Annotated in this window: 94 protein-coding genes, 3 pseudogenes, 1 CRISPR repeat array and 1 riboswitch; of the genes and pseudogenes, 70 read left to right on the top strand and 27 right to left on the bottom strand. The window is 59.7% G+C overall.

Annotated features, from left to right (window positions below; translation table 11 throughout):
* Positions 1 to 201: 201 nt before the first annotated feature.
* A complete protein-coding gene (locus tag M3436_00485) occupies positions 202 to 477 on the top strand; it encodes a hypothetical protein (GenBank protein ID MDQ3562666.1) in 276 nt (91 codons plus the stop codon).
* A gap of 543 nt (positions 478 to 1,020) precedes the next feature.
* A complete protein-coding gene (locus M3436_00480) occupies positions 1,021 to 1,560 on the top strand; it encodes a hypothetical protein (GenBank protein ID MDQ3562665.1) in 540 nt (179 codons plus the stop codon).
* A gap of 17 nt (positions 1,561 to 1,577) precedes the next feature.
* Here M3436_00480 and M3436_00475 read toward each other — a convergent pair whose 3' ends face one another.
* From M3436_00475 to M3436_00465, 3 genes and pseudogenes are all read right to left on the bottom strand, one after another.
* Positions 1,578 to 1,805 carry a hypothetical protein gene (locus tag M3436_00475; protein ID MDQ3562664.1) on the bottom strand — a complete coding sequence of 76 codons (228 nt, stop codon included), beginning with the start codon at positions 1,803 to 1,805 and terminating at the stop codon, positions 1,578 to 1,580.
* A 113-nt stretch (positions 1,806 to 1,918) separates the two neighbouring features.
* Complete coding sequence (locus tag M3436_00470) at positions 1,919 to 2,416, bottom strand: PRC-barrel domain-containing protein (GenBank protein ID MDQ3562663.1); 498 nt, start codon at positions 2,414 to 2,416, stop codon at positions 1,919 to 1,921.
* 419 nt (positions 2,417 to 2,835) lie between these two features.
* Positions 2,836 to 3,224, bottom strand: a pseudogene (locus tag M3436_00465) (DUF456 domain-containing protein).
* A gap of 19 nt (positions 3,225 to 3,243) precedes the next feature.
* Between M3436_00465 and M3436_00460 the strand changes: the two are divergent.
* The 19 genes and pseudogenes from M3436_00460 to M3436_00370 all read left to right on the top strand — a co-directional run bounded on the left by M3436_00460 (position 3,244) and on the right by M3436_00370 (position 26,121).
* Positions 3,244 to 3,417: pseudogene (locus M3436_00460) on the top strand (IS1634 family transposase).
* A gap of 196 nt (positions 3,418 to 3,613) precedes the next feature.
* Entirely contained in the window at positions 3,614 to 4,078 is a 465-nt protein-coding gene (locus tag M3436_00455) for a DUF1499 domain-containing protein (GenBank protein MDQ3562662.1), read from the top strand.
* A gap of 5 nt (positions 4,079 to 4,083) precedes the next feature.
* Complete coding sequence (locus M3436_00450) at positions 4,084 to 5,100, top strand: asparaginase (protein ID MDQ3562661.1); 1,017 nt, start codon at positions 4,084 to 4,086, stop codon at positions 5,098 to 5,100.
* A gap of 202 nt (positions 5,101 to 5,302) precedes the next feature.
* On the top strand, positions 5,303 to 6,262 hold the full coding sequence (locus M3436_00445) for an ABC transporter ATP-binding protein (protein MDQ3562660.1): 960 nt from the start codon (positions 5,303 to 5,305) through the stop codon (positions 6,260 to 6,262).
* Entirely contained in the window at positions 6,259 to 6,993 is a 735-nt protein-coding gene (locus tag M3436_00440; protein MDQ3562659.1) for an ABC transporter permease subunit, read from the top strand. The genes M3436_00445 and M3436_00440 overlap by 4 nt, the downstream gene beginning before the upstream one ends.
* Before the next feature lie 25 nt (positions 6,994 to 7,018).
* Positions 7,019 to 8,878, top strand: a complete 1,860-nt coding sequence (locus tag M3436_00435) for a Gldg family protein (GenBank protein ID MDQ3562658.1) — start codon at positions 7,019 to 7,021, stop codon at positions 8,876 to 8,878.
* A 3-nt stretch (positions 8,879 to 8,881) separates the two neighbouring features.
* Complete coding sequence (locus M3436_00430; GenBank protein ID MDQ3562657.1) at positions 8,882 to 10,027, top strand: DUF4340 domain-containing protein; 1,146 nt, start codon at positions 8,882 to 8,884, stop codon at positions 10,025 to 10,027.
* A gap of 105 nt (positions 10,028 to 10,132) precedes the next feature.
* Positions 10,133 to 11,656: an FAD-dependent oxidoreductase gene (locus tag M3436_00425; protein ID MDQ3562656.1), complete on the top strand. Its 1,524-nt coding sequence runs from the start codon at positions 10,133 to 10,135 to the stop codon at positions 11,654 to 11,656.
* Positions 11,653 to 11,994, top strand: coding sequence for a hypothetical protein (locus M3436_00420; GenBank protein ID MDQ3562655.1), 342 nt, complete (start codon positions 11,653 to 11,655; stop codon positions 11,992 to 11,994). Before M3436_00425 ends, M3436_00420 begins: the two co-directional genes overlap by 4 nt.
* Before the next feature lie 234 nt (positions 11,995 to 12,228).
* A complete protein-coding gene (locus tag M3436_00415) occupies positions 12,229 to 15,681 on the top strand; it encodes a DUF748 domain-containing protein (protein MDQ3562654.1) in 3,453 nt (1,150 codons plus the stop codon).
* A 368-nt stretch (positions 15,682 to 16,049) separates the two neighbouring features.
* A complete protein-coding gene (gene miaB, locus M3436_00410) occupies positions 16,050 to 17,402 on the top strand; it encodes a tRNA (N6-isopentenyl adenosine(37)-C2)-methylthiotransferase MiaB (GenBank protein ID MDQ3562653.1) in 1,353 nt (450 codons plus the stop codon).
* A 217-nt stretch (positions 17,403 to 17,619) separates the two neighbouring features.
* The gene (locus M3436_00405) at positions 17,620 to 18,621 is read left to right on the top strand and encodes a PhoH family protein (GenBank protein MDQ3562652.1); all 1,002 of its coding nucleotides are present in this window, start codon (positions 17,620 to 17,622) and stop codon (positions 18,619 to 18,621) included.
* Positions 18,621 to 19,085, top strand: a complete 465-nt coding sequence (gene ybeY / locus M3436_00400) for an rRNA maturation RNase YbeY (GenBank protein MDQ3562651.1) — start codon at positions 18,621 to 18,623, stop codon at positions 19,083 to 19,085. Before M3436_00405 ends, ybeY begins: the two co-directional genes overlap by 1 nt.
* Positions 19,082 to 19,957, top strand: a complete 876-nt coding sequence (locus M3436_00395; protein MDQ3562650.1) for a CBS domain-containing protein — start codon at positions 19,082 to 19,084, stop codon at positions 19,955 to 19,957. Before ybeY ends, M3436_00395 begins: the two co-directional genes overlap by 4 nt.
* Positions 19,958 to 19,970: 13 nt before the next feature.
* The gene (gene lnt, locus M3436_00390; protein ID MDQ3562649.1) at positions 19,971 to 21,515 is read left to right on the top strand and encodes an apolipoprotein N-acyltransferase; all 1,545 of its coding nucleotides are present in this window, start codon (positions 19,971 to 19,973) and stop codon (positions 21,513 to 21,515) included.
* A gap of 53 nt (positions 21,516 to 21,568) precedes the next feature.
* The gene (gene lptG / locus M3436_00385; protein ID MDQ3562648.1) at positions 21,569 to 22,597 is read left to right on the top strand and encodes an LPS export ABC transporter permease LptG; all 1,029 of its coding nucleotides are present in this window, start codon (positions 21,569 to 21,571) and stop codon (positions 22,595 to 22,597) included.
* Positions 22,598 to 22,681: 84 nt separating this feature from the next.
* Complete coding sequence (locus tag M3436_00380) at positions 22,682 to 24,955, top strand: nitrite/sulfite reductase (protein MDQ3562647.1); 2,274 nt, start codon at positions 22,682 to 22,684, stop codon at positions 24,953 to 24,955.
* Positions 24,956 to 24,970: 15 nt separating this feature from the next.
* Positions 24,971 to 25,549: a hypothetical protein gene (locus tag M3436_00375; protein MDQ3562646.1), complete on the top strand. Its 579-nt coding sequence runs from the start codon at positions 24,971 to 24,973 to the stop codon at positions 25,547 to 25,549.
* A gap of 156 nt (positions 25,550 to 25,705) precedes the next feature.
* Positions 25,706 to 26,121: pseudogene (locus M3436_00370) on the top strand (IS1634 family transposase).
* Positions 26,122 to 26,384: 263 nt separating this feature from the next.
* Here the strand turns inward: M3436_00370 and M3436_00365 are convergent.
* Together M3436_00365 and M3436_00360 are read right to left on the bottom strand one after the other, a co-directional pair.
* Complete coding sequence (locus tag M3436_00365; protein ID MDQ3562645.1) at positions 26,385 to 27,116, bottom strand: hypothetical protein; 732 nt, start codon at positions 27,114 to 27,116, stop codon at positions 26,385 to 26,387.
* A 150-nt stretch (positions 27,117 to 27,266) separates the two neighbouring features.
* Positions 27,267 to 27,893, bottom strand: coding sequence for a protein-L-isoaspartate O-methyltransferase (locus M3436_00360; protein ID MDQ3562644.1), 627 nt, complete (start codon positions 27,891 to 27,893; stop codon positions 27,267 to 27,269).
* Between the two features lie 94 nt (positions 27,894 to 27,987).
* Positions 27,988 to 28,089, top strand: a riboswitch (TPP riboswitch).
* Between the two features lie 37 nt (positions 28,090 to 28,126).
* Here M3436_00360 and thiC point away from each other — a divergent pair.
* The 20 genes from thiC to M3436_00260 all read left to right on the top strand — a co-directional run bounded on the left by thiC (position 28,127) and on the right by M3436_00260 (position 46,729).
* Positions 28,127 to 29,995: a phosphomethylpyrimidine synthase ThiC gene (gene thiC / locus M3436_00355; GenBank protein MDQ3562643.1), complete on the top strand. Its 1,869-nt coding sequence runs from the start codon at positions 28,127 to 28,129 to the stop codon at positions 29,993 to 29,995.
* A 28-nt stretch (positions 29,996 to 30,023) separates the two neighbouring features.
* Positions 30,024 to 30,788, top strand: a complete 765-nt coding sequence (cysE, locus tag M3436_00350) for a serine O-acetyltransferase (GenBank protein ID MDQ3562642.1) — start codon at positions 30,024 to 30,026, stop codon at positions 30,786 to 30,788.
* Between the two features lie 112 nt (positions 30,789 to 30,900).
* Positions 30,901 to 31,404 carry a Fe-S cluster assembly transcriptional regulator IscR gene (gene iscR / locus M3436_00345; GenBank protein ID MDQ3562641.1) on the top strand — a complete coding sequence of 168 codons (504 nt, stop codon included), beginning with the start codon at positions 30,901 to 30,903 and terminating at the stop codon, positions 31,402 to 31,404.
* A gap of 5 nt (positions 31,405 to 31,409) precedes the next feature.
* A complete protein-coding gene (locus M3436_00340) occupies positions 31,410 to 31,733 on the top strand; it encodes an iron-sulfur cluster assembly accessory protein (GenBank protein ID MDQ3562640.1) in 324 nt (107 codons plus the stop codon).
* A 26-nt stretch (positions 31,734 to 31,759) separates the two neighbouring features.
* On the top strand, positions 31,760 to 33,208 hold the full coding sequence (gene sufB, locus M3436_00335) for a Fe-S cluster assembly protein SufB (protein ID MDQ3562639.1): 1,449 nt from the start codon (positions 31,760 to 31,762) through the stop codon (positions 33,206 to 33,208).
* 32 nt (positions 33,209 to 33,240) lie between these two features.
* A complete protein-coding gene (gene sufC, locus M3436_00330; protein MDQ3562638.1) occupies positions 33,241 to 33,993 on the top strand; it encodes a Fe-S cluster assembly ATPase SufC in 753 nt (250 codons plus the stop codon).
* Positions 33,990 to 35,315 carry a Fe-S cluster assembly protein SufD gene (gene sufD / locus M3436_00325; protein ID MDQ3562637.1) on the top strand — a complete coding sequence of 442 codons (1,326 nt, stop codon included), beginning with the start codon at positions 33,990 to 33,992 and terminating at the stop codon, positions 35,313 to 35,315. The genes sufC and sufD overlap by 4 nt, the downstream gene beginning before the upstream one ends.
* Entirely contained in the window at positions 35,312 to 36,577 is a 1,266-nt protein-coding gene (locus M3436_00320; protein ID MDQ3562636.1) for a cysteine desulfurase, read from the top strand. Before sufD ends, M3436_00320 begins: the two co-directional genes overlap by 4 nt.
* On the top strand, positions 36,577 to 37,020 hold the full coding sequence (locus tag M3436_00315) for an SUF system NifU family Fe-S cluster assembly protein (protein ID MDQ3562635.1): 444 nt from the start codon (positions 36,577 to 36,579) through the stop codon (positions 37,018 to 37,020). The genes M3436_00320 and M3436_00315 overlap by 1 nt, the downstream gene beginning before the upstream one ends.
* 6 nt (positions 37,021 to 37,026) lie before the next feature.
* The gene (sufT, locus tag M3436_00310) at positions 37,027 to 37,581 is read left to right on the top strand and encodes a putative Fe-S cluster assembly protein SufT (GenBank protein MDQ3562634.1); all 555 of its coding nucleotides are present in this window, start codon (positions 37,027 to 37,029) and stop codon (positions 37,579 to 37,581) included.
* Between the two features lie 152 nt (positions 37,582 to 37,733).
* The gene (locus tag M3436_00305; protein MDQ3562633.1) at positions 37,734 to 38,054 is read left to right on the top strand and encodes a non-heme iron oxygenase ferredoxin subunit; all 321 of its coding nucleotides are present in this window, start codon (positions 37,734 to 37,736) and stop codon (positions 38,052 to 38,054) included.
* Positions 38,055 to 38,190: 136 nt separating this feature from the next.
* A complete protein-coding gene (ndk, locus tag M3436_00300) occupies positions 38,191 to 38,658 on the top strand; it encodes a nucleoside-diphosphate kinase (protein MDQ3562632.1) in 468 nt (155 codons plus the stop codon).
* Positions 38,624 to 39,718 carry a 23S rRNA (adenine(2503)-C(2))-methyltransferase RlmN gene (gene rlmN, locus M3436_00295; GenBank protein MDQ3562631.1) on the top strand — a complete coding sequence of 365 codons (1,095 nt, stop codon included), beginning with the start codon at positions 38,624 to 38,626 and terminating at the stop codon, positions 39,716 to 39,718. Before ndk ends, rlmN begins: the two co-directional genes overlap by 35 nt.
* 61 nt (positions 39,719 to 39,779) lie before the next feature.
* Entirely contained in the window at positions 39,780 to 40,484 is a 705-nt protein-coding gene (gene pilW, locus M3436_00290; protein MDQ3562630.1) for a type IV pilus biogenesis/stability protein PilW, read from the top strand.
* Positions 40,481 to 41,386, top strand: a complete 906-nt coding sequence (locus tag M3436_00285) for a DUF4115 domain-containing protein (GenBank protein ID MDQ3562629.1) — start codon at positions 40,481 to 40,483, stop codon at positions 41,384 to 41,386. The genes pilW and M3436_00285 overlap by 4 nt, the downstream gene beginning before the upstream one ends.
* 133 nt (positions 41,387 to 41,519) lie before the next feature.
* The gene (hisS, locus tag M3436_00280) at positions 41,520 to 42,818 is read left to right on the top strand and encodes a histidine--tRNA ligase (protein MDQ3562628.1); all 1,299 of its coding nucleotides are present in this window, start codon (positions 41,520 to 41,522) and stop codon (positions 42,816 to 42,818) included.
* A 45-nt stretch (positions 42,819 to 42,863) separates the two neighbouring features.
* On the top strand, positions 42,864 to 43,511 hold the full coding sequence (locus M3436_00275; GenBank protein MDQ3562627.1) for a tetratricopeptide repeat protein: 648 nt from the start codon (positions 42,864 to 42,866) through the stop codon (positions 43,509 to 43,511).
* A 110-nt stretch (positions 43,512 to 43,621) separates the two neighbouring features.
* Positions 43,622 to 44,827 (top strand): outer membrane protein assembly factor BamB, encoded by a 1,206-nt coding sequence (bamB, locus tag M3436_00270; GenBank protein ID MDQ3562626.1) that lies wholly within the window; start codon positions 43,622 to 43,624, stop codon positions 44,825 to 44,827.
* Positions 44,824 to 46,233: a ribosome biogenesis GTPase Der gene (gene der, locus M3436_00265; protein MDQ3562625.1), complete on the top strand. Its 1,410-nt coding sequence runs from the start codon at positions 44,824 to 44,826 to the stop codon at positions 46,231 to 46,233. The genes bamB and der overlap by 4 nt, the downstream gene beginning before the upstream one ends.
* On the top strand, positions 46,226 to 46,729 hold the full coding sequence (locus M3436_00260) for an HAD hydrolase family protein (GenBank protein MDQ3562624.1): 504 nt from the start codon (positions 46,226 to 46,228) through the stop codon (positions 46,727 to 46,729). Before der ends, M3436_00260 begins: the two co-directional genes overlap by 8 nt.
* Before the next feature lie 132 nt (positions 46,730 to 46,861).
* Here the strand turns inward: M3436_00260 and M3436_00255 are convergent, their stop codons facing one another.
* Positions 46,862 to 47,470, bottom strand: coding sequence for a methionine biosynthesis protein MetW (locus M3436_00255; GenBank protein ID MDQ3562623.1), 609 nt, complete (start codon positions 47,468 to 47,470; stop codon positions 46,862 to 46,864).
* Between the two features lie 401 nt (positions 47,471 to 47,871).
* Here M3436_00255 and M3436_00250 point away from each other — a divergent pair, with 401 nt between their 5' ends.
* The 16 genes from M3436_00250 (at position 47,872) to cas2 (ending at position 60,766) form a co-directional block, all read left to right on the top strand.
* Positions 47,872 to 48,372 carry a peptidylprolyl isomerase gene (locus M3436_00250; GenBank protein ID MDQ3562622.1) on the top strand — a complete coding sequence of 167 codons (501 nt, stop codon included), beginning with the start codon at positions 47,872 to 47,874 and terminating at the stop codon, positions 48,370 to 48,372.
* Positions 48,373 to 49,141: 769 nt separating this feature from the next.
* Positions 49,142 to 49,417 carry a hypothetical protein gene (locus tag M3436_00245; GenBank protein MDQ3562621.1) on the top strand — a complete coding sequence of 92 codons (276 nt, stop codon included), beginning with the start codon at positions 49,142 to 49,144 and terminating at the stop codon, positions 49,415 to 49,417.
* A 180-nt stretch (positions 49,418 to 49,597) separates the two neighbouring features.
* Positions 49,598 to 49,804 carry a hypothetical protein gene (locus M3436_00240; protein ID MDQ3562620.1) on the top strand — a complete coding sequence of 69 codons (207 nt, stop codon included), beginning with the start codon at positions 49,598 to 49,600 and terminating at the stop codon, positions 49,802 to 49,804.
* On the top strand, positions 49,756 to 50,349 hold the full coding sequence (locus tag M3436_00235; protein ID MDQ3562619.1) for a Fic family protein: 594 nt from the start codon (positions 49,756 to 49,758) through the stop codon (positions 50,347 to 50,349). Before M3436_00240 ends, M3436_00235 begins: the two co-directional genes overlap by 49 nt.
* A gap of 70 nt (positions 50,350 to 50,419) precedes the next feature.
* Positions 50,420 to 51,730 carry a type I-U CRISPR-associated protein Csb2 gene (gene csb2, locus M3436_00230; protein MDQ3562618.1) on the top strand — a complete coding sequence of 437 codons (1,311 nt, stop codon included), beginning with the start codon at positions 50,420 to 50,422 and terminating at the stop codon, positions 51,728 to 51,730.
* Entirely contained in the window at positions 51,723 to 54,245 is a 2,523-nt protein-coding gene (gene cas3u / locus M3436_00225; protein ID MDQ3562617.1) for a type I-U CRISPR-associated helicase/endonuclease Cas3, read from the top strand. The genes csb2 and cas3u overlap by 8 nt, the downstream gene beginning before the upstream one ends.
* Positions 54,208 to 54,762 carry a CRISPR-associated endonuclease Cas3'' gene (locus M3436_00220; protein MDQ3562616.1) on the top strand — a complete coding sequence of 185 codons (555 nt, stop codon included), beginning with the start codon at positions 54,208 to 54,210 and terminating at the stop codon, positions 54,760 to 54,762. Before cas3u ends, M3436_00220 begins: the two co-directional genes overlap by 38 nt.
* A complete protein-coding gene (locus tag M3436_00215; protein ID MDQ3562615.1) occupies positions 54,759 to 55,679 on the top strand; it encodes a hypothetical protein in 921 nt (306 codons plus the stop codon). Before M3436_00220 ends, M3436_00215 begins: the two co-directional genes overlap by 4 nt.
* Before the next feature lie 334 nt (positions 55,680 to 56,013).
* Positions 56,014 to 56,166: a calcium-binding protein gene (locus tag M3436_00210; GenBank protein MDQ3562614.1), complete on the top strand. Its 153-nt coding sequence runs from the start codon at positions 56,014 to 56,016 to the stop codon at positions 56,164 to 56,166.
* A gap of 214 nt (positions 56,167 to 56,380) precedes the next feature.
* Positions 56,381 to 56,614: a hypothetical protein gene (locus tag M3436_00205; GenBank protein ID MDQ3562613.1), complete on the top strand. Its 234-nt coding sequence runs from the start codon at positions 56,381 to 56,383 to the stop codon at positions 56,612 to 56,614.
* A gap of 73 nt (positions 56,615 to 56,687) precedes the next feature.
* Positions 56,688 to 56,936 carry a hypothetical protein gene (locus M3436_00200; GenBank protein MDQ3562612.1) on the top strand — a complete coding sequence of 83 codons (249 nt, stop codon included), beginning with the start codon at positions 56,688 to 56,690 and terminating at the stop codon, positions 56,934 to 56,936.
* Between the two features lie 592 nt (positions 56,937 to 57,528).
* Positions 57,529 to 57,768: a type II toxin-antitoxin system PrlF family antitoxin gene (locus M3436_00195; protein MDQ3562611.1), complete on the top strand. Its 240-nt coding sequence runs from the start codon at positions 57,529 to 57,531 to the stop codon at positions 57,766 to 57,768.
* Positions 57,765 to 58,163 carry a type II toxin-antitoxin system VapC family toxin gene (locus M3436_00190; GenBank protein MDQ3562610.1) on the top strand — a complete coding sequence of 133 codons (399 nt, stop codon included), beginning with the start codon at positions 57,765 to 57,767 and terminating at the stop codon, positions 58,161 to 58,163. Before M3436_00195 ends, M3436_00190 begins: the two co-directional genes overlap by 4 nt.
* A 25-nt stretch (positions 58,164 to 58,188) precedes the next feature.
* On the top strand, positions 58,189 to 58,347 hold the full coding sequence (locus M3436_00185; protein ID MDQ3562609.1) for a hypothetical protein: 159 nt from the start codon (positions 58,189 to 58,191) through the stop codon (positions 58,345 to 58,347).
* A 409-nt stretch (positions 58,348 to 58,756) separates the two neighbouring features.
* Complete coding sequence (gene cas1, locus M3436_00180) at positions 58,757 to 60,469, top strand: CRISPR-associated endonuclease Cas1 (protein MDQ3562608.1); 1,713 nt, start codon at positions 58,757 to 58,759, stop codon at positions 60,467 to 60,469.
* A 6-nt stretch (positions 60,470 to 60,475) separates the two neighbouring features.
* On the top strand, positions 60,476 to 60,766 hold the full coding sequence (cas2, locus tag M3436_00175) for a CRISPR-associated endonuclease Cas2 (protein ID MDQ3562607.1): 291 nt from the start codon (positions 60,476 to 60,478) through the stop codon (positions 60,764 to 60,766).
* A 206-nt stretch (positions 60,767 to 60,972) separates the two neighbouring features.
* A CRISPR array of direct repeats spans positions 60,973 to 61,513; the repeat unit is 36 nt; unit sequence ATATTTTCCGCGGTGATTCGCCGCGGCCTCATTGAA.
* A 335-nt stretch (positions 61,514 to 61,848) separates the two neighbouring features.
* On the opposite strand, the gene glgX is transcribed toward cas2, so the two are convergent.
* Both glgX and M3436_00165 read right to left on the bottom strand, forming a co-directional pair.
* Positions 61,849 to 63,963: a glycogen debranching protein GlgX gene (gene glgX / locus M3436_00170; GenBank protein MDQ3562606.1), complete on the bottom strand. Its 2,115-nt coding sequence runs from the start codon at positions 63,961 to 63,963 to the stop codon at positions 61,849 to 61,851.
* Positions 63,964 to 64,022: 59 nt separating this feature from the next.
* Positions 64,023 to 65,276 (bottom strand): cyclopropane-fatty-acyl-phospholipid synthase family protein, encoded by a 1,254-nt coding sequence (locus tag M3436_00165; GenBank protein ID MDQ3562605.1) that lies wholly within the window; start codon positions 65,274 to 65,276, stop codon positions 64,023 to 64,025.
* Between the two features lie 170 nt (positions 65,277 to 65,446).
* Between M3436_00165 and M3436_00160 the strand changes: the two genes are divergently transcribed.
* On the top strand, positions 65,447 to 66,004 hold the full coding sequence (locus M3436_00160; protein ID MDQ3562604.1) for a Uma2 family endonuclease: 558 nt from the start codon (positions 65,447 to 65,449) through the stop codon (positions 66,002 to 66,004).
* A gap of 109 nt (positions 66,005 to 66,113) precedes the next feature.
* Here the strand turns inward: M3436_00160 and hemE are convergent, their stop codons facing one another.
* From hemE to M3436_00105, 11 genes are all read right to left on the bottom strand, one after another.
* A complete protein-coding gene (gene hemE, locus M3436_00155) occupies positions 66,114 to 67,178 on the bottom strand; it encodes a uroporphyrinogen decarboxylase (protein ID MDQ3562603.1) in 1,065 nt (354 codons plus the stop codon).
* A 199-nt stretch (positions 67,179 to 67,377) separates the two neighbouring features.
* Entirely contained in the window at positions 67,378 to 68,826 is a 1,449-nt protein-coding gene (locus M3436_00150; protein MDQ3562602.1) for a glutamate synthase subunit beta, read from the bottom strand.
* Entirely contained in the window at positions 68,819 to 73,381 is a 4,563-nt protein-coding gene (gene gltB, locus M3436_00145) for a glutamate synthase large subunit (protein ID MDQ3562601.1), read from the bottom strand. Before gltB ends, M3436_00150 begins: the two co-directional genes overlap by 8 nt.
* 419 nt (positions 73,382 to 73,800) lie before the next feature.
* A complete protein-coding gene (locus M3436_00140; GenBank protein MDQ3562600.1) occupies positions 73,801 to 75,117 on the bottom strand; it encodes an AAA family ATPase in 1,317 nt (438 codons plus the stop codon).
* Between the two features lie 51 nt (positions 75,118 to 75,168).
* Positions 75,169 to 76,257: a 3-dehydroquinate synthase gene (gene aroB, locus M3436_00135; GenBank protein ID MDQ3562599.1), complete on the bottom strand. Its 1,089-nt coding sequence runs from the start codon at positions 76,255 to 76,257 to the stop codon at positions 75,169 to 75,171.
* The gene (locus tag M3436_00130; GenBank protein ID MDQ3562598.1) at positions 76,257 to 76,736 is read right to left on the bottom strand and encodes a shikimate kinase; all 480 of its coding nucleotides are present in this window, start codon (positions 76,734 to 76,736) and stop codon (positions 76,257 to 76,259) included. The genes aroB and M3436_00130 overlap by 1 nt, the downstream gene beginning before the upstream one ends.
* 176 nt (positions 76,737 to 76,912) lie before the next feature.
* Positions 76,913 to 79,111, bottom strand: a complete 2,199-nt coding sequence (pilQ, locus tag M3436_00125; protein ID MDQ3562597.1) for a type IV pilus secretin PilQ — start codon at positions 79,109 to 79,111, stop codon at positions 76,913 to 76,915.
* Between the two features lie 18 nt (positions 79,112 to 79,129).
* Positions 79,130 to 79,705 (bottom strand): pilus assembly protein PilP, encoded by a 576-nt coding sequence (locus tag M3436_00120; protein MDQ3562596.1) that lies wholly within the window; start codon positions 79,703 to 79,705, stop codon positions 79,130 to 79,132.
* Positions 79,702 to 80,340 (bottom strand): type 4a pilus biogenesis protein PilO, encoded by a 639-nt coding sequence (locus M3436_00115; GenBank protein MDQ3562595.1) that lies wholly within the window; start codon positions 80,338 to 80,340, stop codon positions 79,702 to 79,704. Before M3436_00115 ends, M3436_00120 begins: the two co-directional genes overlap by 4 nt.
* Entirely contained in the window at positions 80,337 to 80,927 is a 591-nt protein-coding gene (locus M3436_00110; GenBank protein ID MDQ3562594.1) for a PilN domain-containing protein, read from the bottom strand. Before M3436_00110 ends, M3436_00115 begins: the two co-directional genes overlap by 4 nt.
* On the bottom strand, positions 80,927 to 81,991 hold the full coding sequence (locus M3436_00105) for a pilus assembly protein PilM (protein ID MDQ3562593.1): 1,065 nt from the start codon (positions 81,989 to 81,991) through the stop codon (positions 80,927 to 80,929). The genes M3436_00110 and M3436_00105 overlap by 1 nt, the downstream gene beginning before the upstream one ends.
* A 183-nt stretch (positions 81,992 to 82,174) precedes the next feature.
* Here M3436_00105 and M3436_00100 point away from each other — a divergent pair, with 183 nt between their 5' ends.
* The 7 genes from M3436_00100 to M3436_00070 all read left to right on the top strand — a co-directional run bounded on the left by M3436_00100 (position 82,175) and on the right by M3436_00070 (position 91,969).
* Complete coding sequence (locus M3436_00100) at positions 82,175 to 84,532, top strand: penicillin-binding protein 1A (protein ID MDQ3562592.1); 2,358 nt, start codon at positions 82,175 to 82,177, stop codon at positions 84,530 to 84,532.
* A 3-nt stretch (positions 84,533 to 84,535) separates the two neighbouring features.
* Positions 84,536 to 85,156, top strand: coding sequence for a hypothetical protein (locus M3436_00095; GenBank protein MDQ3562591.1), 621 nt, complete (start codon positions 84,536 to 84,538; stop codon positions 85,154 to 85,156).
* 12 nt (positions 85,157 to 85,168) lie between these two features.
* Positions 85,169 to 87,370: a primosomal protein N' gene (locus M3436_00090; protein ID MDQ3562590.1), complete on the top strand. Its 2,202-nt coding sequence runs from the start codon at positions 85,169 to 85,171 to the stop codon at positions 87,368 to 87,370.
* 63 nt (positions 87,371 to 87,433) lie between these two features.
* The gene (gene argS / locus M3436_00085; protein MDQ3562589.1) at positions 87,434 to 89,179 is read left to right on the top strand and encodes an arginine--tRNA ligase; all 1,746 of its coding nucleotides are present in this window, start codon (positions 87,434 to 87,436) and stop codon (positions 89,177 to 89,179) included.
* A complete protein-coding gene (locus M3436_00080; protein ID MDQ3562588.1) occupies positions 89,179 to 89,736 on the top strand; it encodes an SPOR domain-containing protein in 558 nt (185 codons plus the stop codon). The genes argS and M3436_00080 overlap by 1 nt, the downstream gene beginning before the upstream one ends.
* Before the next feature lie 152 nt (positions 89,737 to 89,888).
* On the top strand, positions 89,889 to 90,980 hold the full coding sequence (locus tag M3436_00075) for a hypothetical protein (protein ID MDQ3562587.1): 1,092 nt from the start codon (positions 89,889 to 89,891) through the stop codon (positions 90,978 to 90,980).
* A gap of 71 nt (positions 90,981 to 91,051) precedes the next feature.
* On the top strand, positions 91,052 to 91,969 hold the full coding sequence (locus tag M3436_00070; GenBank protein MDQ3562586.1) for a DUF4238 domain-containing protein: 918 nt from the start codon (positions 91,052 to 91,054) through the stop codon (positions 91,967 to 91,969).
* A gap of 438 nt (positions 91,970 to 92,407) precedes the next feature.
* Here M3436_00070 and M3436_00065 read toward each other — a convergent pair whose 3' ends face one another.
* Positions 92,408 to 92,602, bottom strand: coding sequence for a hypothetical protein (locus M3436_00065; GenBank protein ID MDQ3562585.1), 195 nt, complete (start codon positions 92,600 to 92,602; stop codon positions 92,408 to 92,410).
* A gap of 296 nt (positions 92,603 to 92,898) precedes the next feature.
* Between M3436_00065 and kynU the strand changes: the two genes are divergently transcribed.
* From kynU to M3436_00050, 3 genes are read left to right on the top strand one after another with little or no spacing between them, the layout of a single operon-like run.
* Entirely contained in the window at positions 92,899 to 94,167 is a 1,269-nt protein-coding gene (kynU, locus tag M3436_00060) for a kynureninase (GenBank protein MDQ3562584.1), read from the top strand.
* A 1-nt stretch (position 94,168) separates the two neighbouring features.
* Complete coding sequence (locus M3436_00055; protein MDQ3562583.1) at positions 94,169 to 95,524, top strand: FAD-dependent monooxygenase; 1,356 nt, start codon at positions 94,169 to 94,171, stop codon at positions 95,522 to 95,524.
* Positions 95,521 to 98,493, top strand: coding sequence for an FAD-binding protein (locus M3436_00050; protein ID MDQ3562582.1), 2,973 nt, complete (start codon positions 95,521 to 95,523; stop codon positions 98,491 to 98,493). Before M3436_00055 ends, M3436_00050 begins: the two co-directional genes overlap by 4 nt.
* On the opposite strand, the gene M3436_00045 is transcribed toward M3436_00050, so the two are convergent.
* The 6 genes from M3436_00045 to hrpA all read right to left on the bottom strand — a co-directional run bounded on the left by M3436_00045 (position 98,429) and on the right by hrpA (position 106,894).
* Positions 98,429 to 99,826 carry a patatin-like phospholipase family protein gene (locus tag M3436_00045; protein ID MDQ3562581.1) on the bottom strand — a complete coding sequence of 466 codons (1,398 nt, stop codon included), beginning with the start codon at positions 99,824 to 99,826 and terminating at the stop codon, positions 98,429 to 98,431. The genes M3436_00050 and M3436_00045 overlap by 65 nt on opposite strands.
* Positions 99,823 to 100,047, bottom strand: a complete 225-nt coding sequence (locus tag M3436_00040; GenBank protein ID MDQ3562580.1) for a PEGA domain-containing protein — start codon at positions 100,045 to 100,047, stop codon at positions 99,823 to 99,825. The genes M3436_00045 and M3436_00040 overlap by 4 nt, the downstream gene beginning before the upstream one ends.
* A 265-nt stretch (positions 100,048 to 100,312) precedes the next feature.
* The gene (locus M3436_00035) at positions 100,313 to 100,486 is read right to left on the bottom strand and encodes a hypothetical protein (protein ID MDQ3562579.1); all 174 of its coding nucleotides are present in this window, start codon (positions 100,484 to 100,486) and stop codon (positions 100,313 to 100,315) included.
* Positions 100,487 to 100,508: 22 nt separating this feature from the next.
* Positions 100,509 to 101,069, bottom strand: a complete 561-nt coding sequence (locus M3436_00030; GenBank protein MDQ3562578.1) for a Uma2 family endonuclease — start codon at positions 101,067 to 101,069, stop codon at positions 100,509 to 100,511.
* A 792-nt stretch (positions 101,070 to 101,861) separates the two neighbouring features.
* Positions 101,862 to 103,031 carry a cation:proton antiporter gene (locus tag M3436_00025; protein MDQ3562577.1) on the bottom strand — a complete coding sequence of 390 codons (1,170 nt, stop codon included), beginning with the start codon at positions 103,029 to 103,031 and terminating at the stop codon, positions 101,862 to 101,864.
* Between the two features lie 2 nt (positions 103,032 to 103,033).
* Positions 103,034 to 106,894 (bottom strand): ATP-dependent RNA helicase HrpA, encoded by a 3,861-nt coding sequence (hrpA, locus tag M3436_00020; GenBank protein MDQ3562576.1) that lies wholly within the window; start codon positions 106,892 to 106,894, stop codon positions 103,034 to 103,036.
* 196 nt (positions 106,895 to 107,090) lie between these two features.
* Here hrpA and M3436_00015 point away from each other — a divergent pair, with 196 nt between their 5' ends.
* Both M3436_00015 and M3436_00010 read left to right on the top strand, forming a co-directional pair.
* Positions 107,091 to 108,965, top strand: coding sequence for an SUMF1/EgtB/PvdO family nonheme iron enzyme (locus M3436_00015; GenBank protein MDQ3562575.1), 1,875 nt, complete (start codon positions 107,091 to 107,093; stop codon positions 108,963 to 108,965).
* Between the two features lie 107 nt (positions 108,966 to 109,072).
* Entirely contained in the window at positions 109,073 to 109,420 is a 348-nt protein-coding gene (locus M3436_00010; protein ID MDQ3562574.1) for a hypothetical protein, read from the top strand.
* A 14-nt stretch (positions 109,421 to 109,434) separates the two neighbouring features.
* Here M3436_00010 and M3436_00005 read toward each other — a convergent pair whose 3' ends face one another.
* Complete coding sequence (locus M3436_00005; GenBank protein ID MDQ3562573.1) at positions 109,435 to 110,631, bottom strand: MFS transporter; 1,197 nt, start codon at positions 110,629 to 110,631, stop codon at positions 109,435 to 109,437.
* Positions 110,632 to 110,859 lie beyond the last annotated feature (228 nt).

Raw genomic sequence — 110,859 nt, 5'->3', positions numbered from 1 at the left:
AGTATGGCAAACGGGGCGAACATGGCCCCCTGAACGATGAAAAATGGGCCTCACGGCCGCGTTTCCGTCTGAAATCGATTCGTATGCACGCCGCGCAACCATTTTCGATTACTTGTTCAGAGCTTCCTTAGATAGACTTCCGTCACCGGGTAGGAATAGGGATTGTCGAAGCCGTTGTCGCCGCGCCAACGATTGGGCGACATGAAAGCGCTATGCCGGGTTCTGTTTCAAGATATCGCCAACCGCTGGGGCGAAAAACGCTGTAGGATAATGGATCCTGGATTTATCCGCGAGCTCGGTCAACATCCATGGTCAGGCAATGTGCGCGAGCTGCGCCATGTGCTCGAACAGGTCTGCATGCGTCACGATAAACACATCCTTACGGCCGAGGAGTTGGCAGGCATTATTCCGCCTGATGAGCCACGTTTAGAGGAACGGCCGGTACGCGCTTTTGGGGGGTGCCGTCCAGGACTGTGAGCGGACCGAGATCACTCGTGCGCTGATCGCGACCAAAGGGAAAAAAACGGAAGCGGCCAAGCGCCTTTGCATTACATCAAAAACGCTCAGACCAAAAGGAAAGCACTCGGCATAACGGAAAGATAAACGGGACGCACACCTTTTTATCTCGTGCGCAGTTCTCTTTCGGTCCCGCGCCGAGTGGAAATCATGAACACCAACCATTACACGTACGAGATGTACACGAAAGGCAAAGACGGCAAGGAATTTAAAACTTTAGAAATCACTTACCAAGCGGACATAAAGTGTCTTTTGCAGACCTGCCGTAGCCGTGTCATCCATACCAGTATCTGAACATGCCGGGGAAGGGCGGCAACGAAGGTGCCACACGGCGACTCGGTGTGGAATTCGCATCCTTCTAGAAGGCGCGTGTATTTGCACAAGACTCGCACAGTCTTGGCGAGTTCGTCCTGCATTTCTTACCGGTGCCGGTAAGTTTTACCCCTGAGGGGAGACCGATCGAAGACGCATGGAATAAACCACAACTATCGAGAGGTGGAGCATATGACGGCGATAATCGGGTTGTTCGATAACGTAAGCGAGGCGGAGAAGGCGGCCCGTGATCTTATGAGCAGCGGATTCTCCCACGAGGATATCGGTCTCATAGCTAGTGACGCCACCGGTGAATGGTCTCGTTACAAAGTCTCTACGCTCGAAGGCGCTGGGCCAAGCTCGAAAGCACTCGGTACCAAGATGGGCACCGGCACCGCGGTGGGTGGTTTGGGTGGATTGGTCATTGGCGAACTCGCGATCCCGGGGATAGGTTGGGTGGCCGCCGCCGGCACCGTGGCAGCGATCCTGCTCGGCGCCGGTTTGGGGGCGATTGCCGGCGGTTTAGCATCCGTGATTGATACCTTGGGAGTGCCTGAAGATCGGGCCGGCCGGTACGCCGAAGCAATACGCCGAGGTGGTACTTTGGTGTCCGTGCGAATCGCGGACGATCGCGCGAATGAGGCCGAGGCCGCGGAGATCATGCAACGCCACCAGGCGGTGGACATAGACAAGCGCGCTGCCGAATGGCGGGCAGCCGGATGGCGCGAATAACGGCAATGTCTACCGTATCACCGGTTCGGCTTTTTGTAATCTCGGCTTACCGCGGGGTCTTCCTCTTTGGCGCGCTTTTTCCCGATATGCTCGGCCCGATCGAGATCCGCTTTGGGAGGGTTTGTCGTTTTGCCGGTTTGCTTGGCCTTGCCCGCTTTTACGAAGCGGTGAGCTCCTTCGTTGTATTTTCGAGCGGATTCGCGGTCGCCCTCGCCGTGCATCCGATCCTTTTCATCACTGTTCATAAGTTTCAGTACTCCTCGGTCGAACTCAGTAAATACGGCGGCCCCTCGCAGCTTAGGCTGCCTAGGAGCCGCCCTTGACTTCATTTCATCGTGCCCGCAGGGGGATCCCCTTCTCAGCTTCGCACTTCCCAATAAGGCTGTGTGCCATAGTAAGAGTGGATCTCCGTTCCCCAGCGCTGATCGGCCATCGATGGCCAGTGATCCTTGTCGAAGCCGGGTGCGGAGTCGAGACGCTCTTTGGGCACATCGAGAATGAATTGCTCGTTGTCTGCGTCCAGGGTCAAGGCATTCCACGGAATGGCGAACAGCTTGTCCCCCATCCCGAGAAAACCCCCGAACGACAGGACCGCATAACCCACTCTGCCGCTCGGTACGTCTATCATGATGTCCCGGATCTCACCGAGCTTTTCGCCTTGACGATTGACGACCGAATCACCTTCTAGTGTATCGGCGGCCATCACTTGGGGTCCCGGACCATCGCCGCTATGCCCGCCTACAAGCTTGCCACCGGTATGCAACGTTGATCGACCGGTGGTGGTAGCGGAACTTGCCATCTTCTCGCCCATTTTCTCATCGATGTCCGGGTCCGAGCTTGGTCTATAGGTCTTCATACTCCTCCTCCTGGTTAATTAACTCTAAAAGGCTTGCGCGATCTGTTACCGCGTTCATGCGTTAATCGGCAAGAACTATACCGCGATGCTTGACCCCGCGAACGGGGACAATTAGCAGGTCCAGTTCTGGAATTCATTTTCGTTGGGACGGCCTGATTTGCGTCCTCGATACCCCCACGTTTCGTCATATCGGCGAACCGATACCGAGGATTGGCGCCGGTTGCCTGGCGGCCGGCTTGCGCTGGTATGACCGTGGTAATGCAACCTCGATGCGTCCCGGTTCAATCGCAACGCGCTACAAAAAGTCACTCGTCTGAGAGGAGGGAGAGGTTTGGATATGTAAGAATTTCCTGCCGACGGTAATAAGTACCGATACCCCACCCGGCTTGCTTCCTCTGAAGAACCATGCATTCCTCGCGCGCGAACGCGAACAGGCCGAGCATCCCGAAAGCGAGGCCGATCTTGAGCGCCGTGCCGAGCAGGATCCCAGTCATGCCGAATCCGACCCGGGTCGCCTGGCCCACCTCGCGGCCGTGGATCAGTTCACCGCCAAGCGCGCCGACCAAGGGACCGGCCAACAATCCGACCGCGCCGAAGAACAACCCGGCGAATATGCCGACCACGGCACCAATCAAGGCCAGCTTGCTCGCGCCGACCCTTGGCACCGAGCGCGGTGGCCATAAAGTCGATGCCCAGCGACAACACCGTCAATAATCCCAATACGACAGAAATCGCCGGCCCAGGCCGCCAGCAACATGCCCGCGAATACCAACGGCAAACCGGGCAGCGATGGATTGGCTGCAAGCACGGCAAGGAAAGAAAGGAACCTCGCTGAGCGACATCTCCACGACGGCGCGCTCGTGCTCTACGATGTGAGCTCTACCTATTTTGAAGGTCAGTGCTGTCCACTCGCCCGCTTGGGCTATTCCCGTGACGGGAAGCGAGATAAACTTCAGATCGTCTTTGGTCTTTTATGCAATCGCGAAGGCTGTCCCATCGCCAATTGATCGAGATACGCGTTCAAGAAACACTCCGTTTGGGCACGGCCTCGAAAGTGCCACGGAAGCTTAGTGGAAGACGATGCCTGTCCACGAAGGACAGGGACTTTGGAGGTGTACCCGAAATTTCAAATATGTTTGGATAGTTTTAACGCGGGCTTTATTTAGGCTTTAACGGTTACACCAGAGCGATAACCCAGTGTCCAAGATCCTACTGTCGATATTGATAGTCCTGCCGCTTGGGCTCCTGGCCGGCGCCCTGGCGGGAAACCGGTTGCCGTGGTTGGAACCGCCCGGTCCGTGGGTGAGGCTCATGACCTATCTCGGTTCCAACGTGGCGCGGACGGATGCGGCCAGCGCCTTCGCTGAGATGCGCCCGCGTCTCTATCACGGAGCACCTGCAGAGGTCTTTGCCAGGGCGCTGGAGGCGGTGACGCAACTCGGTTGGGAAGTTGCTCGGGAAGATCGAGACCGGTTTCGGCTCGATGCGGTCGTGACCACGCGCCTATGGCATTTCAAAGACGATCTCGTGGTGCGGATGGCGCCGGCGGAGGGGCAAACCGCTGTCCACGTCGAATCGCGCTCGCGGGTGGGCCGTGGCGATCTCGGCGCCAACACGCGCCATATTCTCGATTTCTACGAGCGGCTGGGCCAGACGCGTTGAGAGAGATGGCGATTAGCCGGCTTGCGGGCCATGCCGCCTTGGCGGTGGCGACGCGCGGGGTGGCGGTCGAGAGCATCCACTACGGGTCGATTGCCGCGGTCGATTCCAAGGGCCGGCTCATCGCCGGCGCCGGAGACCCCGCGGCGTTGACGTTTACGCGCTCGGCCTGCAAACCGCTGCAAATACTGCCCTTGCTCGCCCATGATGGCGTAGATCGGTTTGCTTTCACGCCTGAGGAGATCGCGCTCATGTGCGCGAGCCATTCCGGCGAACCCAAGCATCTCGATGCGGTGCTTGGGATCCTCTCGAAGATCCGCTGCAGCCGGCGTGATCTCCAGTGCGGGGTGCATGTCCCGCTGCTGTATCAAGCGCTCGGCGGGCAGCCGAAGTCAAGTGAGGCATTTAACGCGCTCCACCATAACTGCTCCGGGAAGCATGCGGGGATGCTGGCGCTCGCCCGCTTGCTCGAGGCCCCGATCGAAGACTATCTCAAGGTCGAGCACCCAGTCCAACAGCGGATCTTGGCGGCTATCGCGAGCATGGCGGATGTGCCCCTGAGCGGCATCGTCGTCGGAATCGACGGCTGCAGTGCGCCCAACGCGGCCATCCCCCTGCGGGCGCTGGCGCTGGCCTATGCGCGGCTTGCGGGCGGGGAGGGGATGTACCCCGAAGTGCGCGGGGCCGTTTTCTCCGCCATCAGCTCCCACCCCGGCATGGTGTCCGGGAGCGGCCGGTTTGATCATGCATTGACCCAAAGTGGCCGCGGGAAGTGGGTGAGCAAAGGAGGGGCGGAAGGCGTCGAGGGAATCGGCATCAAGAATCGTGGCGGCTGGGGGATCGCCATCAAGATCGCGGACGGCACGCCACGCGCGCTGCACGTGGTCACGATCGAGGTCTTGCACCAGCTCGGGGTGCTGAAATCACCGCTTGCTAAGGTGCTCATCCCCTACCGCCGGGTGTCGCTTCCGAATGCGCGCGGGGTGGAAACCGGCGAGGTGATGCCGGTGTTTAAACTAGGCTAGAAATGTGATCGGCACACGGCCGAGTGGCAGCCCGGAGCGCCGCAAGAGCTTTGATCTCGTCACGAGTCGTGCCACGGTGATTCGTTTCGGGTTGATCTCAATACGATTGTGTCACAATGCGGCTAATGGGACCAAAAAGGTTGACGCGCGCCCGATAATTTGCACAATGGTGGCCCCAATTGGGAGGGGCGATTCTTGAGTCATGCACGCGATCGAAGTCAAGCATCTCAGTAAGGATTTTGGCATTTTGCAGGCGGTCACCGATGTGTCTTTCACGGTTGACCGTGGCGATGTCCTTGGCTTTCTCGGACCCAATGGGGCGGGTAAATCCACGGCCATGAAAATGATCGCGGGGTTCCTCGAGCCGAGCGCGGGGACCGTGACGGTGTGTGGCCACGACGTGGTCGAGAAGCCCGTCGCCGTCAAATCCAAGATCGGTTACTTACCCGAGGGCGCGCCGCTCTATGGCGAGATGACGCCGCTCGGCTTTCTCGAGTTCATCGCCGAGGTGCGGGGGCTGTCCCCCCGGCAGAGAGAGGAGGGAATTGCCGATGTCGTGCAGAAGATTCACCTTGAAGGCGTTCTCCAGCAACGCATCGAGACGCTTTCCAAAGGCTACAAGCGCCGCGTCGGTCTCGCCCAGGCCCTGCTGCATGATCCGGAGGTCTTGGTCCTGGACGAGCCGACCGATGGCCTCGATCCGAATCAAAAGCACGAAGTCCGCACGCTCATCAAGGAGATGGCCCCTCGTAAGGCGATCATCATCTCGACGCATATTCTCGAAGAGGTCGATGCAGTCTGCACCCGCGCCATCATCATCGGGCGCGGCCGGGTGCTCTTTGCCGGGACGCCGGCCGAGCTCGAAGCGCGCTCCCGGTATTACAACGCCGTTGCCCTGGTCCTGAACCATGGCGCGGCGGGCAATGCCAAGAAGCGCTTGTTGACCTTGAGGAACGTCGAGGACATCGAGGAGCTCCCGGTGCGCGATGGGTTGGTGCGTTTGCTGGTGCTGCCGAAGAACCGCCGCTCGATCATCGCCGAGATCGGCGAGACCGTACGCGGCAACGGCTGGGAGGTGGACGAGCTGCGCGTGGAGACCGGGCACCTCGATGAGGTGTTCCGCACCATCACCGCGGATTTTAACGAGGGCGCGCGCGCATGAGGACTACGTTCGCGATTTTCAAACGGGAGCTTCATGCCTATTTCGCGACGCCCATCGCTTATGTCTTTATCGTAATCTTCTTGTTGTTGACCGGGGTCTTTACCTTTTATCTCGGCGGCTTCTACGAGAGCAATCAAGCCGATCTCGATGCCTTTTTCCAGTTCCATCCGTGGCTGTATTTATTTTTGATCCCGGCGATCTCGATGCGCCTTTGGGCCGAGGAGCGTAAGGCGGGAACGGTCGAGCTGTTGATGACGCTGCCGGTGTCGTTGACTCAAGCGGTGTTGGGCAAGTATCTGGCGGCCTGGTGTTTCACCACCTTGGCGCTGGCTTTGACGTTTCCGATCTGGATCACCGTGAACTACTTGGGCGATCCGGACAATGGTGTCATCGTGGCCGGATATCTCGGGAGTTTGATCATGGCCGGCGGGTTTCTCGCCATCGGGGGGTGCTTCTCGGCGCTGACGAAGAGTCAGGTCGTTGCCTTCGTGCTCAGCATGGCGGTCTGCTTCTGCTTCGTGCTCAGCGGTTTCCCCATCGTGCTCGATTTGTTCCAAGCCTGGATGCCGCAAGCGCTGATCGATGCCATCGGCTCCTTCAGCTTCCTCACGCATTTTTCCGCGATTCGCAAGGGTGTCATCGATGTGCGGAGCCTGGTCTATTTTCTTAGCCTGATCGCCTTTTGGTTATACGCCACGACGGTAGCGATCGATGCACGCAAAGCCAGTTAAACGCGCGCGCGGAAGGAGGCGACCGATGACGCGCAAGTGGCTCTCGGGAGGAGGATTGGTGCTGGCGGCGGTGTTATTCATTTCCGTCAATATAGTGACCGGCGAGACCTTAAGCTCCTGGCGATTGGACGTGACCGAGAGCCGGTTGTTTACGCTCTCGAAGGGCACCCGCAACATCCTCAAGTCACTCGAGGAACCGATCATTCTCAGATTCTATTTCTCCTCGAAGCTGTTCTCGGGGATCCCGGCGCTGCAAAACTACGGTCAGCGCATCCGCGACTTGTTGGAAGAATATGTCGCCGTAGCCAACGGTCAACTGGTCTTGAATGTCATCGATCCCGAGCCTTTTTCCGAGGCCGAGGACCAGGCGGTGGCCTACGGCGTCACGCAGTTACCGGTTAGCACCACGGGTGATCGCGGGTATCTAGGGCTCGCCGGCACCAACTCGACCGACGACGAGCAAGCCATCGCCTTCTTCCAACCGGAAAAAGAGCAGTCTCTGGAGTATGAGATCACGAAGCTCATCTATGCCCTCGCGCATCCCAAGAAACGCGTGATCGGCGTGCTCAGTTCCCTACCGGTGTTCGGAGGGGCCGGGCAGCAGGAGTCGCAGTGGACCCTCGCGACGATGTTGCGGGAAGCGTTTGAGATCAGGGAGATCGGGCAGGAGGCGGTGGAGATCGGCGCGGACGTGGACACCTTGCTATTGATCCATCCCAAAACGCTGTCCGAGCAGATGCGCTACGCGATCGATCAGTTCGTGCTCAAGGGCGGTAAGGCGATGGTCTTCGTCGATCCGTTCGCCGAGGAAGACCGCTCCGCGCCGCCCCCGGAGAATCCCGGCGCCTTGCCGCAATTCGAATCCAACCTGCCCGATCTTTTCGAGAAATGGGGGCTGAAGCTCGTCGCAGGCAAAGTGGCCGGCGATTTGGAGTCGGCGCTTCGCGTCTCCTATAACGGTCCCGCCGGGCCCCAACAAATCGAATATCTGCCGTGGCTGCGCCTGGGCCGCGGGCACTTCAACCGCGAGGATTTCGTGACCAACGAGCTTAAAACCATCAATGTCGGCACCGCCGGTGTCTTGGAGAAAGTCGCTGCCGCCGGCACCAGCTTCACGCCGCTCATCTCCACCGGTCAGCGCGCCGCGTTATTGGAGCGGGAGATGGTGATGTTCAACCGCGATCCGGCGGCGCTGCTCCAGGGCTTTGCTCCGGGCGATAAAGCACTGACGTTGGCCGCGCGCATCAGCGGTAAAGTCAAAACCGCCTTTCCCAAGGGCCGGCCAAAAAAGCTCGAGACCGATGCCAGCGATGCCGGTTTTGTCGCGGAATCCAAGAATCCCGTCAATCTGATCGTGGTGGCCGACACCGATCTCTTGAGCGACCGCTTCTGGGTGCAGGTACAGAACTTCCTGGGGCTGCGGGTGCCTTCGGCGTTCGCGGACAACGGCAATTTCGTGATCAACGCCCTCGACAACCTCGGGGGTAACGACGACCTCATCAGCTTGCGCAGCCGCGGCGAGTATGCGCGGCCGTTCACGCGCGTCGAAGCCATTCAACGGGAAGCCGAGGCGCGTTTCCGCGACCGCGAGCGCGCCCTGCAAGCCAAGCTCGAGGAGACCGAGCGCAAGATCCAAGAGATGCAAAGCAAGAAAGAGGAGGGCAGCGCCCTGCTTCTGAGCCCGGAGCAAAAACAGGCGATCGAGGCGTTCCGCGGCGAGCAGATCGCGACGCGCAAGGAGCTGCGCGCCGTGCAGCACGATCTGCGCAAGAATATCGAACGTTTGGGCGACCAGTTGCGCTTTATCAACATCGGTTTGGTGCCGATCTTGATCGGGTTGTTCGGAATGGGTCTGGGGATGGTGCGCGCACGGCGCCACCCCTGAGCAATGCAAAAGAACGCCTTTTATCTCCTTGCCCTGATCACCTTGACGGTGGTAGCCGCCGCGTTTTTTACCCAGAAGAGGAAGGCGCCGGAGACTGAAATCCGGACCACGCCGGTGTTCGCGGATCTGCTTGAGCGCGTGAACGACGTTTCCAAAATCGAGATCAAGTCCAAGACCGAGCAGACGGTCTTAGTGAAACGAGGCGCTACCTGGGAGGTCGAGAATCGCGGCCACTTTCCGGCGCTGTTTGAAAAGGTGAAGGGCGCCGTGGTGGACTTGGCCGAGCTGCAAGTGATCGAGCGCAAGACCGCGAATAAGGAACTGTATCCCAAACTAGCTGTGGAGGATCCCGCTGGCGAAGGCGCCGCCTCGAGGCTCGTGACCTTGCTGGGCCGGGAAGGCCAACCGCTGGCGTCATTGATCATCGGCAATCCGAGTACGGGTAAAAGCGCCGGAACCTATGTGCGGCTGCCGGATAAACCGCAAGCGCTGCTGGTCAAGGGCAGTTTGGATGTGCCGGCTAATCCGATGGAGTGGCTGGTCAAGGATGTCGCCCATATCCCCTCGGAGCGGATCCGGGAAGTCGTTATTCAGAAGCCGGGGCAAGCGCTAGTGCGCGTCTACAAGGACGATCCCAAGGATGCGGACTACACGCTGGACGCGCTCCTGAAAGGGCACGAAGTAAAATCCCAGTTGACCGTAAACAGCCTGGCGGCGTCTCTGGAGTACCTGCGCTTCGATGATGTCGCGCCGCGGGCGGATCTCAAGTTACCGGCGGACCCTACGGTGACGACCTTGCGCACCTTCGATGGGTTGGTGGCGATCGTCAAAAGCGCGATCGTGAAGGATAAGACATGGGCTAGCGTGGAATTTTCTTTTGACGCCGAGGCAGCCAAGAAGGCGGCTGCAAAAACCGGGAACGCATCCTCCGGGGATGGCAAGGGAGGTGCGAAAGCCGAGGATAAGCCAAAACCACTCGCTCCATCGGTCGCCGAGGAGGTCGAAGCGCTGAGCGAAAAAACCGCCCATTGGACCTACGTGCTGCCAAGTTACAAGGGCGAGCTGTTAACCAAGACCGTGGCGGCGCTTACCACCAAGGAAGGAAAAAACAAGCCGTCATCAGCGCCTAAGACAACCCCAGGGTCGTAGCCCGAAAATCGCACCCGGTGCAAAGTCTCTCGAAAAAATATGCTCACGCTGCGATGAGGCTGCCAAGGGTGCGGGGAGAGCCACGGCTACACCGATGAATCGCTTATGACAGAAAGTATACGCGACGCCGGATCCCGCTTTAGGCTCAGCTCAATCTGGGCAGCGACAGCAGGCGCGGGAACCGGCTTTTCGCCCCACAGAGGAAAGACCCATGTTGATGTTGTCGTCATTGGCGGCGGCATTACCGGTCTTACCTCTGCGCTTCTGCTCAGTCGCGCAGGACAGAAGGTTGCGTTGCTCGAGGCGAGACGTGTAGGTCTTGGCACGACGGGGCGATCCACCGGAAACCTTTACGTCACGACAGATAAGCATCTGTCAACACTTACACGATCTTATGGATTGGCCACCGTAAGAGACGTGATCGCCTCCAGGTCCGCCGCGATTGATTTTATTGAGCAGACCGTCAAAGACGAGGGTATCGACTGTCACTTTCAGAGGGTTCCGTTCTTTCAATTTCTTGAACGGGCCGAAACAAGAGTCCAGAATTTTCTTGCGAAAGAGTTTGAGGCGGCTAAGAAATGCGGCCTTCAAGCGGAGCTACTCCAGGAGGCTCCGTTGCCTTTCAAGACCCAGGCGGCGCTAAGACTCAGCGGGCAGGCTCAGTTTCATCCGCTTCTCTATGCGCAAGGTATAGCTAGTCGCTTGGCCCAGTCATGCTCGATCTTTGAAAACTCACCCGCAACTGAGATTGACCACACCCAAGGCAAAGTCACCACCCCGGGCGGGGAGATCCGGGCCAAACATATCATTGTTGCGACACATACCCCTAAAGGAGTTTCTCCCCTCCACCTGGCTCTTTCCCCTATCAGAGAGTTCGGCATCGCCGCCCAGCTGAAAGAGGCGACCATGGTGCCAGGAATCTATTGGGGCGTAGACCAACCGAAACACTCGCTGCGCTGCGTCAATGGTTCTGGAAGGCAATATTTGGTCGTCATCGGAGAGAAATATAAAACGGGTCACAAGCCTCCCAGCTCGGACCCTATCCATAGTCTCGAATCATATGCTTCAAGTCGTTTCAATTTGGCATCTGAAAGGGTTGGTTGGTCCGCGCAAGCCTACCAGGGCGCGGATCAGCTGCCCTATATAGGAAAATACAAGGACAGGCTGTTCCTCCTTACAGGATTTTCGACCGATGGGCTTGTCTTTGGCACTTTGGGAGCGATGATCGTTAGCGACCACATCCTTGGTCGAGAAAATTCCTGGAGCAATCTCTATACTCCGAATCGCTGTCGCCCTCTTAAATCTGCGAAGGCGATTCTCAAAGAAGGCTTCGATGTCTACTGCCAGTATCAGAAAGATCTTCCCTTTGTCGGTACGCGCAAGCTGGAAGCCATCAGACCCGGTGAAGGCGGCATCATCGAGCGCCAGGGAGAGAAGCTCGCCGTTTACCGAAAAGACGAAACTGCGTACGAATGCGTGTCGGCCGTATGCACGCATATGAAATGCATTCTGACGTTCAATCCAATTGAAAAGTCATGGGATTGTCCTTGCCATGCTAGCCGCTTTGAGACCAACGGCAAGGTAATCGAGGGACCTGCGTTAAGAAACCTCGAAGCGAGGCCCTTGTGACAAAGGTTTATCTATCAATAGGTCTCTTAGCGTTGGCAGCATCTCTTGGGGTCTATCTGCTCTCCTTTCTCCTGAGGGGAAAAGAAACGCCTAAAGGTCTTGCATTTCTCCATGGGCCTTTAGCTGCGGCAGGACTCGTTGCTCTTGCATTCGCCAGCTACGAGTCTGGCCGGAGAGACTACTGGGGACCGATCGCGGTGTTTGCCGTAGTTGCTATCGGAGGGTTGATTATGATCAGCATTGATCTTTCTGGACGCAGGATTCCAAAGTGGCTCGGCATCGTTCACGGCCTCGCCGCCGCGAGCGGCTTCGTCTGGCTTCTGACGCACGTATTTTGAAAAGTAGCCGGCGCCGTCACGATGAAATTCGACTCACAATTGTACGAAGACGCCGTCCGCTAGCGCTCGTATGCCGAGTTACAAGGACGAGCTTTTAACTAAGACCGTGGCGGCGCTCACGACCAAGGAAGGAAAAAACAAGCCGTCATCCGCGCCTAAGAAAACCCCCAAGTCGTAGCCCGAAACCGGCGCGAAGCCTCTCGAAAAATGCTCACGCCGCTCGCCTAATCAAGCATGGACGTTCGGGTCGAACTGAAACGGCTCGTTCAGCGGGTCCGGAATCCCTGGGTGCTTGGTATTTCCGCGGCGCTGGCCGTATACACTCTCGCCGGGTTTCTGCTCATTCCCTATCTGGTGCGGCATTATGTTCCGAAGCTGGCTGCCGAGCAGCTCAGTTGTCAGGCCGCTGTCACGGAGGTACGGTTTAACCCCTTCCTTTTTGAGTTCGAGGCGAAGGACTTTTCCTTCAAAGACGCGGCCGGCGAGGCGATATTTGGTTTTCAGCGCCTGTTCGTCGATTTCGAGCTGGAAAGCCTGTTGCGCTGGGCATGGACGTTTGCGGATATACGGCTTGAGGGTTGGTCTGCTGATTTGATGATCGATCGGGAAGGCCGGCTGAACCTGGCCAAGATCGCCGCCGCCCTGCCTGAATCCGACGAGCCCTCTCCGCCGGCAGAGAACCCGCCACGGCTCTTGCTGAAGCACATGGCGCTCACAGGTGGCTCGGTGAAATTCACGGATCGCTCCAAATCGACTCCGGTCGCGGAAACGGTCAGTCCGATCGACCTGGAGCTTGACGCAATCTCGACGCTTCCCGAGCACCGCGGGTCTCACGTAGTCAGCGCAAGACTGGCGAACGGCGCGGTAGTGGAATGGAAGGGCCATGTCTCGTTGAACCCAATCCTATCGGAAGGTGAAGTGCGACTCGAGGGCTTCAAGCTAGCGACCGCTTGGAACTTCATCCGTGACCAGTTGGACCTGGCTGAACCCTTAGGGGACGTGGGCGCAACAGCCCGTTACCGCTTCCGATATGACCACGCCAAGGCCGACCTGAGCGTGAACGATGTGGGCATCAAAGTGGCGGGATTGCGGCTTTCTACCCCCGCTGCTCCGGAGCCGATCCTGGTCCTTGACGCTATCGAGATCGCGGGGGCTCGCTTTAATCTTGCGAGCCGGGAGCTGACGGTGCCGACATTCAACGTGCTCAACGGGCACATCGCCGTGTCCGTCGACGAGAAGGGCATCGCCAATTGGCAGACGTTGGTGAAGACCGGAGCGACGACCGATGCGCCGCGGCCCACTCCGCCCGCGGCTTCGGCCGGTGCGCCCGCAGCGCCGCCTTTGCGGGTTAAGCTCGAAGCATTCAAGGTAGCGGACATCGGGATCACTTATGCCGATGCGAGTCACGCTAAACCCTCCATGGTCTCCGTTGGGGTTTTCAATCTGGGGCTGGGCGCGGAAGCGGAAATCGGCGCCGCTGCACCGAAAGCGCGGATCCGGGACTTGAGCGTCAGTCTTGAGCGCATTGCCATCGCCGAACGAGATAAGAGCGCTTCGCTCGCGACCTTGGATTCCATTAAGGTCGAGGGCGGACAAATGGATCTCGAGAAACGGGAAGCCGCCATCCAACAAGTGGCCCTACAGGGAGGCGGTGCCAAGATAGCCCGAGATGCGGATCAATCAATTCGTTGGCTTGAATTATTCGGGCCTCGGGACTCGGAAAATGTCCGGATCGATGTCACCGAAACGGAGAACAAGGAGGAAGGCAAGCCGTGGCGCTTCGCGCTCAAGGCGTTCGACCTCCAGGGGTTTCGCATGGCGCTTGCCGACCAAAGCGTGTCGCCCGAGCTTGCGTACGACATCGAGGACATGAAAGTCGCGCTCACGGAGATCACCAATGACGGACAGACACCCATCGCGTTCGATGTGCAGCTCAAGATCAAACAAGGCGGCGCGTTGAGCACGACGGGACAACTGTCACAAAAGGCTGATCGCGCCGAGGCGCAGGTGAAGATCGAGGGGATGAACCTGACGCCGCTGAAGTCGCTGGTGGCACAGGTCGCGGCGCTTACACTCGAGAGTGCCGCTGTCTCCGCCACTATGCGGGTCGATTATAGCCAAGCCAAAACCGGTCCATCACTCAAGGCGGCGGGTGCGTTCAGCCTCGATAACCTGCTCCTAAACGAAACCAAGAGCGGCAAGTCCTTTCTGTCCTGGAAGGCGCTGTCCGCCGATGGCTTCGACTTCAGCCTCGGCCCGGACAAGATTTCCATCAAGGAAGTGCGACTCGTCGAACCGGGCACGAAGATCGTGATCTTCAAAGATAAAACAGTGAACCTCGCCGCTGCCTTCCAACCGCAGGGCGCGCCATCTTCCGGGCCGCCGGCAAAGACGGAAAAGCCGAAGAGCGATTCCGCCAATCCATTTCCAGTGACCGTGGAGCGTGTCCAGATCGAGCGGGCGAAGGTCGATTTCGCCGACCTCAGCCTGGTCCTTCCGTTCGCCGCCCGCATCCACGATTTATCCGGCGCGGTGACCGGCATCTCCTCGGCTGCTACCAGCCGAACCAGGCTCAAGCTTGAGGGCCGTGTGGACGAATACGGCCAGGTCAACGTGGAGGGGTCGTTAAGCCCCTTACAGCTTGCGGCGTTTAGCGATGTTAAAGTGGTGTTCCGCAACCTTGCGATGTCACCGCTTTCGCCCTACAGCGGCACGTTTGCCGGGCGTAGGATCCAATCCGGAAAGCTGAACCTGGATCTGGAATACAAAGTTGAGGATCGCAGGTTGAAGAGCAACAACACCATCATCCTCGATCAATTTACCTTGGGTGAGCGGGTCGAAAGTCAGAAAGCGGTAAATCTGCCCCTCGATCTCGCGATCGCCCTGCTCACCGACGGCGAGGGCAAGATCAACGCGTCCGTGCCCATCGAAGGTGACGTGGACCATCCTGAATTCAGCGTCGGGCACCTGGTCTGGCAGGCGATCGTCAACCTCATCACCACCGCCGTCACCGCGCCCTTCAAGGCGCTCGGTGCCCTCGCCGGCGGGGAGGAGGGCATCGACGCGGTCCTGTTCCGGCCGGGTATCGATACGATCCCGCCGCCTGAGCGCGAAAAGCTCGCAAAAGTAGCGGAGGCATTGACTAAGCGGCCAATGCTAACGCTAACGGTACGCGGGGCGTACGACCCCGCGGCCGATGGCGAAGCGCTTCGGTCAATGCAGGTGCGGCGCGCCTTGGCGCAGGAGCTCGACGTCGCCTTGCAACCGGGCGAGGACCCGGGTCCGGTGGCCGTCGATAATGCCGAGACGCAGCGCGCGCTGGAGGCGTTGTCCGACGAACGCGACGGCGAAGATGCCATCGAGGAGTTTGAGGCGAGCTACGAAAAATCTCAGGGTAAGAAGCCAAAAAGGGTCAGCGCAATCTTGTCACTGATGGGCCAGGCCAGCGAGGACGTCGATTTCTACGAAAAATTATTCCAACATCTGGTAGAAAAGGCTCCATTGGCAACGGGCGACCTTGAAGCTTTGGCCGTACGGCGCGCTACAGCGGTTATCAAGAAACTGACCGGCCAAGCTGGATTCGATCCATCTCGTGCCAGCGCCGGGGAAATCGAGCAGGTCCCGGATACCCAGGCGGACAGCGTCCCGACAAAACTCGAGCTGGGGACGCTCGGGCCGGAGCCGTAGCACTCTATCCGTTATACGAACGGGAATAATTTTCTTAAACATGGATGATCCCCATATCACCGTCACCCCGGCGAAAGCCGGAGTCCAGTGCGGCGCATTAAGGCCCTCCTGGATGCCGGTTTTCACCGGCATGACGGACGAGAAAGGGTAGATTATGACCGTTGCCAGTAGAGATGTCGCGGCGCTCAATCTCTTGGCGAACAAAACCCCGAGTCGTAGCCCATGCTGATAAAATCGGGCGTTTGCCGCCGCTTTCTGCCGGCACCGCTGTCGCCACGCCTGTTCCATTCCAGCGGCAACGGAACGCATGGAAAAACCACGGCATTAGGTGTAGTTTAATAAGATGGTGGGGGCCTCTTGAGGAGCACATGCCGCATAAGCTCTATATAAAAACCTTTGGCTGTCAGATGAACGAATACGATTCTTCCCGCATCGTCGCTGCCTTGGAGGAATCGCACGGGTTGTGCAATACCGCGGACCCTGCGGAGGCCGATGTTCTCATCGTCAATACCTGCTCCGTGCGGGAGAAGGCGCAGGAAAAGCTATTCTCGCAGCTAGGACTCTGGCGCCAGTGGAAAAAGGCCCGGCCCGAGATCGTCATCGGCGTGGGCGGTTGCGTGGCCAGCCAGGAAGGAGCGGCGATTTGGGAGCGCGCCCCCGATGTCGATGTGATTTTTGGACCTCAGACCCTCCACCGGCTGCCGGCGATGCTGGACGCCGTCGCAGGAACGGGGCGCCGGATCATCGATATCAGCTTTCCGGAAATTGAGAAATTCGACCGCCTGCCCGAGGTGCGGGCGCAGGGACCTACCGCATTCGTTTCCATTATGGAGGGTTGCAGCAAGTATTGTTCGTTTTGTGTCGTGCCGTATACGCGCGGGGAGGAGTTCAGCCGGCCTTTTGACGATGTGATCACCGAGATCGCCGGGCTCGGCGAGCAAGGCGTGCGCGAGGTGACGCTCCTCGGTCAGAACGTCAATGCTTACCGCGGAGCGATGCACGCTGGCAGGATTGCCGATCTCGCCGTATTGCTGCGTTATGTGGCCGACATCGATGGCATCGAACGCATCCGCTTTACAACCTCGCATCCGCTGGAATTTTCCGATCGCTTGATCGCGGCCTACGCGGACATTCCGCAACTTGCGGATCATCTGCATCTGCCGGTGCAGAGCGGATCGGACCGCGTCCTCGCACTGATGAAACGCGGTTACACCGCGCTGGAATACCGCGCCAAAATCCGCAAGCTGCGCAAGGTCCGGCCAGGCATCAGCGTGTCCTCGGATTTTATCGTCGGTTTTCCGGGCGAGACTGAGGAGGATTTCAAGAAAACCCTAACTCTCGTCGCCGCCATAGGATTTGACCAATCGTTTAGCTTCATCTATAGCAAGCGCCCGGGCACGCCAGCCGCCAGTCTCCCCGATGAGGTTCCGGAGGAGGTGAAAAAAGAGCGGCTACAGATCCTGCAAACGCGCATTGACGAAAATGCCCGAAACATCAGTGTGTCCATGGTGGGCAAGGCGGAACGCATCTTGGTGGAAGGCCCGTCGCGCAAGAACCCGGCGGAACTGTGCGGCCGCACCGGCAACAACCGGGTGGTGAACGTGGCCGCGCGCCCGCGCCTCGCCGGCCACTTTACCGATGTGCGGATCACCGCGGCCTTTTCGCATTCGTTGCGCGGCGAGCTGATCGGGCGCGCGAACGAGTCTACTGAGAGTTTGTGAAAAAACCTACTACGCTCGGGATCTCGCGTTCCGGCGGTACTCGGAATCCTCATGTATTTCAATATACACTCCGGTTGCTCGCCCCATCCTTGGGACTCGCCCCTGCGGGGCTTGCGCTCCGTTTCGCTCCCGGCGAAACCGTCCTGCGCTCCGGCGGAACGCGACCTCCCTTCGCTCGCGACGGTTTTTTCACAAACTCTGATCGCCCAGTGCTCGCTTGAGTACGACCAAGAAGCTGCCGCCAGCACTTGCGAGCGACATTGTTTTGGCGCCGCTCGATAACCAGCGCCTGGCCAATTTATGCGGTCAGTTCGATGAGCACCTGCGGCTGCTAGAACGCCGCTTGGGGGTCGAGATCAACAACCGCGGTAATGCCTTCCGGGTGATCGGCCTGCCGCGCTCGGTGGCCGCGGCCGGCCGTATCATGGAACAGTTGTATGCGGCGACCGTTGAGGAGATGCTCTGTCCGGAGCGTATCCATCTGCATCTGCAGGAAGCCGGCATCGAAGAGATTTTGGAAGAGGCTGAGCACGACGATCACCTTATCCAAACGCCGCGCTGTGTGGTGAAAGCCCGCGGCGCGAACCAGCGCCGTTATGTTGATAACATTCGCCAATGCGACATTAATTTTGGCATCGGCCCCGCGGGGACCGGTAAGACCTACCTGGCTGTTGCCTGCGCGGTCGAGTCCTTGGAACGCGAAGCGGTGCGGCGCGTGGTATTAACCCGGCCCGCGGTGGAGGCGGGCGAGCGCTTGGGGTTCCTGCCCGGGGACATCGTTCAGAAGGTGGACCCCTATTTGCGGCCCTTGTACGATGCTCTGTACGAGATGCTGGGGTTTGACAAAGTCTCGAAATATATCGAGCGTCATATTATCGAAGTCGCGCCGCTTGCGTTCATGCGCGGGAGGACCTTGAATGACTCCGTGATCATACTGGACGAAGCGCAAAACGCCACCTCGGAACAGATGAAGATGTTTCTCACGCGCATCGGTTTCGGCTCGACCGCGGTGATCAACGGCGATATCACGCAAGTAGATCTCCCGGCGGGCCGGCTGTCGGGATTGCGGCAGGTCATCGACGTGCTACGACAGACGCGGGGGGTGAGCTTTACTTTTTTCCAAGCCAAGGACGTGGTAAGACATCCGCTCGTGGCACGGGTGGTCGAGGCTTACGAAACCTACGAAGCCGGACGCCGGAGCGCGGCCGAGCCCTGTTGATGGCGATCCGATTAGCGCTGCAGTATGCCTGCGGATCCGCGGACCTGCCCACGCGCTGTACCGTGATCAAGTGGATACGCACGGCCCTGGCCCGCCGGTGCGCGAGCGCCGAGGTCACGGTGCGTATTGTCGGCGAAGCGGAAGGCGCGGATTTGAATCGGCGTTGGCGCAAGCGGCGCGGCGCGACCAATGTACTATCGTTCCCGAGCGAAGGTCTCGATCACACAGCCCCCGCTTTCCTGGGCGATATCGTGATTTGCGCCCCCGTGGTCATGCGCGAAGCCCATGAGCAATCAAAATCTCCCGAGGCTCATTGGGCGCATCTCATCGTTCACGGCGTTTTGCATCTGCTTGGATACGACCATAAAACGCAGCGTGAAGCCGAATCTATGGAAAGGCTAGAACAGGACATTCTCAAAAGACTCGGGTATCCGAATCCTTACAGCGATGTACCCGGTGCATGAACGAAGACCACCCTAGTAGAACCCGAAAGAATTCGTGGCTTGGAAGGACTAGGGAATTTCTCCGCCTGTATCCCCGGGACACGCAAGAGATCACGGACTTACTGCGTGAGCTCGAGCAGCGCAATCTGATTTATCCCGAGGTGCTGGCGATGATCGAGGGCGCGCTGCTGGTCTCCGAGATGCAGGTAAGAGATATCATGTTACCGCGCGCGCAGATGGTCGTAGTCCCCGCGGAGGCGGGAGTGAAAGAGTTTCTGCCGCGGGTGATCCGTTCCGGGCACTCGCGGTTTCCGGTGGTCGATGACAAACGCGATGAGGTGCTGGGGATCTTGCTCGCGAAAGACTTGCTTGCTTATCTGGCGCAGACAGAGTCCACCCCCTTAGACCTTTGGGATGTGTTGCGTCCGGCGGTGTTCGTACCGGAAAGCAAGCGCTTGAACGTGCTACTGCGGGAATTTCGCAGTAGCCGTAACCACATGGCCATCGTGGTCGATGAGTACGGACGGGTGTCGGGGCTGGTGACCATCGAGGATGTCATCGAACAGATCGTTGGTGACATCAGCGATGAGCACGACGTCGGCGAGGAAGGATATATCAGGAAGCACCGTGACGATCGCTACACCGTTCGGGCGCGCACCCCAATTCACGAATTCAACGCTTATTTTCAAACCGGCTTTGCGGACGAGGAATTCGACACCATCGGCGGCGTCATCCTCAAGGCCTTGGGTCATATGCCGGCGCGTGGTGAGGCGATCGAGTACGGGGGCTGGAAATTTACCATACTCCGCGCCGATCCGCGCCGCATCCATTTAATGCGTGTCGGCCGGGCACAGGAATGGGCCGGCGAGCAGCCGCAGGCTGGAGTTGGCTAAGGTTTGGGGCAAAATGCGTGATCGCCGGGCCGTGGCGCTCGCCGCAGAGTGGCGGGAAGGTTTGGCGAATAAAGCCTGGCTTAGTCTTGCCGGGGATTTAGCGAGCCTCGCCGCGGGTGCGATTCTGCCATTGGCATTCGCACCTTTCGAGCTGGCGCCGCTCGCCGTGCTGTCACTCGCGGCTCTTTTCTATCTCTGGGACGAAGTCTCGCCGCGGCGGGCGTTTTGGCGCGGCTGGCTTTATGGCCTCGGAATGCTTGGAACGGGTGTTTCTTGGGTGCAAATCAGCATCCATCAATTCGGGATGCCCGTCTTGGCCTTTTCAGTCACCGTGACCGCCGGGTTTATCGCCTTTGTCGCCCTTTATCCCGGGCTGATCGGAGCGCTCGCCAACCGTTGGTTTCGCGTGTCCGCCGCGGCGCGCTTTCTGGTGGTGCTCCCGGCTCTCTGGACGCTCATGGAATGGTTCAAGGGGTGGGTTTTGACAGGTTTCCCGTGGCTGAATGTTGGTTATAGCCAGGTGGATACTCCGCTCGCCGGCCTCGCCCCGGTGTTCGGTGTATACGGAGTAAGCTTCGCGGTAGCGCTAAGCGCCGGGCTTCTCTGCGCGATGCTCCGGAGTCCATCGCGCTTAGGCTACCCTGTGTTTCTATCGGTCCTCTGGATAGGTGCGTTTGTGTTGGGCCGGGTGACATGGACCGAAGCACACGCGACTAAATCGCTCTCGGTGGCGCTCATTCAGGGCAACGTTGCGCAGGCGATGAAATGGTTGCCCGCGGAGCGGCAGGCAACCATCGATCGCTACCTCGGTCTGACGGCGTCCTCGTGGGGGAAGGCCGATGTTATCGTGTGGCCGGAGACCGCCATACCGGAGTTCTATACAGAGGCCACGCCGTATGTTCGCCTACTTACCGCAAAGGCACGGCAAACGGGGACCGAGCTCCTCCTCGGCGTGCCCTATCGAGACCCTGGCGGGGAGCGGTATTATAACGCGGTCGCCACTATCGGGCGCCACGCGGGGATCTATCGAAAGCGCCACCTGGTGCCCTTCGGCGAGTACTTGCCGTTCCCGGCGCTACTGGGGAAACTCCTCGATTTCCTGGATATCCCCATGTCGAGCTTCAGCGCCGGCAGCCGGGGCCAAGCACCGCTTGTGGTCGCCGGTGTCCCGGTCGGCGTTTCCATTTGCTATGAGGATGCATTCGGCGAAGACGTCATCGAACAGCTTCCGATGGCCCGGCTTTTGGTTAATGTCAGCAACGATGCCTGGTTCGGAGACTCGATTGCGCCTCACCAACATTTGGAGATGGCGCGCATGCGTGCTCTGGAGGGCGGCCGGTTTCTCTTGCGGTCCACTAACAATGGGATTTCCGCCGTTGTCGACCACCGGGGCAAGGTGGTGGCGCAGGCGCCGCAGTTTCGGCCATATACACTCAAGGCACGGGTTCGCGCGCGCACGGGCGCGACCCCTTACGTTATGTTCGGGAACGGCCCAATGGTTGCCCTCGCCGCGGGTTTACTTGCCGCGGCTCTCGTTTTTTGCCGCGTGCGTAGTTAGCACCGCACCTCGCAGTGATGCGGATCTTGAACCGCTACATCGCGAGGATCGTAATGAGCTCGATCGCGAGTGTGTTGGTGGTTCTGGTCGCGGTATTTTCTTTCTTTGAGTTTATCGATGAGCTGGATAAGGTAGGCCGTGGCGGGTATGGGATCCTCGCCATCGTTGAGTTCGTCTTTTTCAGCATCCCGCGCTTGACCTACGAGCTGTTCCCAATCGCCGCCTTGATCGGCACCTTAATCGGTCTGGGAACGCTGGTTCGCAACAGCGAAATGATCGTGATTCGAACCTCCGGGGTGTCGCTGGTGCGGATCGTCTTATCGGTAATGAAGTTGGGATCCGTTTTCGTGCTCGCCTCCCTTGTGGTAGGCGAGTTTATCGCCCCGCCCAGTGAAGAGTTGGCGCAACACAGAAAGTCGATTGCGACGACCAATCAGATCGCGCTTAGAACCCCGGGCGGTTTTTGGGCTCGGGACGGGCAGAGTTATATCAACATTCGCCGGGTGTTACCCGACAATCGCGTGGAGGAGGTTTACATCTATGAATTCGACGACCAGAATCGTCTCCGCGTGAGTACCTTCGCGCGGCAGGCTTATTACAAGCAAGGCCGATGGGTTCTCGAACGGATCAATCAGACCGTTTTCGACGCGGAACGCGTGCGCAAGCGGCGAATGGAGCATGCAACATGGGATTCGTTGCTGGATCCCAAGCTTATCAATCTTGTCGCGATCAACCCGCAGCAATTGTCCATGATCAACCTCTATAACTACATCCGCTTTCGGGAGGCTAACGGGCAAAACAGCCGCTACTACCGGCACGCGCTGTGGGCGAAGCTGTCATATCCGTTGGCCACGGGCGCCATGGTCTTTCTTGCCATTCCGATTGTGTTGGTCACGGCGCAAAAAACGGGTATCGGGCAACGCATCGTGATCGGGTCATGCATCGGCCTGGGTTTCCATATCATCAACAAGGCGGCGGGGTCATTGGGCGTGGTATTCGATCTATCGCCGGTGCTCAGCGCGATGTTTCCAACGGCCGCCACTTTCATGGCCGCCGTTTTACTTATGCGGCGGGTACACTGATCAATCCAAGGAGTTGACTGATAAAATTCATCATCCTTGATATCATGTCCGGCGAGCATTCATTTATCGGGAGAGACTGCGGCAATGACGTGGAAACAGGTGCTGGCTGCCAAGATTCCGCCTGAGCTTGGGCGCGAAATCGACATCTTTGAGACCCAGATCGAGCTGAAACGCCAGGGAAAGGTCGAGGATAAGCTCTTCGCGGAGACCCGGTTGCGGCGCGGCGTCTATGGGCAGCGCTACGATAACGGTCAACGCCACGATGGTATCGCGCATCGAACTTTCGCGTTTCCGGACAACACCTTAACCAAAGGTCCCGACACACTATGGGATGCTCCCGGGATGCAACGTATCAAGCTTCCCTATGGCGGATTAACCCCGGATCAAATGGACGTTTTCGCGGATTTAGCGGAGGAATATTCGGACGGTATCAGTCACGTTACCACACGCCAGGACATACAGCTCCACTTCGTGCACATCGAGGATACGCCGGATCTTATGCGGCGCCTCGCCGCGGTGGGTATCACCACACGCGAGGCCTGCGGGAACAGTGTGCGCAACGTCACCGCGTGTCCGTTGGCGGGGGTTTGCCGCGATGAAGCCTTCGATATCACTCCCTATGCGCAGGCCACGGCGCGATTCCTTCTCGGTCACCCGGACACTCAAGATTTCGGGCGCAAGTTTAAAGTGGCGTTTTCAGGATGTAAGCAAAAAGCCTGTGCGCTGGTGAACATGCATGATCTCGGATTTATCGCGCGCGTTGCTTCGGGAACCGGGCAGCGCGGCTTTGAGATGTATGTGGGGGGAGGATTGGGTGCGGTGCCCTATCAGGCGAAGCTTTTCGATGACTTCGTCCCGGAGACCGAGATCCTGCCGCTTGCGCAAGCGATCTCGCGGGTTTTCGCGCGCCTCGGTGAAAAGAGAAACCGCGGCAGGGCGCGTATTAAGTTCTTGATTGATAAGCTCGGTATCGATCGATTTAGGGAGCTGGTGTTGGCCGAACGGGCCACCTTAGCACAGGATACCGCCTGGACCTCCTATCTGCGGGAGGTTCCAAGTTACTGCGAACATCCGCTGCAAGCACCGCAACCGCTGAACGGCGCCGCGCGCGGCAGTGTGTTCGAGCGCTGGCGCGCATCAAACGCCTACCGGCAAAAGCAAACCGGGTATGCTGTCGCGGCGGTGACGCTTCCCATAGGGGACATTACGTCCTGGCAAATGCGGCGGCTTGCCGATCTCGCCAGGCGCTATTCGGGAGACAACGTGCGTACGACGGTGGAGCAGAATATCGTCCTCCGATGGGTTGCAGAGGCGGATTTGCCTGGCTTATACGAAGGCTTGTGCGCGATCGGGCTGGGCACGCCCGGCGCCGGCACGGTGAGTGATGTGGTCGCATGCCCGGGCACCGATACCTGCAAGCTCGGCATTGCGTCGTCACGCGGCTTAGCGAGCGAATTGAGTCAGCGGCTTGCGGGAATTGCTCCCGGTCTCGATGCCGCGGTAAATGCTCTGCATATCAAGATCAGCGGTTGTTTCAATGCCTGTGGTCAACATCATCTCGCGGACTTGGGTTTCTACGGGGTGAGCCGGAAAGTCGGCGGCACCACGGTGCCCCACTTCCGGGTGGTCTTGGGCGGTGAATCGGAGCACAACGCAGGCGCCTACGGACTGACTATCGGGGCGATTCCCTCGAAGCGTGTGCCCGATTTTGTCGAGCGTATCACCGCCAAATATCTGCAAGAACGAACCGCGGGAGAAGCGTTCCGCAAGTACATCGAGCGTGCCGGCAAGAAAGAGATCAAGGCCTTGGTCGATGAGCTATCCGTCGTTCCGCCCTATGAGCGCGACCGCAGCTATTACTCCGACTGGCGCGATCCGCGGGAATTTACCGTGAGCGATATCGGTGCCGGGGAATGCGCCGGAGAGGTCGTCTCACGGGCCGAATTCGGCCTGCAGTCGGCCGAACGGCAGTACTTTGAGGCGCAATTGCACTTCGATCACGGCGATTACAAATTAGCTGATAACACGGCCTACAACGCCATGCTTGAGGCGGCAAAGGCGCTTATCCACACCCGATTTCTAGATATTTCGAATAACCCGGATGCGATCGCGAGCGAATTCAAGCGGCGTTTTTGCGACACTGAAGTTTTTCATGACCAATACGCCGGGGGGAAATTTGCGCAATACCTCTTCAATCGCCACGCGGATACGGACCGCAAGTACACCCCGGAGCAAGCGCGCTATCTCATCGAAGAAGCCCAGCTCTTTATCGAGGCAGCCTATGCCTGCCACGGCCGGCTGCTGGAGCAAGGCAATTTCGCCTCACGCGAAACCGCGATTCTGCTGGAGCGTTCCTAAGCCTAAGCCTAAAGCATGGAGATCTCCAAGATCGGCGTAAAGTTTTTTGTCGAAGAGCAGGATCCCCTCCGGCTGGTCGAGTTTATTCCTGTCTTGCATCGCTGGATCCAGAACCGTGCACTGCCGGATCTACTCATTGATGTTGCCGACTATAGTCATGTCAATCAAGGCCCGGGGATCGTTCTTTTGGCCTACGAGGGAAACTACGGTATTGACGAGAACCTGGGCCGCAGAGGCGTGGTCTACTATCGTAAACGCCCGTTCAGTGGCGGCCTTTCGGATTGCCTCGCCTCCGTGTCCGAGCTGGCACTGCTTGCGTGTCAACGCCTCGAGCAAGAGCCTGGGCTTGCGGGGCGGCTGCGGATCCGCGCCAACGAGATGCAGGTGTTTGCAAACGACAGGTTGGCCGCGCCGAATACCGATCAGACTTTCGAGACGTTTTCACCGGCCTTAGAGCAGTTATTGGGAAAGCTCTACCCGGGCGACGAATTCACTCTGTCTAGCGATCCCGATCCGAAAGAGCGCTTTTCCGTTACCGCTGGCGTCACCGGCCCGCAATCGATAACAAGCTTGCTCGGTCGCATGGCGTCTTAGGGGATCCGACGACTATAAGATGGGCTCACGTGGTGAGCCCGATGCCCGAGGCTTAGCCCGACTTAAGCGATTCGGCTTTGAAATCTAGCGTTTTTCGGTTCCATATTTTCCTAAGCGTTTGATTGGTGGTAGGGGGGCAGGCGAAAAGTGGCTGTAGTGCCGACCTTGCCTGTTGCTGTGAGGCGGTCTTTTCAGGAGACTGATGCAATGTTTCTGCGCGCCAAGACCCGGATCAAAGACGGTAAAGCCCATCGTTATTGGAGCATCGTCGAGAACCGACGTACGCGCGGCAATCGGGTGGTCCAGCGGCAGGTATTGTATCTTGGTGAGATCAACGACAGCCCTGTGCGCCTCGGCAATGGGGCGCCTGTTGGCTTGCCTGTTTGCTGTGAGAGCAGTTGCAGTTGGATGGGTTTTGGTCTGAGAAGCTTCCTTTGAGCCGCAAAGGGACGCGCTGGTTGAATGTTTTCAAGACCTTGGTCTGCTATCGGCTGATTAATCCGGGCAGTGAGTGGCAACTGCATCGGCAGTGGTATGAGCGCAGCGCGGCCGCCGTGGCGGAACGCGTGGGTTATCAGAGCTAGCTAGGCGGCGTTCCGGCGCACGTTCAAGCGCGTCGAGGGCGTGGGCCCCGGAGAGGTGCGGCGCAGAAGCGTCAGCGCCTGAGTCGCCCGGCACTTCAAACCCCTGTCATCCGTCCCCGCCACAGTTGGCGCGCATCGTGCCGCAGCGATGCCGGGCCGCATCCGCGGCCGGCCACCTGCACCAACGCGGAACACTAACTAAGGACGGTTCACTATGTCGAGCAGACTCACGCTCAGCCTCGCCCTCCCGCTCATGATGATCGTGATCGGCGGCGGTGCTTCCTATGTTGGCGCCTAAGATCGACACTCCGCTCGGCCTGTTCATGGTCGTGCTCGGCGTGCTCTGCCTCGGCGTCACGCTCGTCACCACCGTCGCGACGACGCTGCGCAGCGCCTGAACGGCCGTCAGCGCGCGCGGGGCGGTGCAGCAGCAGCGCCACCAGGAACAGTAGCGGCATGGCCATTTCCATGCCTTCCTCGAAGGCCGCGAGCAGCTGTTGCACGGTGAGCGGAAACACGATCTGGAACATCTCGTACAGCTGCGACGGCAGGCGGTCGATCACCTTCGATACCGGCAGCATCAGCACCGGCAAGGCCATCACCTGCCCCATCGGCGTCAGCAAGCCACGCCGGCGCACGACGTAGCCGTAGAGCTGCACGGTGAGGAAGACGAGCAGTGCGATCAGCGTGAGCAGCACCAAGCCGCCGGCCAGCTTCTGCGGCAACGGCACCTCCGGGCTCCAGTAGAACTTGATCTTGGTGATGCTCATGACGGTGTAGGCCTTGTGCAGATCGGCCTCGCGCGCCGCGAAGGCGAAGGCGACCGCTGCCGTCGCCAGGCGCAGGCACAGCGGCAGCGGGCGCTTCAGCAGCAGCGCCGCACCGAGCAGCGCCCACAGCACGATGCTCAGCTGCTCGAAGGGGCCTCGTTCGGAGAACAGGAGCGTGAAGACATCGTGCGGCAGGTCCCGCGCGAGCATCACCAGAAAGCCCGCGTAGACGAGCGTGACGACGAGGGCGATGCGGCCGGCCGGAGTGAAGGCTTTCAGGTTTTTTTCTCCGGAGCTAGCGCGCCGAATGGGTTAGCTCATCAATGTCGGTAATCATCATTCATGGAATTACTCAAGACGGTGCTAAAACACAAATCGGGGCGGTTGCGGCGCACCATGAAGCTGCGGTAAATCCGTCTCGAAAAGGCTTTCGCTGGTCCATTCGCTGGGTCCGGCGCATCTAATGAGACGCGCGTCCATGATCGGGGACTGCCCGACCACGAGAAATAGCCGCCCCTTGAGTGTCAGTTGCTGCTGAAAATGCTGGGTTAAAATGGGCACCGATCCCGTCACCGCAATGACATCGTAAGGTCCCTCGGAGTCATGGGTTTCAAACCCGTTACCTACGGCAAGCTTGACGTTGGTGATTCCTCGTCGCCCGAGGAGGATTTCAGCCCGCTGGGTAAACTCCGGGTTAATTTCCAGGGTCGTCACCTGGCTCCCGAGCGTGGCGAGCAAGGCGGTTACATAAGCGCTGCCCGTACCTATTTCAAGAATACAATCGTTGGGCTCGATGGCGAGCGCTTGCAGCATGCGAGCCTCAACCTTGGGGGCCATCATGAATTCCCCAGCGCCCAGCGGGATGGACATATCCGCGAACGCCAGTTGGCGAAACTCCGCCGGAACGAACACCTCGCGCGGCACCTCGGTCAGCAATTCGAGCACACGCTGATCCAGCACTTCCCAGGGCCGGATTTGCTGTTCAATCATATTGAATCTCGCTTGCTCGGCATTCATAACATGCGACGGCTCCGAGAATCGGGGTGGGATTCAAGCGGCTTTTATTATATAGTGTGCCCTTACTGTTCGCAGCTAGGGGTGCCCCGGATGCGTGACGCCGGGCTGAGAGATACCCTTCGAACCTGATCCGGTTAGTACCGGCGTAGGGAAGCGCTACAGCTCGCCGAATCCCTACGCCTCCATGAATAGAGCGAGGTGTAGCCATGAATGCTGTCCCCGAGCGGGTGTCCGATGACATCGGCGGTCTTGACGCCGAAGCGCTTAAGCCGTTCCCTAACTCGCGTAAGAGCTACGTCGTCGGGCGTGCAGCGGATATCAAGGTACCGATGCGGGAGGTTACGCAATCGCCAGCGGTGACCTCATCAGGCACGGAACAAAACCCAAGCATTTCCCTTTACGATACCTCGGGGCCATACTCCGATCCGAGTATCACGATCGATAGCCGCCGGGGTTTGCCCGCGTTGCGCCGAGAATGGATCCTAGAACGCAACGATACCGACGCGCTGCCCGCGCCTTCGTCCGCCGATGGCCGCCGCTTCGATGCGGCCAACGGAGGTTTCGTGCCGCGGCGGCGGCCGCGGCGCGCGAAACCCGGCGCCGCCGTTACTCAAATGTACTACGCGAAGCGCGGGATCATTACGCCGGAAATGGAATTCGTAGCCATTCGTGAAAACCTGTGCTTACAAGAGATCCAGGATCCGAGACCAGGGATGCTCCATCGCGGGACAAGGTTCGGCGCGGAGATCCCCGAGGTGCTCACACCGGAATTCGTGCGCGCCGAAATCGCTCGCGGGCGGGCGATCATTCCCGCCAATATCAATCACCCCGAGCTCGAGCCCATGATTATCGGGCGCAATTTTCTCGTTAAGATCAACGCCAACATCGGTACCTCGGCGGTGAGTTCCGGGGTCAACGAAGAAATTAACAAAATGGTCTGGGCCACGCGCTGGGGCGCCGATACGGTTATGGATCTCTCGACCGGTAAGCATATTCACGAAACGCGCGAGTGGATCATTCGTAATTGCCCCGTGCCCGTCGGCACCGTCCCGATCTACCAGGCGCTAGAAAAGGTGGACGGCAAGGCCGAGGATCTGACCTGGGACATTTACCGCGACACGCTCATCGAACAGGCGGAGCAGGGCGTCGATTATTTTACGATTCATGCCGGCGTGCGGCTTGGGTACATTCCGCTGACCGCGCGCCGCGTGACCGGGATCGTCTCGCGGGGGGGATCGATCATGGCCAAGTGGTGCCTGGCGCATCACCGGGATAACTTCCTGTACCAGAGGTTCGGAGAGATTTGCGAGATCATGAGGGCCTATGACGTGGCCTTTTCGCTCGGCGATGGACTTCGTCCGGGCTCGATAGCGGATGCCAACGATGAGGCGCAGTTCGCGGAGCTGAAGACCCTGGGCGAGCTCACCCGCACGGCCTGGAACCACGATGTCCAGGTGATGATCGAGGGGCCGGGCCACATCCCCATGCAGCTCATTCGCGAGAACGTGGAGCGGGAGCTACAAGAATGTCACGAGGCGCCCTTCTATACCTTGGGTCCGCTGACCACCGACATCGCCCCCGGCTACGACCATATCACCTCGGCTATCGGCGCGGCCATGATCGGTTGGTTTGGTACGGCCATGCTTTGTTATGTCACCCCCAAGGAGCACTTGGGATTACCGGATAAAAACGACGTTAAGGAGGGGATCATCGCCTATAAAATCGCCGCCCATGCGGCCGACTTGGCGAAAGGACACCCGGCCGCGCAGTTGCGAGACAACGCCTTGTCGAAAGCGCGTTTCGAGTTTCGCTGGGAAGACCAGTTTAATCTGGCGCTCGATCCCGAGCGCGCACGCGCTTTTCACGACGAGACCTTGCCGAAAGAGGGGCACAAACTCGCCCACTTCTGCTCGATGTGCGGTCCGCACTTCTGTTCCATGAAGATCACTCAAGACGTGCGCGCCTATGCACTGGAGCACGGCATCCAGGATTTAAGCCGGGCGTTGGAAGCCGGTTTACAGACCAAGGCCGAGGAGTTCAAGGAGCAAGGCGGCGACCTGTATCGCGCCGTATGAGGCGTCGGTTTGCCAACGGATGCGGAGCATGTTTAAGCGCCTAAGAGAGGACATCGCCTGCGTATTCGAGCGCGATCCCGCCGCTCGCACCTTTTTCGAGGTGTTGACCACCTATCCAGGGCTGCACGCCATTGTCCTGCACCGGATCAGCCACCGGCTCTGGAAGCGGGAATGGATGTGGCTAGCGCGCATGCTCTCGCACCTCGGACGCTGGCTCACGGGCATCGAGATCCATCCGGGCGCTTCGATCGGCCGCCGCTTTTTCATCGATCACGGCATGGGGGTGGTGATCGGGGAGACCTCGGAAATCGGGGATGATTGCACCCTATATCACGGCGTGACCCTAGGCGGCACGTCGTGGAACAAGGGCAAACGCCATCCCACACTGGAAAACAATGTGGTCGTCGGGGCGGGCGCAAAAATCTTGGGGCCCATTACCGTCGGTGCGTGCGCGCGCGTGGGTTCCAACGCCGTGGTCGTCCGCGATGTTCCGCCCGGCGCCACGGTGGTGGGCGTTCCCGGACAGCTCGTCGTCGCGCGCGATGAGAAATCGAAGCAACGCGAAGAAACCGCCCGCAGGATCGGCTTCGACGCTTACGGCACGACCAAGGACATGCCCGATCCGGTGGCCAACGCGATCCACTCCCTGCTCGATCACATCCATGCGATCGAGTCGCAAATTGAAAGCCTGCGCAAGGCCGTGGGCGAGCGAGGGATCGATCTACCAGAGGCGCCCGGCGAGCCGGCTTCCGCCGAAGAAGCTGTCGTGGATCGGTGCGCCTCCCGTCCTTAGGCCGGTCATTTGAAATCTATCACTGCGCTACTCGCAGGGCATAAAAGTTGACTAAATTACTCAGATATGGGATGCTGCGTTGAGACAGATTTAGCCTATAGGTTTTGAGTAAATGCGACTGACAACGAAGGGCCGGTATGCCGTGACGGCGATGCTCGACCTTGCGATTCGCCAGGACGGCGGCCCCATCGCCTTGGCGGATATCTCCTTGCGCCAGGGGATTTCGCTGTCCTATCTCGAGCAACTGTTCGCGCGCTTGCGCAAGAGCGGGCTGGTCAAAAGCGCGCGCGGCCCGGGGGGAGGCTATCGGTTGGGCCGGACGGCGCAGAGCATCTCGGTTGCGGAGGTCATCCGATCCGTGGATGAAAGCGTCGATGCGACGCGTTGCGGGGGCAAGAAAAACTGCCAAGGGAGTGAGCGCTGCCTGACGCATGATTTGTGGGAGGATTTGAGTCATGAAATTTACGAGTTTTTGAGCAGGATCACCTTGGGTGAGCTGGTCAGCAGGCGTAGCGTGCGCGCGGTTTCGGCGCGTCAAGAGAGCCAAATCCTGCGGCTGCAGGTGCCGCTCACGCGCGCCACGACGTTCCGGAATCTTATAGAGCGCGAGGGTTGAGTACCATGTCGATCATGCTGACCGAGCGGGCCGCATCCCACGTAAAGCGGTTCTTGGAAACCAAGAGCCAAGGGATCGGGCTGCGTCTCGGGGTGAAACCGACGGGGTGCTCGGGGTATGCGTATCAGATCGAGGCCGCGGAGAGTGTCGGTGCGGAGGACGCCGTGTTCGAGTCGAATGGCGTCAAGCTTATCGTCGATGCGAAGAGCCTTCCTTACCTTTCCGGGACCGAGCTCGATTATGTGCGCGAGGGCTTGAATGCCGCATTTAAGTTTCGCAATCCGAACGTGAAAGATACCTGCGGCTGTGGTGAAAGCTTTAACGTCTAAGCACGCACGGTAACAGAGGACACCCGATGGCCACCCATTCCTACGAAGTCGAAGCCCTGATCCGTAAAGAGTACCAAGCGGGTTTTTACACGGATCTCGATGCCGACACACTGCCCCCTGGTCTCGATGAGGAGGTGATTCGGCTTATTTCGAGCAAGAAGAACGAGCCGGAGTGGTTGTGCGAATGGCGGCTTAACGCCTATCGGCACTGGCTCACGCAGAAAGAACCTCGATGGGCCACTGTGGTTCACCCGCCCATCGATTATCAGAGCATTTCCTATTATTCGGCGCCCAAGACCAAGAAGGACGGTCCTAAGAGCTTGGAGGAGGTGGATCCGAAATTACTCGAAACTTACGAGAAGCTCGGGATCCCGCTGCACGAACGTGCGATTCTCGCCGGGGTCGCGGTCGATGCCGTCTTTGACAGCGTCTCGGTCGCCACCACGTTCAAAGAACGGCTCGCGGAGGCCGGTGTTATCTTCTGTTCCTTTTCGGAAGCGGTGCTTAATCACCCCGATCTGGTGCGCCGGTATTTAGGATCGGTCGTGCCGGCGGGAGATAATTTCTTTGCGGCACTGAATTCGGCGGTCTTCACGGACGGTTCGTTCTGCTACGTGCCGAAGGGCGTGCGATGCCCGATGGAGCTGTCAACCTATTTCCGCATCAATGCCGCCAACACGGGCCAATTTGAACGTACCTTGATCATCGCCGAGGAAGGCAGCCACGTCAGTTATCTCGAAGGTTGTACGGCACCCATGCGCGACGAAAACCAATTGCACGCGGCGGTGGTCGAGCTGGTCGCCCTGGATAACGCCCAGATCAAGTATTCGACGGTGCAGAACTGGTATCCCGGGGATGAGAACGGCAAGGGCGGGATCTATAACTTCGTGACCAAGCGCGGGGAGTGCCGCGGCCACAACTCGAAGATCTCTTGGACGCAGATCGAAACGGGCTCGGCGATCACCTGGAAATACCCGAGTTGCGTGCTCAGAGGCGACAATAGCAGCGGCGAGTTTTATTCGGTGGCGTTGACCAATCATTACCAGCAAGCGGACACCGGGACTAAGATGATCCACCTCGGCCGCAACACGCGCAGCACGATCATCTCGAAGGGGATTTCCGCGGGCCGGGGCAGAAACGCCTACCGCGGGCTCGTGCGCATCGCCAAGAGCGCCGCGAACGCCCGCAACTATACGCAGTGTGATTCGCTTCTCATGAGTGATCGCTGCGCCGCGCATACCTTTCCGTACATCGAGGTCAAAAACCCGAGCGCGCGCGTGGAGCACGAGGCGACGACCTCCAAGATCAGCGAGGATCAATTATTCTATTGCCGCCAGCGCGGCATCGCGGCAGAAGACGCAATCAATATGATCGTCAATGGCTTCTGCAAAGAGGTTTTCAAAGAGCTGCCCATGGAGTTCGCGGTCGAGGCGCAGAAGCTGCTGAGCGTGAGCCTGGCCGGGGCGGTCGGCTGAGCCGCTACCAGCGCCTAGGAATCGTATCTAACATGCTGACGATCTCGAATCTGCATGTGTGTGTAGACCGGAAACCGATCCTGCGCGGGATCGACCTTGAGGTCCGCCCGGGCGAAGTGCACGCCATCATGGGTCCCAACGGGTCCGGGAAGAGCACCCTTGCCCATGTGCTGGCCGGTCGCGACGGCTACGAGGTCACGCAAGGGACGGTGGTTTATGATGGCGCCGATCTCCTGGCGATGCCACCCGAGGATCGCGCCCGCCGGGGGATGTTCTTGGCCTTTCAATACCCGGTCGAGATCCCCGGGGTCAATAACGCCTATTTCCTCAAGGCGGCTCTCAACGCGGCGCGCAGATACCGCGGCCTAATGGAACTTGACGCCGTCGAGTTCCTCAGTCTCGTCAGGGAAAAGATGAAGCTCGTTCATCTCGATGAAGCACTGCTCAAACGCTCGGTGAATGAGGGCTTTTCCGGTGGAGAGAAAAAACGCAACGAGGTTTTCCAGATGGCGGTGTTGGAACCGCGCCTGGCGATCCTCGATGAAACCGACTCGGGATTGGATATCGACGCCTTAAAGATCGTGGCAGATGGAGTAAACCGCCTCCGGGGCGGTGATCGAAGCATCATCATCGTGACTCATTATCAACGGCTCTTGAACCATGTCTTACCCGATGCCGTGCACGTCCTGTCGGAGGGCCGCATCGTCAGATCGGGTCAACGCGATCTCGCGATCGAGCTGGAAGAGCGAGGTTACGATTGGCTCCGGCCAAAGGTGTTGGCATGACTGGGATTATGGCCAGCCACTATGTGGAGGAGTTCGCTCGCGCCGAGGCCGGGCTGGTCGGTGCGGACAGCGGATGGTTCAAGGCCGCGCGCAGGCGGGCCTGGACGCACTTTGGCCGGATCGGATTTCCGACCCCAAAGGACGAACAATGGAAATACACCAGTGTTGCTCCGATCGAAAGCCGGTCCTTTCGCCTCGCCGGGCATCCACGGAACGGCTTGGATGTCGCGGAGCTTGATCGGCTGCGGCTGATCGAGGCGCACGAATTGGTATTCGTCAACGGCTATTATTCGGCTAAGTTGTCGCGGATTGCGTCCCTGCCGGCGGAGGTGAGCGTCGCGCCCCTGAGCGAGGCGTTGCCACGGGACAACTTGCAAGAACACATAGAGCGCCAGGCGGAACAACCCGGCAATGGGTTTGCGGCACTAAATGCTGCCCTCCTCAGCGACGGCGTGCATATACGCGTGGGCTCCGGGGTCACACTGAAGACAACGCTACATCTGCTGTTTATCAGCACCGCGCCGGACGGCCCGACCGCCTCCTTTCCGCGGGTATTTATCGAAGCCGGGGCGAACTCACGCGTGCTCATCATCGAGCATTACGCTGGCCTAACCCCCGAGGAGTATTTCACCGATGCGTTGACGGAAATTAATGCGGGACCGGGGGCAACGGTCGAACACTACAAGTGGCAAATGGAGGGTGCGAGGGGTTATCACATCGGTCAGATGCTGGTTCATCAGCAGCGTGAGAGCCGTGTCACCTCCTATTCGGTATCGCTCGGGGCCGCGCTCGCCCGCCATGATATCGCGGTTAGCCTGGCCGGCGAAGGCGCGCGAGCGAGCTTAAACGGCTTCTACATGGCAGAGGGGCGCCAGCATGTAGATCACCATACCAGCATCGATCACCAGCAGCCCCACACAACCAGCGCCGAATACTACAAGGGCGTGCTGGCCGGCCATGCGCGCGGGGTTTTTGACGGTAAGGTCGTGGTCCGTGAAGGCGCGCAAAAAGCCGATGCGCAGTTGACCAATAAAAACCTGCTTCTCTCCGTGCATGCAGAGATGGACACCAAGCCCGAGCTTCAGATCTACGCCGACGACGTCAAATGCAGTCACGGCGCCACGGTCGGGCAGTTGGACGAGGACGCCTTGTTCTATTTGCGATCGCGCGGGATCGAATACCCTCAAGCCACGGCGCTTTTGACTTACGCCTTTGCCGATGACGTTGTCGCGCGCATTGCGATCGAACCGATGCGTCACGCGATCGAGCGTCATCTCACGGCCCGCTTGCCGCGCGCGGCGCTCGTTAAGGAGCTTTTATGAGCGCGCCTAGCTATTCGATTACCGCTGTGAACGACGCCGGCCATGGGCCGGACCTCGCGGCCCGGCGTCAAGACTTTCCGATCTTGGAACGGCGCCTCCGCGGCCAACCGCTGGTCTATCTCGACAACGCCGCCACGACGCAAAAACCGCGCGCCGTGATCGAGGCGATTGCCCGCTATTATCGCGAGTGCAATTCCAATATTCACCGCGGGGTGCATACGCTCAGTCAAGAAGCGACCGAGCGCTTCGAACAGGCGCGGGTCAAGGTCCAACGATTTATCCATGCCGCCCACAGCCACGAGATCATCTTCGTGCGGGGCACCACCGAGGCGATCAACCTGGTGGCGCAGTCTTACGGGCGCCCGCAGTTGAAGCCCAAGGACGAGATTTTGATCACCGCGATGGAGCATCATTCGAACATCGTCCCCTGGCAATTGCTTTGCGAACAGACTGGGGCGGTGCTCAAGGCCGTGCCGATGAACGATGCCGGCGAGCTATTGCTCGATGAGTATCTCAGGCTCCTCGGTTCGCGTACGCGCATGCTGGCGTTAACCCATGTCTCAAACGCCTTGGGGACGATCAACCCGATCCGGGAAATCATCGACCACGCGCATGCATATGGAGTTCCGGTGCTGGTCGATGGCGCCCAAGCCGTGGCGCATATGCCCGTGGACGTCCAGGCTCTGGATTGCGATTTTTACGCCTTTTCCAGCCATAAGCTCTTCGGCCCGACGGGGATCGGGGTGCTCTACGGTAAGACCACGTTGCTCGAAGCCATGCCACCCTACCAAGGCGGCGGCGACATGATCAAGAGCGTCACCTTGACCAAGACGCAATTTAACGATCTTCCCTATAAATTCGAGGCGGGAACCCCCCACATCGCCGGCGCGATCGGTCTCGGCGCCGCCCTCGATTATGTACAGGAAATCGGATTCGAGCCGATTGGCCGGCACGAACACGAGCTGCTCCGGTATGCGAGCGAGCGGGTCGCGAGCCTTCCCGGGGCGCGGATCATCGGCACCGCGCGCGAGAAGGCCAGCGTGCTGTCGTTCGTATTGGAGGGCATTCATCCCCACGATCTCGGCACGGTGCTCGATTGCCAGGGGATTGCCATCCGCACCGGGCATCATTGTGCGATGCCGGTCATGGAGCGCTTCCACGTCCCGGCCACCGCGCGTGCCTCGTTTGCCTTCTATAACACCCCCGGGGAAGCTGATCGTCTGTGCGCAGCCCTTCGGGATGCGCAGCGGATGTTAGGCTAATGTTCGATCTGCGCGCTTTGTATCAAGAGGTCATCATCGACCACAACCGGCATCCGCGTAACTGCCGCCGGTTGGACAGCGCCGACCGTATCGCGGAAGGCTACAATCCCCTCTGCGGGGACCGGCTCACGGTGTACGTCAAGCTGCACGAGGGCGTCGTCGAGGACGTTAGTTTCGAGGGTAGCGGATGCGCAATCTCCGTAGCGTCGGCCTCGTTGATGACCGAGCATATCAAAGGCAAGACCGCACACGAGGTAGACCAGTTTTTCGCGCGCTTTCACTCCATGGTTACGGACGCAACGCCAACCGAAGGGGCCCTTGGAAAGCTCGAAGCACTTGCCGGGGTGCGCGAATTTCCGGCGCGCGTCAAATGCGCAACCTTGGCCTGGCACACCCTCAAGTCGGCCTTGTCTAATGAGCATAGCACGGTGACTACCGAATAGACGCAGATGTATTACAGCAACGATGCCGTCACCCTGAGCCGCGACTGTCAGGCGATCCTCATTCCGGCCGGTGATCCGGTGACATTGACGGCGGGGAGCGTCGTCTCCGTCACGCAAGCCCTCGGCGGCAGTTATACGCTGTACGCCGGCGGAAACCTGGTGCGGATCGCGGGCCGTGATGCCGATGCAATCGGCTACGATGCGATTCCAGAACCCGTAGCGTCTCAGGAGGCCGCCACCGGCGGGGGTGTCGATGAAGCGCTGATTTGGGCGCAATTACGGACCTGCTACGATCCGGAGATCCCCGTCAACATCGTTGACCTCGGTTTGGTTTATGATTGCAGCATTACCCCGTTGGAGGGTACGGGTAACCGCGTTGACGTTCAGATGACGCTGACCGCGCAGGGGTGTGGCATGGGCGGGGTGCTGGTGGAGGACGTACGCCAAAAAATCGCCGCCGTCCCAAATGTTAGCGAGGTCGATGTGGCGCTGGTTTTCGATCCGCCCTGGAGCTACGAAATGATGTCGGAGGCCGCCCGGTTGGAAACCGGGATGTACTGAGAGCTTGTGAAAAAATCGTCGCGAGGGAAGGGAGATCGCGTGCCGCCGGAGCGCAGGAACCGGAGTGTATATTGAAATACATGAGGATTCCGAGCACCGCCGGAACGCGAGATCCCGAGCGCAGCAGATTTTTTCACAAGCTCTGAGAACCTGTGTCGACCTGGGTTGACGTGGCGCCCGCGGGCGAAGTGCCACCGGGCGATCGGCGTGTTGTCAATGTCGATGACACCTTGATCGCGGTTTTCAATATTGACGGCGAGTACTTCGCGATTCAGGATCTCTGTACCCATGACGGGGCGCCGCTTACGGGAGGCATTCTAGACAGGGATCAGATCATCTGCCCGCGTCATGGCGCGCGGTTTTGCGTGAAGACCGGCGTGGCGCTCACCCCGCCCGCCTATGAACCCGTGAGTAGGTATCCCGTGCGCGTCCACGCGGGCGTCATCCAAGTGTACGGCGATCCCGTCGATTAGCCGTCCAGATGCTCGCTGCGGTAGGGGCGCATGCTGAATGTCGCAGAACAAAACAAAAGAGTTTAAAAGTGCACAAACACACCTTATAATCTATAGTAACAGCGTGGAGTATCCTATTCTTATCAAGGATCTGTTCATGATTGTTGAACGTACCTTGTCGATTATCAAACCGGATGCGGTCACGAACAGGCATATCGGTGAAATCCTTGCCCGATTCGAGAAAAACGGTCTCACCGTGGTCGCGCTTAAGATGCTTACCGTGTCGCGGCAGCAGATCGAGCAGATCTATGGGATTCACGAAGGCCGGCCGTATTATCCGGACCTACTTCAGTTCATGGGCTCTGGGCCTTCGGTGGCAGTCGTGCTTGAGGGCGAAAACGCCATAGAAAAAAATCGCGCGATCATGGGCAATACCAACCCGGCGCTTGCCGCCTCCGGTACGATCCGGGCCGATTTCGGAACCGCCACGAATCGCAACGCGGTACACGGTTCGGACGGTCCGCGGACCGCCCGCGCCGAGATCGCAAGCTTATTCGGACCCGAAAAGTTTCAACTATCCTCGGCAGATGGTGAACAACAACGGTACCAATCTGCTCGGACTTGATCGCGGCGCTATGGAAGGCTTCTTCGCCAGGCTCGGCGAGAAGTCCTATCGCGCCGGGCAAGTCCTGAAATGGCTGCACCAGTCGGGCGCCGAAGATTTTGCGGCCATGACCAATCTGGCGAAGCCGCTGCGGGCAAAACTACAAGACGTTGCCTCCATCGAATCGCCTGTCGTGGTGCGCGAGCAGCGCTCGGCGGACGGGACCCGCAAATGGCTACTTCGGTTGACCGGAGGGCATAGCATCGAGACCGTGTTTATTCCCGAGATCGACCGTGGAACGCTGTGCGTGTCCTCACAAGTGGGATGCGCCCTCGATTGCAGCTTTTGCGCGACCGGTAAGCAGGGCTTCGATCGTAACCTGAGCCCCGCCGAGATCATCGGGCAGGTATGGGTCGCCGCTCGAACGCTGGGGCAGGTTCCGAAAGGTCCGCGGATCATCACCAACGTGGTGCTCATGGGAATGGGCGAACCGCTTTTGAACTTCACCAACGTGGTCACGGCGATGCAGCTATTGATGGACGATTTTGCTTATGGGCTGTCGCGCTGGCGCATCACCTTGAGCACCGCCGGGTTGGCGCCGGCCATCGACCGCCTGAAAGACGCCTGTCCGGTGAGCCTGGCGGTATCGTTGCACGCACCCAATGATGCGTTGCGGGATGAGCTCGTACCGATCAACAAGCGCTATCCGATCGACGATCTTTTGGCGGCTTGCCGCCGTTATGCCGACGCCACCGACAGCCGTATTACGTTTGAGTACGTGATGCTCGCCGGTATCAACGACTCACCCGCCTGCGCGAGCGAGTTGACGCGGCGATTACGAGGGATCCCCGCCAAGGTCAACCTTATTCCGTTTAATCCTGTTTCGGGCGTCGCCTACCGGCGATCCCCGCAGGCGGCCATCGCTACGTTTCGCGAGCGGCTGCTCGGTGCGGGCATCCTGGCCATTACGCGCAAGACCCGGGGCGAGGATATAGAGGCGGCGTGCGGGCAGTTGGTCGGCCAGTTTATCCCGCGGGCCGCGAGGCACCGCCTGCGGGCCCCGATGCCGGGAGGAGGCTGATATGAGCATATGCCGGTGGCGAAGGTTGTGCTGCGCAGCACTGCTACTCTCTGGCTGCGCCATGAGCACGCAGAAGACCGAGGTATCCGAGGCTACGCGCAGTAGGGCGGACACCTATGTTCAGCTTGGCATCGAGTATGCCAAGCAAGGGGACTACAATACTGCTGTTGCCAAGTTGCAGAAGGCCCTAGAAATCGAACCCGACTTCGCGAACGCGCATCATGTCATCGCTATGGTTTATAACCGGATCGGTGACAAGCCGCAGGCGGAACAGTATTTCAAACGTGCGCTGGAACTTGATCCGAAAGATCCGCAAACGCTCAACGACTACGGTTTGTTTTTATGTGCCGGGGGTAAGCATCAGGCAGCGGATGATCTGTTTGCGCGCGCCGTGGCGAACCCCTTATACGCGACGCCCGAGATCGCGCGCGCCAACGCGGGCGTGTGCGCTGCCCGGGCCCAGAACTATCCCCAGGCCGAAAAATACCTGCGCGCTGCGTTGGCGGACAACCCGAGATTACCGACGGCGCTTCTGGAGATGGCGGACATCAGCTTTCGCCTCAATCGCTATCTACCGGCCCGGGGTTACTTACAACGCTATCTGGAGAGCGCGCCGCACACCGCGCGCAGCCTGTGGCTCGGGATCCGCATCGAACGTCAACTTGGCGACCGGGATGCGGCCGCCAGTTACGCGTTAGCCTTAAGATCCAAGTATCCCGATTCCGAAGAAGCTCGCTTGTTCCTAGAAACGGAGGGTCGACGATGACAGGACCACAACCAAACAACGCGCCGGATGATAGCCTGACTACCGGCAAAAAATTGCAACAGGCGCGCGAGGCTTTACAGCTAAGCACTGGGGCGATTGCGCGCCAGCTTCGTCTCAAACTCGACATCATCGAGGCGATCGAGGCTGACCGCTGCGACCGCCTTCCGCCGGTCTATTTGAGAGGGCATATCAAGAACTACGCGCACATCGTGGGACTGGATCCCGCGGGGCTTTTCGATGCCGGCAGCGAGATCGCATCCACTCCCATCGATTTTCAACCCTGTGCTGGTGTTCGGAAATCACTGCCCTTCAGCGGGGCGCAGGATTACCTAAAGTTCGCCACCTATCTCATTGTCGCGACACTGGGTGTGCTCACGGCCGCCTCGTGGCGGACCCAAGACGCCGACACACCTTTACCGCAGGAAAGCGCTGTCTTCACCAACATCCCCGCCGCCGAGCCGCCGCCCGACCTCACGCTACCGGCGGCGCAGGCCAAGGTGACGCCCGAGTTGGCCGTCCCCGCTGAGGCGCCGAGGGTAAGCGTCGAGCCTCTGGCGGCAGCGATCACACCGCCCGAAGCACCGGTTTATCCGGTAATAGTTACGCCGCTGGAAGACATCGCTCGCGCAGCCACGGAAGAGTTGCATAGGCTGGTGTTCGAGCTTTCAGGGGACTCCTGGACTGAAGTCAAGGACGCCGAAGGCGTGAAGCTCTATTCCAAACTTGCAACCGAAGGCCAAACCATACGCCTGGGGGGGCGCGCGCCCTTCAGCGTGGTGCTCGGAAACGCGCCGCGCGTGGCGGTGTTTTATAACGGTAGGCTGCTTGATATAACGCCTTGGTCACGGGGAGGCGTGGCACGGTTTAAGGTGGGCGGCGAAGGCGCCGGCGAGCCCCGGTAAGCGCTCGGGTTTCAACTAACCTGGCGGTTAACACCGCCTGCGCGAAGCGCGGGCGGGCAGGGCCGGTAATGCACCCGGCAACTCAAGCGTGGGCGTTCGATCCAATCCTAAAAATCTTCCCCGGAAAAATCTGTTGACTGAGCAGATGAAAGCCGTGCGGGGCATGAAGGACATCCTGCCCACCGATGCCGCGCGTTGGCGGTATCTGGAGGAAACCGTACGCGCCGTGCTCGCGAGCTACGGCTATGAAGAGATCCGTCTACCGATCGTCGAGCACACTGCGCTCTTCCGGCGCTCGCTCGGTGTGGACACGGACATCGTCGAAAAAGAAATGTATAGCTTCGCGGATCGCAACGGGGATAGCCTCAGCTTGCGGCCCGAGGGGACCGCGAGCTGCGTGCGCGCGGGGCTTGAGCATGGACTCTTTCATAACCAGATCCAGCGTCTCTGGTATGCTGGCCCGATGTTTCGCCACGAGCGTCCGCAAAAAGGGCGCTACCGCCAGTTTCACCAGGTCGGTGCCGAAGCTTACGGAATGCCGGGCCCGGATATCGACGCCGAGATCATCTGCCTCGGCGCGCGCCTCTGGAGGAAGCTCGGGCTCGCGGATATCCGGCTCGAGATCAATACCTTGGGTGATCGCGAGGCGCGGGCGAGCTACCGGCAAGCCCTGTTCGATTACTTTTCCGCGCATGTGGACGAAATCGACGAAGACAGCAAGAACAGACTCCCCGGAAATCCTTTGCGCTTGCTCGACAGCAAGCATCCCGCGATGCAGGATCTCATCGGCCGGGCGCCAAGCTTGTTCGGCTACCTCAATCCCGAATCCGAACGTCATTTCGCCGAGCTCCGCGGTTTGCTCGACGCCGCCGGTATCCAATACAGCGTGAATCCGCGCCTGGTGCGCGGGCTCGATTACTATAACCGCACGGTGTTCGAATGGGTCACGCAACTCCTCGGCGCGCAGGGTACGATTTGCGCCGGAGGACGTTACGATGGCCTGGTGGAACAGTTTGGCGGCCGCCCTACGCCGGCGATCGGATTGGCGCTGGGCGTCGAGCGCACCGTGGCGTTACTCGAACAAGGAGCCGCGCCGGAGGCTACGCGGCCGCACGTCTATCTGATTGCCGTGGGGGAGGAGGCAGCCGCGGCGGCCTTGCGGCTTGCGGAATCCGTGCGGGAAGCCTGGCCCGGGCTGCGGCTGATCGCCAACTGCGGCGGCGGTAGCTTTAAGAGCCAGTTCCGGCGCGCCGACAAGAGCCAGGCCCATGTCGCCCTGATCCTAGGGTCGGAAGAAGTCCGCCAGCGCACCGTCGGGATTAAAACCTTGGAGGAAGAAGGCGAACAAGTGACCGTTGCGCAACGAGATCTGCGCGATTGCTTAGGGGAACTTCTGGCGCGGCGTGGTATCGTAGTCGGGCCGGTAAATTAGGCCTGCTGGCACGATCGCATTATCACCCTAGCCGTGGAGATCGACGTGGACCCCTACGCATCCGAAAACGAACAGATTCAGCTTATCAAAGATTGGTGCAAGAGGAACGGCATGCCGATCATCGGCGGTCTTTGCATCGGTCTGGGAGCAATCTACGGGTGGAGGGCCTGGCAGTCTCAGGTGAACACCCGGGCGAATGAGGCCTCAACGGCGTACGAAAAGTTGTTAACCCACGTTGCCGAGCATCGGTCCGAATCCGCCAGCCGTGCCGCGCATAGGCTCGTCGAGAGCCACCAGGACAGCCAGTACGCGGCGTTCGCCGCGCTCATGCTGGCCCGCTTAGCGGTTGAGGCCGGTGATGCCGCCAAGGCGAGGGACCATCTGCAGTGGGTGTTGGAACACGCCGAGAAGACCGCGTTGGAGAGAATAGCGCGTCTGCGTTTAGCGCGTCTTTATCTTGATGAGGGAAAAGGCGCTCAGGCGGCAAGCGTGTTGGAAGGGCAGGGCGGGGCAGGCGACTCGGTTCTCCATAAGGAGACCGAGGGCGATGTCCTTTTTGCTCAGGGCAAGATTGAAGCGGCCCGCAAGGCCTATCAAGAGGCGCTGGCGGCGGCCGGCGCCGCGGGTTCGGATCCGTCGTTCGTGCAAATGAAGCTCGATGAGATCGGTGAGGCCGAGGCGTCGCGGCCCTAAGCGCTTGTGAAAAAATCGTCAGCGAGCGAAGGCAGGTCGCGTTCCGCCGGAGCGCAGGAACCGGAGTGTATTAAAATACATGAGGATTCCGAGCACCGCCGGAACGCGAGATGCCGAGCGCAGTAGATTTATTCACAAGCTCTAAGCGCTGGCTGATTGCCGGCGTCGTCGCGGTGCAGTTGCATGGGTGCGGGCTCGGGACCTATGTTTCCGACTTCATGGCCGGCGAGGAGAATACCACGCCTCCCGCGCCCTTGACCGAATTCGAGCCGACTACCGAGATCGAGGAACTTTGGTCGGTCGATATCGGAGCAGGGACCGACGAGCACTATCTCAAGCTTGCGCCCGCGGTCGCGGACGAAACGGTTTTCATTGCCGATCACAACGGCGAGGTCTATGCGGTCGATATCGATAGCGGCGATACGCTGTGGGAGCGGGATACCGGCGCGCCCGTATCGGGGGGGGCCGGGATCGCCGAGGAGATGGTCTTGCTCGGGACCCAGGACGGCCAGGTGCTGGCCCTATCGCCGTCGGACGGGGAGCTGCTTTGGACCGCTTCGGTGTCGAGCGAAGTGTTATCTCCTCCGGCCGGGGAGGAAGGTATCGTTGTCGCTCGCACCGTGGACGGCAAGCTCTTCGGCATCGACGCAGCCAACGGGAAGCGGCTGTGGACCTATGATCGGCAAGTGCCGGTCCTGACGCTACGCGGGACCAGCGCCCCGATAGTGGTGGCGGGGCTCTGCATCGCCGGCTTCGACAGCGGCGCGCTGGTCGCCCTCGAGATCGCTACCGGTAAGGCCGCCTGGGAGATACAGATCGCCCAGCCGCGAGGCCGATCCGACCTCGAACGCATGGTCGATGTGGATGCCGATCTGCTGGTTTTCCGCGATACGCTCTACGTGGCCACCTACCGCGGACGAGTGGCCGCGGTATCGATCGAGAGCGGCCGCATCGAGTGGGACCAGGAGCATTCTTCGTATGCCGGTATGGGGGTGGACGCCGATAACGTTTACCTTGCCGATGATGAGAGCATCGTGTGGGCGCTCGATCGCTATTCCGGTAGCTCCGTATGGCGGCAAAAAAAATTGCGAGGCCGCGCGGCGACGGCGCCGGCTAGTGCCGGGGACTATGTCGTGGTCGGCGATTTGGAAGGATATCTGCACTGGATGCAAAGCGACAACGGCAGGCTCGCCGCCAGAGTACAAGTCGACGATGCGGCGATCATCGTGCCCCCGTTGATAGTCAACGCCACTGTCATTGCGTATAGTTCCTCCGGCACCTTGAGCGCCTATCGCGCCGGGTCCGCGAGTAGATGAGACCGGTCATCGCCATCATGGGCCGTCCCAACGTGGGCAAATCCACGTTGTTCAACCGCCTCACGCGCAGCCGCGACGCACTGGTCGCGGATACCCCCGGGCTGACGCGTGATCGCATCTACGGGGCCGCGATCCACCGAGGCCGCGCCTACCTGGCAGTCGATACGGGCGGACTCAGCGACGATCCGCGCGGGCTCGGCGGGCTGGTCACCGAACAATCGTTGCGCGCCGTGCAAGAGGCCGATCTAGTCTTGTTCGTGGTCGATGCCCGGGAAGGATTGACCGGCCGCGACGAGTCGATCGCGATCCGCTTACGATCGCTCGGGCGGCCGATCCAGATCGTGGTCAATAAAGCCGAGGCGATCGAGGATGACAGCGCCATCGCGGAGTTTCATAGCTTGGGGCTCGGGCAGCCGGTTGCGGTATCGAGCGCCCACGGCCAAGGGATGGACACACTGCTCGATCTCGCCTTCGAGGCCTTACCGCGGGCCGAGACGTCCGTCGATGAGGACGGTCCGCATTTGTCAGGGATTAAGATCGCCGTGGTGGGCCGGCCCAACGCGGGTAAATCGACGCTGGTCAACCGCATCCTCGGCGAGGAACGGGTGCTGGTCTACGATCAACCGGGCACGACCCGCGACAGCATCTTCGCCCCTTTCCGGCGCCACCAAAAAGACTATGTACTCATCGACACCGCGGGGATCCGCCGCCGCGCCAGGATCTCCGAAGCGATTGAGCAGTTCAGCGTCATCAAGACGCTGCGGGCTATCGAACGCGCGCATGTCGTCGTTTTGGTCATCGATGCCACGGAGTCGGTCACGGAGCAAGACGCCGCGCTGCTCGGCATGATCGTCGACAGCGGCCGCGGTCTCGTGATCGCGATCAATAAATGGGACGGGCTCGGCCCCGGCCAGCGCGCGCACATTCAAAAGGAAGCCGATCGCCGTTTGCGGTTTCTCGATTATGCGGCGATCCACACTATCTCGGCCCGGCGCGGGAGCGGCGTCGGCAATCTGTTTGCCTCTATCGACGAGGCTTACGCTTCGGCGTTCATCGATGTGCCCCCGGCCACGTTGACGCGCATCGTCGAGCAAGCCGTCGCGCTCAATCCACCGCCTTTAATCCACGGGCGGCGCATCAAGTTGCGCTACGCACACTTGGGCGGTCACAACCCGCCCCGGATCCTTATTCATGGCAATCGCGCCGAGCATGTGCCGTCTTCTTACCGCCGTTATCTGGAGCGTTCGATTCGCACCGCGCTACAGCTTCAAGGCACACCGCTTTGTATCGAGTTTCGCCAAGGCGATAACCCGTTTAAGAGTAGGCACAATCCGCTCACGCGCCGCCAGACGCTCAAGCGCAAACGGCTGCTCCGCCACGTCCGATCGCACCGATCGCATGCATGACGGCCTCACTGAGCGCGCCCGCGCGATCCGGATGGTGATCACCGACTGCGATGGCGTGCTCACCGACAACGGCGTGTATTACGGCGCAGAGGGCGAGATCCTAAAGCGTTTCAGCATCCGCGACGGAATGGGTGTCGAACGCCTGCGAACGCTGGCCGGCATCGTCACCGGGATTGTTACGGGCGAGCAATCGCCCTCCGTAAAGCGCCGCGCCGAAAAGCTGGGTATCGAGGAGTGTCACTTCGGAATCGCGGACAAGGCCGCGGCCCTGCAGTCCATTGCGTGCCGCCGCACGCTGCCGCTCGCGGCAATCGCTTATATCGGCGATGACTTCAACGATCTCGAGGCCATGTCGCTGGCCGGCTTATGCGCCTGCCCGACCGATGCCCTGCCCGAGGTCAGAAACCGCGCGGATTTCATTTGCAACCAAGGGGGCGGTCACGGGGCCTTTCGGGAATTCGCCGAGTTCATTCTCGACGCGCACATCAACTCTTAGAGGTTGTGAATAAATCTACTGCGCATCCCGATCGCTGCGTCGCGTGCTCGCTCGTTCCTCGCCTATCGAGTTGATATGTCTCGTCGCTCGCTCCGCGGCTCCTGGCGCTCGGGGCTGCTCGCGACGATTTATTCACAACCTCTTCGCGGCAGCGTTCTTATCGAAAACGTAAATCCAGTCGCGGCCCGCGCAAACCTCTGCGGTATGTCGAAGATAGGGCCGATAGGATGCGAAAAGCGCCTCCAGGCTGGTCGCGTTGAAGCGGAAGCTCCCATCGTTGAGCCCATCGACGCACGTGCCCCACGAGCAGATGCGCGCCGGCAGTGCATATTTCGATTGACTGAAGCTCTTCACCGACTCCGAAACGATTAAGCGTTCGGCGGCCGCCGCAAACAAGCGCCCGACCACTTCTTCCACTTTCGGATAGAACTGAAACAGGCTCACCTGACAGATCACGATCTGCGATACCGGGAGCGGTTCCGCCATCAAATTGAAGTGCCGGAGGCTCCGGCCCCTGCGGCTACCCGCTTTGATGAAGGCCGTGCTGTCATCAAGGCCGCGATAACTTACCGAGGCCGGTAGATAGCTGCTCAGCGATCCGTCACCGCAGCAGACATCGAGCACCTCCGCGTCCCGCGGGACCCAGCGCGCCACCTCCTCGAAGCGCTCGCGCCGGTGGACGTGGTACACCATGGTCATCAACCCGTGGTAGAGAAGGCTGCTCTTATAGAGGAAGGTCATGGCAGTGCTCGATTGTTGTCGTTTGACCGTCATACTACCGTGCCCAGCGCGCGAGGACAAATTCTCCTAGCGCCAGGTGCAGGAATCGCCGCAATGCGAGACGGTAGCACTGCACTACCCGTTGCGTATTGCCACGGAAATTCCTATCCTTCGATCTAACCGGCAGGCGCGCCGATGCGGGTTCCAGGAGAATGAGTGCGATCCTCGATGACACCGCCGCTTTTGCCGCCGTGTACTTTTTGTCCATTGCCTTAGCGAAGGAAACCTTAATGATCCGTATCGCCCGATCCGTCACGCCCGTCATGCTCTCGCTGTTCGTCATGGCTGCCCATGCCGAGCAGCCACCGGCCGCATCCGTCCAACCCGAAGCGGCGGAAAAAGCTTCACCCTCCTGTATACCTATGAAGGCTAATCCTATGGTCAAGCTCCACACCAATCACGGCCTCATCGTCATTGCGCTCGATGCGGAGAAAGCGCCGATATCCGCTGAAAATTTCCTCGGATACGTCGCCAGCGGCCACTACAACGGTACAATTTTTCACCGCGTCATCAGCAACTTTATGATCCAGGGCGGGGGCTTCACCGAAGACATGTCGCAAAAGCCGGCCAGGGCGCCGATAGAGAACGAGGCCAAGAACGGTCTCAAGAACGACCCATACACCCTCGCCATGGCCCGCACCTCCGATCCGCACTCCGCTTCGTCGCAGTTCTTCATCAATGTCGGGAACAACGGCTTCCTCAACTATCCGGGGCAGGACGGCTGGGGTTACGCAGTCTTCGGCAAGGTGATCGAGGGCCTGGATGTGGTGGATAAGATCAAGACGGTGCCGACCGGCGACAAGGCGGGCCATCAAAACGTGCCGACCGATCCGGTCATCATCGAAAAGGCCGAGTGCGCGTGATCCGGAGCGTTCGATTTGAAGCTCAGAGCTTGCTTGGTCATCTGCGGGATCGATTCTTACCGGAATCCTCGCCCCTCGGGCAAAGGGATTAATACGAATCGTCATTCCCGCCAGGGAGTCATTGCGCGAGGCCGTGGCGGCTCGGCTCGAAGCGGCGCTCGGCCTCTACCGCAAAGACTGAGCGGCTTTCCCGGAACCGCTATCGAGATCTGATAGCAGCCGCAACTAGGTAGTACGTCTTATAAAACGTTCACGCATTCAGGTAGCAGAACCACCGTCATGCCAGCGGAAGCTGGCATCCAGGAAACCGGCGTAAATCCTGGATACCTGCTTTCGCAGGTATGACGATCTATAGCGTTGTGACCAAATTCAACACTGCCAAAATGTAAATGAATTCGAGAAATGCACTACTAGAATCGCGAGTCCCCAACAGACGTGCCGCGCGTGCAAAACACCGTGGGTCGCGCAGATGCTGGATCGTGGAGAACGATTGACGGCGTGGGTTAGCGATCTCCATCTAAGCCCCGATCCGTGGAGCGCATCGAGTTCGTCGATTGGGCTTCTCTAAAAATCCCCTCGCCCCGCGGGAGAGACCACCCGGCCGCGCGGTGGCCGCGAATTGCGCCCCGGAACCTGGAGGTTCCTGGTAGGGCGCGAGGGTGAGGGCATTAAATAATTGATACTTGATTGATACTTGATTTCGATCTCCTCAACTTGCAGGGGAGGGCCGCCATGGGCAATTATGTGTGAAACGAGCAGCACAACGACGATGAACCACACATACCTCTACGGCGGAGCGCCGGCTCAAGTCACATCGGCGGCGGGAGCGAAAGGCGTCATCATCCGCACACTCGACGGTGCGATCACGTTTCGCGTCTATCATGACCGCGACCGCTTTACGGATTACGAGATCCGGCACGATGAGTTGAGCGTCACGATCGACGCGGATGAGCTGGCTGCGTTCTACAGGGTTGGCGGACACGACGTTCTTGACCATGATCTGCAGGTGTTGGGGTTGCGCAAGCATACGGACGATGATCGGTAATGAGAGAATCTGCGCGTGACTGAAGGCTCTACCGTTCAGAGCGCCCCGTCTGCCGACGATGTCATGGCGTGGCCGCCGCGACGATCGCCGTGTTAGCGTGGATCGCAGATCTCTCGCGGTTCGCGGGACCTTGGGCATCAATCCGTAAATGCCTTGAATCTAGGAGGACCGGTGAAGATAATGTCTTCCATGAAATGGAAGCAAGTGATCGAGCGCTGGCGCACGCTGCCGGTGGAGGAGCAGGCCCGCATACGCCGCAACCGCCCGATGAACGTGGCCGAGAGCATGGCCTTCGAGGGGGAACCGGTGGACCTGGCGGCGCTGCAAGCGGAACTCGTATACCTCGACACGCCCCCCGATACGTCGAAACGCGCCTCGGAATCCTGAGCTACGCCGAGTTCGCGCCGCACCTCGCGCGTAACGTTCTCGTTCTGGAACGGCGAGTCGAGAGTGGCGAACTCTCGCAATCCCTACTCGACGATGCACTTCTCCTACAGTTCCAGCGTCTGCTCTGCGGCGATCTCGTCCCGCAGCTTGCCGGCTGGCGGCGGACCAACGTTACCGTCGGTGCGCATGCGGCGCCCGAATTCTTTCGCGTGCCGGCGCTGGTCCGGGAGTACGGACTCGATCTTCAGGCGCGCCTATCGAGCCTACCCAACGTCAACGACGAGGCCTTCTTGGAAACGCTTGCCTTCGCCGAGGGACGCCTGCTTTTCATTCATCCGTTCGCCGATTTCAACGGGCGCGTGACCCGAGTCTGGCTACGAGAGGTCCTTCGTCGACTTGACCTTCCTCCGGTCCGGCTGGTGCCTGCCGTCCAGGCAAGCATCAACGAATATCTTGCGGCCCTTCAGGCCGCGGACCGCAACGATTGGCGCCCGCTGACGAACGTCTGGCGGAGGCGCTTCTGGTATCGCAGCTTCAAATGCTAGCGAGCGCTTTGCGCACAAAAGGAATGCTCCCACTGTCAGTTTCGTTCCCAGTAACGATTCGGCAAACCCCATCTCCGTTAGCTATAAGAGTGGAGTTAGAGTAGAAAAACCTTTTGCGGTGATGGGTGGGTTTCAGATCGGACGGGACCGGCAACCGCGACCGTTTCCTGTTGCCGTCCCACACAACCCGATCGTACATCTCGTCTGGGACGAAAACTTACCGGACGTCCACCAAAAACCGCTAACCACCCTTTGCCGCAAAGTGATCTCTATTGGGCATCCTGCCTCTTTGGTGCAAATGTGGTTCACCGAATCTCCACCACCACCAACGCTCGTCGTTCGAAAAAGCGTAGCTCGTCACCGCTTGCGGGTTCCCGGGCCGGGACGGCTCGACTATTTGGCCAAGAAATGCGGACGCGAATATCACATCGCCAAAGCCGACGATCTTTGGGCGAAGGAACAAACGGCCACTGGCGCACAGAAAAATCAAATCAAGAAGGAACGCCAGACATACCTCTCAGGCATCGTCGAGCGACTGAGACCCGATCCGGGGCGCTACGAGGGTTACGATGTACCCGCGGGTAAATTGGAGAAAGAGGTTCGCGGCAGCATGTTCGATCCGCGCCTTGCGGTACTGACGCTTACCGGTAAGCGATTGTCACTATTGGCAACATTGCGCATTACCGAAGCGTTGCGTGGCGCCATGATGGCAGGCATATCGCAACCGGTACCGGAGTGGTTGTCGGGACACGCTCCTGACGGCAAACCCAGTGATAATCCGCATGTGGCGTTTGTGCCTCTGCCATTCGTGGGGCGGGAGCATGCGGATGGACGTTTGATGGGCGTCGCGTTGGCACTGCCGCGTGCAATCGCCGCGGAGGAGTTTGCCGGTGTGTTGGAACACTGGCTGCGCGACGAACACGGCCTGCCCAGGCGTCATCGCTTATTTGATGGGCGCTGGTTCGAATGCGTCGTGGAGCTGGAGATCCGTGAATCTCCGCCCGTCAACCTGCGTCCCGAAACCTGGACTAGCCGAGCGGCGGCGTGGGCAAGCGTCACGCCCGTGGTGTTGGATCGCCACTTCGATGGCAAGGACAAATGGGAACAAGCAGCGGAAGGCGTCAAGGACGCATGTGAGCGCATTGACCTTCCTCGTCCGGACAAGGTGCTGCTTCATCCCGTATCGATGCTCGAAGGCGTGCCACGTAGCAATCAGTTCCCTTCTTTAGTTCGCAAGAAGAACGGCGGACGCATGCACCACGCACACGCGGTCATCCTGTTCGGCGAAGAGGTTGAGGGGCCCGTGTTAGTAGGTGCCGGACGCTTTCGCGGCTACGGGCTGTGCCGGCCGCTCCTCCAAGGAATCGAGCACGATGCCTGAGCTATCCGCCACTGATTTTCGCGATTATTACATCGCGCTATGGGGTCATGTTCCGTTCCGGTGGCAACAGAAATTGGCTGAACGGGTTCTGACAAACGGGACCGCCCCCTGGCCGGAAGCGATCGCCTTGCCTACCGCATCCGGCAAGACGGCTTGCATCGACATTGCAGTGTTCGCCGTGGCTGCTCAAGCACACCGGTTGGAGAGAGGGAAACCTCTTACCGCTCCGCGCCGAATTTTCTTTGTGGTGGACCGTCGGGTGATCGTAGACGAAGCCTTCGATCGTGCTTCAAAGCTGGCGGACAAACTACGTACAACCGACGTTCCGGTATTGCGCGGAGTGGCCGATCAACTGCGGCAACTGGCGGGGAGCGATGACCCCTTGCTGTGTTACCAGTTGCGCGGCGGAATGTATCGTTCCGATGCCTGGGCACACTCTCCCGTACAGCCGGCAGTCATTTGCTCCACGGTGGACCAGTTGGGCTCACGCCTCCTCTTCCGTGGTTATGGACGATCTTTTAAGGCTTGGCCCATACAGGCGGGGCTCACTGGCAATGACAGCTTGATTCTGTTGGACGAGGCCCATTGCGCGCAACCCTTCCTTGAAACCTTGCGCGCGGTGAACAAGTACCGCCAATGGGGTGATGCGATTCCTAAGACCCCGTTTAATCCAGTGGTGATGAGTGCCACACCGCCGGATGGACTGGACGATATCTTCCTGGATGATTCCGACGAACCCGGCACTGCTGGACATCCGCTTGGTGACCGCCAGCTTGCGCGAAAACCAGTGGAAATCGTATCGCCGGCTGACCACGAACTGGCGGAAGAAATCAAGGAGAAGCTTAAGGCGTTGAAGGAGGCAAAGGGCACAAACGCAAAACGGTGGCTACGACAGAAACTGAATGACCTACGGGCAAATGCGGGTGATAAACTCGCTGACGTGCTGGCGGACAAGGCTTGCGCTCTGATGGATGATCGCGCCCTTGCCGCTGTGGTATTCACAAATCGCGTAGCTGTAGCCCGCCGGACGCACCGACTGTTGGCGGAGAAATACGGCGACGCGGCAGTGTTGCTCACCGGGCGCATGCGCTCCATCGACAAGGATGATGTGATAGAGCAGCGTCTCGCCGTGCTCTCCGCAGATTGTTCGAAGGATCGGCAGCTTGCCGGACCGATGTTCGTGGTGGCCACTCAAACCCTCGAAGTAGGCGCCAATCTTGATTTCGATGTTCTGGTAACCGAGTGCGCCAGTCTCGACGCTTTGCGACAGCGCTTTGGTCGGCTTAATCGCATGGGGCGAAAGATCGAAACGAAGGCCGCCATTGTCGTGCGTGCAGACCAAGCCGCCAAGAGTGACGACGATCCCGTGTATGGCGCGTCGCTCGCCGAGACTTGGAAATGGCTTGTGAAAAAGGGCGGCAAGACCAAGACGTTCGACATGGGTATTGCAGCCTTGGCGAAGAAACTGCCCGGTAGAGACGAATTGATGAAACTAAATGCGCCTTCGCTTCACGCACCAGTGATGCTGCCATCCCATGTGGATTGCTGGGTGCAGACGGCGCCACAGCCGACCCCCACACCAGACGTGGCGGTTTTTCTACACGGTGTCGGTCGGGCGTCGGCTGATGTACAGGTGTGTTGGCGCGCCGATCTGCCACCTGGACAAGAAGATAATTGGCTGGAAACTTTGGTTCTCTGTCCACCGTCTGCTCCGGAATGCCTGCCGGTACCTGTGGCGACGTTTGGGCGATGGTTTGGTGGAGACAGTGCCGTCGATCAGAATGATGCCGATGTAGAAGGCGCAGCAGCACCAGCGGACGAATCTCCTGAAGGGATCGGCAAAAAACTACGCAACGTAGTGCGCTGGCGTGGACGGGACGATTCGGAAGTGATCAATGATCCGAATCAGGTCCATCCGGGTGATGTGGTGGTGATTCCGGCAGAGCACGGCGGATGGGATGTCCTCGGTGACTTAACGGCAGGGTTGGATGGACACCCGGTTATCGATTGGGGCGACCGCGCACATCGCTTGGCGCGCGCGAAGGCTGTACTGCGACTTCGCCCGGAACTCATGACGAGCTTTCCCGAATCACCCGCAACGACACAGTTACATAACCTGATTGGAGAAGCATCGCAGCGTCTCGAAGACGATCCGGATGGGTTGGAGGAAGACTTACGGAAGGCACTGGGGGCGTTGGCGAAGGACACTACTGCTCCAGCGTGGTTAAGAGAAATTGCCAATAACCTTGCTGCTGATCGCAAGCTGACTCGTGGTCTTGTGCCCCACCCCGCGGGTGGGCTGGTGATTCGCGGTAGCCGTCGCCTTACTGCCCGCGCCGGTGAGGCGGACGCCTTCTCAGATGAAGACGATACGACTGCTTCCTCTGGTGGGCGACGCATCGGGCTCGACGCACACTTACTGGGGGGTAGCGCAGTTTGCCCGCCGTTTCGCCGAGGGCTGCGCCTTGTCGGAGCCCATGGTTCAGGTAGTGGAGTTTGCAGCCCGTTCCCATGACTTGGGAAAGGCAGACCCGCGTTTTCAGGCGTGGCTAAAGGGTGGTAACCCATGGGCTCGTGGCGAGTTGATAGCCAAGTCCGAGGAATTGCCACAGGGGCGGAGGGAAAGTGAAAAGGCGCGGGAACGCGCCAATTATCCCAAGGGTGGGAGGCATGAACTCCTTTCCGTCCGCTTGCTGGAAAGCGTTCCCAATTGCCTGCCCGCCGATCCAGACTTACGCGACTTGGTCCTGCATCTTGTCGAGAGTCACCACGGCTACTGCCGCCCCTTCGCACCGGTGGTGTTCGATGACAATCCTGTACACGTGACAAAGGATTTTCTGGGGCACTGCCTCGGCCATTCCACTTCCACCGGTTTGGAGAGGTTGGATTCAGGTGTGGCCGATCGTTTCTGGCGATTGACACGAAGCTACGGAGTGTGGGGTCTTACCTGGCTTGAGGCCATCCTGCGGCTGGCCGACCACCGACGCAGCGAAGCCGAACAGCGGGATGACCTTGATGAAGGCGACGTTTGAATAGCTGGTTGTTGAAAGGACTGGATGGCGGCAATCCGCTTGCTTTCCTTGCCGCACTCGGTACCTTAAGAACTGCTGCCTTGGCTTGGCCAGACTATCGTTGCTGTATGGCGTGGAAGGAAGCCGAAGGCGGATGGCGTCCGGAGCTTTCTGTGGGAACGGAAGAGGAGGTTGATCTTATTGCAGACTTGACAGCCACACTGGCGTGCATGCGGAATCATCAGGCATTCACGTTCGCGGACGATCTCTCCATAACCTTCGATCAGTTCGCGAAGGTGGCAAAGGAAGCTTGTGACAACGCCACAACGGCTGAGCGAAAATTTGTAGATTTCCTGGCGGCCTTCGGATCGGCTGTACCAGGCAAAGACGAAAAGATGTCGAGCACAGCCTTCAAACTGCTGGGAGGCGGCCAGACTAGTTTTCTAGGTAGCATTCGCACGTTCGTCAATGACACCGAGGCGGAACATTTGTCGAAGGCGCTCCTGGAGCCCTGGCGTTACGATGACCCTACGTCAAATGGACACACTATGCGCTGGGACTTCCGGGATGATGTTCGTCGTGCGCTGCGCTGGAATGAACCCAGCGGCGACCCGGCGCGTGATAAGCAGGGAAGCGTATGGGGAGCAAATCGGCTCGCCATCGAAGGATTGCCGCTCGTACCGACCGCACCTTTGTTGACTCAGTTGGAGACGACCGGATTCGTAATTAGAAAAGGTGACGGCGCGTTGTGGACTTGGCCAATTTGGGAGCCAGAAGTGAGTATGGACATTGTGCGGTCATTGCTTGCGTTGCGCGAGTTACGGGAAGAACAGCCTAATCGGCACAAGCTTGCCGCGCTCGGAATCCGGGAAGTTTATCGTTGCCAGAGAATCACTCAGGGCAAATACAAAAACTTCACGCCGGCGGTGCCGGTGTAATTGTTATGTTATCTGAAGGCGACTGATACTCGGGTTCGCGTGTTACCCCAACGTCAGTCTCGGTCGTTCGTCTTCGAGACCAGCGCGCAAGCCTTTTGCCGGTAGGGAGCGAGCAGCAGATCGAACAGGGATCGTCGTCGTTGCTTATGCGTCCGAAGAGCGTTTATGGGCTGGGGGAATGCGATCCCCTCACCCTAACCCTCTCCCGCCAAGGGGAGAGGTATTTCTGGGAACTCTATTACTCCCTCGTGAAGACAAGCTCGAGTTTCTCTTCGAGGCAAGTGGTCGCTAAGCGGTCAATCCCTCCCCTGAAAAGGGCGAGTCGGTCGGGGTAATGTCGATAGCGGAGATCTTCGTTCTGATCCGATTCGCCGGCGGCAAGCTCGGTGTGCCGCTGTCTCAGGTCGAAGCAGTGGAAAGCAAGCTTGAGACCCGCGAGGCGGCCGAAGATTGGCACTATTGGGTTACCATGAGTCATACGTTTTAGGACGCCCATTCGATAAATAATGAATCTTGCGAGTATCGAGGCGATTGTCGGAGCCCTCAACGTAGCGGGAGTCAGGTATCTGGATGCCGGGGGCCTCGCCGTGGGCGCGCACGGGTATCCGCGCTTCACGATGGACTCGACCTGATCGCTGAGCTTGGGGTCGATAACATCGTTGCCGCGTCATGCTCTGGTCGTATTTGGTTACAGGCCGTTGGTGCCGGTAACGGCGGAAGCGTTCTCGGACAAGGCGCGGCGCGAGCTGTGGATCAAGGAGAAGGGCATGCAGGTACTGAATTTTTTCAGCGATCGGCATAAGTCCATGTCGGTCGACGTATTCGTTACCGAACCCTTCGAATTCGACACTGAATACGACAGCGCCCTCAAGGGCGAGCTCGCGCCCGGACTTCCCGTGCGTTTCGTTTCGATCCCGACGCTGATTAGAATGTAGGAAGCAGCAGCCAGACCGCGGGATCTCGCCGACATTCAGCACTTGCGCTGGATCCTGAATGAAGGGAAACAGGATGAGTCAGACCGATGATGATATCGACTGGAGCCTGACGAGCTGGGAAGGCAGCCGGCGTGCACAGTTGCGCCGATGGCTCACGCTCACTTTACGCGAGCGGCTGCAGGCGATAAAGGAGATGGCGGAGCTTGCAGCGCGAATTGCGCGCTCACCGCCACCGAGCGAGCGTAATGCAGCCACAGACACCCCTGCGTCCGTCGCCGGTGGCGGCAGTGGCGTTACCGGAGATAATCGGGGATCGTCTTAGAATTCGTCCGGGCGCTCGTACCCCCGAATCGGCTAAGTCGGGCTAGCCGGATCTCAAAGATGTCCGACTTCCTGGGCCAGGAATGGCGGCTGGCTCTGGGACCCTGCGCCATAGTACGATTTTGGTATGATGCGCCATCATGAAGGCCCGGCAGCTCCTCCGCTATACGGACAGGCGGGAAGATGTGGCCATCGAGATGGTGATCTGGCGATTACCGTTGCTAACGAGAGGCAGGCCGCATGGATTGCAGTACCGGCTATACTGCGGTCGCGGCAGCCGGTGCGCGGTCCTCTGAATGAGATGCTCGCATCGTCCGCTTTGTCGCTGCAAGCTTGCCGTGCCACTCGCACTATGGAACGGAGCCATGGGGTCTAGGCGATACTTGCGAGAGCGTGAACGACTGGCGATATGGGTAGCATCGCATCGTGGGTTACGGCGTAGACGGTACGCTTAAGCCATCCTGCATTCTTGAGTTGAACTGCACCCGGTCGGACATGTGCAGGTTCGGATAGCACGAGCATCCCGGTCTCACGATTGCTCGGAAGCAGGCCTTACGGTAAAGTAAGGAACAATAGTTATTGTAAGGAATGCCATGACTGCCTCGACTCTCACCAGCAAAGGCCAGACCACCGTGCCAAAGGAAGTCCGGGACCACCTGGCTTTGCGGCCCGGGGACCGTATCGAGTTCATCATCGAATCGGATGGGCGGGTGGTGGTCGTCCCGGCGTCGTTCGACGCGGCGGATCTCGCGGGTGCGTTGCCGCGCCCAAAGCGTGTGGTTTCGCTCGATGAGATGAACACCGCGATTCGCAAACGCGGATCCCGGCGGTGAAGGGCCTGGACACGAACGTCTTAATTCGCCACCTGGTTCAGGATGACGCCTCACAGGCGCGGCTGGCGGGCCGTTTCATCGCGAGGGAATGCTCGCGCGAGGACCCTTGTTTCATCAATCGGATCGTTCTGTGCGAAACGGTGTGGGTGCTCGAAAGCGCCTATGGTTATGCACGAGAGGATATTGCTAGCGCGCTTGAACGCATCATCCGCACCCATCAGCTACGAATCGAGAACGTTTCTGCCGTTTGGGCGGCGTTGCGGATGTACCGATCGGGAGGCGCCGATTTCGCCGATTGCCTGCTCGGCGAGACGAACCGTGAGGCCGGGTGCTTGGAAACGGCTACGCTTGACAAGAAAGCGGCAAAGACAGGCGGACTTCGCGTATTAGGCTGAGGAGGGAGGCTTTCATCATCGGCGTGTGGACCGGCCGGGCGGCGATCTGCCGAAACCGGAGGATACCGATCCGGAGACGTGCATCCATGCGCGCTCGATCACCCTTTCGTCGAACCGTCTCGGCTTCATCGCCAAGCTCGATCTCATCGAGGGCGACGGCAAGAATGACCCGAACGACTCATGACATCGACTGGGACCTGACGACCTGGGAAGCCAGCCAGCATGCACAGGTGCGCCGATGGCTCGCGCTCACGGTTCGACTCTAGTCCCATAGGCCGGGGTATGAGTAGAACGACTCCTGCCAAATCTGAGAGCTTGTGAAAAAATCTGCTGTGCTCGGGATCTCGCGTTCCGGCGGTACTCGGAATCCTCATGTATTTCAATATACACTCCGGTTGTTCGTCTCATCCTTGAGACTCACCCCTTCGGGGCTTGTGCTCCGTTTCGCTCCGTGCGAAACGGTCCTGCGCTCCGGCGGAACGCGACCTCCCTTCGCTCGCGACGATTTTTTCACAACCTCTGAGTCGATCGTTGACGTTACCGACCCGGAAGTTGCTGACGGTATGAGGCATTAAACGTGCTTCGGGCTTCGTATGAACGAAGCCCAGCAAACCGAACTGCCACTCCCCTTTCCCGAGATCTCCGGCGACCAGCCGCTGTTGCCGGCGCGGATGGTCAACGAGTACCAGTATTGCCCGCGCCTCGCCTATCTGGAGTGGGTGCAGGGCGAGTGGGCGGAGAGCGGCGATACCGTCGAAGGACGTTACCAGCACCGGCGGGTCGATAAGCCGGCCGGCACCCTGCCCGATCCGGTGGACGTCGATGCCAGCGAGCGCTTCCATGTGCGATCGATCACGTTGTCCTCGACCCGCCTCGGGCTCATCGCGAAGCTCGATCTCGTCGAGGGCGAAGGGGATGCGGTCACTCCGGTGGACTACAAGCGCGGCAAGCGGCCGCATGTCGCGAAGGGCGCCTACGATGCGGAACGCGTGCAGCTCTGCGTGCAGGGGATGATCCTGGAGGAGCACGGCTATAAATGCGAGGAAGGGATCCTCTATTTCGCGGCTTCGCGCGAGCGCGAGCGCGTCGAGTTCGACGAGGAGTTGCGCGCCCTGACGCTCGCGGCCGTCAACGGTCTGCGGCTCGTCGCGGCGGGCGGCCAGATGCCGCCGCCCTTGCAGGATAGTCCCAAATGCCCGCGCTGCTCGCTCGTCGGGATCTGTCTCCCCGACGAGGTCAATTTTCTCAAGCGTGGCGGGCCGAGCCCGCGTCCCCTCGGCGTCGCTCACGACACTGCCTTGCCGCTGTACGTGCAGGCGCGCGGGGGCTCGGTCCGCAAGCGCGGAGAGACCCTGGAGGTGTTCGTGGAGGACAACCTCGTCACCACGGCCAGGCTCATCGATGTCTCGCAGGTCGTGTTGATGGGAAACATCTATTTGACCACACCCATCCTGCACGAGCTTATGAGCCGGGAGATCCCGGTCACCTGGCATTCTTACGGCGGCTGGTTCCTCGGGCATACGCAGGGGACCGGCCACAAGAACGTCGAGCTGCGCACCGCCCAGTATCGGGCGAGCTTCGACGAGCGGGTTTGTCTCGCGCTGGCCGAGGGTTTTGTGCGTGCCAAGATCCAAAACTGCCGCACCTTGATGCGGCGCAACTGGCGTGAAGAAACACCGCCGGATAACCTCGTGGCCGAGCTCAAGCACGACGCGAATCAAGGTGGCCGGGCACAAGACCTCGGCAGCCTGCTCGGGTTCGAGGGCGCGGCGGCGGCGCGCTACTTCGGCGCCTTCGCAAACCTCATCAAACGCGATCCCGATACGGCAAGCTTCGCCTTTGATTTCACGACGCGAAACCGCCGCCCGCCGCTCGATCCCGTCAATGCGCTCTTGTCCTATGCCTATGCCCTGCTGGTGCGCACCTGGACTGTCACACTCACCGCCGTCGGTTTCGACCCTTACCGGGGTTTCTTTCACCAGCCGCGCTACGGCCGGCCTGCCCTGGCGCTCGACATGATGGAGCCGTTCCGGCCACTCGTGGCGGATTCGGCGGTCATCCAAGCCATCAACAACGGCGAGGTCAAACCTACCGATTTCATATCCGCCGCGGGGGCGGTAAATCTAACGAACGACGGGCGCAAGCGTTTCATCGCCGCCTTCGAGCGGCGGATAGACCACGAGATCACGCACCCAGTCTTCGGATACCGCCTGAGCTACCGGAGACTTTTCGAGGTCCAGGCAAGGCTTCTCGGCCGCTTCCTGCTCGGTGACATCACCGAGTACCCGAATTTCACGACGCGCTGAGGGACCATGGACGAGCACTTGTTCATCGTGACCTACGATATCTCGGACCCCAAGCGCTGGCGGGCCATCTTCTCCCTCATGAACGGCTACGGAGAATGGCTACAGCTCTCCGTCTTCCAATGCCGCCTCACTCGGCGACGGCATGCAGAGCTGGTTGCTACCCTTGACGAGATCATCCATCATGAACAGGATCACGTACTGATGCTCGATCTCGGGTCCGCCGACACGGTGGTGCCGAGGGTCGTGAGCCTGGGCAAGCAGTTCAAGGCCCTCGAACGCGCGCCTATCATCGTGTAGCATGGCTGCTTCGCGGTTGCGAGCGCTTCTGTGATGGCAGAAACCCTAGTGACCGCTCGCACACGGCGCCTCCTTAACAATCAGGAAACTACTGTCGTAAGGTGACGTAATGCCGGACCTTTGGCCAGCCCGTGAACCTTTGACCGGACGACCGCTCGCAGAACGTCCTACCAAGCGGCCTGCCCATGCCGGTTCGCAGAAGGTCTATATTTTCCGCGGTGATTCGCCGCGGCCTCATTGAAAATCGATATTCTGCACGTTCAGCGCGTTCAGCCTTTCATATTTTCCGCGGTGATTCGCCGCGGCCTCATTGAAAAGGATTCCCTCGGCTTGCTACAGCGGGGGCGCTACGATATTTTCCGCGGTGATTCGCCGCGGCCTCATTGAAGCACGATTGTCGCGGCACTCATGACTATTGTCGGGGCATATTTTCCGCGGTGATTCGCCGCGGCCTCATTGAAAACTCGACCTCAGCCTTTGATATGCATCGAAAGGGTATATTTTCCGCGGTGATTCGCCGCGGCCTCATTGAAGCTGGCCGACCGAGACGCCCTTGAAGTGGCGCATGATATTTTCCGCGGTGATTCGCCGCGGCCTCATTGAAGCGGCCCGCCCAAGACCCTCGAGTCGATGACCGAGGCTATTTTCCGCGGTGATTCGCCGCGGCCTCATTGAAGCTCAACCGATTCTGGCATCGTGCGGCCCATGGCCACATTTTCCGCGGTGATTCGCCGCGGCCTCATTGAAGCGAAATAAGCTGGGCGCTAGGCGAGGCTCTTGGTTTCGTGACGACCAAAGGCCGATGTATAATCGCGCAGGCCGGGGATTTCCCGGATTAGGAAGCGAAAATCAAGGACGCTCAAGGAGCAGCCGACTTCGCCACCAAGGCCGATCTCCGCGAATCGGAACATCGGCTCCGGGCGGAGCTGGCGAGCCTGAAAGGCGACTTCATCAAATGGGTCGCCGGGATGCTACTGCTTCAAGCCGGTCTCGTCGCCGCACTGGTGAAGCTGCTACGAGCGCCGAGGTTCCCCCGCGAGAAACAAACATGCGCACGAACCTCTGTGAGCTCGTGTTCCGGGCTATCCGCGCTCACTGGTTTGCCGCAGCAAGGCAAGCGAACGGCCTTGGAGCGGATAGCTCATCCCGGAAGCGTATCGTCTCTCGACCGCCGTTTCTGCTTCGAAAGCGGTGTCCAGCACGACCTCCCAAACGCCGTCTTGAAACGACGGCAGCACGAACGTGATGGTCTCGTGATGCGCGTTCAGCAAGACCAGGAAATCATCATCGGCAAGGGGCTGACCGCGTTCGTCGATCTCGGTAGGCCCGTGTCCGGCGAGGTACATACCTATGCAGCGTGCGAACGGTTGGCGCCACTCCTCGTCGCTGATCTCGCTGCCCTGTGGATGCAACCAGAGGAGATCCTTGACCCAGTTGTCACCGATCTGGCGTCCCTGGAAAAAGTTGCGTTTCCGGAATAGAGGATGCTCCCGGCGCAAGCGGATCAGACGCTCGACCCAGGCGCGCAGCTCCAAGTCGGTGGCCGCGAGGTTCCAATTCATCCAGCTTGTGGCATTGTCCTGGCAATAGGCGTTGTTGTTGCCGCCTTGGCTGCGGCCCATCTCATCGCCCGCGAGCAACATCGGCACTCCTTGCGAGAGCAGCAGGGTGGCTAGAAGATTCCGTTTTTGCCGGGCGCGCAGGCTCAGGATCGCGGGATCCTCGGTGGATCCCTCGGCGCCGCAGTTCCAGCTACGGTTATGCGTCTCGCCATCGCGATTATCCTCGCGATTGGCTTCATTGTGCTTGCCGTCATGGCTCACCAGATCCTGCAAGGTGAATCCGTCATGAGAGGTAATGTAGTTGATGCTCGCGTAAGGCCCCCGGTGCCTGTAGAGATCGCTCGAGCCCGTAAGCCGGGAGGCCACTTCGCCAATCACCCCCCCGCTTCCTTTCCAATACTCGCGTACTGCATCGCGGTAACGGCCGTTCCATTCGCTCCAACCGGCCGGAAAATTGCCGGTTTGGTGGCCGCCGGGGCCGAGATCCCAGGGCTCCGCGATGAGCTTGACCTGGGACAGTACGGGGTCCTGCGAGATGAGGTCGAAAAAGGCCGCATGCGGGTTCACCGCGTCTGATTCGCGGGCGAGCGCTGCGGCGAGATCGAAGCGGACACCATCGACATGCATGTCCAGCACCCAGTAGCGCAGGCTGTCCATGATGAGTTGAAGCACCCTGGGGTGCCTCGTGTCGAGCATGTTTCCGCAACCCGTATAGTCAACGTAATAGCGCGGATTATCCTGCTTTAAACGGTAATAAGCGGCGTTGTCGATTCCCCGGAAACTAAAGCTGGGTCCCAGGTGATCGCCTTCGCCGGTATGGTTATAGACGACATCCAAGATGACCTCGATGCCGGCCGCATGCAAGGTCTTGACGAGGGTTTTGAATTCGTTCACCTGTCCAGTGGCCAGATAGCGTGACTCGGGGGCGAAGTAGCCGATGGAGTTATATCCCCAGTAGTTACATAAACCGTGTTCCACGAGACGGCGATCATCGACGAAGCTGTGCACGGGCAAGAGCTCCACCGCGGTGATGCCGAGCCGCGCTAAATACTCGACAACCGGCGCCGAAGCGAGACCGGCATAGGTCCCTCGCAGTGGGAGCGGGACCTCGGGATGCTGGCAGGTAAAACCCTTGACGTGCAACTCGTAGAGGATGGTTTCATGCCACGGGACGCGCGGGGGTTGATCGTCGCCCCAGGGGAAGTCCGGATCGATCACCGCGCACTTGGGTATCGCGCGGGCATTATCGCGGCTATCGAGCGAGAGGTCCGCGTCCGGGCTAGCGGCGTTGAAGCCGAAATGCGCGTCCGTCCATCGCCACTGGCCCACGATGGCCTTGGCGTAGGGGTCGAGCAGCAGCTTGTGGGAGTTGAAGCGGTGCCCGCGGTTGGGATCATAGGGACCGTGGACACGGTAACCGTAGAGGAGCCCCGGGCGCGCGTCCGGCAGATAGGCATGCCAGATGTGATCGGTCTGCTCCAGGACGTTGATCCGCGCCACCTCGTGCATACCTTTAGGATCGAAAACACAAAGCTCGACCTTCTCGGCATGCTCGGAGAAGAGCGCGAAATTCACTCCTCGTCCATCCCATGTGGCGCCTAAGGGGTAAGGCCGGCCAGACCAGACCGATTGCATATCCCGTTTCAATGATCCACGAAATGGCAGGTCGTGTTGAATGCGTAACCGGATGCCTTTTAATCCCCCAACGGCCCGTCCCAGTCCGGACGCAGAGGCATCCCGCTGGTTCCGTGACCGACCTCGGTCTTGACCGCCAGGATCTGGTTTACGCGGATCCAGTCGCCCGCGAAACGCGAGGCTGACCCCGCCAAGTAGAGCCTCCAAACTCGCGCGCGGCCGGTCGACGAAGCGGTGACGGCTGCGTCCCACCGGGCTTCGAGATTATGGCACCAGTGTTTCAGTGTGAGCACATAATGCTCGCGTAAATTTTCAAGATGCCGGGCCTCGAATCCTGCCTGTTGCATCGAGGACAGGATCCTTCCGACCTCGATCAGCTCGCCGTCGGGGAACACGTACCGGTTTGCAAAGCCGGACCGCGCCAAGGCCTCGGTCTGGAACGGCCTGCGGTTGATCGCGTGGTTGAGGAAGCGGCCGCCCGTGCGCAGTAACGCAAACATCTTGCTGAAATATTCGCTCATGCGGTCAACCCCAACATGCTCGAACATTCCGACCGAGCTGACAGCATCGAAGGGTCCATCGTCAACATCCCGGTAATCCTGGGATCGGATCTCCACCCGATCGGCCACGCCCTCTCGCCGCACCCAGTCCCGGGCATAGTGCACTTGTCGATCCGAGACCGTGATGGCGACCACTCTGGCCCGATAATGTTTCGCGGCGTGTAGGGCGAGGGCGCCCCACCCGCACCCGATGTCCAAGAGCCGGTCGCCCGGACCCAGGCCCAACTTGCGGCAAATGAGATCATGCTTTTTCGCCTGCGCTTGGTCGAGGGGATCCGAATCGGACTCGAACACGGCACAGGAATAGGTCATCGAAGGTCCGAGGATGATACGGTAGAAGTCGTTTGACACGTCGTAATGATGGGCGATCGCGGCCGCGTCGCTGGCGCGCGAATGGCGGTCCCGCCGTGGCTTTGCCTCCTCCACGGGCGGTGCGACGGGCCGGAGGTTATGCAGCCCGATCAATTTCAACGCCATCCACCATTGCCGCGGAGAGAGCTTTATGTTCGGCAGGCGTTTGTGCAACTCGACGAACGCATGGATGTCGCCTTCTATCTCGACATCCCCCGCGACATAGGCGCGCGCGAATCCGATTTCCCCGGGAGAGGTCGCGATCCGGCGCAGGGCGTCCTTAGAACGGATGACGAGAATTGCCGGCGCGTTGACCGGCCCCATCACCGTTCCGTCATAGGCCCGGACGCCGATCGGAAGGTCTGGACCGAATAGATCATCAATGAATTCCTGAATCTTCATAACACACGTCAAGGTAGAAGAATTTCAACGCCATTTTCGCATTGCCTTACACCTCTGAAAACCCTAGCAACGCCCAATCGAATAGTATTCATGGAAACTCGAACTGATTCCGCTAGGAGGCCCATCGGACCCGATGTAAAATAGACTCGCCCAGCGATTGGCGTTGCACCATGTCTACCCCCGCCGAACACCGCGCCACCTACGACGACCTGTGCCGTGTGCCGGCGCATCTTGTCGCGCAGATCATCCACGGGCAGCTCATCACCCAACCGCGACCGGCGCCCAAGCACGCACGCGCCTCATCGATCATGGGCGGCAAGTTGGTTCCGAGCTACGACGAGGGCAGCAACGGCCCCGGAGGTTGGTGGATCCTGGACGAGCCGGAGTTGCACCTGGGATCGCACATCCTGGTCCCCGATCTCGCCGCCTGGCAGCGGGAGCGAATGCCCGCCTTGCCGGAGAAGGCTTACTTCGATCTGGCGCCGGACTGGGTGTGCGAGGTGCTTTCGCCGGCCACGGCGCAGATGGACCGGGTGGACAAGCTGCCCCTCTATGCCGCGCAGGCGGTGGGGCATGCCTGGCTCGTGGACCCCGACGCGCAGACCCTCGAGGTTTACGCTCTGCACGAACGCCGTTGGCGGCTCGAGTGCGCCTTCAAGGCTGCGGAAGAGGTCTCGGCGCCACCCTTCGAGGCGCTCCGTTTCAGCCTAGCGGCGTTGTGGCCTTGACTCTGCCTAGAGGGACAGTAAAGAACACTCCATATTCGTTGTCGACCGGATGCGGCAATTCGTCTCATTCCCGAAACGCCGAAAGTTCGATACGGTAGTGCCGGAAGGTCTAGCGGTGGTAGGGTGCGGATAACTCATGAACCGCATCGACCAGGACCCGGACGTGGTCCGGCGCGACCTCCGGCTCGATCCCGTGTCCCAGGTTGAAGACATGGCCCGCGCCTTGGCCGTAGCTCGCGAGAATCGCGGACGCCTCCGTGCGTATCCGCTCGGGCGCGGCGAAGAGCACCGCGGGGTCCAGATTGCCTTGAAGGGCGACCCGCCGACCGATGCGCCGTCTCGCCTCGCCGATGTCGATGTTCCAATCGAGGCCGACGGCATCACAATCGCTCTCGGCCATCGTCTCCAACCAGCCGCCTGATCCCTTGGTAAATACGATGACCGGGATCCGCTGCCCCTCGTGCTCCCGGCGCAGTGCGGCCAGCACCTGCCGCAGGTAACGCAACGAGAACTCCTGGAAAGCCGCCGCCGTGAGCATGCCGCCCCAGGTGTCGAAGATCATGAGCGCCTGGGCGCCGGCGGCCGTTTGCGCATTGAGATAGTCGGCCACCGCCCGCGCCAGCGTATCGAGCAGCCGGTGGGCGCTCCACGGTCTATCGTAGATCAGGCCTTTAGTATGCCGGAAGATTTTGCTGCTCCCGCCTTCGACCATGTACGTTGCGAGCGTCCACGGACTCCCGGCGAAGCCGATGAGCGGTAGCTTGCCGTCGAGCTCCTTGCGGATGAGCCGGATGGCCTCCATCACGTAGCGCAGATCTTGCTCGGGATCGGGTACCGCCAGGGCCTTGATGTCTCCTTCGGTACGCACGGGGCGCGCGAAGCGCGGGCCGATCCCTTCTTGCACCGTGAGGCCGAGGCCCATCGCATGCGGAATCGTGAGGATGTCAGAGAACAAAATGGCGGCGTCCAGCGGAAAGCGCGCAAGCGGTTGCAGCGTCACTTCGCACGCTAGCTCCGGTGTCGTGCACAAGGTCATGAAGTCCCCGGCCCGCTCGCGGATTTCACGGTATTCCGGAAGGTAGCGCCCGGCCTGGCGCATGATCCAGATCGGTGTGACATCCACCGGTTGGCGCAAAAGCGCGCGCAGCACGCGATCGTTCTTCAGTGACGGCATCGAACTTACTAAGCGGGTTCGGTTGTGTGAACCGCGCCTATTCCTACTGCGTCACAAGTCGATCAAGGGGTGCCATGCGAGGCGGAATCGGGCGAGAAAGCGGAGTTTACACGGCAGTAAATGAGCATTTCGAGCCAGATTCCAACGAAGCAGAGCGCCCTTCAGCGGCTTGTGACACAGTAGGACTATGGCGTTGGGATTATGAAACCGGTGCCGGCAGGTCCGAACTCCCCATCAAGAAGCTATCGATCCCGCGCGCCGCCGATCGGCCTTCCGCGACGGCCCAGACGATGAGCGACTGGCCACGCTGCATGTCGCCCGCGGTGAACACGCCGGGCGCACTGGTCATCCAGTTCTTGTCGCGCCGGACATTGCCCCGCTCGGTGAGCTGCATCCCGAGTTGCTCCAGCATCCCGGGTTTCTCGGGGCCGGTGAAACCCATCGCCAGCAGCACCAGATCACAGGGCAGATCAAAGCCCGATCCAGCGATCTCTTTGAAGCTTGGCCGGCCATTGACGTGTTCGATTTCGACTTGAACAAGTTCCAGCGCCTTGACGTGGTTTCGCCCGTCGCCCCTAAAGCGCTTGGTCGATACCGAATAGACCCGTTCGCCGCCTTCTTCGTGCGCGGCCGACACCCGGTAAACATTCGGCCACAGCGGCCAGGGATTGTCCGCGGCGCGCTCTGCCGGGGGTCTGGACAGGATCTCGAGTTGGTGCACCGAGGCCGCGCCTTGGCGGTGGACTGTTCCAAGGCAGTCGGCGCCGGTGTCGCCGCCGCCGATGATTACGACGTGCTTAGCGTACGCGGTGATAAACTCGGCATCGGCTATGACATCCCCTTCGCAGCGGCGGTTTTGTTGAGTGAGATACTCCATCGCGAAATGAATTCCTTTAAGACCGCGCCCGGGGACCGGCAGATCACGAGGGGCGCACGCACCGCCCGCGAGCAGGATCGCATCGAACTCCCGGCGCAGCTCCTCGGCCGAGACATTGTGCCCCACATGTGCGTTCACCCGAAACTGTACGCCTTCCCGATCGAGCTGCCGCAAGCGCCGGTCGAGAACGCGCTTCTCCATCTTGAATTCCGGGATGCCGTAGCGTAGTAGGCCTCCGATCCGATCGGCGCGCTCGAATACCGTGACCGCATGTCCGGTGCGGCGCAACTGTTGGGCGGCCGCCAGCCCGGCGGGACCCGAGCCGACGACCGCGACCCTTTTACCGGATTCGAGCGGGGGAGGGGCGGGCCCGACCCAACCCTCGGCAAACGCCCGATCGATAATCGTGAGCTCGACCGCCTTGATCGTCACCGGATCGTCATTGATACCGAGCACGCACGCGCCTTCGCAAGGGGCGGGGCACAGGGTCCCGGTGAACTCGGGAAAGTTATTGGTCGCATGCAAGCGGTCTATGGCCTCGCGCCAGAGATTTCGATAGACGAGATCGTTCCAATCCGGGATCAGGTTGCCCAATGGGCAACCCTGGTGGCAGAACGGGATCCCGCAATCCATGCAGCGCGCTGCTTGCTGCTTGAGCACTTCCTGGGGCCAAGGCGACATGACCTGACCCCAATCATGGACGCGCTTCTGGATGGGGCGGTACGGTTGCTTCTGGCGCTTGTATTCTACGAATCCGGTCACCTTACCCATGAGCGGCTTCCATGACTGCCTGTTCTTCCGGGACACCGGTGGCCTGGGCTTTAACGATGGCCGCCAGCACGCGTTTGTAGTCTTTAGGCATGATCTTCACGAATTTTCTCTGCATGGACGTCCAGTTAGCCAGGGTTTTCCGCGCGACGCTGCTCTGGGTATAGCGGGCATGGCGGTGGAGCATGTCCTTGATGCAGTCAATCTCCGCGGGATCGGTTAAGGGTTCGAGATCGACCATGCCGAGGTTGCAGCGGCGTTCGAAGCCGCCGTCGAGATTCAGCACGTAGGCGGTGCCGCCCGACATCCCGGCCGCGAAGTTGCGCCCGGTGTGTCCCAGCACTACGACGCGGCCCCCGGTCATGTACTCGCAGCCGTGGTCTCCGACACCCTCGACCACGGCAAGCGCGCCGCTGTTGCGTACCGCGAAGCGCTCGCCTGCGATGCCGCGTATATAGACTTCGCCGCCGGTGGCCCCGTAGAGCACCACGTTACCGACGATGATATTATCCTCGGCGACCAAGGTGGAATGCCGCGGCGGATGGAGAATGATTTTGCCTCCCGACAGACCCTTGCCGAGGTAGTCGTTGGCGTCGCCTTCGAGCGTCATGGTCACGCCGCGCGGCAGAAAGGCCCCGAAGCTTTGGCCCGCCGAACCCGTGAAGTGGATGCGTATAGTGTTGTCGGGCAGACCTTCCGCGCCGTAGCGGCGCGTGATCTCGTAGCCGAGGAGGGTGCCTACGGTGCGGTTGATGTTGCGGATCGGCAGAATGATGTTGAGCGGTTTTTGCTCCTCCAGCGCCGCCCGGCAAAGCGGGATGAGTGTTGTTATATCCAGGGATTTATCGAGCCCGTGATCTTGCTCCCGGATCCTGCGAATCGCGACCTCCGGACCCATCTTCGGCTGGTGCAGGATCTGCGAGAAATCCAAGCCCTTCGCCTTCCAGTGCGCGATGGCCTTCTTTATATCCAGCTTGTCCACCCGTCCGATCATCTCGTCCACGGTACGGAAGCCGAGCCGTGACATGGTCTCGCGGATCTCCTGCGCGATGAAACGGAAGAAGTTTTCAACGAATTCGGGCCGAGCGTTAAATTTCTTGCGAAGCTCCGGATCCTGGGTCGCTATGCCGACCGGACAGGTGTTGAGATGGCAGACGCGCATCATGATGCAACCCGCGACCACGAGCGGCGCGGTCGAGAAACCGTATTCCTCGGCGCCGAGGAGCGCGGCGATCACCACATCGCGCCCGGTCTTGAGCTGGCCGTCGGTCTGCACCACGATGCGATCGCGGAGCTTGTTCATGACCAATACCTGCTGGGTTTCCGCGAGACCGAGCTCCCAAGGCACTCCGGCATGCTTGAGCGAGGTTACGGGCGAGGCCCCGGTGCCTCCGTCGTAGCCCGATATCAGTACCACATCGGCGTGCGCCTTGGCGACGCCGGCCGCGATGGTTCCCACGCCAACCTCCGCCACGAGCTTGACGTGGATGCGCGCTTGCGGATTCGAGTTCTTGAGGTCGTAGATAAGCTGGGCGAGGTCCTCGATCGAGTAGATATCGTGATGCGGGGGCGGTGAAATCAAACCGACCCCGGGTGTCGAAAAGCGCACCTTGGCGATCCACGGATAGACCTTGTGGCCGGGCAACTGTCCGCCCTCGCCGGGCTTGGCGCCTTGGGCCATTTTGATCTGGATGTCATCGGCATTGACGAGATACTCGCTGGTGACGCCGAAACGGCCCGAGGCCACCTGTTTGACGGCGCTGCGCCGCAAGTCTCCGTTCGCATCGGGTTTGAAGCGCGCGGGATCTTCGCCGCCCTCGCCGGTGTTGGATTTGGCGCCCATACGGTTCATGGCGATCGCGAGCGTCTCGTGCGCTTCTTGGCTGATCGAGCCATAGGACATCGCGCCGGTCGCGAAGCGCTTGAGGATCGATTCCGCCGGCTCCACTTCTTCCAGCGGGATCGGATTTTCCGCAAGCTTGAATTCGAACAAGCCGCGCAGCGTCGCCAGGTTCTCGTTCTGTTCGTCAACTAAGCGCGTGTACTCTTTGAAGACTTCGTATTGTCCGGTACGCGTCGCATGCTGAAGCTTGAAAACCGTCTCGGGATTGAAGAGATGGTATTCGCCATCGCGCCGCCACTGATACTCGCCGCCCCAGTCGAGATCGGGTTTCCCGGCCGGCCGCTCCGTGAACGCGCGGTGGTGGCGCAACGCGATCTCCTCGGCTATCACCTCGATCCCAATTCCGCCGATGCGCGAAGCGGTCCGGGTAAAGTAGGTATCGACTAATTCCCGCTCTAAACCCACGGCCTCGAAGATCTGGGCGCCACGATAGGATTGGATGGTAGAGATCCCCACCTTGGAGATGACCTTGAGCACGCCCTTGTTCAATGCCTTGATGTAGTTTTTCACCGCCCGGGTGCGATCGACGCCTTCCAGCAGTCCCTGATGAATCATGTCGTCGAGCGTCTCGAACGCCAAGTAGGGATTGATGGCGCCGGCTCCGTAGCCGATGAGCACGGCGGCATGATGAACCTCGCGCGGCTCGCCGGTTTCCACGACCAGGCCCGCCTTGACGCGCGTTCCTTCGCGAACCAGATGGTGATGCACGCCGGCGGTCGCGAGCAACGCCGGTATCGGCGCGAAATGCTCGTTGACGCCGCGATCGGAGAGAATGATGTAGGTCGATCCCTCGGCAATGGCTTGGCTCGCGCGCACGCAGATCTCCTGCATGGCCCGTGCGAGCCCGCTGCCGCCCTCGGCGGCCGGGAACAAGATCGGAATGGTCACCGAGCGAAATCCAGGCAGATCAAGATGGCGGATCTTGGCGAGCTCGCCGTTGTCGAGGATCGGCGTTTTGAGCCTTAATAACCGGCAGCTCTCGGGTCCGGGGGCGAGCAGGTTGCCTTCGGGGCCGATGGGGGTCTCGGTCTGGGTAACCAACTCTTCGCGAATACCATCGAGCGGCGGGTTCGTCACCTGCGCGAAGAGCTGCTTAAAGTAATCGTAGAGCAATCTCGGACGGTTCGATAGCACGGCCAGCGCAGCGTCGGTGCCCATGGATCCGATCGCTTCTTCGCCCGTCGTCGCCATGGGCGCCATGATGAGCCGCAGATCCTCGTGCGTATACCCAAAAGCTTGCTGCCGCCTGAGCACCATTGCGTGATCGGGTTCGTGCACTTCGGGCGGCTCAGGCAACTGTTCGAGCGGCACGATGCTCTGGGAGAGCCATGCGCGGTAGGGGTGGGCGCTCGCAAAGGCGTGCTTGAGCTCCGCGTCATCGATGATGCGCCCTTCGCGGATATCGACGAGGAAGATACGTCCGGGGTGCAGGCGTTCCTTAATCAAAACGTTTTCCGGTGGAATATCCAGTACACCCACTTCGGAGGCCATGACCACCAAACCGTCCTTGGTGACGTAGTAACGCGATGGGCGCAAGCCGTTCCGATCGAGCACCGCGCCGATCACGGTTCCGTCCGTGAACGCGATGGAAGCGGGCCCGTCCCAGGGCTCCATCAGACAGCCGTGGTAATCGTAGAACGCCTTGCGTTCATCGTTCATCGACTCATGTCCGCTCCAGGCCTCCGGGATCATCATCAGTACCGCATGCGCGAGCGGGCGGCCGCTCATATGCAAGAACTCCAGCACGTTATCGAAGCACGCCGAATCGCTGCCATCCTCGTCGATGATCGGGAACAGCTTTTCGAGGTCCTCGCCGAAGAGGGGCGAAGCGCAAAGCGCCTCCCGGGCACGCATCCAATTGATATTGCCCCGCAAGGTGTTGATCTCACCGTTGTGGGAAATGTAGCGGAACGGTTGCGCGAGCGGCCAGGAGGGAAAGGTATTCGTCGAAAATCGCTGGTGCACTAAGGCCAGCGCGGATTCGACGGCCGGATCGACGATATCGGGAAACACCGCTTCGATTTGATTCCCGGTCAGCATCCCCTTGTAAATGAGCGTGCGGCACGACAGGCTTGGAATATAGAACATGCCGCGCTCGGACAGATCGGAGCCCCGGATCGCGTGCTCGATGCGTTTGCGGATCACGTATAAGCGGCGTTCGAAGGCGGCCTCATCGCTGAGTTCCGCCGATCGGCCGATGAACACTTGCTTGAAGCTCGGTTCTACGGCTTGCGCCGAGGCGCCGATGAGCGTGTCGTCGGCGGGGATCGCCCGCCAGCCGAGCACGCGCTGCCCTTCCTCGCTTATGATGGTCTCGAAGCGATCGCGGCACACCCGCGCTTGAGCCGGGTCCCGCGGCAGAAAGACCAAACCGGCGCCGTACTGGCCGAGGGCCGGCAGGTTTATCCCGAGCTTGACGCATTCGCGGGCGAGAAATCCGTGTGGCATTTGCAGCAGGATGCCGCAGCCGTCGCCAGTATTGACTTCACACCCGCAAGCGCCGCGATGCATGAGATTTTTTAGGATCGTCAATGCTTGCGTAACGATGGTATGGGATTGTCTTCCCTGTATGTCGACCACGAAGCCGACACCGCAAGCGTCATGTTCGAATGCGGGGTCGTAGAGACCCTCTTGCGTATGTCCAACCCAATGCATAGCTAGATCACCGCCCTGATGAGAGCTTGTGAAAAAATCTGCTGCGCTCGGGATCTCGCGTTCCGGCGGCGCTCGGAATCCTCATGTATTTCAATACACTCCGGTTCCTGCGCTCCGGCGGAACACGACCTCCCTTTGCTCGCGACGATTTTTTCACAAGCTCTGAGTTATGCTCGAATATTACTGACGTGTTACTTCGAGATCATGAGACATAAGCGCCTAGCGCAGGGATCCGCCTCGGTATTGTTATACGAGCCCCTCTCCGGGACCTATATAACCAAAACCGGCCCATGAGTATATAACCGCTATTCGGGAGTGTCACGGCGTTCGCCCTAACGCCTTTTCAACCCGCGGTTATTGGATAGTAGCGCGGCGGGGCGACGAAATAGCGCCTTTCGTGCTCGCTTGAGCGTTGGGAACTACCGCCAGGGCGGGTTTCTCAGCGCTTCCAAGTCGGCGATTCGCCGCGGCCAGGGTTGCTGGGCTTGTATCGCCTTGGGTAAGGTTCGCACGGCCGCGCTTGCGGTGCGGCGATCGGGGAACGGGCCGAGGACGACGAGGTGCCACGTCTGACCCTTGCGCCGGATCGCAACCACGCGCGCCCGGCCGCCGAGCTGATGCTGTGCCAGGAACCGTTCGCCGGCGGCCGGATCCCGGATCGCCAGCAGTTGTAACACATATTGATCGGGCGGCAGTGGCCGCGGGAGCGGCAGCACAGGTTCGATTCGGGTGTTTTCTCCGGCCGTGGGTGCGGCCAGGCCGGATTTGCGCTTCGGTTGGTTAGTCTTCGGCGTTTGCGGCCGCACGGCGGCGGGCGGCGCTAACTGCGCTTGTTTCGGCGCGGAAAGGTCGATCGGCGCCGCATCCTCGGAAGAGAGGCGAAGGAATCGGTCTTGGAGAGAGTCGATCGCGATAATGATACTCACCGCGGCGAGCAATGCGGCGACGGTGTTAAGACGCCATTGGTGCTTCGCGATGGAACCGAAGCGCGGCGAGGATTCTTCATGCTCACTCCCGGCGGGCGGCGGTTGCTTGAGGGTTTGCCGCATGAGGTGGTCGATGCGTCCGGGTGATCCGGCGGATCCCGCATGTATTCGCGCAACCTCGGTGCCGTCCAGCGGCAGAAAGCTCGCTAAACCCCCGTGGTTGTAGCGGGCCTCGAGATAGGCCCGCGTCTGCTCGAGGGTAAAAGACGGCATGTCCAAAATATGGACGATAGTCTCTCGCAGGGACTGGAGCTCCGGGGCCTCGAGTATGGTGTTAATGTGCGGCTCACACAGCAAAACAACACGCAACGCGCCTGGCTTGGAGCGGCCGCGCGCAAACAGGAGCTTGAGCGCATCGGCGGGCAGTTCATGGGCGTTATCAACAAATAACGCAGAAATAAGACAATGCTGTTCACGCTGACGGAGGATCGCGCCGATCGCCTCGGTCAATGCCTTGCGATCCGTTCCCGCCGCGCTGGCGCCCAGCGAGACCGCGAGGTCCCTGAGTAGCGAGCGGGAGTCGAGCATGGGATTCGCCTGAAATCGCGTCACTAACCACGTGTCCGGCGCCCGCGCCAGCACTTGGTCCGCGAGCGTGGTTTTTCCGCTCTGCCGCTCGCCAATCACGAGCAGTAACCGATCGCTGTGGTCGATGAGGTGGCGAATGAACTCCAGCCGTTGCGTCAAGGCCGGCGTAGCGAAGTAGAACGCCGCTTCGGGCCCGGGCGACGTTTCTTCGGGAACGCGCATCGCTATGCGCTCACTCGCGGCCTATCCGGCGCCGCGGTCTGAATACCGCGTTTAGGCGGGGAGGGGCTCCGCACGACATGCAACGAGTGTATGACGCAAGCAGCCTCTGTCATAGTCCCCCGTGACAACCGCCTGACCGATTTTCTCCAGTAACACGAGACGAAGGGCGCCGTCCAGAGCTTTTTTGTCGACTGCCATGAGACGCAACATCCGATCGCTGGGAAGCGGGCAGCGCACCGGTAACCCCGCCTGTCGCAGCAAGGACTCGATGCGCCTTAATTCGCCTTCGCCCAACCAACCGAGCCGCACCGACAGATCCGCGGCCATGGAAAGCCCGGCCGCGACGGCTTCCCCGTGCAACCAGGCGCCATAGCCGAGGCCGGTCTCGATGGCATGGCCGAAGGTGTGGCCAAGATTGAGCATTGCGCGCATGCCGGACTCGCGCTCGTCGGCGGCGACGATCTCGGCTTTGATAGCGCACGAGCGCTCGATGACATAACTTAGCGCCGCGGGATCGCGTTCGATAAGGCGCGGCAGGTGGTTTTCCAGCCACGCAAAGAAATCGCCGTCGCGGATGAGGCCGTACTTGATCACTTCGGCCAAACCGGCCCGGAATTCTCTGGGGTGTAGGGTGACCAGCGTATCGATGTCGGCGATGACGCAACGGGGCTGGTGAAAAGCCCCGATCATGTTTTTCCCGAGCCGATGATTCACGCCCGTTTTTCCGCCGACCGAGGAGTCGACTTGAGACAAAAGCGTGGTCGGGATCTGGACAAAATTCACGCCACGTTGATAGCAAGCCGCGGTAAATCCGGTAATATCCCCGACCACCCCGCCGCCGAGTGCGATCAAGGTACAGCGCCGATCAAAGCGGCGCTCCAGCAGTGCGGTGATGATGCGGTTCATGGTCTCTATCGTTTTGTATTTTTCTCCGTCGTGGAGAGTCACGCTGCCGGCATCGTAATCGTTGAGATGCGCCGTTACCCGGGCTAGATAGAGCGGCGCCACGGTCTCGTTCGACACGATCATCACCTGCGCATTAGGGAGATAGGGGGTGAGGAGCGCATGCTTATCGATCAAGCCCGTGCCGATGAAAATCGGATAGGTACGCGGGCCAAGCTCTAAGCGCAGGGTCTTCATCACTGTTCGACGAAATGACGGATCTCGGTGATGACCTGCTTTAGCGTGCGGCCGTCGGTATTGATGACCAAGTCCGCGACCTCGCGATAGAGCGGATCGCGGTGTCTAAGAAGCTCCTGCAGCGTGTGCTTCGGATCCGCCGTCTGCAATAACGGACGATTGATATCCCGGCGCGTGCGTGTAAACAGCCGATCCACCGAGGCGCGCAAGTACACGGCTATTCCGCGAGTCTTCATACATTCCCGATTGTAGGCATCGATTACGGCGCCACCGCCGGTGGCTAGTACCGTATTTTGCCGCAAGGTGAACTCGTCGATGATCTTGCTTTCCCGGCGGCGAAAACCCGCTTCCCCTTCGATGTCGAAAATGAGCGCCACACTGGCTCCGGTCCTTGCCTCTATTTCACGGTCGCTGTCCTGAAACTCCTTAGCCATGGATCGAGCAAGCTGCCGCCCGATGGTAGTCTTTCCCGCGCCCATCGGTCCGATGAGAAAGATATTACCGGATTGACATGGCAGCAACGCTTGAGGATCTCGCGGAAAGACTCGGCACGCACTGTACCGGTTCGTTGGATAGGACGCAAACCGCCCGGATGCGGCTCATCCCTGAGCCGTGCTGGAACTTTAGATCCCCCGGGTGGCGCTTGCGGAGGGCGTTACCTCAAGCTCAAGGATTCCTTGATGATGCGCGGGGTGACGAAGATCAACAACTCGTCCTTGTCGCGAACATTCGCCGAATTCCTGAACAGCGCCCCGACATACGGCAACTCCCCGAAGAACGGGACCCGCGTCGTATTGGTGGTATTAGTCTGTTCATAGACCCCTCCCAGCACCACCGTCTCGCCGTTATCGACCAGCACTTCGCTCTGGACATTGCGGGTATCGATACAGGGGATAGCCTGCACGATGTCGCACGGGAAGGGCGCGTCTTTATGGACATTGAGGCTCATGTTGATGCGATCATCGGGGGTAATGTGCGGGGTCACCCGCAGGCTCAACACGGCTTTTTTAAAGCTGGTGGATGTGGCACCGCTCGATGACGCTTCCTGATAGGGGATCTCAGTGCCCTGCTCGATGACGGCTTCTTTTTGATCGGCCGTGATAACGCGCGGACTGGAGATGATCTCCCCGCGTCCTTCGGCTTGCAGTGCGGACAGCTCGAGCTGCAGTAAATAACTCCCGATCTTTCCGATTGCCAGCCCGATCGCGCCCGCGGGGGTGGAGGCCGTGGGCAGGTCAACGATAAAGTTCTCGAGGTCAGCGGTATTAAACGCCGTCAGGAGATCCTCGGTGTCGCCGGGGCGCTTCCCGCCGACGATGGCACCGAAGTTGTCATCCGTGGGATCCTCGCCTGCGCCAAAGGTATTCTTGCTGTAACCGAACTTAACCCCGAGCTCCTTGGTGAAATCCTGGTTGGCGATCACGATGCGTGATTCGATCAGCACCTGCCGTACGGGCACATCCAGGGTCGTGATCATATGGCGCATCTCCGCCAGTTTCTCGGCCGTCTCTTGAATCAAAAGCGTATTGGTGCGCTGGTCGACCGAGACATTACCGCGTTCGGTCAAGAGCTTGTTTTCCTCAGCCTTGAGGAGGGTTGCGAGATCGGCCGCCTTGGCATAGTTGATCTCGACGAACTCGGTCCTAAGCGGCGCCAGTTCGGCGATTTGCTTTTGTGTCTCGAGCTCGAGCTTTTCGCGCTGCGCGATTTCCTCTTGCGGTGCGACCATGATGACGTTTCCGGCCTTCCGCATTCCCAGCCCCTTGGATTTCAAGATGATCTCCAGGGCTTGATCCCAAGGTACGTTCTTGAGCCGCAAAGTCACATTACCGGTCACCGTATCCGAGGCGACCAAGTTGAGGCTGGTAAAATCAGCGATGAGCTGCAATACCGCCCGTACCTCGATGTCCTGGAAATTCAAGGACAGCCGTTCCCCGGTATAGCCGAACTTCGCTTTCTTCACTGCTTCTTCTTCCTCCTTGGTGAGCGGTTTTACTTCCACCGTGAGGATGTTATCGGATTGGTAGGCCAGGTGTTCGTGGTGTCCGGTGGGTGTAATGGCCATGCGGATCCCGCCCGCGTAAGCGAAGGTGTCGATTTCTTTCACCGGCGTTGCAAAATCCAGTACGTCGAGACGCCGATCGAGACGCTCCGGCAATCGAGCATCGACAAAATCAATCAGGATCTGATTGCCTTCTTCATGGATATTCGAGGCAATTGATGCATCCGACAAGACCACGACGATACGCCCCTCACCCGTCTCGCCACGCCGGAAGTCGATGTCCTTGATATGGGGTCCGCGCAGTGCAGGTTCCGGCGGCGCTTTCGGTCCCTGTGCGGTGGGCGAGGGATGGGCCGCGACGGGTCTTCTTTGGGGTGCGAACCGCGTCGCGGTTTCGGCCGCCGGCGTAGCACCGCCTAGGGTTATCACCACCGCGTTGCCGTCTTTTCTTAGCTGGTAGGGAACCAACCGTACCAGGTTCAGTACGACGCGGGTGCGTCCTCCCGCCTCCACGGCACTCACGCTTTGCGCCGGTCCTATTCCGATGGCGCGATGCTTCGCGGATAGGTTTATACGCGTCTCAGGTAGATCGAGAGCGATGCGCGCCGGGTTATCGATCGTAAAGGTCAGCGGGTCTCGCGCCAGGGGACTCGAAAGCTGTAACCGGATTTGCACCTCGTCCCCCGGCAGGGTCGTAAAGGTGACCGCATCCAGGCTGTTTTGGGCCGCCGATGCGATGGACGACAGCGTTAGCGCCAAGCTCAGCGCGATGCTGCTCCCTACCCTTGACGCCACATTCTGCAACTCGATTCCTATCATTTCGTGAGTCCCCCAATATCGGTGTGTATTCATGTGTCTACCCCTCCAGGCCTATTCTTCTTCGCCTAAAAGCGCCAGTGACGCGGCGCGTTCCTCCCAGCTGCCCTGCCCATCGCCGATGATCTCGCGTACTTCGATTCTATCTTCGGCGATGTTGATGATTCTACCGAAGTTTTTACCCATGTAATTCCCTACCTTCACGCGATGGACCGTGCCCTCTTGGTCGAGCACGACCCCCCACAAATCAGCGCTGTTCTGAAGGGTTCCAACCATGCGTAGGCCGTCTAGCTCGAAGTCTTCGAGCTCCTCGGGATTATGGGTTTCAATTTCTTCGATGTATTTTCTTTGCGCGTCGGACACGTTTCTTTCAATGTTGGCGCCGCGTTTCATCTCAAAGAACGGTTCAAACGGATCTCTTGCGTCGGCCTCCCCAGATTGGTACAGGTAGCGCTCATAGGGCTTGATCTCCGGAAGAGGGTCGATGGTGCCCCCCTTGCGGCTCAGGACCTCGGCGACGTAAGCTTGCAGATCACTTAGGTCATCGGAACCGCACCCGCTCAGGAGGAGGGCGGTGGCGACCAGCGCCCCGCGCATGGTGTAGTGGAAAAAATGTTTCTGGTGGCTCATGATTGCGATGGTTTCGTAGCAGTTGGATTCGGAGTTTGTGGCTGCTGCGCGGCCTCCTCTTCTTCGCCAAGATAACGGTAGGTCTTGGCGATCGATTCCATGATCAAACCGCCCTTATCCTTCGCCTTTATCTTGATATCGTGCTGGGTGACGATGCGTGGTAGATCAGCCACGCCGCTGACAAACTGTCCAAGCTGGTGATAGCTGCCGGTCACGCGAATATTGATCGGTAACTCGACATAAAACTCGGCCGGTTGCTCGGACCCGGGCTTAAACAGCTCGAACTCGAGCCCGGCGCCCAGCCCCTGCTGAGAGATGTCGACGAGCAGCGCGGCGACCTCGGTTTTATTCGGCAGGCGCTTTAGCATGTCGCCAAAGGACTGTTGGATGTCTTGCAGTTGCTCCTTGAGGGCATCGAGATTCACGACCTTTCTCTGCTTGGCCTCGAGATCCTGCTTGAGGGTTATCTCCTTGCCTTCCGCCTGCTCGAGCAGCAGGCGCTGATCGTTAATGTCAAAGTACCAGCCGAGGCCCAGCAGAACCACGCACCCGAACCCGATCACCGCCGCCTTCGCCGCTGCCGGCCAGTTGCCGATGTTGTTGGGATCGAGATTTTTAAATTCCGACCAATTCATGACTTTGCCCCCTTGGCATCCGCCCCTGTTTCACCGGACTCCGGCTGCGCGCTTATTTGTTCGATGATCAGTGTAAAGTTGTTAATGCGCCGCCCCTTTTCATCCTTGGTTTCGATGATGTTGAGCTGAGGCTTTTTAACCCACTTGGAGGCCTCGACGTTGCGCATGAAGTTCGATACCCGCGCGTTCGATTCCGCAATCCCCTTGATCGTGATCGCGTTGCTCGACTGGGTGATTTCCGTCAGCGATATTCCTTCCGGTAGCGTACTGACCAGCTCATCGAAGATATGCACGATGATCGGGCGGCTCGTTTGCAAGGTCTCAATGGCCCGCATGCGATCAATGAGCCGCTGTTTTTCCTTTTCCAGATCGCGGATCTCGGCAATGGTCTTGTCGAGTTTCTTGATCTCGCTTTCCAAGTATCCGTTACGCGCCGTTTGGTAATCGATGATGTTCTGGTAAACGACATGTACCAGTCCGATGGCCGCGAGAGCGCACGCGGCCGCGATTCCAGCGTTGAGCAAAAATCTCTGCTTGCGTTCGCGCCGCCGCTCTTCTCGCCAAGGTAAGAGGTTGATACGTGCCATTAATCGAAACTCCGTAACGCTAAACCGAAGGAAGTCATCAACGCCGGGGCGTCATTGACGAGGGCTTGCTCCTTGATCCTTGGAGAGACCGGCATGCCGGTAAAAGGGTTCGCCACCGTGACGGTGGTTCCGCACTTCGCGGCGATGAGGTCGGTGATCCCGGGAATCGAGGCGCAGCCTCCCGCCAATATCACCTGATCGACGGTTCCCACTTGGCTCGACGAATAGAAGAACTGTAACGCCCGGTTTACTTCCAGCGCCATCGTTTCCTTAAAGGGCTCGAGCACTTCCCCGATGTAATTCTCCGGTAATCCACCTTGGCGCTTCGCATGGCCGGCCTCGTCATAGGACAGGCCGTAGCGGCGCTGAATTTCTTCCGTGAGCTGCTTCCCTCCAAACAACTGTTCCCGTGTATAAATGATCTTGAGATCCCGCAACACGCTCAAAATCGTCGTGGTCGCCCCGATGTCAACTACCGCAACTGTATCTCCTTGTTCTAACCCCGCGCCGCCCTTGCGCAGGACATGGCCCACAGCATTCTCGAGCGCGAACGCCTCGACATCGACGACTTTTGCTGCCAGGCCGCCCATCTCCAGCGCCGCGACGCGCACCTCCACGTTGTCGCTTCTCGATGCGGCGAGCAAGACATCGACTTTATCCGGTTCGGTTTCCGAGGGACCCAGCACCTCGAAATCAAGACTGACCTCTTCGAGCGGATAGGGAATGTATTGATCGGCTTCCACCCGGATCTGGTTTTCCATGTCATCTTCGGTCAGTTGAGAGGGCATGGAAATGACCTTGGTGATCACGGCGGTTCCCGAGACCGCACAGGCCGCCGCTTTGGTCCGCGTTCCGGACTTTTTCACCGCGCGCCCGATCGCCTCACCGACAAGTTGAACATCCGCTGTATTTCGTTCCGAGACAGAATTAGACTGCAACGGTTCGACGGCGTAGCTTTCAACCCGGTAATGGCCTTTGCTACCCCCGATTTCCAGCAACTTCACCGAGGTGGAACTGATATCGATACCCAGCAGCAGCGTATTTTTGCGACCAAGAATAGTCATTTTTACCTTACGTCGATCAATGGTTAGCGATTGTAAAACGGAACTATTTCGTTAAACTTTAGCCCGCCGTTAGAGGTGACACGTTCCTTAACGAGTCGATCCGACTCTGGAAACGCGATAAGCGCCACTTTTCTTTTTAATTAATAGTCGAAATTAGTTTGTTTCTCTATGTTGCGTGTTATCTTGAAGATTTCCATTGGAACCTTGCTGTTTTCCGCGCTCGCGCTGGGTGCATTACTTTCCTACCTGCTACCGCGCCTCCCATCGATAGAGACTTTGAAAGACATCCACTTACAGGTACCGCTCAAGGTCTATTCACGTGATCTATCACTACTGGCCGAGTTTGGCGAAACCCGGCGCGCACCCATGCAACTCAAGGACCTACCCCAGACATTGATCAATGCCGTGCTGGCCGCGGAAGACGATCGTTTTTTCCGGCATCCTGGGGTCGATTGGCGCGGTATCCTGCGGGCCGCGATCCAGTTGCTCTTGACGGGAGAGAAGATCCAAGGTGGTAGCACCATTACCATGCAGGTCGCGCGTAACTTTTTTTTGACGCCTGAAAAGACATATTTACGTAAAATCAATGAGATCCTGCTTGCTTTAAAGATAGAACGTGAACTTACTAAGAAAGAGATCCTAGAGCTGTACCTGAACAAGATTTATTTCGGTCATCGGGCTTATGGCGTCGCCGCCGCCGCTCATGTTTACTATGGCCTGAATGTGCAAAACTTGGGCCTTCCTGAACTTGCGATGATCGCGGGCCTGCCAAAAGCACCGTCGAAGCTCAACCCGATTACCGATTTGGAACGCGCCGTTGCGCGGCGTAATTTCGTCTTAAGCCGTATGCGGGATCTGGAGATGATCTCAAAGCAGGACTATCGCGTCGCGAAGCGCACCAAGGATTCCGCGAGCTTCCATGGGCAAGCGGTCGAGATAAACGCCTCCCATCTAGCAGAGATGGTGCGCGCCTACATGGTGGAGCACTTCGGTAAGGAGGTTTACAACGCCGGCTACCGGGTGGTGACCACGATCAGCGATCGGCTACAGGCCGCGTCCACCCGGGCGCTTCGGCGCGGCTTACTGCGGTATGACCAGCGGCACGGTTATCGTGGCCCCGAGCAGCGGCACCCTTTGTCGGATTCCGTGACCGAGGCGGAATGGACCCGGATTTTACAGGGCTATTCGAGTATCGGGGACTTACGAGCGGCGTTAGTCATCGCCGCGACCGATACGTCGATCACGGCGTTTACCTTGGACGCAGGACTCATCACGGTCGATTGGGACGGGCTCGCCTGGGCGAGGAACTACACGCGCGCGGGCGCGGGGGTGGCGAAACGAGCCCGCGATCTTCTCACGCCGGGGGATGTGGTGCGGGTCGAAGCGATCGAGAAGGGCGGGTTTAGATTGGCTCAGGTGCCGGCGGTTGAAGGCGCTTTCGTGGCGCTCGACCCGCGTGACGGCGCAATCTTGGCGCTTTCGGGCGGATTTGATTTTTTTCAGAGCAAGTTTAACCGGGTGACGCAAGCGCGGCGGTTGGCGGGGTCCGGATTCAAACCGTTTATCTACTCGGCGGCGCTGGCATCTGGATACACGGCGGCAAGCATCGTCAACGATACCCCGTTTGTCTCCTATGACCCGGCGCTCGACCGTGTTTGGCGTCCGGAGAATTACACCCACAACTACATGGGCCCCATGCGTCTGCGCGAAGCGCTGGCACTTTCGCGTAATCTCGTGTCGGTCCGCTTGCTGCAAGCCATCGGCGTCAACAAGGCCGTTAATCACATAAAAAGATTCGGTTTTGACAAGCACTACCTGCCGCGTAACCTCTCCTTGGCCTTAGGCACGGCGGAGGTCACTCCGCTCGAGCTTGCGCGAGGCTACGTCGCGTTCGCGAACGGCGGATTTCGAGTCGATCCATACTTCATCGAGCGTATCGAGAACGACCGGGGCGAGATCATTATGAGCCGCGGATCGGTGGTCCTATGTGAAGCATGCGACGAACAAGCGCCGGTGGTGAGCGCGCTAACGGGGACCGCCGAACAGGGTGTACGCGCCATCAATGCGCAGAATGCCTGGATTATGACCTCGATGATGCAGGAAGTAATGCGGACCGGGACGGCGAGGGCGGCCTTGTCCTTGAATAGAACCGACATCGCGGGGAAGACCGGAACCACCAATGACCATAAGGACACGTGGTTCTCCGGGTTTAACCACCAGATCGTTGCTACGGCTTGGGTAGGATTCGATCAGGCCAAATCGCTCGGCCCGAAGGAAACCGGCGCGCGGGTCGCGCTGCCGATCTGGATGGAGTTTATGCAGACGGCGCTGGCGGAAACGCCGGATTCCATAGCGCCCGAACCCCCGGGTTTGATCACCGTGCGTATCGATCGCGACACCGGGTTACTGACGGACGCCGGCAATCCACGGGCAATGTTTGAAGTCTTCCGCGCGGATAATACTCCCAGCGAGCACGACGGCGGCCCTGCCTGGGACAGCGGCGCTCCCGATGCGGCGGCGCTGCCCGAGCAACTGTTCTAGTTTATGGCAAGCGGCGCGAACGGTTCGCAGAACCGCAGACGTGTCGCCGAACTGGCCGCCCGCATCATGGCCGATGAAGGCGTCGAGTACTACCACCTCGCCAAGCGCAAAGCCGCCGATCGGCTGGGTATGAAAGCACCTCGCGAGGTCCCCGATAACAGCGAGATCGCGGCTCTCCTGAGCGCCTATCAGCGGCTGTTTCAGGCGCAGCGGCAGCCCCGATGGTTGCGCGCGCAAAGGGAAACGGCACTGGAGGCCATGCGCTTGCTGCGGCGATTCGAACCCATGTTGGCCGGTCCCGTGCTGGATGGTTCCGCAACACGCCAGGCCATGGTGTGCCTGCACGTCTTTGCGGAAACGCCGGAAGAGGTGAGTTATTTTCTCCTGGAGCATGCGATTCCGTTTACCGTTCATGAACGAACGGTGCGCCAGAATTCTCGCGAGCGGACAGCATACCCGTGCTTCCGCTTCATGGCCGGCGAAGCCGGTATCGAGTTAATGGTATTTCCGCCCATCTTCAAACGCCAGGCGCCATTGAGCCCCGTGGACGGTAAGCCCATGGCGCGCGCCGATTTCGCTTTCGTCGAATCCCTCGTGCGTCCACCTCCTCAGCGAGGACACTAGCCTTAATCTTCGGTGCCGGGCCAGATCTTAAGAATTGCCGTTCCCGTGCCGGTCGATCAGGTTTTCGACTACCTACCGCCCTCCGGGGTAGATCTTGCGGCGTTACAACCGGGCATGAGACTGCGGGTGCCCTTCGGCCGCAGGTCTGCCGTCGGTATGCTGTTGGCCCTTGGGGCCGAAAGTATTTTGGATGATCTCCGGCGCGCCACCGCATTGCTCGACTCCGCCCCGGTGCTGAGCGTACGGCATTTACGTTTGCTCGAATGGGCGAGCCGCTATTATCGCCATCCGATTGGAGAGGTGATTTTCGCTTCCTTACCTCTGCTGCTGCGTCAGGATCGTCCGCGCAGGCCAAAGACACTCGATCTCCGCTGGCGGCTCACGCCTGAAGGCGCCGCGATTGATCCGGATAGTTTACGCCGGAGCCCGGCCCAAGCCACATTGATGCGAACTTTACGGCGGCAACCCGAGCAAGAATTGCCGCCTGCATCGCTCGCTAGCGCGGTATCCTGGCGCCGCGCCTTACGCGCCTTGGTAGCTAAGGGCTGGGTAGCGCAGGAACCCGCATCGCTCGCAACGGTCCGTCCCGCGCCGGCGGCCAAACCACCACCGTTGAACGGCGCGCAGGCTGCTGCCGTCGAGCAACTGTGCGCAGGATTGAGCCGTTTCGGCGTGTTTCTCTTGGACGGTGTGACCGGCAGCGGGAAGACCGAAGTTTATTTGCGCGTTATCGAGGAGGTGCTTCGCCGCGGCAGCCAGGCGCTGGTCTTAGTACCGGAAATAGGATTGACCGAACAAACCCTGTTGCGGTTTCGCGATCGTTTCGCGGCTCCCCTCGCGGTCTTGCACTCAGGGCGGGCGAGCGGCGCCCGGCTGGACGAGTGGCGGCAAGCCGGGGAGGGCAGGGCGCCGATCGTGATCGGAACCCGTTCGGCGGTATGGGCGCCGTTGGCGAGGCCGGGCGTCATCATCGTCGACGAGGAACATGACCTGTCGTTCAAGCAGCAGGAGGGATTCCGCTACTCCGCCCGGGATATCGCGGTCATTCGTGGCCAGCGCGACAACATTCCCGTGATCCTCGGCAGCGCCACACCATCGTTGGAATCGGTGTTCAATGTCCACCGTGGCAAATACCGGCACCTCCGGCTCCGGACGCGGGCAGGGACGGCGACGCCTCCCACGTACGAGGTGGTGGATTTACGCGCTGCGCAAATGCGTGAGGGGTTCTCGGAGCCGCTGCTCACAAGGATGCGCGAGCATCTGGATCGCCGCCAGCAGGTGCTCCTGTTCGTCAATCGGCGCGGCTACGCTCCTCTCATCCTCTGCCACCAATGCGGATGGACGGCGTGGTGTGAGTGCTGTGACGCGCGCTTGATTTACCACCAGACGGCCAACCGGCTTGAATGCCACTTTTGCGGGGCGCTCAGTGAACTGCATGCGGCTTGCAACCGCTGCGGCAGCGGCAATTTGCTGAAACTCGGTTACGGGACCGAACGGGTGGTGGAAGCCGTCAACCGGACGTTTCCCGATGCCCGGGTGCTGCGGATCGACCGCGACATTACCCGCCGTCAAACGGCGTGGCAGGACGCACTACGCCAGATCCGGGACGGTCAGGCCGACGTGCTGGTGGGTACGCAGTTGCTGTCGAAAGGCCATCATTTCCCGGGCGTAACTCTGGTCGCGGTTGTGGATGGCGATAGCCGCCTCTTCGGGGTAGATTTCCGTTCCCACGAACGCTTTGCGCAGCAGCTCATTCAAGTCGCCGGGCGGGCCGGCCGGGCCGATGAACCGGGCACTGTGGTGATCCAGACCCACCACCCGGCGCACCCCTTGTTGCAAGTGCTCGTGGGCCAAGGTTACGGCGCATTCGCCGCCTTGGCGCTCAAGGAGCGGGCGGAGGCGCGGCTGCCGCCGTATCAGGCCATGGCACTCATTCGCGCCGAGTCGGAAAGACCGGAAAAAGTACGAGCCTTCTTGAATGAAGCGCGAGAAATGGCTCTGGATCTCATCGCCAACGAGGCTGAGCTGCTCGGACCGGTGCCGGCGCCGATGGAACGGCTCGCGGGCCGCTACCGCTGGCAATTGGTCTTGCAAACTCGCCATCGTGGTCGTTTGCAACGCTTGCTCGATAAGTGGCTCCCCGGTATTCGTAGATTGCGTGCCGGGCGCGCGGTACGCTGGTCGATCGACGTCGATCCCCAGGAAACGCTTTAATCGAGGACGTTCCAATGGCATGGGAGGCAAGCTAGAATCCACACTTTTTTCGCGGGAGTATCTTTGAAGAACCTCATCAGAGAACAGGTGGCCGTGGCGCTCAAGCAATTGGATCTGGGCGATGCCGACGGCCATTTGGCGAAGCGCGGTGTGCGCTTTGAACGCACCCGCGATGCCCGGCATGGAGACTTCAGCGTCAATGTGGCGCTCGTAATTGCTAAGGATCTCGGTGTGACGCCGTGTGCCCTGGCGGAACGGATCGCATCGGCCCTCCCCGGATCTCCCAGCATCGATCGCGTCGAGGTGGCTGGCGCAGGCTTCCTCAATTTCTATATCCAGCCCCACTATTGGCTTGGGATTATTCAGCAAGTACTCGCGGCGGGCGATGCCTTCGGGCGTAACAGCACGGGCGCCGGGGCGAAGATCCAAGTCGAGTTCGTTTCCGCCAATCCGACCGGCCCGCTGCACATCGGACATGGCCGGGGCGCGGCCTATGGCGCGGTGATCGCCAATCTGCTCGAGGCTAATGCTTATGCGCTGCAGAGGGAATATTATGTCAACGATTCCGGCCGGCAGATGGACATCTTGGCGCTCAGCGTGTGGCTACGGTATCTTGAGGTTTGCGGGGAAGCGGAGGATTTTCCCCCAAGCGCGTACCAGGGCACCTATGTCATCGAGATCGCCCGCGCACTTTGGCGGGAGATCCAGGCTGGTTGCCAATACCCTATTAGCGCCGTGTACGATGGACTGGCTGGGCTGGACGGCGACGCGCTGCTCGATGCCCTCATCGCGCGCGTCAAATCGCTCTTGGGCCCGGCCAGGTATCGCCGGGTGTTCGAGTGCGGATTGAATAGCGTGCTTGCCGGCATTCGCGCCGATCTCACCGAGTTCGGCGTACGCTACGACCAATGGTTCTCCGAGCGCTCACTGGCGGAGACCCAAGCCGTCGAGCGGGCGATTGCCAAGCTCCGGTCGCTGGGACGAACCTATACCAAGGACGGTGCGCTTTGGTTCAATGCGGCGGCCTTCGGAGATGAGAAAGACCGCGTCTTGGTGCGCGAGAATGGCCAGACGACCTATTTTGCCTCCGACGTGGCGTATCACACAAACAAATTCGAACGCGGATTCGATCGCGTTATCAATATTTGGGGCGCCGATCATCACGGTTACGTGCCGCGGGTGAAGGCGGCCCTCGCGGCGCTTGGGGATGATTCGGATCGCTTGGAGGTATTACTGGTGCAATTCGCGACGCTCTATCGGGGTGAAGAACGCGTGCAGATGTCAACCCGCTCGGGCGAGTTCGTCACGCTCCGGGAGCTTGTCGATGAGGTCGGCCGGGACGCGGCGCGTTTCTTTTACGTGACACGGCGTTGCGAGCAGCATCTTGAGTTCGATCTCGATCTCGCCAAGTCACAGTCGGCCGATAACCCCGTGTATTATATCCAGTATGCTCACGCGCGCATTGCGAGCGTCTTCCGGCAACTGGCCGAGCAAGGATGGGCGTGGGACCGGAAGGGTGGCGAGAACGCGGTAGCGGTTTTAACTGAAGCGCACGAGCAGGGTTTGATCGGCGCCATATCACGTTATCCGGAGATCATTGAAGCGGCGGCGCGGGAGCGTGAACCGCATCAACTGGCTCAGTACCTGCGGGAGCTGGCGAACGCGTTCCACGGCTATTACAGCGCACACCTGTTCCTCGTCGAGGACGAGTCGCTACGTAACGCGCGCTTAAACCTCATCGCGGCAACCCAGCAGGTAATCCGCAACGGCCTTGCGATCCTCGGGGTGTCGGCTCCGGAGTCGATGTGATGTCGCGTCAGCCTCGCGGTAGTAACAGAGACCGGCAACGGGGCTGGCTTTCATTTCTCACCGGCTTGGCCATGGGGCTGTTCGTGGCGTTTCTCGTGTATCTGCAATCGCTCACGAACGTTAAGGACGCGGGCCGGGACTTTAAACAAGGCGCCGAATCCGCGCCGCAAGATCCGGTGAGCAAACCAAAATTCGATTTCTACACGATTCTTCCGGAAATGGAGGTCAAGGTCCCGGATTGGGAAGTGGACGCCCCGCCGTTGCCCGCTCCGCAATCCAAACCGCCGCAAGCGCCAGCGGACGCGCCCTATTTGATCCAGGCCGGGTCCTTCCAGCGCTTTCAGGAAGCCGACAAAATGAAGGCCAGGCTGGCATTGATCGGGATCTCCGCCGACATCCAGCGGGTGACGATCAGCGGTACGGATGTGTGGTTCCGGGTGCGGGTCGGCCCGTTCAAAGACCTCAAGAAGCTCCAGAGCACCCGCTCTCGTTTGGCCGAGAACAACATCAATTTCATGCTGGTGCGAATGCGTCCGGGCGACTCCGCGGGCGGGTAACGCGGAGACACGGAAGTTTTCGTGTTAAAACATGGAAACTTTCGACTACCCAATGTTGGGCGATAAGAGCACACACCCTTACGATCACGCGTAAATGTGGAGGGCGATTACAGATGATAATGAACTATAGACTTGTTTTCCGACTATGTTTCATGTTGGCCATCTGCGCTATCGCCTTCCATGTTCAGGCTTCTAATAACAAGGAGCAATGTGATTTCGCCTACCTTGGAGAAGAAATACCGATATTCGCTAAGTACACAGAAGAGATTACAAGCAAGGCGAGAAATGACGGAAATTTGTGGGGAGCTCTGGAGGCGTCACTCCCAAATTTGAAGCAAGCGTATGCATCGCAGAGCCCATACTTCTTTGTAGGTTTGGGGTGGAGCCCTACGGAAGAGACTCGGGATACGTTCTCGCGCGAGCAAGTCAGAATATTATTGCGCAAAGCAGCCGACGTTTCAGCTATTAATGCATCAAGGCAAGGTCAAATATTTAATGTGAATTTCGGGGACGACGATCCCCTAACGATGTATACGACACGAGAATATAAAGATGGAGGTTACGACTATCGAGATTTGGGAATGGATGTCGTGGCCACAGAGAGTTGCATTGTTTCATTGAAAATATCTGGACGGCTCATCGATCTAGGGAATGAGTACTGGATCGAGTTTAGAAACCAAATGGAACTCATGCGGAAAGCTGTTGCCGACAAATATGGAGTGGTTGCATATTCCGAGAAAGGAAGCAGGTTCTCGAAAGGACAGATCATAGATATATCCATTTGGCTGTCGGTGATGATGGTCTGTGCTTGGATTGTAAGTATTATCTACCAGCGATATTTCGATGTCTTTGTCAGTAGAGCAGCTAAAGGCTATTCACTAACAATAATGATTCTCTCCGTACTAATGGTCGCGGTGACTATTTGGGCAAACGAGACCATAGGTGTGGGGACGGTTGTCGTAGAATATCAAACGGTTCCTCATTTTCTTCTATTGTTTATGATCCATCTGTGGAGTTATTTATCCCGGGCGCCTAAAGTATTCTCGTTGGCTATAGCGATGGTGGTGGTTGCCTTGATCGCCTCAATTACATTCTGGGGGCTAGGGTGGGTTGCAGTGAAAGCCAATCAATTAATTGGTGTGGCGCTTGGTGTTACCTTGGTAGCCTATACACTTGGAAAGAGCACAAGAAGAAGGCCAAACAAGACAGAAGGTTCATCCACCGCGCCGGGTCAAAGTGTGTAACCCCTAACAATCGGCTGCAGGGTGACGCGCTACCGCGCACCTGAGCCAAGCTGTTAGACCGCAAAGAAGCTGTGAAGAAGTTCGCCAGGAATCACCATTTCGTCCCGCAAGGTTACCTTGCAGGTTTCACAGGGGATGGAACGCGCGAGGGTCAGCTCTTTGTGTCGGACCTCGTGTCCCGTTTGGTCTTTCAGACGAAACCCAGAAACGTTGGCGCTGAGCGCGACTTTAATCGCATAGAGGCGGACGGCCACGATCCAGACACTTTGGAGCGGCAGCTGGGCGAGTTCGAAGGCAGGGCCATCTCGGTAATTCGCGGGATTCAAGCGAGCGGCGAGTTGCCGGCCGATGAGGAACTCAGCTACGTGGTTAATTTGATGGCCCTGCTCGTCGTGCGCAACCCGAAAAGCCGGAGAGCTATGAACACCGCAAGGCGGCACACGGTTCGCGTCATTGGTGACATGCTTACCTCCGATAGGCGGCTTTTTGAACACCACTTCGCGAAGGCCAAAGGGGACGGGTTCATTCGGCAGGACGCCGAGGTGTCATTCGAGGCAATGAGAAAGTTCATCGAGGACGATCAGTACACCGTAACTGTCAGCACAAGCGAGAGCTTGTCGCTCGAGTTCGGTGGCTTCGAGAATGCGTTGGGGTTGCTAGGGTCTCGCTATTGGTCGCTTGTGACGGCGGCTACAGATGCTCCGGACTTCGTGACGTGCGACCATCCAGTTACCCCCGTCTTTAAGGACCCCGAAAGAGGCGGTCCGATCGGCTATGGGTTGCCCCAGACCGAAGTGTCGTTTCCTCTCAATACTCGCCAAGCTCTATTGGGCGTACTCGAAGACCCACTTCAGCCGCGACTCGAGGCGCGAACTGAACAGGTCGCGGCCATCAACAGTCGCACGGTTTACCATGCCGACCGGCAGGTGTACAGCAAAATGGCAAGTGTCGTGGTCTTGCGAAGCGGGGGTTTGTCCAGTCTGAATTAGTTGCGGTCTTACAAGAAATCGTAGCCTAATGGTATGGACTCCTCCTCTTCGTTTAAGTGGGTCGTTTCATCTCCACTTTGGCACATCACGATGCCGTTTAGGAGGGGAGGAGTCTATAGGCTACGATCTCAGTCGTTGGGCGTGTTGCGGCAATAACTGTTGAAAGGCACGTTTATCATATGAACATTGAAGAATTAGAAGCTGCTGTGGCGCATCTACCCTCGTTCTCGCAGTGGTTTGAGGAGTTCATGGCGGACCAGTGGGATAGGAAGATTGAGGCTGACATCCTCGCGGGTCGCTTGGGGAGTTCGGGGAGAGTTCGGGGTCAGAGTAAAAATTGTTCCTCGTGGAACCCGCGGAGGCGGAGCGGCTGAACAAGCGCAATATGGGCGTGGATCTGTTGCAGGCGCGGTAGGGATTTGGCAGTCCAATGCGCCCTCATTCAGGAAGGCCGAATCGCTTACGCACAATAGCATTGTCGGTAACACGGCCCGCCTCACTATCGCGTAGTCCTTCTTCGATGTCCTGCATGACGGAGGCTTCGTAGGCCAAATCCTTCCAATCGGCTGTCTCCGGCAATTGGTCGACCGAGGCATAGGCACGGCGTTTAAAAGACTGTTCAGTCGGGCTCATAACAAACTCTCTATGAGAAGCGAAATTTTATGCCGCCTCGTGACAACGTCGACCGCGAGTATCGATATTGCCGAACGCGGACGATGTCTGGTCTTGAAAAGCCAGTTACTTGTATTTCAACGTGACCCTTCATTCGCGCATTCACTATAAAAGTCTACTATACTTTCGGGACCGTGAGCTGGCGCGGCTCGCTGCAAAAACGGCTGCCCCCGGGAAAGAATAGCCCCGTCGTTTTTCCGTAACGTGTTAACAAACCCCCTTTGCCGTAATTGGTTAGCAGAACCGCAGCGAGTGATATGACCTATCGGCTTGGACTCGACTTCGCCCAAACACAGGATCGCGGTGATCCATTGGCGCGCTTTCGCGCGGAGTTCCATCTCCCGAAACAGGAAAACGGTGCCGATGAGATCTATTTTTGCGGGAATTCGCTGGGGCTGCAGGCGCGGCGTACCCAGGCGTATGTGATCGAGGAGCTGGAAAAATGGCGGCGCTTGGGGGTTCGGGGGCATTTTGAATCCCGCTATCCCTGGATGCCTTATCACGAGTTTCTGACCGCGGAGACGGCCGGGCTCGCCGGGGCCGAGCCGCGGGAAGTCGTGACCATGAACTTGCTTACGGTCAATCTGCACCTGATGATGGCGAGCTTCTACCGCCCGAACACCGGGCGCCACAAGATCCTGATCGAGAAAAACGCCTTTCCCTCTGATCATTACGCCGTCGAATCACAGATCCGGTTCCACGGCTTCGATCCCGCCCGATCGCTGCTCTTGGCCACGCCGAGACCCGGTGAGGACTGCCTCCGACTTGAAGATATCTCGGACTTGATCGAGCGCGAAGGCGCGGCGATCGCATTGATATTGCTTCCCGGTGTCCAGTATTACACCGGCCAGGTGCTCGATATCGCCGAGATCGTCCGGCTCGGTCATCGGCAAGGCTGCGTGGCCGGTTTCGACCTCGCCCACGCAGCTGGGAATATCCCCTTAAGACTTCACGAGTGGGGCTGCGATTTCGCCTGTTGGTGTAGCTATAAATACCTCAACGCGGGACCCGGCTCGGTGGCCGGCTGCTTTGTCCATGAGCGCCACGCGGAGCGCTTGGATCTGCCGCGCTTCGCGGGCTGGTGGGGTCATGACAAATCGACGCGGTTTGAGATGGGTACCGAGTACCGGCCCATCCCCGGCGCCGAAGGCTGGCAACTCAGCAATCCGCCGATCCTCTCCCTGGCCGCGATGCGCGCCTCGCTCGCGGTCTTCAGCGAGGCCGGCGGCATGGGACCGCTGCGAAAAAAGTCAGAGACGCTCACCGGTTATCTTGAGTTTCTCTTGCAAGCCACGCTAACGGATAAAATCGAGATCATCACCCCGCGCGAGGCTTACCAGCGTGGCTGCCAGCTCTCGCTGAGGGTCGAAGCGACGCACGGAAGGGGCTTGTTTGAAAAAATCACCGCGGCCGGTGTTGCCTGCGATTGGCGCGAGCCCGACGTGATCCGCGTAGCTCCGGTACCGCTTTACAACCGCTTCGAGGAGGTCTACCGGTTCGTGGAAATCCTAAAAGCGAGTTTCTAACATGCGATCGAAGCGCATCACGGTGATCGGTGCCGGCCCGGCGGGCGCGTTGCTCAGTATTTACCTGGCGCGGCGCGGATATGATCTCACCGTGTACGAACGCCGTCCCGATCTGCGGCGGATGCGGATCCCGGCGGGGCGATCCATCAATCTCGCCCTCGCCAATCGCGGTATGCACGCGCTCGCCGAGGTCGGGCTGAAGGACCGTGTCAAGCCGCTCTTGATCCCCATGCGCGGCCGCATGATTCACACCGACGGCGGCGGGCTTCAGTTTCAACCCTACGGGCACAAACCCCACGAGGTGATCTACTCGGTATCGCGCAGCGGGCTCACCGCGCTCCTCATGGAGGCCGCCGAGGCCAGCGGCCGGGTCGCGATCCGTTTCAATCACTGCTGCCAGGGCGTTGATCTTGAACGCCACCGGTTACGCCTGCGGGATGACAGCAAGGAATTTGAGATCGACTTCGATAGGATCATCGGCTGTGACGGCATACAGTCTCGGATCCGTCAGGCCATTCTGGAGTCGGCCTCGGGCCGTTGCGAGGAGGAACCGCTCGCCCATAGCTACAAGGAATTGAGCATCCCGGCGGGCGAAAATCAAAGCTTCCGGATGGAAGCCAACGCCCTGCATATCTGGCCGCGCGGCGATCATATGCTGATTGCTCTTCCGAACCTCGGCGGCGGCTTCACGGCTACCCTGTTCTTGCCTCTGGAAGGAGATCCGAGTTTCGCGGCGCTCTGCGACGGGGCGCGGTTGCGTGCGTTTTTCCATCAGCAGTTCCCCGACGCCCTCGCCCTCATGCCGCGCCTCGCTAGAGAGTTCTTCCATCACCCGACCGGCAGGCTGAGCACCATTCGCACCTGTCCGTGGCATTTCCGGGATGAGGCGCTGATCCTGGGCGATGCCGCGCACGCCATCGTGCCCTTTCACGGTCAGGGGATGAACTGCGCGTTCGAGGACTGCGGCGCCCTCAACGACTGCCTGGCGCGGTCGGGTGACGATTGGGAAAGCGCCCTCGCCGAGTTTGAGGACATGCGTAAACCCAATGCCGACGCCATCGCGGACCTTTCCCTGGAGAACTACCTGGAGATGCGCAGCAGCGTGCGAGATCCGAAATTCCAGTTGCAAAAAGAGCTCGCATGGCGGTTGGAGGACCGGTATCCGGATCGCTTCATTCCCCGCTATTCGATGGTCATGTTCCACCGTATTCCCTACGCCGAAGCCAAACGCCGGGGCGCCATCCAAGACGAGATATTGGAAACGCTCACCGCGAGCATCCACGATTTGGACGACGTGAATTATGCCCATGCCGATCGGTTGATTAAAGAAAGATCGGGTGACATGAACCCTCCATGAGCAACCCGGGTAATGAACATCTGAGCCCGTTATTGTTGGAACTGGCGGCCCGGATCGACGGCGAGGTGCACGTGGACTCCGTCACGCGCATGCTCTATGCGGTCGATGCCTCACCCTACCAAGAGCTCCCGCTTGCCGCCGTCCGGCCGCGGCACGGCGCGGACTGCGCGGCCATCGTGCGCTTCGCCGCGCGCCATCGGATCCCGCTGATTCCGCGCGCCGCGGGGACGAGCCTCGCGGGCCAGTGCGTTGGCAACGGCCTCGTGGTCGATGTCTCGCGCCACATGACCGAGATGTTGGAGATCGACTGCGAGCGGCGCCGCGTGCGGGTGCAGCCGGGGGTGATTCTGGAGGACCTCAACGACGCTCTCGCACCCAACGGGCTCATGTTCGGGCCGGATACCTCCACCGCCAACCGCTGCATGATCGGCGGGATGATAGGCAACAACGCTTGTGGCTCCCACTCCATCCTCTATGGCACCACGCGCGATCACGTGCTGGAAGTCGAGGCGGTTCTTGGCGATGGGAGCGTCACGCGTTTCGGTGCGCTGGATAAAAATGCACTTCAGGAAAAGCTGGGCCTGGACACGCTGGAAGGCCGCATCTACCGCGCGCTATTCCACGCCGTCGATGACCACCGTGCTTTGATCCTGGATCGTTACCCGGGCCCGGACGTGCTCCGGCGCAATACCGGCTATGCCTTGGATGTCTTGGCGCGCGGCCAGCCCTGGGCCGCCGGGGGGCCGGAGTTTAACCTGGCCCCGTTTCTGTGCGGCAGCGAGGGCACGCTGGCGATCATCACCGAGGCCATGCTCAATCTCGTGACCAAGCCGGCGTCCCGGCTGCTGGTCTGCGCCCACTTCGATTCCCTCGACGGCGCGCTGCGCGCTACCTTGGTGGCCGTGCGCCATGAGCCGGCGGCGGTCGAGCTTATCGACCGGCGCATCCTGGAACCGACCCGCGGCCACCTCGAACAACGCCATAACCGCTTCTGGATCGAAGGCGATCCGGAAGCGGTCTTAATCATCGAGCTATGCGGCGCTGACACCAAGGAGCTAGCGCGGCGCGCGAGCGATCTTGTTAACGACCTTCAACGCATCGGGTACGCATTTCCGGTGGTGGGTCCGCCGCGCATGAGCCAGGTCTGGGAGTTGCGTGCAGCCGGTCTCGGTCTGCTCATGGGCGTGCCCGGGGATGTGAAGGCGGTGACGGTGATCGAGGATACGGCGGTGGCGGTGGCTGAGCTCCCGGCGTATGTGCGCCGTATCCAAGCATTGATGGAGAAATACCAGACGCGTTGCGTCTACTACGGCCATGCCTCGGTGGGTCTATTGCATTTACGCCCCGAGCTTAATCTCAAGAAACCTGAAGGGATCGAGAAATTCAAAGCGCTCGCTGCGGAAGTCGCGGATCTGGTCGCGGAGCTCGGCGGATCGCTCTCCGGGGAGCACGGCGATGGGCGGCTGCGCGGGCCGTTCGTGGCGCGCATGTTGGGGAAAGAAATCTATGAGATCCTGTGCCGGATCAAATCCGTCTTCGATCCCGAGGGGATCTTCAACCCGCACAAGGTGACGGCTGCGTTTCCCATCGACAGGGACCTGCGCGTCAAGGCTCCGCGCGCCGAGATCCCGGTTTATTTCGACTGGAGCGCGGATCAAGGATTCCTGCGCGCCGCGGAAAAATGCAACGGGGCGGGCGCTTGCCGGAAGCGCGCCGGGCGCGGCACGATGTGTCCCTCCTACATGGCGACCTTGGAGGAGAAGCACAGCACCCGCGGACGCGCCAATGTGTTCCGCCAGGTACTAAGCTCGCCCGATCCGCTCGCCGGCCTCACCGGCGCGGAGCTGCGTGAGGTATTGGATCTCTGTCTCGCCTGCAAGGGCTGCAAATCGGAGTGCCCGGCGGCCGTCGATATGGCGCGCATGAAGGCCGAGTTCCTGCAGCACTATCAGGATCGCCACGGTGTGCCGCTGCGGGCGCGCGTCTTGGGCGGGTTCGGGCGGCTCAACCGGATGGCGGCCCGTTTCCCGGATGCGGCAACGGCGTTGATCAATCACATGTGGGTCAAACGGCTGCTCGGGATCCACGCAAAGCGCCGGATCCCGGCCCTCGCCCGGCAGACCTTTAGCCGCTGGTTTAGCACCCGCGAGCCGCGGGCATCGAGCGGCGCGGGGCGTGACGTCCTGCTGTTCAACGATCTATTCACCGAATTCCATGAACCCGGGATCGGCAGCGCCGCCGTGGGCTTTCTCGAGCGCGCGGGCTATCGAGTCGGTCTCACGCGAGGAATCGAATCCGGCCGCGTTCAGATCAGTCAGGGCTTCTTGCGTCAGGCTAAGGGGATCCTTAACCGATCCATCGCTTGGCTTTATCCCCAGGCGGCCGAGGGCACAGCGATTTTGGGTCTGGAGCCATCGGAGATCCTCACCTTCCGCGATGAAGCGCCCGATCTGGTGGCGAGCCGCCTGCGCGCGCAGGCTCGGACCGTTGCGGGGCGGACCCTGCTCTTCGAGGAATTCGTGGCCGGGGAGTCGCGGGCAGGTACGCTCGGCGCGCTAGCCTTCAATCAGGACCCATGCCATATTCTGGTTCATGGGCACTGTCACCAGAAGGCACTCGCGGGCATGCAGCCGCTCCTCGATGCGCTCGCGATCCTGCCGCATGCTAAGGTCGAGACCATTCCCTCCGGCTGTTGCGGCATGGCCGGCGCCTTTGGCTACGAGCGCGAGCACTACGAGGTATCGATGCGGATCGGCGAGCTGGTGCTCTTTCCAGCGGTCCGCGCCGCCGCCACAGAGACCTTGATTGTCGCGCCCGGCACCAGTTGCCGCCATCAGATCGCCGACGGCACGGGCCGGCGGGCCTACCACCCGGCCGAGCTGCTGTGGCACGCCGTGGAGGGCTTTACGGACACAGGCGCGAGGCGCCCGGTTGCTCTGGTGCCGACCCGGACTCGAGCAGCGCCTTGACACAAGGCGATTGCCGGAGCAGCTCCGCGCCCTTGCGGCGCAGCGCGTCCACCTGTTCCTTCGGTAGGTCGAACGAGGTAGCGATGGAGAAGAAGCGCGCGCGCTCGGCCTCGTCCTTGATCTGGTCGAAGCCGATGTAGATGCGATAGATCTCGACCTGATGCAGGCCGGGCTGCAGGCGCTGGTTCTTGTCGCGCTCCCGGAACACCTGCTGCAGCAGTTCCAGCGTGTCGAACGAGTAGTTGTCGAGCGGGACTGTGGCGATGGAGTTGACCACCGTCGGCAGGTCGGGGGCGCTGGGCGATTGGTCGGCCGCGTTCGACGTTTCGTTCTTGGCGTCCGCGACAATCACCACCAGTTTTTTGATTTGCTTGTTATTGAGCTTGTTCAGGATGCTCGGGGTCACGTCGCCGGAGGTCAGCGATGTGAGCGGCCCGCGTAGCCCGATATTGTCGGCCACGCCGCCGTCGAGCAAGTGGATGTAGCCGCGGTTCTTTTCCTGATAGGTGCGCAGCAGGCGGGCGCTGTAGTAACGGCGCGGGTTGACATCGAGATCGTTCAGCGCATTCTTGACCCACGGCGGCTCGGTATAGTTGCAGCTTCCAGGGTAACTGTTGAGTGTGAGCGGCGTGAACGCGATCGGGAAATTGGAGGAGGCGGCCACGGCGCGGGCGATCGGAACCGTGGCGAGTTCGGCACACAGCGGATCGAACTGCGGCTGCACGAAGGTGAACCGCGAACCCTTCGTCATGTCGGTGGCGTTGATCATGAGGTAGGGTTTGCGTGCTTGGCGCTCGAGGTCGCGGAAGGTGGCTTTGTCGAACAACAGCTCCTGGTACAGCTCGGTCGCGAGTTCGATACGCCCGAACTTGGGCGAAGCAAGGCGCAACCAGTTGTACGGGTTGAACAGGTTGCCGATTAGCTCGCCCTGGACGTCGCGATAAAGGAAGTCGCGCTGGAAGCGCGCCCCTTCCTGGAAGATCTCGTCGCCTCGCAGGCTGTAGTAGGCGGCGGTGAAGCTGCCGCCGGAGATGGACGAGATCATGTCCACTTCCTTGAGCAGGTTGCGCCGCTCGCCGTTGATCGTGACCGTGGTTTTGCGCAGCTCCTCGAGCACGCCGTAGGAAAACGCGGCGGCACGTGTGCCGCCGCCGGAGAAGGCCAGGACGACGAACAGCTCGTCGTCGTTGCCGTTTGCTTCCAGCCGTTCGTAGCGGTAGCCCTTGTCCGGATCGTACTTGTCGAGCCGTCCGGTTTCGGGAAAGCTCGCGCAGCCCGCGGCGAGGAACGCCGCCAGCGCCACGGCCGCCGATCGCCACGCGCGGGCCGTCATTTAAGGCCTCTGGGCTGGAACGCGATGATCATGGGCAGGGGCGCAAGCGTGCCCGTTACCCTGACGGTTTGGCTGGACGGTTGGTAGTTCCGCAGCACGCCCAGATCGAAGGTATGGGTGCCGGTCTGCACCTGGATGACATCGTTGGTGAAACCGCAGGGGTTGCCGTCGACATACACCTGGCGCCGGCCGGGGAAAGTGACTGTGACGAATTCGTCCATAACGGACTCCGCGCGGTTATTGCACGAGCGGGGTGATATGGTGTTCCGACACGAACCCCAGGTCAAGCGCCGGTTCGGCGGCGATGACGCACAGGAAGTATAAACCGTCTTTTCGATGAGTCGACGCGTGAAGACCGGGGCCTATCAGGCAAGGCCGCCGCCTGAGATCGCCATGTCGGTAGCGGATCTCCAGCCCATCCGCTGGTAGCACGAGAATGCGTCGGGTCCGGTACTCGGGTCACTCAGCGAATGGAGCCGCCATGCCTCACAAATCGGGCTGCATCCCGAACCGCCGGCGCAGCCCGTTGACGTCCGGAAGCTCCCCGGCCTGAGCGATCTGAGCGCGAAGGCTGTCCGAGCGGTAGGTCCTTACGCCGCCATGGAGACGCGCAAGAAGTCCGGCCGCGAGCCGGCCGAACCGCTGGATCGAGTTCGGCACCGGCGCCGGTCATGATCCTGCGTCAAAACACATGCTCCAGAATCACTGTTAGCCCGGAGAATAGCCTCGATTCCACCTGCCCCGTTGACACCGCGGAGCTGATGAGGGCCAACGCTCCTTGCTCGTTTTGGTAGATCTCGATGCTGTGCTCCATCGGATCGACAATCCAGTACTCCTTGACGCCGCAGCGCGCGTACACGGATTTTTTGTGGCGCAAATCATAGTACGCCGTGGAGGGCGACAGGATCTCGATCACGAGGTCGGGCGCCCCTTCGATTTTCACCTCCCCGATGATGCTAAGCCGATCCTGGGCAACGACGATGATGTCGGGTTGGTAAACCTCCATTTCTCCGAAATAGACATCGGTGGGAGCAAGAAACACCTCGCCAAGCCGGTAGGTCTTCTCTATAAACTCGACGAGTAAAAACCCGAGTTGCTTCGAAACCCGCTGATGATAAGTATCAGGGGTTGGGGTCATTACAAGGCCGCCATCGATGAGCTGATACGGCACACCTTCGGGCAGTGCCGCGTAGTCCGCATAGGTGTGACTCGTTTTCCCGCCGTGAGGCGCTGGAGTCGCCATGACGCTTGCTCCGGATACGAATGAGTAGAAGGAACCCGCTAACGCTTTAAGCATAATCGATTATTACCAGCATACCATCTGGAACGAGAATCCTGTAGCGCGATGCGCCATCCTCTTTCAAAGCCGAGGGGGCGGGCACAGGCTCGAGGTGTCGCACTAACGGCAAAGGGCGTAGCGGGTCACGAAGAAAAGGCCAAGAAGAGTAGCGGTGACAGCTGGTGGGTCGTATACGTAGTAGTAGCCATTCTTTTTGGCGGATGGTCGCTACTCAAGGATGGTGGGTCTGCATCGCGAATCACTCAATCTTCTAAGCCTCCCGTCCACAGCGCTCCCGCAGACTCCTCTTATGATGCGTTACTTGCGTCCTACGAAAGGAGATTTCCACAGATGAATCTGATTCACCTCTATTCAATAAGCCGCTAACCGACCAGATTAAAGCCGAGATGAATGCACATCGCTTTTCCGGTAAGACGCTGGAAGGCACTTCGCCTCGCTGTAGGGGATTATTTGGAGCCATCAAAGCCCTCGCGGTCCGCAGCAACGACACAGGCACCGCCCGTTAATGTCACCTCGCACACAGGACGCTGTGAATTCAAGGCGGTCATGACTGATAAGGGCTATCGTGCTTGTGGTATCACACCACCCGCTGTCCGCTAATGTTATGCCCGCTCCGGTAGTGTAGAAGCCTTTTGTCGGCGTTCCGCAGAACAAAGTCTGGTCGTGTGCGCAAAGTCCTAACAACCGCTTCAGCTCGGTCTGCCTCAATTCCTGCGCTCCAGTGAGGAACGCGTGCTAGTCGCGTCGTAGCCGATCCGAGACCGCGATAGGGGTGGGATACCGCAGCACGATCACATACGAGGAGATGATAAAAGTTATTAAGGTCGTGATCTGAACCAGATATGAAATATCGTCGCCGACGAACTTCGATTCCGCCGCCAGCACCGCGATGAGGAGGGCGAATTCGCTGTTCTGGCCAAGCCGTACGCCGATTTCTTGCGAAATATCCGGTTGTTCTCCGGCCCGTTTTAACAGCTCTCGAAACACCCATGGCTTTACGACCAGTGTAGCGCCGGCAATCACTAGCGCCGGAACCATGAGGTGACCCAGCGCGCCCAGATCGAAGGCGGCGCCCAGGGAAAAGAAGAACAGGATCAGGAAAAAGTCGCGCACGGGTTTCAAGCTCTCAGCGATGTAGGCAGCGATCGGGCTGGTGGCCAGGGTGACGCCGGCGACGAAGGCCCCGATTTCATGGGACAATCCAAGAACATGGGCGAGCTGAGCGATGCCGAGACACCACCCGATCGCAAGCAAAAAAATATATTCATGGATCTGATCGAAGCGCGTGATGAGCCTTTCCATCACTAGGCGATCGAGCGCATAGGCGATCAGCACCAGCAGTGGAAAGGCTAAAAGCTGCATCACGATGTCAACGGCAAGCTGTCCACCTTTACCATATCCCTGCAAAAGGAGCAGTATCACGATGGCCACCAGGTCTTGGAGCAATAACACGCTGATGATGACCTGTCCGGTGTGCCGATGGTGGAGCGCCGTCGTCGGGAGCAGCTTAACGCTGATGATGGTGCTGGAAAACATGAGCCCGCAGCCAAGAAAGGCGGCATCCGCGGGGGACAATCCGAAGACGAGCCCCAAAGCGCCCCCTAGCAGAGCGAATACCACCGAGCTTAACAAGGTCACCCACAAGGCCTCACCGAGTAGACGCCACAGTTGTTGCGGGGGGAGGTTGAGGCCGATGAGATACAACAAGAACATGATCCCGATCGCCGCGACGTCCTCGATCCACGCGGTATCCGAGACCAGCCCGATACCCCACGGGCCAAGCACTACACCGAGCACGATGTAGGCGACCAGCATCGCCTGACGGGCGTAAAGAGCGAGCGTGGCTAGAAACGCCGCGCCTGTGAAAACGAGGAAGAGCGAAAAGACGATAGTTTCCCCCGCCATCTTTAGGCGACTCGTCCCGCGGCAGGCAAACTCGCCTGGACCCGGTTCCATTGTGCGTTCAGCCGGGCTTCGGAGACCGGGGTCGAGGTGCCAAGCTCTTGGGCGAAAAGCGAGACCCGGTATTCTTCAACCAGCCAGCGGTAGCGAATGAATTCCGGCGCGCTATCCTGAACCCGTAGTCTTTCCAAGCATCGATTCCAGGGGATAGTGATCGAGGCGGCGCGTTGTTGATCTTTTGAGAAATCACGCTGGAGCCGCTCTAAGCGGAGACCAGCGGCCTTGAGAAAACGCGGTAGCTCGGGCAGCCAAACGGCGGGCGTGGCGGAAACAAAACCGGGGTGGACGAGATAACGCAGTTGCTCGCGCACGTCCTCTTGCGCGCTCGGATGGGCGCCGGCGAGCTTCTTCTGAACGGCCTGCCACTCCGCTAAGACGGCGAGCACGAGATCGACAAGGCCGTCAAAGGTTTGAATTAACTCTCCGCTCCCCTGCGCTAATCGCTTTCGGAATTCGTCTTCCGCCCGGATCTCGGCAGCCGAACCCAGAAAGGCGCGATCGATAGCGGCATCGATGAGATCCCGGAGTAATGCGTCCCGACTCCCGAGCGGCCGGTGCAACAAGACCGCTTTCTCGATCCGTGGCGTTGTTTTCTTCAGATATTTGATTTGCTGGGGTAATTCCAGGGCGAAACAACGCCGCAAGCCGGGCCTATGCTCGCGCTCGGCGCGCTCCTCAGAGTCGAACACCCGGATCGCTACCGCGTCCTGGCAATCCACCAAACCTGGGAACCCGCGTAGGGAGACACCGCCGGAGCTTGTTTGCACCTGCCGCGGAAGCTCGCCGAAATCCCAGCGGGTGATGCGCTCGCGTTCGAGCGTCCAGTTCGCGCAAAACGCCGTGCGCGCCCGATCGCCGAGCTGGCGTTGCAGCGGGCCCAGCCGTCGGCCTTCCCCGAGCATCCGCCCGTCGCCATCGACCACGCGAAAATTCATCCGCAGGTGCTCCGGCAGCCGGCTAAGGTCCCATGCGTCATGAGGGATCAGGACGCCTATCAGACGCTTAAGCTCCGTCGCCAAGGCCTCTGTTAACGAGCCGCTATTCGGCCGCAACGCAGCGGCGCACGCGTTGGCATAGTGCTCGACCGGTATGAAATCCTTGCGGAGCGCTTTAGGCAACAGGCGAATGAGCGCCGCGATTTTCTCCGGCAACCAACCTGGAACCAGCCAGTCAAAAAATGATTCTTGGACTTGATTTAACACTATGACCGGGAGCGTGACGCTCAGCCCGTCGGCGTCATGCCCCGGTTCGAATCGATAGCTTAAAGCCAGTTCGGTACCATCGATCACGAGCCGCGACGGATAGCTTTCTTCGGTTTCCACACTGGTACCCATGAGCATGCCGGTGTTGAAAAAAAGATGGCTCGGGTTATCCCGTTCCATCCCGGCGCGCCAATGTTCGAAGCTCGCGACGCTAGAGACGTCCGGCGGGATCCTCTGATCGAAAAAATCGTAACGCGCCTGCTCGTCGGCCAGCAGATCGAGCCGCCGTGCGCGCTGCTGGAGTTCCTCGATGTCCGCGATCAACCGCCGGTTATGCTCCATGAAAGCCGCGGCCGATTCATACTCTCCCTGAACCAAGGCCGCTTGAATGAACAACCGGCGTGACTCGACCGGATCGATCGCGGCGTAGTCGACCTTGCGGTTCGTGATTAAGGTCAAGCCGTATAGCGTGACGCGCTCATAGGCGCTGCAGCGTCCCGTCTTGCGCTCCCAGTGCGGTTCCGAATAACTGCGGCGCACCAAATGGCGCGCGGCGTGCTCGATCCATTCGGGCTCCACCCCAGCGGCAGTCCGGCCATATAAGCGCGAGGTGTGTACGATCTCCGCGGCGACAATCCACGCGCCCGATTTCTTGAATAATGACGAACCCGGGAACACGTGAAATTTCGCGCCGCGCACGCCGAGGTACTGGTTTTTCTCGTATTTAAACCCGACCTGATCCAAAAAGCCCGTGAGCAAGGCCTTATGCATCGCATCGTAATCGGCGGGCGCCGCGTTGGTCACGAGACCGAGATCGTGCGCCAATGCCCGCAGTTGGCCTTCGACTTCGATCCACTCCTGCATGCGAACCGGTGAGACGAAATGAGTCTTGCACACAGTCCGCAGCTTGTTTCTGGAGAGGTGGCGCGCTTGCTCACTATAGAATTGCCAGAAACGCAGGTACCAAAGAAAGTCCGAGCGCGGGTCTGCAAATAGCCGCTGCGCCTCGTCGGCCGCATCGCGAGCATCGAACGGCCGCTCGCGCGGATCTTGGATACTTAATGCGCTCGCGATGATCAACAATTCCGCGAGACACTGATAGTCATGCGCACTCAGAATGATCCGCCCGATACGCGGGTCAACCGGAAACCGCGCAAGCTGCCGCCCCAGCGCCGTAAGGCTCTTGGCGGCATCGGTCGCACCGAGCTCTTCCAGCAGTTTGTAGCCCGCCTTGATCGCGCGGCTGTCCGGCGCATCGAGCAACGGGAAGCGCTCAAGCTCCTCCATTCCCAAGGCGCGCAGCTTGAGAATCACCGCCGCCATGTTGCTACGCAAAATCTCCGGATCGGTATATTCCGGCCGCGCCTCGTAGTCTTCGCGTGCGTACAGACGAATACAGATCCCGGCGCTCAAGCGTCCGCAACGCCCCTTGCGCTGTTCCGCCGAAGCTTGCGAAATCCTCTCCGTCAGCAAGCGCTGGACCTTGGTATTGGGATTAAAGCGGTTGATGCGCGCGAGCCCGGTATCGATCACATAGCGGATACCCGGTACCGTGACGGAAGTCTCCGCCACATTGGTGGCCAAGACGATGCGGCGGCCGGGGTGGCCCGTGAACACCCGGTCTTGCTCGGCGGCGCTCAGGCGCGAGTAAAGCGCTAAGATTTCGGTCATGCGTAGATGGCGCAAACTCTCCGCCGTATCCCGGATCTCCTTTTCCCCGGGAAGAAAAATCAAAATGTCTCCCGGCGGCTCGCGCGACAGCTCATCGACCGCGGCCACGATAGCTTGCCCCAGATCGCGATCCTCCGCGCCTTCCTCGTGGTTCTCTGGCGGCCGGTAGCGAAGCTCCACCGGATAGGCGCGCCCGGAAACTTCAATGATCGGCGCATCGTTGAAATGCCGCGCGAAGCGCTCGGGATCGATGGTCGCCGAGGTCACGATCACTTTGAGATCGGGGCGTTTGGGTAGTAGATCTTTTAGATAACCCAGCAAGAAATCGATATTGAGCGTACGTTCGTGGGCTTCGTCGATGATGAGTGTGTCATAGGCTTCAAGCTGGCGATCGCTTTCGATTTCCGCGAGCAGGATCCCGTCGGTCATGAGCTTGATATAGGTCGCGGGTCCGGCGCGGTCGCGGAAACGCACCTTGAATCCGACCGCTTGCCCGACGCCGACGCCAAGCTCCTCGGCAATCCGGGAGGCAATGGTCCGGGCGGCGATCCGGCGGGGTTGGGTGTGGCCGATCATGGCGCGTATACCCCGGCCCAAGGACAGGCATAACTTCGGTAGTTGGGTCGATTTTCCCGAGCCTGTCTCGCCGCACACGACGATAACCTGGCGCGACGCCAGCGCACTGGCGATATCCTCGACGCGCGCGTAGATCGGCAAGGACTGCGGAAATTCCACGCGCGGGCAGGTTTCGGATCGCCGCCGGGCGGTATCGATCGATGCCTGTATCTGCCGTTCGAGGGCGCCGAGCGCGTTCGGATCCGCCCCGCCGGCCGCTTGTGCGGCGCGCACGCTCGTCAAGCGGCGTCGCAGCGGACGCTGGTCGCGCAGCATGCATTGCCCGATGGCTGGATCCAAGCGCTCAAGGGCTTCCATAATTTGGCTCGTCGCCATAAAGCCACACCGATCAGTGGATTCAGATAGGCATGTTTCGCGCATATAATCCCGCGTCATCAGTCAAGCAACACGCCCGTTCCCGATAGCTTTATTTAGTTTGATAAACTAACCTAGTTAAAATTACCCCCCGCCAACGCTTTATAACAAAAGTCTAAAGCCCGGTCGATTGCCCACGATGCCAGTACGGTTCGAGCTTGCCGGATCACAGATCATCGGCCGCCGCAATTCTCAGGAAGATGCGTTTCTAATCACGTATCTCAGCGAGAAATCGGATGCCGGCGCCGACGCCGTCCTGATCGTGGCCGACGGCATGGGCGGCCATGCGGCTGGTCATCTTGCCAGTAATCTCGCGGTACAGACCTTCAATCGGCACGTGACCACCCACTATGCCGAAGGAGATATTCCAGCCCTACTCCACGAAGGGATAGCGCACGCCAACAAAGTCATCGGTGACACCGCCAAGGAAATGAGCGCCCTGCAAGGCATGGGATGCACCTTGGCAAGCGCCGTATTATCAGGTTCTCATCTCTATTACGTGAGTGTCGGCGATAGCCACATTTACCTCTTGCGCAATCACAAACTGACAAAGGCCAACGCCGATCATAGCTACGGCGGTTTTCTGGACCGCATGGCGGCTTTGGGCCAGCCCGTGGAACCCGAACCGGGGAGCTCCAGAAACATGCTCTTAAGCGCATTGACCGGCGAGGATATTTTTGAGATCGACTGTCCCGGCGAGCCGCTGGAGCTCCTGCCGGGCGACAAGGTCATCCTCGCCACCGACGGTCTCGATACCCTAGCCGAGGATCAGATCGCGGCCCTCAGTGCCGAGGCAACATCAGCGAATCGCGCGGTGGACGGGTTGCTCGAAGCCGTGGATAAAGCCAAAGCAAGACACCAAGATAACACCACCGTGCTCACCATCCACGTTCTCGAACGCACGGAGCCGGTAAAAAGCGCGCCTCGCCCCTCGATTCAAACCAAAGCCGTCACGCTCCCCGCGCTACCGGCGACCGAAGAAATACCGGAAGTGAGCGCCCCGCAACCGCGGCGGGCCCGGCCGGTAGTCGTCATAGCCGGCATCGCAGCGGTCTTGGGCTTGATCGCGGTCTTACTCTTCAAGTATGCGCAAGACCTCTTTCCTCCCGAAGCGGCGCCGCCCGAGCCGGTGGCTATGGATCAACCGGCCGCCGGTGAGGGGCTAGCGCCCGGCTTAACGACGCCGGAGATCGATCGACCCCAAGCGGGTTCGGACCGGGATATTGAAACGGATCCCTCGGCCGCCGAGCCAAGCGAATCAAGCGCGACGGTACCTCTCGCCGCACCCGAGGTTTTTCGCGACTCGCTGGGCGGCGGCCGCCAGGGACCCGAGATGGTCTGGATCCCGGAGGGTTCCTTGCCGATGGGAAGCACCAAAACCGCGGCGGCGGCCGACGAAGGCCCGCGGCATCAAGTCGCCGTCAAACGCTTCGCGATGAGCCGTCACGAAGTCACCTACGCCGAGTATGCTCCGTTCGCACGGGCGACACGGAGATCGTTGGGCAACGGTTCCGCACGAACCGGCGATCGAACGCCGGTGGTCCTCGTTACTTGGAACGATGCCGTCGCCTACACGCGCTGGTTGGCGCAGGCGACCGGACATCGTTACCGGCTCCCCACGGAAGCGGAATGGGAATATGCCGCGGCGGCCGGTACGCAGACGCCCTACTGGTGGGGTTACCAGATCGAAGAAGGTAGGGCGCACTGCTATGGCTGTGGTAGCGATCTCACTGCTCAACAACCGATGCCCGTCGGCAGCTTTAAGGCCAATCCGTTCGGTCTGCATGATACCGCCGGGAACGTATTGGAATGGGTACAGGATTGCTATCATCCGTCGTACACGGGCGCTCCCACCGATGGGAGCGCCTGGGAGACGCCCGGGTGTAGAATGCGAGTGGCCCGCGGTGGCGCCTACAGCACGCCGGCGAAATCCCTGCGCTCGAGCAAGCGCTTTCGGCTCAATGCCGGCGGCCGTTACGATGATGTCGGGTTGCGCGTCGTCCGCGAGCCTTAGTGCCTGTTTCCCAAGGGTTATTCAGCGCGACCTGGCCCGAAAAGAGCCCCGGGTAACTTTACCCACCCGCTGGGGTCGAATTAGCGACAAATAGCGAGATCCGCACCATGCAAAGCGACAAGCGAAACACACGCTTCAAGTACATCCTTCTCTGCGCGTTGGCTTCCATTTCCATGGCAGCCATCGCCGGCGATCGAACCGGTATTTCGGTATACGGATATAGCACCGATCAGGGTTACCAGCGCCAAATCTACGGCGGGGACAATGGTGGCGCCTACCAAGGATATTACCAACAACCACGTCCCTATTATTCTCCTTCTCCCTACGGTGGGTATCAACCGCCCTATAAACGCGGCTACTCTGAAGGTTATCACGACGGGTACCATCAAGGGCAGCATCAACCGCGCAAGCCCAGGCACGGCACATGGTTCGGTAATCGGCGCTATAAGAATTGAGCTCGGATAATCCCTTAGCGAGCCGCGTGGAGGGTCGCGATATCCGAGCGCACGCGATAGAGGAGCCAGAATACGGGTAGGGAGACAACGAAGGTAACCAGAAAAAAATTAGCCCACCCGATCACCGCAACCATTTGCCCCGAGGCGGGACCAACGAAAACGCGGCTCAAGCTCGCGATGGCGGACAGCAAAGCATATTGCGTGGCTGTATAGCGCGGGTCGCACAGTCCCATCAGCAGCGCCACGAAGGCGGCGGTTCCCATACCGCCGCTCAGGTTTTCGAGCGCGATGACGAGGGCTAACAGCGCGTAGTTTTTTCCTAGCCAGGCAAGCGCGCAAAAACCGAGGTTGCTAACGCCCTGAAGCACCGCGAAGGCGACCAGCGAGCGGTACATTCCCCAGCGGATCATCAAGGCGCCGCCCAAGGCTACCCCCAACAACGAACAGCCGAGCCCCAGCCCCTTATTGATAATGCCCACATCGGATAGCGTAAATTTCATCCCGCCGATGAGAAATGCCGTCGTCAGGGAACCCGCGAAGGCATCGCCTAATTTATACAAGACGATCAGCACGAGCAGCGCCAGAGCATTGGTGCGCGAGAAAAATTGCCTTAGCGGCTCCGCGATCGCGTCAAGCATCCTCGCGGGCGCGTCGGCGGGCCGCTCCGGCTCTTCGCTCCAGAGGGTCGCCACGACGCCGATCAAGATGAGCGCCGCCATGGCAAGATAGGTCATGCTCCATCCCATCCGATCCGCTATGATCAAGGCGAGCGCGCCTGAAACCAACATGCCAATCCGATAGCCGATCACCGACAAGGCCACCCCCAGGCCGCGCTCTCGGGCGCGCAATACATCCGCGCGGTAGGCGTCGAAGGCGATGTCTTGGGAGGCGGAGAGAAATGCGATGGTCAGCGCGGCGAAGGCCAGTAAGCCGATATGCTCAAGAGGGTTAAGGCGGGATAAGAATCCGATGGCAATCAATAACACGACTTGCGTCGAGATGAGCCACCCGCGCCGGCGGCCCAGAAAATCGGGGGTGTAGCGATCCATCGCCGGCGACCATAGAAATTTCAGCGTATACGGCACTCCGATGAGGGAAAAAAAACCGATTGCCTGAATATCCAGGCCCGCCACCGTTAACCAAGCTTGCAGGGTCCCGGAGGTAAGCGCGAGCGGCAGCCCGGAAGCAAAGCCCAGAAAGGGCATCGTCATCAGTCGCCGGTTAAACATAGCACGGGGATCGCGAGATCGAAGCTGTCCTCGGGCAAAAAAGCATTTTTTGAGGTGCCCGTAATGCGTTGTTATCTTTGGGGCTAGCCCGCATTTCTCACCAATGTGTGGATACATGGGCTAAAGGCATTGATGAGGACATCAGAAAAGAAGGCCGCTTGAATTAGCCGCTGCGGTCGAGACGCCAACAGGACAAATCGAGTAACTCAT

Source organism: Pseudomonadota bacterium, from assembly GCA_030859565.1.
Lineage (GTDB): Bacteria > Pseudomonadota > Gammaproteobacteria > JACCXJ01 > JACCXJ01 > USCg-Taylor.
This window is presented reverse-complemented; position numbering and strand designations above follow the sequence as displayed.

What these genes read in the sequence shown, in the direction of transcription:
- M3436_00030 (MDQ3562578.1), bottom strand. Translation starts at nt 101,069, where the DNA reads ATGGCGACTCCAGCGCCTCACGGCGGGAAAACGAGTCACACCTATGCG.
- iscR (MDQ3562641.1), top strand. Translation starts at nt 30,901, where the DNA reads ATGCGACTGACAACGAAGGGCCGGTATGCCGTGACGGCGATGCTCGAC.
- M3436_00055 (MDQ3562583.1), top strand. Translation starts at nt 94,169, where the DNA reads ATGCGATCGAAGCGCATCACGGTGATCGGTGCCGGCCCGGCGGGCGCG.
- M3436_00430 (MDQ3562657.1), top strand. Translation starts at nt 8,882, where the DNA reads ATGCAAAAGAACGCCTTTTATCTCCTTGCCCTGATCACCTTGACGGTG.
- M3436_00480 (MDQ3562665.1), top strand. Translation starts at nt 1,021, where the DNA reads ATGACGGCGATAATCGGGTTGTTCGATAACGTAAGCGAGGCGGAGAAG.
- M3436_00250 (MDQ3562622.1), top strand. Translation starts at nt 47,872, where the DNA reads ATGAAGGCTAATCCTATGGTCAAGCTCCACACCAATCACGGCCTCATC.
- M3436_00445 (MDQ3562660.1), top strand. Translation starts at nt 5,303, where the DNA reads ATGCACGCGATCGAAGTCAAGCATCTCAGTAAGGATTTTGGCATTTTG.
- M3436_00260 (MDQ3562624.1), top strand. Translation starts at nt 46,226, where the DNA reads ATGCATGACGGCCTCACTGAGCGCGCCCGCGCGATCCGGATGGTGATC.
- M3436_00160 (MDQ3562604.1), top strand. Translation starts at nt 65,447, where the DNA reads ATGTCTACCCCCGCCGAACACCGCGCCACCTACGACGACCTGTGCCGT.
- M3436_00200 (MDQ3562612.1), top strand. Translation starts at nt 56,688, where the DNA reads ATGAGTCAGACCGATGATGATATCGACTGGAGCCTGACGAGCTGGGAA.
- M3436_00450 (MDQ3562661.1), top strand. Translation starts at nt 4,084, where the DNA reads ATGGCGATTAGCCGGCTTGCGGGCCATGCCGCCTTGGCGGTGGCGACG.
- M3436_00080 (MDQ3562588.1), top strand. Translation starts at nt 89,179, where the DNA reads ATGTCGCGTCAGCCTCGCGGTAGTAACAGAGACCGGCAACGGGGCTGG.
- M3436_00110 (MDQ3562594.1), bottom strand. Translation starts at nt 80,927, where the DNA reads ATGGCACGTATCAACCTCTTACCTTGGCGAGAAGAGCGGCGGCGCGAA.
- M3436_00105 (MDQ3562593.1), bottom strand. Translation starts at nt 81,991, where the DNA reads ATGACTATTCTTGGTCGCAAAAATACGCTGCTGCTGGGTATCGATATC.
- M3436_00245 (MDQ3562621.1), top strand. Translation starts at nt 49,142, where the DNA reads ATGAACCACACATACCTCTACGGCGGAGCGCCGGCTCAAGTCACATCG.
- lptG (MDQ3562648.1), top strand. Translation starts at nt 21,569, where the DNA reads ATGAGCTCGATCGCGAGTGTGTTGGTGGTTCTGGTCGCGGTATTTTCT.
- M3436_00375 (MDQ3562646.1), top strand. Translation starts at nt 24,971, where the DNA reads ATGGAGATCTCCAAGATCGGCGTAAAGTTTTTTGTCGAAGAGCAGGAT.
- pilQ (MDQ3562597.1), bottom strand. Translation starts at nt 79,111, where the DNA reads ATGAATACACACCGATATTGGGGGACTCACGAAATGATAGGAATCGAG.
- M3436_00470 (MDQ3562663.1), bottom strand. Translation starts at nt 2,416, where the DNA reads ATGAAGACCTATAGACCAAGCTCGGACCCGGACATCGATGAGAAAATG.
- cas3u (MDQ3562617.1), top strand. Translation starts at nt 51,723, where the DNA reads ATGCCTGAGCTATCCGCCACTGATTTTCGCGATTATTACATCGCGCTA.
- M3436_00475 (MDQ3562664.1), bottom strand. Translation starts at nt 1,805, where the DNA reads ATGAACAGTGATGAAAAGGATCGGATGCACGGCGAGGGCGACCGCGAA.
- M3436_00075 (MDQ3562587.1), top strand. Translation starts at nt 89,889, where the DNA reads ATGTTGGCCATCTGCGCTATCGCCTTCCATGTTCAGGCTTCTAATAAC.
- M3436_00380 (MDQ3562647.1), top strand. Translation starts at nt 22,682, where the DNA reads ATGACGTGGAAACAGGTGCTGGCTGCCAAGATTCCGCCTGAGCTTGGG.
- sufT (MDQ3562634.1), top strand. Translation starts at nt 37,027, where the DNA reads ATGTATTACAGCAACGATGCCGTCACCCTGAGCCGCGACTGTCAGGCG.
- thiC (MDQ3562643.1), top strand. Translation starts at nt 28,127, where the DNA reads ATGAATGCTGTCCCCGAGCGGGTGTCCGATGACATCGGCGGTCTTGAC.
- M3436_00360 (MDQ3562644.1), bottom strand. Translation starts at nt 27,893, where the DNA reads ATGATTGAACAGCAAATCCGGCCCTGGGAAGTGCTGGATCAGCGTGTG.
- M3436_00240 (MDQ3562620.1), top strand. Translation starts at nt 49,598, where the DNA reads ATGTCTTCCATGAAATGGAAGCAAGTGATCGAGCGCTGGCGCACGCTG.
- M3436_00315 (MDQ3562635.1), top strand. Translation starts at nt 36,577, where the DNA reads ATGTTCGATCTGCGCGCTTTGTATCAAGAGGTCATCATCGACCACAAC.
- M3436_00150 (MDQ3562602.1), bottom strand. Translation starts at nt 68,826, where the DNA reads ATGGGTAAGGTGACCGGATTCGTAGAATACAAGCGCCAGAAGCAACCG.
- hrpA (MDQ3562576.1), bottom strand. Translation starts at nt 106,894, where the DNA reads ATGGAAGCCCTTGAGCGCTTGGATCCAGCCATCGGGCAATGCATGCTG.
- miaB (MDQ3562653.1), top strand. Translation starts at nt 16,050, where the DNA reads ATGCCGCATAAGCTCTATATAAAAACCTTTGGCTGTCAGATGAACGAA.
- M3436_00435 (MDQ3562658.1), top strand. Translation starts at nt 7,019, where the DNA reads ATGACGCGCAAGTGGCTCTCGGGAGGAGGATTGGTGCTGGCGGCGGTG.
- M3436_00440 (MDQ3562659.1), top strand. Translation starts at nt 6,259, where the DNA reads ATGAGGACTACGTTCGCGATTTTCAAACGGGAGCTTCATGCCTATTTC.
- M3436_00095 (MDQ3562591.1), top strand. Translation starts at nt 84,536, where the DNA reads ATGGCAAGCGGCGCGAACGGTTCGCAGAACCGCAGACGTGTCGCCGAA.
- aroB (MDQ3562599.1), bottom strand. Translation starts at nt 76,257, where the DNA reads ATGAAGACCCTGCGCTTAGAGCTTGGCCCGCGTACCTATCCGATTTTC.
- M3436_00210 (MDQ3562614.1), top strand. Translation starts at nt 56,014, where the DNA reads ATGTCGATAGCGGAGATCTTCGTTCTGATCCGATTCGCCGGCGGCAAG.
- M3436_00285 (MDQ3562629.1), top strand. Translation starts at nt 40,481, where the DNA reads ATGACAGGACCACAACCAAACAACGCGCCGGATGATAGCCTGACTACC.
- M3436_00485 (MDQ3562666.1), top strand. Translation starts at nt 202, where the DNA reads ATGAAAGCGCTATGCCGGGTTCTGTTTCAAGATATCGCCAACCGCTGG.
- M3436_00045 (MDQ3562581.1), bottom strand. Translation starts at nt 99,826, where the DNA reads ATGACGGCCCGCGCGTGGCGATCGGCGGCCGTGGCGCTGGCGGCGTTC.
- ybeY (MDQ3562651.1), top strand. Translation starts at nt 18,621, where the DNA reads ATGGCGATCCGATTAGCGCTGCAGTATGCCTGCGGATCCGCGGACCTG.
- pilW (MDQ3562630.1), top strand. Translation starts at nt 39,780, where the DNA reads ATGAGCACGCAGAAGACCGAGGTATCCGAGGCTACGCGCAGTAGGGCG.
- der (MDQ3562625.1), top strand. Translation starts at nt 44,824, where the DNA reads ATGAGACCGGTCATCGCCATCATGGGCCGTCCCAACGTGGGCAAATCC.
- M3436_00220 (MDQ3562616.1), top strand. Translation starts at nt 54,208, where the DNA reads ATGGTTCAGGTAGTGGAGTTTGCAGCCCGTTCCCATGACTTGGGAAAG.
- M3436_00395 (MDQ3562650.1), top strand. Translation starts at nt 19,082, where the DNA reads ATGAACGAAGACCACCCTAGTAGAACCCGAAAGAATTCGTGGCTTGGA.
- M3436_00195 (MDQ3562611.1), top strand. Translation starts at nt 57,529, where the DNA reads ATGACTGCCTCGACTCTCACCAGCAAAGGCCAGACCACCGTGCCAAAG.
- M3436_00415 (MDQ3562654.1), top strand. Translation starts at nt 12,229, where the DNA reads ATGGACGTTCGGGTCGAACTGAAACGGCTCGTTCAGCGGGTCCGGAAT.
- ndk (MDQ3562632.1), top strand. Translation starts at nt 38,191, where the DNA reads ATGATTGTTGAACGTACCTTGTCGATTATCAAACCGGATGCGGTCACG.
- M3436_00320 (MDQ3562636.1), top strand. Translation starts at nt 35,312, where the DNA reads ATGAGCGCGCCTAGCTATTCGATTACCGCTGTGAACGACGCCGGCCAT.
- glgX (MDQ3562606.1), bottom strand. Translation starts at nt 63,963, where the DNA reads ATGCAATCGGTCTGGTCTGGCCGGCCTTACCCCTTAGGCGCCACATGG.
- M3436_00050 (MDQ3562582.1), top strand. Translation starts at nt 95,521, where the DNA reads ATGAGCAACCCGGGTAATGAACATCTGAGCCCGTTATTGTTGGAACTG.
- M3436_00040 (MDQ3562580.1), bottom strand. Translation starts at nt 100,047, where the DNA reads ATGGACGAATTCGTCACAGTCACTTTCCCCGGCCGGCGCCAGGTGTAT.
- M3436_00005 (MDQ3562573.1), bottom strand. Translation starts at nt 110,631, where the DNA reads ATGACGATGCCCTTTCTGGGCTTTGCTTCCGGGCTGCCGCTCGCGCTT.
- M3436_00130 (MDQ3562598.1), bottom strand. Translation starts at nt 76,736, where the DNA reads ATGGGCGCGGGAAAGACTACCATCGGGCGGCAGCTTGCTCGATCCATG.
- gltB (MDQ3562601.1), bottom strand. Translation starts at nt 73,381, where the DNA reads ATGCATTGGGTTGGACATACGCAAGAGGGTCTCTACGACCCCGCATTC.
- lnt (MDQ3562649.1), top strand. Translation starts at nt 19,971, where the DNA reads ATGCGTGATCGCCGGGCCGTGGCGCTCGCCGCAGAGTGGCGGGAAGGT.
- M3436_00340 (MDQ3562640.1), top strand. Translation starts at nt 31,410, where the DNA reads ATGTCGATCATGCTGACCGAGCGGGCCGCATCCCACGTAAAGCGGTTC.
- sufB (MDQ3562639.1), top strand. Translation starts at nt 31,760, where the DNA reads ATGGCCACCCATTCCTACGAAGTCGAAGCCCTGATCCGTAAAGAGTAC.
- cas2 (MDQ3562607.1), top strand. Translation starts at nt 60,476, where the DNA reads ATGGACGAGCACTTGTTCATCGTGACCTACGATATCTCGGACCCCAAG.
- hemE (MDQ3562603.1), bottom strand. Translation starts at nt 67,178, where the DNA reads ATGCCGTCACTGAAGAACGATCGCGTGCTGCGCGCGCTTTTGCGCCAA.
- M3436_00425 (MDQ3562656.1), top strand. Translation starts at nt 10,133, where the DNA reads ATGACAGAAAGTATACGCGACGCCGGATCCCGCTTTAGGCTCAGCTCA.
- M3436_00255 (MDQ3562623.1), bottom strand. Translation starts at nt 47,470, where the DNA reads ATGACCTTCCTCTATAAGAGCAGCCTTCTCTACCACGGGTTGATGACC.
- M3436_00025 (MDQ3562577.1), bottom strand. Translation starts at nt 103,031, where the DNA reads ATGGCGGGGGAAACTATCGTCTTTTCGCTCTTCCTCGTTTTCACAGGC.
- M3436_00015 (MDQ3562575.1), top strand. Translation starts at nt 107,091, where the DNA reads ATGCCAGTACGGTTCGAGCTTGCCGGATCACAGATCATCGGCCGCCGC.
- cas1 (MDQ3562608.1), top strand. Translation starts at nt 58,757, where the DNA reads ATGAACGAAGCCCAGCAAACCGAACTGCCACTCCCCTTTCCCGAGATC.
- M3436_00065 (MDQ3562585.1), bottom strand. Translation starts at nt 92,602, where the DNA reads ATGAGCCCGACTGAACAGTCTTTTAAACGCCGTGCCTATGCCTCGGTC.
- sufC (MDQ3562638.1), top strand. Translation starts at nt 33,241, where the DNA reads ATGCTGACGATCTCGAATCTGCATGTGTGTGTAGACCGGAAACCGATC.
- M3436_00140 (MDQ3562600.1), bottom strand. Translation starts at nt 75,117, where the DNA reads ATGCGCGTTCCCGAAGAAACGTCGCCCGGGCCCGAAGCGGCGTTCTAC.
- M3436_00165 (MDQ3562605.1), bottom strand. Translation starts at nt 65,276, where the DNA reads ATGAAGATTCAGGAATTCATTGATGATCTATTCGGTCCAGACCTTCCG.
- bamB (MDQ3562626.1), top strand. Translation starts at nt 43,622, where the DNA reads ATGCCGAGCGCAGTAGATTTATTCACAAGCTCTAAGCGCTGGCTGATT.
- M3436_00010 (MDQ3562574.1), top strand. Translation starts at nt 109,073, where the DNA reads ATGCAAAGCGACAAGCGAAACACACGCTTCAAGTACATCCTTCTCTGC.
- M3436_00120 (MDQ3562596.1), bottom strand. Translation starts at nt 79,705, where the DNA reads ATGAGCCACCAGAAACATTTTTTCCACTACACCATGCGCGGGGCGCTG.
- M3436_00115 (MDQ3562595.1), bottom strand. Translation starts at nt 80,340, where the DNA reads ATGAATTGGTCGGAATTTAAAAATCTCGATCCCAACAACATCGGCAAC.
- sufD (MDQ3562637.1), top strand. Translation starts at nt 33,990, where the DNA reads ATGACTGGGATTATGGCCAGCCACTATGTGGAGGAGTTCGCTCGCGCC.
- cysE (MDQ3562642.1), top strand. Translation starts at nt 30,024, where the DNA reads ATGTTTAAGCGCCTAAGAGAGGACATCGCCTGCGTATTCGAGCGCGAT.
- kynU (MDQ3562584.1), top strand. Translation starts at nt 92,899, where the DNA reads ATGACCTATCGGCTTGGACTCGACTTCGCCCAAACACAGGATCGCGGT.